At 64.9% G+C, this 111911-nt stretch carries 100 protein-coding genes and 8 pseudogenes (1 of these 108 running past the window's edge); 43 read left to right on the top strand and 65 right to left on the bottom strand.

All coding sequences use genetic code 11. From position 1 onward, the window contains the following. The first annotated feature begins 31 nt into the window (after nucleotides 1-31). Complete coding sequence (locus FOB47_RS26330; RefSeq protein ID WP_115737193.1) at nucleotides 32-244, top strand: heavy-metal-associated domain-containing protein; 213 nt, start codon at nucleotides 32-34, stop codon at nucleotides 242-244. A 44-nt stretch (nucleotides 245-288) separates the two neighbouring features. Here FOB47_RS26330 and FOB47_RS23835 read toward each other — a convergent pair whose 3' ends face one another. Together FOB47_RS23835 and FOB47_RS23830 are read right to left on the bottom strand one after the other, a co-directional pair. Further along, complete coding sequence (locus FOB47_RS23835; protein ID WP_115737192.1) at nucleotides 289-768, bottom strand: MAPEG family protein; 480 nt, start codon at nucleotides 766-768, stop codon at nucleotides 289-291. A 46-nt stretch (nucleotides 769-814) separates the two neighbouring features. Then, nucleotides 815-1387 carry a phosphatase PAP2 family protein gene (locus FOB47_RS23830; RefSeq protein ID WP_115737191.1) on the bottom strand — a complete coding sequence of 191 codons (573 nt, stop codon included), beginning with the start codon at nucleotides 1385-1387 and terminating at the stop codon, nucleotides 815-817. 417 nt (nucleotides 1388-1804) lie between these two features. Between FOB47_RS23830 and FOB47_RS23825 the strand changes: the two genes are divergently transcribed. Further along, nucleotides 1805-3730: a cytochrome c/FTR1 family iron permease gene (locus tag FOB47_RS23825; RefSeq protein WP_053823089.1), complete on the top strand. Its 1926-nt coding sequence runs from the start codon at nucleotides 1805-1807 to the stop codon at nucleotides 3728-3730. Between the two features lie 182 nt (nucleotides 3731-3912). Then, nucleotides 3913-4089 (top strand): annotated as a pseudogene (locus FOB47_RS26235) (DoxX family membrane protein); the annotation flags it as partial. Nucleotides 4090-4112: 23 nt separating this feature from the next. On the opposite strand, the pseudogene FOB47_RS23815 reads toward FOB47_RS26235, so the two are convergent. After that, a pseudogene (locus tag FOB47_RS23815) lies at nucleotides 4113-5045 on the bottom strand (tyrosine-type recombinase/integrase); the annotation flags it as partial. A 627-nt stretch (nucleotides 5046-5672) separates the two neighbouring features. On the opposite strand from FOB47_RS23815, the gene FOB47_RS23810 reads away from it, so the two are divergent. Beyond that, on the top strand, nucleotides 5673-5849 hold the full coding sequence (locus FOB47_RS23810; protein WP_004635326.1) for a hypothetical protein: 177 nt from the start codon (nucleotides 5673-5675) through the stop codon (nucleotides 5847-5849). An 87-nt stretch (nucleotides 5850-5936) separates the two neighbouring features. On the opposite strand, the gene FOB47_RS23805 is transcribed toward FOB47_RS23810, so the two are convergent. Continuing rightward, a complete protein-coding gene (locus FOB47_RS23805) occupies nucleotides 5937-6344 on the bottom strand; it encodes a hypothetical protein (protein WP_004635327.1) in 408 nt (135 codons plus the stop codon). Nucleotides 6345-6451: 107 nt separating this feature from the next. Further along, the gene (locus FOB47_RS23800; protein ID WP_004635330.1) at nucleotides 6452-6910 is read right to left on the bottom strand and encodes an MgtC/SapB family protein; all 459 of its coding nucleotides are present in this window, start codon (nucleotides 6908-6910) and stop codon (nucleotides 6452-6454) included. Nucleotides 6911-7159: 249 nt separating this feature from the next. On the opposite strand from FOB47_RS23800, the gene czcN reads away from it, so the two are divergent. The 9 genes from czcN (at nucleotide 7160) to czcE (ending at nucleotide 18217) form a co-directional block, all read left to right on the top strand. After that, nucleotides 7160-7810: a heavy metal efflux RND transporter CzcN gene (gene czcN, locus FOB47_RS23795; protein WP_020206397.1), complete on the top strand. Its 651-nt coding sequence runs from the start codon at nucleotides 7160-7162 to the stop codon at nucleotides 7808-7810. Between the two features lie 314 nt (nucleotides 7811-8124). Further along, nucleotides 8125-8472 (top strand): CDF family cobalt-zinc-cadmium transporter CzcI, encoded by a 348-nt coding sequence (czcI, locus tag FOB47_RS23790; protein ID WP_137924345.1) that lies wholly within the window; start codon nucleotides 8125-8127, stop codon nucleotides 8470-8472. A gap of 75 nt (nucleotides 8473-8547) precedes the next feature. Beyond that, nucleotides 8548-9804 carry a heavy metal efflux RND transporter CzcC gene (gene czcC / locus FOB47_RS23785; RefSeq protein ID WP_004635338.1) on the top strand — a complete coding sequence of 419 codons (1257 nt, stop codon included), beginning with the start codon at nucleotides 8548-8550 and terminating at the stop codon, nucleotides 9802-9804. A gap of 17 nt (nucleotides 9805-9821) precedes the next feature. Beyond that, a complete protein-coding gene (gene czcB, locus FOB47_RS23780; protein WP_004635340.1) occupies nucleotides 9822-11384 on the top strand; it encodes a heavy metal efflux RND transporter CzcB in 1563 nt (520 codons plus the stop codon). Between the two features lie 16 nt (nucleotides 11385-11400). Beyond that, nucleotides 11401-14592, top strand: a complete 3192-nt coding sequence (czcA, locus tag FOB47_RS23775) for a heavy metal efflux RND transporter CzcA (protein ID WP_004635342.1) — start codon at nucleotides 11401-11403, stop codon at nucleotides 14590-14592. Nucleotides 14593-14642: 50 nt separating this feature from the next. Beyond that, nucleotides 14643-15593 (top strand): cation diffusion facilitator family transporter, encoded by a 951-nt coding sequence (locus FOB47_RS23770; RefSeq protein WP_004635344.1) that lies wholly within the window; start codon nucleotides 14643-14645, stop codon nucleotides 15591-15593. Nucleotide 15594: 1 nt separating this feature from the next. Further along, the gene (gene czcR / locus FOB47_RS23765) at nucleotides 15595-16272 is read left to right on the top strand and encodes a heavy metal homeostasis two-component system response regulator CzcR (protein ID WP_008646724.1); all 678 of its coding nucleotides are present in this window, start codon (nucleotides 15595-15597) and stop codon (nucleotides 16270-16272) included. Nucleotides 16273-16276: 4 nt separating this feature from the next. Further along, a complete protein-coding gene (gene czcS, locus FOB47_RS23760; protein ID WP_011229349.1) occupies nucleotides 16277-17707 on the top strand; it encodes a sensor histidine kinase CzcS in 1431 nt (476 codons plus the stop codon). 108 nt (nucleotides 17708-17815) lie between these two features. Next, the gene (czcE, locus tag FOB47_RS23755; protein ID WP_011514820.1) at nucleotides 17816-18217 is read left to right on the top strand and encodes a copper-binding periplasmic protein CzcE; all 402 of its coding nucleotides are present in this window, start codon (nucleotides 17816-17818) and stop codon (nucleotides 18215-18217) included. A gap of 298 nt (nucleotides 18218-18515) precedes the next feature. On the opposite strand, the gene FOB47_RS23750 is transcribed toward czcE, so the two are convergent. Together FOB47_RS23750 and FOB47_RS23745 are read right to left on the bottom strand one after the other, a co-directional pair. Further along, on the bottom strand, nucleotides 18516-18794 hold the full coding sequence (locus tag FOB47_RS23750; protein ID WP_008646716.1) for a hypothetical protein: 279 nt from the start codon (nucleotides 18792-18794) through the stop codon (nucleotides 18516-18518). Nucleotides 18795-18976: 182 nt separating this feature from the next. After that, nucleotides 18977-20044 carry a porin gene (locus tag FOB47_RS23745; protein WP_011229350.1) on the bottom strand — a complete coding sequence of 356 codons (1068 nt, stop codon included), beginning with the start codon at nucleotides 20042-20044 and terminating at the stop codon, nucleotides 18977-18979. A gap of 296 nt (nucleotides 20045-20340) precedes the next feature. On the opposite strand from FOB47_RS23745, the pseudogene FOB47_RS23740 reads away from it, so the two are divergent. Continuing rightward, nucleotides 20341-20529 (top strand): annotated as a pseudogene (locus FOB47_RS23740) (flagellar basal body rod protein FlgB); the annotation flags it as partial. 5 nt (nucleotides 20530-20534) lie between these two features. Here the strand turns inward: FOB47_RS23740 and FOB47_RS23735 are convergent. Beyond that, nucleotides 20535-21755: an ISL3 family transposase gene (locus FOB47_RS23735; RefSeq protein ID WP_174779953.1), complete on the bottom strand. Its 1221-nt coding sequence runs from the start codon at nucleotides 21753-21755 to the stop codon at nucleotides 20535-20537. A gap of 93 nt (nucleotides 21756-21848) precedes the next feature. Between FOB47_RS23735 and FOB47_RS23730 the strand changes: the two genes are divergently transcribed. Then, complete coding sequence (locus tag FOB47_RS23730; protein ID WP_390884887.1) at nucleotides 21849-22073, top strand: flagellar basal body rod protein FlgB; 225 nt, start codon at nucleotides 21849-21851, stop codon at nucleotides 22071-22073. A 499-nt stretch (nucleotides 22074-22572) separates the two neighbouring features. Next, nucleotides 22573-25062, top strand: a complete 2490-nt coding sequence (locus FOB47_RS23725) for a heavy metal translocating P-type ATPase (RefSeq protein ID WP_011514822.1) — start codon at nucleotides 22573-22575, stop codon at nucleotides 25060-25062. Nucleotides 25063-25119: 57 nt separating this feature from the next. Here the strand turns inward: FOB47_RS23725 and FOB47_RS23720 are convergent, their stop codons facing one another. The 4 genes from FOB47_RS23720 to FOB47_RS23705 form a co-directional block, all read right to left on the bottom strand. After that, nucleotides 25120-25398, bottom strand: a complete 279-nt coding sequence (locus FOB47_RS23720) for a zinc ribbon domain-containing protein (RefSeq protein WP_223277440.1) — start codon at nucleotides 25396-25398, stop codon at nucleotides 25120-25122. Nucleotides 25399-25654: 256 nt separating this feature from the next. Continuing rightward, nucleotides 25655-26776 (bottom strand): glycosyltransferase family 2 protein, encoded by a 1122-nt coding sequence (locus FOB47_RS23715; protein WP_008650723.1) that lies wholly within the window; start codon nucleotides 26774-26776, stop codon nucleotides 25655-25657. Next, the gene (locus tag FOB47_RS23710; protein WP_008650722.1) at nucleotides 26773-27156 is read right to left on the bottom strand and encodes a GtrA family protein; all 384 of its coding nucleotides are present in this window, start codon (nucleotides 27154-27156) and stop codon (nucleotides 26773-26775) included. The genes FOB47_RS23715 and FOB47_RS23710 overlap by 4 nt, the downstream gene beginning before the upstream one ends. Beyond that, a complete protein-coding gene (locus FOB47_RS23705; RefSeq protein ID WP_008650720.1) occupies nucleotides 27153-28760 on the bottom strand; it encodes a glycosyltransferase family 39 protein in 1608 nt (535 codons plus the stop codon). Before FOB47_RS23705 ends, FOB47_RS23710 begins: the two co-directional genes overlap by 4 nt. Before the next feature lie 849 nt (nucleotides 28761-29609). On the opposite strand from FOB47_RS23705, the gene FOB47_RS23700 reads away from it, so the two are divergent. Together FOB47_RS23700 and FOB47_RS23695 are read left to right on the top strand one after the other, a co-directional pair. Beyond that, nucleotides 29610-29936 carry a helix-turn-helix transcriptional regulator gene (locus FOB47_RS23700; protein WP_049768032.1) on the top strand — a complete coding sequence of 109 codons (327 nt, stop codon included), beginning with the start codon at nucleotides 29610-29612 and terminating at the stop codon, nucleotides 29934-29936. Nucleotides 29937-30034: 98 nt separating this feature from the next. Next, nucleotides 30035-30598, top strand: a complete 564-nt coding sequence (locus FOB47_RS23695; RefSeq protein ID WP_012435773.1) for a mechanosensitive ion channel family protein — start codon at nucleotides 30035-30037, stop codon at nucleotides 30596-30598. 145 nt (nucleotides 30599-30743) lie between these two features. Here the strand turns inward: FOB47_RS23695 and FOB47_RS26230 are convergent, their stop codons facing one another. Next, on the bottom strand, nucleotides 30744-30821 hold the full coding sequence (locus tag FOB47_RS26230) for a YHYH domain-containing protein (RefSeq protein ID WP_223819874.1): 78 nt from the start codon (nucleotides 30819-30821) through the stop codon (nucleotides 30744-30746). Nucleotides 30822-31118: 297 nt separating this feature from the next. On the opposite strand from FOB47_RS26230, the pseudogene FOB47_RS23685 reads away from it, so the two are divergent. Then, nucleotides 31119-32531 (top strand): annotated as a pseudogene (locus FOB47_RS23685) (phage integrase family protein); the annotation flags it as partial. Nucleotides 32532-32552: 21 nt separating this feature from the next. Here FOB47_RS23685 and FOB47_RS23680 read toward each other — a convergent pair. Continuing rightward, on the bottom strand, nucleotides 32553-33722 hold the full coding sequence (locus FOB47_RS23680; protein ID WP_103519529.1) for an NAD(P)/FAD-dependent oxidoreductase: 1170 nt from the start codon (nucleotides 33720-33722) through the stop codon (nucleotides 32553-32555). Between the two features lie 625 nt (nucleotides 33723-34347). Between FOB47_RS23680 and FOB47_RS23675 the strand changes: the two genes are divergently transcribed. Both FOB47_RS23675 and FOB47_RS23670 read left to right on the top strand, forming a co-directional pair. After that, complete coding sequence (locus FOB47_RS23675; RefSeq protein WP_012435770.1) at nucleotides 34348-34674, top strand: four-helix bundle copper-binding protein; 327 nt, start codon at nucleotides 34348-34350, stop codon at nucleotides 34672-34674. Then, a complete protein-coding gene (locus tag FOB47_RS23670) occupies nucleotides 34601-34891 on the top strand; it encodes a hypothetical protein (RefSeq protein WP_162491053.1) in 291 nt (96 codons plus the stop codon). Before FOB47_RS23675 ends, FOB47_RS23670 begins: the two co-directional genes overlap by 74 nt. Before the next feature lie 426 nt (nucleotides 34892-35317). Here the strand turns inward: FOB47_RS23670 and FOB47_RS23665 are convergent. Further along, nucleotides 35318-35443: pseudogene (locus FOB47_RS23665) on the bottom strand (twin-arginine translocation signal domain-containing protein); the annotation flags it as partial. A 189-nt stretch (nucleotides 35444-35632) separates the two neighbouring features. Here FOB47_RS23665 and FOB47_RS23660 point away from each other — a divergent pair. From FOB47_RS23660 to FOB47_RS23650, 3 genes are all read left to right on the top strand, one after another. Beyond that, complete coding sequence (locus FOB47_RS23660) at nucleotides 35633-36319, top strand: heavy metal response regulator transcription factor (RefSeq protein WP_012435768.1); 687 nt, start codon at nucleotides 35633-35635, stop codon at nucleotides 36317-36319. Then, entirely contained in the window at nucleotides 36316-37701 is a 1386-nt protein-coding gene (locus tag FOB47_RS23655) for a heavy metal sensor histidine kinase (protein WP_012435767.1), read from the top strand. Before FOB47_RS23660 ends, FOB47_RS23655 begins: the two co-directional genes overlap by 4 nt. Before the next feature lie 157 nt (nucleotides 37702-37858). After that, entirely contained in the window at nucleotides 37859-39589 is a 1731-nt protein-coding gene (locus FOB47_RS23650; protein WP_174782239.1) for a phage integrase family protein, read from the top strand. A gap of 86 nt (nucleotides 39590-39675) precedes the next feature. On the opposite strand, the gene FOB47_RS23645 is transcribed toward FOB47_RS23650, so the two are convergent. Continuing rightward, entirely contained in the window at nucleotides 39676-40164 is a 489-nt protein-coding gene (locus FOB47_RS23645) for a hypothetical protein (RefSeq protein ID WP_012435765.1), read from the bottom strand. A gap of 670 nt (nucleotides 40165-40834) precedes the next feature. Here FOB47_RS23645 and FOB47_RS23640 point away from each other — a divergent pair. After that, entirely contained in the window at nucleotides 40835-42205 is a 1371-nt protein-coding gene (locus FOB47_RS23640; RefSeq protein ID WP_174782238.1) for an AAA family ATPase, read from the top strand. Between the two features lie 822 nt (nucleotides 42206-43027). Here the strand turns inward: FOB47_RS23640 and FOB47_RS23635 are convergent. Then, a complete protein-coding gene (locus FOB47_RS23635; protein ID WP_174782237.1) occupies nucleotides 43028-44425 on the bottom strand; it encodes a DNA cytosine methyltransferase in 1398 nt (465 codons plus the stop codon). Between the two features lie 390 nt (nucleotides 44426-44815). Further along, entirely contained in the window at nucleotides 44816-45097 is a 282-nt protein-coding gene (locus FOB47_RS23630; protein WP_174782236.1) for a hypothetical protein, read from the bottom strand. Nucleotides 45098-45275: 178 nt separating this feature from the next. Between FOB47_RS23630 and FOB47_RS23625 the strand changes: the two genes are divergently transcribed. Together FOB47_RS23625 and FOB47_RS23620 are read left to right on the top strand one after the other, a co-directional pair. Then, entirely contained in the window at nucleotides 45276-45770 is a 495-nt protein-coding gene (locus FOB47_RS23625; RefSeq protein WP_174782235.1) for a hypothetical protein, read from the top strand. Between the two features lie 284 nt (nucleotides 45771-46054). After that, entirely contained in the window at nucleotides 46055-46516 is a 462-nt protein-coding gene (locus tag FOB47_RS23620; RefSeq protein ID WP_174782234.1) for a hypothetical protein, read from the top strand. Between the two features lie 62 nt (nucleotides 46517-46578). On the opposite strand, the gene FOB47_RS23615 is transcribed toward FOB47_RS23620, so the two are convergent. From FOB47_RS23615 to FOB47_RS23600, 4 genes are all read right to left on the bottom strand, one after another. After that, nucleotides 46579-46881: an H-NS histone family protein gene (locus FOB47_RS23615; RefSeq protein WP_174782233.1), complete on the bottom strand. Its 303-nt coding sequence runs from the start codon at nucleotides 46879-46881 to the stop codon at nucleotides 46579-46581. Nucleotides 46882-47588: 707 nt separating this feature from the next. Then, nucleotides 47589-48545, bottom strand: coding sequence for an ATPase (locus FOB47_RS23610; protein ID WP_174782232.1), 957 nt, complete (start codon nucleotides 48543-48545; stop codon nucleotides 47589-47591). Further along, nucleotides 48542-48754: a hypothetical protein gene (locus tag FOB47_RS23605; RefSeq protein WP_174782231.1), complete on the bottom strand. Its 213-nt coding sequence runs from the start codon at nucleotides 48752-48754 to the stop codon at nucleotides 48542-48544. Before FOB47_RS23605 ends, FOB47_RS23610 begins: the two co-directional genes overlap by 4 nt. 85 nt (nucleotides 48755-48839) lie before the next feature. Further along, the gene (locus FOB47_RS23600) at nucleotides 48840-49292 is read right to left on the bottom strand and encodes a hypothetical protein (protein WP_174782230.1); all 453 of its coding nucleotides are present in this window, start codon (nucleotides 49290-49292) and stop codon (nucleotides 48840-48842) included. Between the two features lie 217 nt (nucleotides 49293-49509). Between FOB47_RS23600 and FOB47_RS23595 the strand changes: the two genes are divergently transcribed. Continuing rightward, nucleotides 49510-50628, top strand: coding sequence for a DrmB family protein (locus tag FOB47_RS23595; protein ID WP_338031318.1), 1119 nt, complete (start codon nucleotides 49510-49512; stop codon nucleotides 50626-50628). A gap of 1 nt (nucleotide 50629) precedes the next feature. Further along, nucleotides 50630-51391, top strand: coding sequence for a DISARM system phospholipase D-like protein DrmC (gene drmC, locus FOB47_RS23590; protein WP_174782229.1), 762 nt, complete (start codon nucleotides 50630-50632; stop codon nucleotides 51389-51391). A gap of 48 nt (nucleotides 51392-51439) precedes the next feature. Here drmC and FOB47_RS23585 read toward each other — a convergent pair whose 3' ends face one another. From FOB47_RS23585 to FOB47_RS23565, 5 genes and pseudogenes are all read right to left on the bottom strand, one after another. After that, nucleotides 51440-52132 carry a hypothetical protein gene (locus FOB47_RS23585; RefSeq protein WP_174782228.1) on the bottom strand — a complete coding sequence of 231 codons (693 nt, stop codon included), beginning with the start codon at nucleotides 52130-52132 and terminating at the stop codon, nucleotides 51440-51442. A gap of 189 nt (nucleotides 52133-52321) precedes the next feature. Then, on the bottom strand, nucleotides 52322-53692 hold the full coding sequence (locus FOB47_RS23580; protein ID WP_244959374.1) for a YfjI family protein: 1371 nt from the start codon (nucleotides 53690-53692) through the stop codon (nucleotides 52322-52324). Next, nucleotides 53693-54577 (bottom strand): plasmid partitioning protein RepB C-terminal domain-containing protein, encoded by an 885-nt coding sequence (locus FOB47_RS23575; protein ID WP_174782227.1) that lies wholly within the window; start codon nucleotides 54575-54577, stop codon nucleotides 53693-53695. Then, nucleotides 54574-54786, bottom strand: a pseudogene (locus FOB47_RS26050) (chromosome partitioning protein ParB); the annotation flags it as partial. The pseudogene FOB47_RS26050 and the gene FOB47_RS23575, both read right to left, overlap by 4 nt. A 349-nt stretch (nucleotides 54787-55135) precedes the next feature. After that, a complete protein-coding gene (locus tag FOB47_RS23565; RefSeq protein ID WP_087778994.1) occupies nucleotides 55136-56215 on the bottom strand; it encodes a helix-turn-helix domain-containing protein in 1080 nt (359 codons plus the stop codon). A gap of 251 nt (nucleotides 56216-56466) precedes the next feature. On the opposite strand from FOB47_RS23565, the gene FOB47_RS23560 reads away from it, so the two are divergent. After that, on the top strand, nucleotides 56467-57582 hold the full coding sequence (locus FOB47_RS23560) for a Fic family protein (protein ID WP_174782225.1): 1116 nt from the start codon (nucleotides 56467-56469) through the stop codon (nucleotides 57580-57582). Here FOB47_RS23560 and FOB47_RS26045 read toward each other — a convergent pair. Both FOB47_RS26045 and FOB47_RS23550 read right to left on the bottom strand, forming a co-directional pair. Beyond that, nucleotides 57564-58130 carry a helix-turn-helix domain-containing protein gene (locus FOB47_RS26045; RefSeq protein ID WP_198951288.1) on the bottom strand — a complete coding sequence of 189 codons (567 nt, stop codon included), beginning with the start codon at nucleotides 58128-58130 and terminating at the stop codon, nucleotides 57564-57566. The two genes, FOB47_RS23560 and FOB47_RS26045, sit on opposite strands and share 19 nt — an antisense overlap. After that, entirely contained in the window at nucleotides 58114-58476 is a 363-nt protein-coding gene (locus tag FOB47_RS23550) for a helix-turn-helix transcriptional regulator (protein WP_087778990.1), read from the bottom strand. The genes FOB47_RS26045 and FOB47_RS23550 overlap by 17 nt, the downstream gene beginning before the upstream one ends. Before the next feature lie 340 nt (nucleotides 58477-58816). On the opposite strand from FOB47_RS23550, the gene FOB47_RS23545 reads away from it, so the two are divergent. After that, nucleotides 58817-59680, top strand: a complete 864-nt coding sequence (locus tag FOB47_RS23545) for a DUF3800 domain-containing protein (RefSeq protein WP_174782224.1) — start codon at nucleotides 58817-58819, stop codon at nucleotides 59678-59680. Nucleotides 59681-59792: 112 nt separating this feature from the next. On the opposite strand, the pseudogene FOB47_RS23540 reads toward FOB47_RS23545, so the two are convergent. Then, nucleotides 59793-60336, bottom strand: a pseudogene (locus FOB47_RS23540) (MFS transporter); the annotation flags it as partial. 86 nt (nucleotides 60337-60422) lie between these two features. Between FOB47_RS23540 and FOB47_RS23535 the strand changes: the two are divergent. Together FOB47_RS23535 and FOB47_RS23530 are read left to right on the top strand one after the other, a co-directional pair. Beyond that, on the top strand, nucleotides 60423-60602 hold the full coding sequence (locus FOB47_RS23535; RefSeq protein WP_053822719.1) for a hypothetical protein: 180 nt from the start codon (nucleotides 60423-60425) through the stop codon (nucleotides 60600-60602). A 2-nt stretch (nucleotides 60603-60604) separates the two neighbouring features. Further along, on the top strand, nucleotides 60605-61375 hold the full coding sequence (locus tag FOB47_RS23530; protein ID WP_174782223.1) for a DUF6338 family protein: 771 nt from the start codon (nucleotides 60605-60607) through the stop codon (nucleotides 61373-61375). 3 nt (nucleotides 61376-61378) lie between these two features. Here the strand turns inward: FOB47_RS23530 and FOB47_RS23525 are convergent, their stop codons facing one another. Both FOB47_RS23525 and FOB47_RS23520 read right to left on the bottom strand, forming a co-directional pair. Beyond that, entirely contained in the window at nucleotides 61379-62716 is a 1338-nt protein-coding gene (locus FOB47_RS23525; protein WP_174782222.1) for an MFS transporter, read from the bottom strand. Nucleotides 62717-62858: 142 nt separating this feature from the next. Beyond that, on the bottom strand, nucleotides 62859-64616 hold the full coding sequence (locus tag FOB47_RS23520; RefSeq protein WP_174782221.1) for a GMC family oxidoreductase: 1758 nt from the start codon (nucleotides 64614-64616) through the stop codon (nucleotides 62859-62861). Nucleotides 64617-64770: 154 nt separating this feature from the next. Here FOB47_RS23520 and FOB47_RS23515 point away from each other — a divergent pair. After that, nucleotides 64771-65629: pseudogene (locus tag FOB47_RS23515) on the top strand (IclR family transcriptional regulator). A gap of 25 nt (nucleotides 65630-65654) precedes the next feature. On the opposite strand, the gene FOB47_RS23510 reads toward FOB47_RS23515, so the two are convergent. Genes FOB47_RS23510 through FOB47_RS23495 form a run of 4 tightly spaced genes read right to left on the bottom strand, consistent with a single transcriptional unit; the run spans nucleotide 65655 to nucleotide 71541 of the window. Then, complete coding sequence (locus FOB47_RS23510; RefSeq protein ID WP_174782220.1) at nucleotides 65655-66749, bottom strand: hybrid sensor histidine kinase/response regulator; 1095 nt, start codon at nucleotides 66747-66749, stop codon at nucleotides 65655-65657. Between the two features lie 10 nt (nucleotides 66750-66759). Next, nucleotides 66760-67404, bottom strand: coding sequence for a chemotaxis protein CheB (locus FOB47_RS23505; RefSeq protein ID WP_174782219.1), 645 nt, complete (start codon nucleotides 67402-67404; stop codon nucleotides 66760-66762). A gap of 7 nt (nucleotides 67405-67411) precedes the next feature. After that, nucleotides 67412-68305, bottom strand: a complete 894-nt coding sequence (locus tag FOB47_RS23500; protein ID WP_226994783.1) for a CheR family methyltransferase — start codon at nucleotides 68303-68305, stop codon at nucleotides 67412-67414. After that, the gene (locus tag FOB47_RS23495; protein WP_174782218.1) at nucleotides 68287-71541 is read right to left on the bottom strand and encodes a response regulator; all 3255 of its coding nucleotides are present in this window, start codon (nucleotides 71539-71541) and stop codon (nucleotides 68287-68289) included. Before FOB47_RS23495 ends, FOB47_RS23500 begins: the two co-directional genes overlap by 19 nt. Before the next feature lie 296 nt (nucleotides 71542-71837). On the opposite strand from FOB47_RS23495, the gene FOB47_RS23490 reads away from it, so the two are divergent. After that, nucleotides 71838-72800, top strand: a complete 963-nt coding sequence (locus FOB47_RS23490) for a DUF808 domain-containing protein (protein ID WP_174782217.1) — start codon at nucleotides 71838-71840, stop codon at nucleotides 72798-72800. 409 nt (nucleotides 72801-73209) lie between these two features. Here FOB47_RS23490 and FOB47_RS23485 read toward each other — a convergent pair whose 3' ends face one another. Further along, entirely contained in the window at nucleotides 73210-73857 is a 648-nt protein-coding gene (locus FOB47_RS23485; RefSeq protein WP_053823227.1) for a DNA-3-methyladenine glycosylase I, read from the bottom strand. Between the two features lie 237 nt (nucleotides 73858-74094). Here FOB47_RS23485 and FOB47_RS23480 point away from each other — a divergent pair, with 237 nt between their 5' ends. Beyond that, complete coding sequence (locus tag FOB47_RS23480; protein WP_082371566.1) at nucleotides 74095-74991, top strand: DODA-type extradiol aromatic ring-opening family dioxygenase; 897 nt, start codon at nucleotides 74095-74097, stop codon at nucleotides 74989-74991. A gap of 16 nt (nucleotides 74992-75007) precedes the next feature. Here FOB47_RS23480 and FOB47_RS23475 read toward each other — a convergent pair whose 3' ends face one another. From FOB47_RS23475 to FOB47_RS23465, 3 genes are all read right to left on the bottom strand, one after another. Further along, on the bottom strand, nucleotides 75008-76333 hold the full coding sequence (locus FOB47_RS23475) for an MFS transporter (RefSeq protein ID WP_174782216.1): 1326 nt from the start codon (nucleotides 76331-76333) through the stop codon (nucleotides 75008-75010). 151 nt (nucleotides 76334-76484) lie between these two features. Beyond that, a complete protein-coding gene (locus tag FOB47_RS23470; protein WP_053822712.1) occupies nucleotides 76485-76898 on the bottom strand; it encodes a VOC family protein in 414 nt (137 codons plus the stop codon). A 30-nt stretch (nucleotides 76899-76928) separates the two neighbouring features. After that, the gene (locus FOB47_RS23465) at nucleotides 76929-77276 is read right to left on the bottom strand and encodes a GFA family protein (protein WP_174782215.1); all 348 of its coding nucleotides are present in this window, start codon (nucleotides 77274-77276) and stop codon (nucleotides 76929-76931) included. Between the two features lie 179 nt (nucleotides 77277-77455). Here FOB47_RS23465 and FOB47_RS23460 point away from each other — a divergent pair, with 179 nt between their 5' ends. Then, nucleotides 77456-78070 (top strand): HD domain-containing protein, encoded by a 615-nt coding sequence (locus tag FOB47_RS23460; protein WP_053822710.1) that lies wholly within the window; start codon nucleotides 77456-77458, stop codon nucleotides 78068-78070. An 85-nt stretch (nucleotides 78071-78155) separates the two neighbouring features. On the opposite strand, the gene FOB47_RS23455 is transcribed toward FOB47_RS23460, so the two are convergent. Next, nucleotides 78156-81749, bottom strand: a complete 3594-nt coding sequence (locus FOB47_RS23455) for an indolepyruvate ferredoxin oxidoreductase family protein (protein WP_174782214.1) — start codon at nucleotides 81747-81749, stop codon at nucleotides 78156-78158. A gap of 311 nt (nucleotides 81750-82060) precedes the next feature. Here FOB47_RS23455 and FOB47_RS23450 point away from each other — a divergent pair, with 311 nt between their 5' ends. After that, nucleotides 82061-83512: an NYN domain-containing protein gene (locus tag FOB47_RS23450; protein ID WP_174782213.1), complete on the top strand. Its 1452-nt coding sequence runs from the start codon at nucleotides 82061-82063 to the stop codon at nucleotides 83510-83512. A 48-nt stretch (nucleotides 83513-83560) separates the two neighbouring features. Here the strand turns inward: FOB47_RS23450 and gspF are convergent, their stop codons facing one another. The 11 genes from gspF to gspG all read right to left on the bottom strand — a co-directional run bounded on the left by gspF (nucleotide 83561) and on the right by gspG (nucleotide 95160). Continuing rightward, a complete protein-coding gene (gspF, locus tag FOB47_RS23445) occupies nucleotides 83561-84778 on the bottom strand; it encodes a type II secretion system inner membrane protein GspF (RefSeq protein ID WP_053822708.1) in 1218 nt (405 codons plus the stop codon). Between the two features lie 92 nt (nucleotides 84779-84870). Continuing rightward, on the bottom strand, nucleotides 84871-86454 hold the full coding sequence (gene gspE, locus FOB47_RS23440) for a type II secretion system ATPase GspE (protein WP_174782212.1): 1584 nt from the start codon (nucleotides 86452-86454) through the stop codon (nucleotides 84871-84873). A 28-nt stretch (nucleotides 86455-86482) separates the two neighbouring features. Further along, complete coding sequence (gene gspD / locus FOB47_RS23435) at nucleotides 86483-88867, bottom strand: type II secretion system secretin GspD (protein ID WP_151022909.1); 2385 nt, start codon at nucleotides 88865-88867, stop codon at nucleotides 86483-86485. Nucleotides 88868-88943: 76 nt separating this feature from the next. Further along, nucleotides 88944-89774: a type II secretion system protein N gene (locus FOB47_RS23430; RefSeq protein WP_174782211.1), complete on the bottom strand. Its 831-nt coding sequence runs from the start codon at nucleotides 89772-89774 to the stop codon at nucleotides 88944-88946. Next, a complete protein-coding gene (locus tag FOB47_RS23425; RefSeq protein ID WP_174782210.1) occupies nucleotides 89774-90358 on the bottom strand; it encodes a type II secretion system protein M in 585 nt (194 codons plus the stop codon). Before FOB47_RS23425 ends, FOB47_RS23430 begins: the two co-directional genes overlap by 1 nt. After that, the gene (gene gspL, locus FOB47_RS23420) at nucleotides 90358-91824 is read right to left on the bottom strand and encodes a type II secretion system protein GspL (RefSeq protein ID WP_174782209.1); all 1467 of its coding nucleotides are present in this window, start codon (nucleotides 91822-91824) and stop codon (nucleotides 90358-90360) included. Before gspL ends, FOB47_RS23425 begins: the two co-directional genes overlap by 1 nt. Nucleotides 91825-92119: 295 nt before the next feature. Continuing rightward, nucleotides 92120-93148, bottom strand: coding sequence for a type II secretion system minor pseudopilin GspK (gene gspK, locus FOB47_RS23415; RefSeq protein WP_390884882.1), 1029 nt, complete (start codon nucleotides 93146-93148; stop codon nucleotides 92120-92122). Next, complete coding sequence (locus FOB47_RS23410) at nucleotides 93145-93828, bottom strand: PulJ/GspJ family protein (RefSeq protein WP_053822704.1); 684 nt, start codon at nucleotides 93826-93828, stop codon at nucleotides 93145-93147. The genes gspK and FOB47_RS23410 overlap by 4 nt, the downstream gene beginning before the upstream one ends. After that, a complete protein-coding gene (gspI, locus tag FOB47_RS23405; RefSeq protein ID WP_053822703.1) occupies nucleotides 93806-94234 on the bottom strand; it encodes a type II secretion system minor pseudopilin GspI in 429 nt (142 codons plus the stop codon). Before gspI ends, FOB47_RS23410 begins: the two co-directional genes overlap by 23 nt. Next, entirely contained in the window at nucleotides 94231-94743 is a 513-nt protein-coding gene (locus FOB47_RS23400; RefSeq protein WP_174782208.1) for a GspH/FimT family pseudopilin, read from the bottom strand. The genes gspI and FOB47_RS23400 overlap by 4 nt, the downstream gene beginning before the upstream one ends. A 33-nt stretch (nucleotides 94744-94776) precedes the next feature. Beyond that, nucleotides 94777-95160 (bottom strand): type II secretion system major pseudopilin GspG, encoded by a 384-nt coding sequence (gspG, locus tag FOB47_RS23395; protein WP_231906342.1) that lies wholly within the window; start codon nucleotides 95158-95160, stop codon nucleotides 94777-94779. A 353-nt stretch (nucleotides 95161-95513) separates the two neighbouring features. On the opposite strand from gspG, the gene FOB47_RS23390 reads away from it, so the two are divergent. The 3 genes from FOB47_RS23390 to FOB47_RS23380 all read left to right on the top strand — a co-directional run bounded on the left by FOB47_RS23390 (nucleotide 95514) and on the right by FOB47_RS23380 (nucleotide 97914). Further along, entirely contained in the window at nucleotides 95514-96299 is a 786-nt protein-coding gene (locus tag FOB47_RS23390; RefSeq protein ID WP_226994780.1) for a type II secretion system protein N, read from the top strand. Between the two features lie 214 nt (nucleotides 96300-96513). After that, nucleotides 96514-97212 carry an EF-hand domain-containing protein gene (locus FOB47_RS23385; protein WP_151023526.1) on the top strand — a complete coding sequence of 233 codons (699 nt, stop codon included), beginning with the start codon at nucleotides 96514-96516 and terminating at the stop codon, nucleotides 97210-97212. Nucleotides 97213-97422: 210 nt separating this feature from the next. Next, complete coding sequence (locus FOB47_RS23380; RefSeq protein ID WP_006578900.1) at nucleotides 97423-97914, top strand: Lrp/AsnC family transcriptional regulator; 492 nt, start codon at nucleotides 97423-97425, stop codon at nucleotides 97912-97914. Between the two features lie 120 nt (nucleotides 97915-98034). Here FOB47_RS23380 and FOB47_RS23375 read toward each other — a convergent pair whose 3' ends face one another. Next, nucleotides 98035-98733 carry a GNAT family N-acetyltransferase gene (locus FOB47_RS23375; protein WP_053822700.1) on the bottom strand — a complete coding sequence of 233 codons (699 nt, stop codon included), beginning with the start codon at nucleotides 98731-98733 and terminating at the stop codon, nucleotides 98035-98037. A gap of 331 nt (nucleotides 98734-99064) precedes the next feature. Here FOB47_RS23375 and kefF point away from each other — a divergent pair, with 331 nt between their 5' ends. Together kefF and kefC are read left to right on the top strand one after the other, a co-directional pair. Then, a complete protein-coding gene (gene kefF / locus FOB47_RS23370; protein ID WP_244959373.1) occupies nucleotides 99065-99658 on the top strand; it encodes a glutathione-regulated potassium-efflux system oxidoreductase KefF in 594 nt (197 codons plus the stop codon). Continuing rightward, on the top strand, nucleotides 99655-101463 hold the full coding sequence (kefC, locus tag FOB47_RS23365) for a glutathione-regulated potassium-efflux system protein KefC (RefSeq protein ID WP_174782207.1): 1809 nt from the start codon (nucleotides 99655-99657) through the stop codon (nucleotides 101461-101463). The genes kefF and kefC overlap by 4 nt, the downstream gene beginning before the upstream one ends. A gap of 47 nt (nucleotides 101464-101510) precedes the next feature. Here kefC and sugE read toward each other — a convergent pair whose 3' ends face one another. The 12 genes from sugE to FOB47_RS23305 form a co-directional block, all read right to left on the bottom strand. Continuing rightward, nucleotides 101511-101825, bottom strand: coding sequence for a quaternary ammonium compound efflux SMR transporter SugE (sugE, locus tag FOB47_RS23360; RefSeq protein ID WP_053822697.1), 315 nt, complete (start codon nucleotides 101823-101825; stop codon nucleotides 101511-101513). A 145-nt stretch (nucleotides 101826-101970) separates the two neighbouring features. Next, nucleotides 101971-102582 carry a TetR/AcrR family transcriptional regulator gene (locus FOB47_RS23355; RefSeq protein WP_174782206.1) on the bottom strand — a complete coding sequence of 204 codons (612 nt, stop codon included), beginning with the start codon at nucleotides 102580-102582 and terminating at the stop codon, nucleotides 101971-101973. After that, entirely contained in the window at nucleotides 102582-103373 is a 792-nt protein-coding gene (locus tag FOB47_RS23350; protein WP_151023528.1) for a DUF1835 domain-containing protein, read from the bottom strand. The genes FOB47_RS23355 and FOB47_RS23350 overlap by 1 nt, the downstream gene beginning before the upstream one ends. Before the next feature lie 222 nt (nucleotides 103374-103595). Then, entirely contained in the window at nucleotides 103596-104684 is a 1089-nt protein-coding gene (gene paaE / locus FOB47_RS23345) for a 1,2-phenylacetyl-CoA epoxidase subunit PaaE (protein ID WP_174782205.1), read from the bottom strand. A gap of 57 nt (nucleotides 104685-104741) precedes the next feature. Then, a complete protein-coding gene (paaD, locus tag FOB47_RS23340; protein ID WP_174782204.1) occupies nucleotides 104742-105341 on the bottom strand; it encodes a 1,2-phenylacetyl-CoA epoxidase subunit PaaD in 600 nt (199 codons plus the stop codon). Between the two features lie 33 nt (nucleotides 105342-105374). Beyond that, nucleotides 105375-106223 (bottom strand): 1,2-phenylacetyl-CoA epoxidase subunit PaaC, encoded by an 849-nt coding sequence (gene paaC / locus FOB47_RS23335; RefSeq protein WP_244959372.1) that lies wholly within the window; start codon nucleotides 106221-106223, stop codon nucleotides 105375-105377. A gap of 12 nt (nucleotides 106224-106235) precedes the next feature. Then, complete coding sequence (gene paaB, locus FOB47_RS23330; RefSeq protein WP_006579224.1) at nucleotides 106236-106523, bottom strand: 1,2-phenylacetyl-CoA epoxidase subunit PaaB; 288 nt, start codon at nucleotides 106521-106523, stop codon at nucleotides 106236-106238. A gap of 42 nt (nucleotides 106524-106565) precedes the next feature. Continuing rightward, on the bottom strand, nucleotides 106566-107603 hold the full coding sequence (paaA, locus tag FOB47_RS23325; protein ID WP_174782203.1) for a 1,2-phenylacetyl-CoA epoxidase subunit PaaA: 1038 nt from the start codon (nucleotides 107601-107603) through the stop codon (nucleotides 106566-106568). Between the two features lie 123 nt (nucleotides 107604-107726). Continuing rightward, nucleotides 107727-108011 (bottom strand): DUF1488 family protein, encoded by a 285-nt coding sequence (locus FOB47_RS23320; RefSeq protein WP_053822693.1) that lies wholly within the window; start codon nucleotides 108009-108011, stop codon nucleotides 107727-107729. A gap of 414 nt (nucleotides 108012-108425) precedes the next feature. Continuing rightward, complete coding sequence (locus FOB47_RS23315) at nucleotides 108426-109676, bottom strand: nucleoside recognition domain-containing protein (RefSeq protein WP_053822692.1); 1251 nt, start codon at nucleotides 109674-109676, stop codon at nucleotides 108426-108428. Between the two features lie 154 nt (nucleotides 109677-109830). Then, nucleotides 109831-110235 (bottom strand): DUF488 domain-containing protein, encoded by a 405-nt coding sequence (locus FOB47_RS23310; protein WP_174782202.1) that lies wholly within the window; start codon nucleotides 110233-110235, stop codon nucleotides 109831-109833. Between the two features lie 96 nt (nucleotides 110236-110331). After that, nucleotides 110332-111911, bottom strand: the 3' portion of a protein-coding gene (locus FOB47_RS23305; protein ID WP_174782201.1) for an AMP-binding protein. 112 nt of this gene lie beyond the right edge of the window; 1580 of the gene's 1692 nt are visible here — the last part of the coding sequence; the start codon falls outside the window, past its right edge; its stop codon occupies nucleotides 110332-110334.

Raw genomic sequence — 111911 nt, 5'->3', positions numbered from 1 at the left:
GGGCAACACCACGCAGTTCCTGATCACCAACATGGACTGCCCCACCGAGGAAGCCCTGATTCGCAAGCGCCTGGGCAAGGTGGAGGGGATAGAACGACTCGACTTTGACCTGATGAACCGCCGGCTGGAGGTGCAATACCGTCTACCAAATCCGTTACGGCATGCATGCCACGGTCGAACGCGAGGCAGGGGCCTGATCTGTCCGATGAAACGGCCCCCCTCCTTCAGCGCCCCGAGAGAATGAGAGCCACCGCAAGCGTGTAGGCACCACAACGGTCGAAATCCCAGTCATCGCCATCCCAAAAGCCGACCGGTAGGATGCCGCGCATAGCCAACCGCGAACGTGATACGACCGAGCAGATACAAGCTCACCAGAATCGGCATCAGCCTAAGTTCGGCGCCATACAGCACTGTCGCAAGAATCAAATGCGCGCCTACCGCCAGTACGGTCTGTTCGAGCGAGTTCTGTAGCACCGCCACGCGCAGCTCAATAGCGGGACTAGGACGCGAAAACGCCGAGCCCTGGATATCGGCTTGCGATAAAAAGCGTCCCTTGCTTACGGCTCTCACGCAATCTGCTAACCATAGGAAAACAGGGAGATCGGCCTTGAGCGCAAACGCGACACGGTCGCCAATACCAAGCTGTCCATCGAGGCCGAACAGAGCGGGGGGAAGCCAGATATAACCCGCGCCAAGAACTACCGCGCAAACTAAGCAGGCAAGCATCGAATCGCGTACGATGCGACGTTGTTGCAGACTCCATGGCATGGTTGCACTCCTCGCCTGTTACCCCGGCACGACGATCCTTGGTACGTTAAGCAGCCCCCTTCAATAACCGGCTCGAAAGAGCCAAACTGCCGAGCGCTACTAACCAGCCCGCCAAGACGTCCGCCGGGAAGTGCATCCCTGTGGCCAAACGTGACCAGCCGACTAGCGCGACATAGGTAAGTAGAGCCGGTCGCCAGTGGGCGCGGACCATTGGCCATAACCCACCAGCAACCAGAGCGGCGTACGTGGAATGTCCACTCGGAAGACTGTAGTGCGTCTCAATTGAACCGATTGAATGCCACAGGTGACCGAACACGGCAGCCGGCCGCGGGAAATCGAAGAGAAACTTTGATGCTCCAACTACAGCAAATGCCATACCGAATGCGACTACAAATCGTGCCAAGTGAGCCTGTAGCTCCAACGAACGATCTACATCCGAGGTTGTTCTTGACCAGACCCAAAAGCCTCCCATGACAACAGGCGCGGTCCAATAGTTGCCCAATAGGTAGCTAAACAGCTTGGCCAAAGGCAAGAACATTGCCGGCGTGCCTTCATTGACCAGTAGGAAGATCTCTCGATTCCAGCCGCTCCAGTCGTAGAGAACAAGTGCCCAACTCATCGGATCACCATCCTCCGCCCCTCGCATCCCACCATACGGTAAGGACTCGCGATATGGGAGCGTTGGGTTCTATTGTTCGCAATCGTGCGAACGCCTGAAAGCCGAGGCGGAGGGTCGCCCGAAGTTGTGCGCACCTCACGTAAGCGCATTGCACCCTCCCGCATCTTGCACGCGGCTGCACTTGGCTCGACCCCATACGAGCAATCCGCCGGAAGTCCCCATCGGTTTGTGTTGCGCTGACTCAAAGTAGGTCGCCAGTATTGACTAACGTTGTTATTTCTACGCCCTCTAGCGGCTATAGAGTCAAGCGCGATTCCCCATACTTCCATCACCAAGATGGGTCGCTCGCGCAAACGATATGAATTACAATCATTCGCATTTGTCCGCGAAAACTGCCGCCCGCCCGGCGTGTTCCTCATGCAAGCCCTGCGCATCCTCTCCCTCGTTCTAGTCTCCTTGGCGCTATCCGTCTCGACGGCTTTGGCCGAGCCTCTATCCACGCAAGACAAGGCCAAGCAAGTCTGGCAATTGCTGGACTACCTTGCCGTTGACTATGGCGGTTCAGTCAACGATGGCCGCATCACCAATGAGGCTGAATATGCCGAGATGCAAGAGTTCGCGCAGACGGTCGCGCGACAGCTAGGCGAATTGCCGCCAGGACCCGCCTCCGAACAACTAGGCAAGGAAGCTGGCGCATTGCGTTTGTCCATCGCAGCGAAGGCCTCGCCAGAAACTGTCGCCGAACTGGCTCGGAAGTTGGCCAGCGGCGTCCTCACAGCCTATCCGGTTCCTATGGCACCAAGCAAGGCGCCTGATTTGCAGAACGGGGCGAAGCTCTATCAAAGCCATTGTGCGTCCTGCCACGGCGTATCCGGTAACGCGGACGGCCCCCTCGCAGCGAAACTCAACCCGCCCCCGATTGCGCTGGCCGACCACGCGCGCGCGCAGGAACGCAGCGTCTTTGCCTTGCAACAGATCATCACGCGCGGCGTGGAGGGAACATCGATGCCGGGCTTTGCCCATCTCTCCGAAGACGACCGATGGGCTCTGGCCTATTTTGCTTCGACGCTGTCTTATTCAGATACTGACCGCCAGGCGGGCGCCAAGCTTTGGACTGCTGAACCGGGGCTGCGCGCGGCGGTTCCCACGCTCGACAAGCTTAGCCAGACCTCGGAGGCGGCACTTGCTAAATTCGTGGGTGCACAGACCTCTCGTGATGGTCTTGCATACCTGCGAAGCTCACCGGACGTACTGGCCGCATCGACCACCGATAGTCTCTCAATCGCCAAGGAAAAGCTGAAGGAAAGTGTCACTGCGCTTGACAAGGGAGACACGCGGGCCGCATCGCAACTGGCTTTGTCCGCATATCTTGATGGGTTCGAACCAGTTGAGCCTGCGTTGGCTGCCAAGAACCAGGCTCTCTTCCTGGACATCGAGAAGACGATGGGACTCTATCGAAATGCCGTCGCGAATGGCCAGGCAGAGCGCGCGCATGACATCGCAGCGCAACTGCAGTCAAGGCTGGACGAGGCGCAGGAAGCGCTCGCAGGCGCCAATGACGCATTCTCGACCTTCCTTGGCGCCTTTACGATCCTGCTTCGTGAAGGGCTTGAAGCGCTGTTGGTAGTCGTAGCCATGCTGGCGTTCCTCAAGAAGGCCAATCGCACTGACGTCCTTCCCTACGTTCACGCGGGTTGGGTCACTGCGCTGGGAGCCGGTGGATTGACGTGGGCGGTAGCTACCTACGTCGTTGATCTGAGCGGCGCTAGTCGCGAAATGACCGAAGGCTTCTCCGCGGTCTTCGCGGCGGTCGTCCTACTCGGCGTCGGCATGTGGATGCACCAGAAGAGTCTGGCGGGACGCTGGCAATCGTACGTGAAGGAAAAGCTGTCGTCGGCATTGAACAGGAAATCGGCGTTTATGCTCTTCCTGCTATCGTTCGTCACGGTCTACCGGGAAGTATTTGAGACCGTGCTCTTCTACGCGGCCCTGTGGTCCGATGGCAACGGTGCCTACATGCTCGCGGGACTCGGTTGCGGTATTGCTGTGCTGGCAGTGATTGCGTTTCTGCTCCTGCGATCGACGGCGCGTTTGCCGATTCGACAATTTTTCGCGTTCAGCTCCGCCTTGGTTGGCGTGCTTGCCGTGGTCCTGATTGGCAAGGGCGTGGCGGCACTGCAGAAAGTTGGCCTGTTGCAAGTGACGCCGCTCTCTATGCCGCGTATCGATGTCTTGGGCGTTTACCCCTCTGTGCAAACCATTGCCGCGCAAGTGGCTATTCTCCTCATCATCGTTGCCAGCGTGACCTATAACTTGCGATCGCAACGTACCGCGAGGGTGTGAGCCCCTGTCAGGCGCGAAGCTTTGTTCGTCGACCATTTCAAAGTCAGCGATTTGGCCCAAATGTGGCGGACTTTTTGCGACTACCTTCCATTCGCGGCAGGATCGATGGACGGCATGGACATGTAGGGCTGCCAAGGATGTCACGCAACTGTCGTGCTGTGCGGGCTGAGAAAAAGCCAACCTTCTGGAACTCGGCGATCGCCAAGCTGGCCAATTGGAATGCCGCCCTCGACCTGTTCCGCGAGGACTACCGGGTGCCGCTGGTGCCCTCGGAGTCTGCGGCCTGCCTGGCGGTGTCAATCGAGCTGACCGCCCCAGCTTTGCTGTTGCTGGGACTGGCGACCCGCGCCGTGGCGATGCGACAAGGCAACGCGCGCTGTCGCTACGGCCCATCATCCGCAAACGTGGCATCGACAAAGGCCCGCAACTGCGTCAGGTCGGTCCTGGCATAGGCCGCCGTGGTCTGCACCGAGGCGTGGCCGAGCAGCGCCTGGGCGGCCGGCAGCGGCACCTGGTGGTCGACCACCAGTGTGCGCGCATAGGCATGGCGCAGCCAGTGCGGGGAGGCCGCGCGCAGTAAGAGCGCCTGCGCCGGCTCGCGCGCCTGCAGACCATCGGCCACGGCCGCAAAGATCGCCTTGACCTCCCGGTACAGGCCTGCCGACTGTAGCGCTTCGCCCTTGTTGCCGTGGATTACAGGCAGCGCCTCGTGCGCCGGCGGCTCGGACGGCAGGCCGCGTGCTTGTCGGTAGGCGCGCAATACCGTCACGCACGGCACCGGCAGCGGAATGGCCCGTGCCTTGCGCCCCTTGCCGCAGACATAGAGCGTCCACCGCCCGGGCGCCTCGGCCTCCAGGCGGGGCAGTGCGATCTCTGTCGACCAGGCCAGTTCCGCCAGGCGCACGCCGGCGTAACGATACAGCGCCCAAATCGCGCGCCGCCGCTGCGCCGCCAGCGTGTTGGTCGTGTTGGCGGCGGCAAACTCCGGCGCCTCAAGCCAGGCATCGCACGCGGCCAGCAGCGCTGGCGGGATCAGCCGCGTCGGCGCGAAGCCGGCCCGGGTGCGGCTGCCGGCGGACAGGCCCGCGGCCGGATTGGCATGCAAGTAGCCGGTGTCGTACCAGTAGCCGTAGAGGCTTGCCACCACCGCCAGCGCGCGCGTGCGGGTCGCTTCTGACAAGGGCGGCGCGGCGTCCTCCCTGCCGGTCTCCCCGTGCTGCAGCGCGTGCCGGTAGCCGAGCAACCGCTGGCGCGTGAGGTCCGAGAGCGGCCCAAGCTCGTGCGCGCCGCACCAGCGCATCAGGCGGCGCAGTTCTGGTCGGGGGTGGCGGCGAGGCGGGGCATGGCAGTTTCCGGAGGCGCATTTCAGCCTATCTTACGCACATACCTAACGTTAGAAAAGCCATTTATGTGTTGCTTGGGAAAACCAAAGACGGATAAATCTAGTTATCTTGCGGAAACAATGGCTTCCAGCCACAGGGCGCGCTTGGCCGCGCGGCGGGGGCGGTCAACGTTCCAAAACCAAGGGGAAAAGGACCAGTCAGCAAGTGACTGATTTGACTAGGGTTTTAGGGTGGGCATCACCCTGGAACCCGCATGGCTGCTACGGGTGGCTACCCCGGTAAATTGCGGCGAAATCAAGGGGACCCCTGATCCAGACATTCGTCTATTCGCTGGCCTGGCCGCATATCCAGTGGGCGGCGATGCTGGTGGTGCGGCTGCGCCCGGGTGCGGGTAACTAGTCGCTGGACGAACTGTAGGGGGCGAGCACTAACCGTCTCGCGCGGCGGCTTGCGAACCATAGGTCGGCCCGCGGCCGGAAAAATGCTTGACCTTCCCTGCCGTGGGAACGTCCATATTAACCATGGGGGACAGAAGCCCCTGCGGCGTGGCAGGACCAAGTCGGCAGAGAGCATCGGATTTTCCGCCGGAGGTTAGTCAAATGGGCGTTCCGGGGCGCACGTTGTATGAAGAGGTCTTTGCGGTGTTCGAAAGGGCATGCCAGGAAAGCGATTTCGAGCTGGCCGAGGACCTCCTGCTCGCCCTAGAAGCGATGGATCGCCGGCAGGAAGCTCATCGGCAACTCGACCGCGCCTACCTGCTGCTAGCCGATCTCTGAGAACGGGAGTCCCCCGACTTTGGTTTCTACCTGCTTGCCATCGGCTGGCCAATGCCCCTGGGGACAGCAGTGGTCCTCTTCCATGCCTTAGCGTGCAATATTTTCCGTTTTCTGAAGTGACCCCTTCTTTACGGAGTCCCGCGTATACCAGTCGTTCTTCTCGACAACCGGCTCTTTGCGATAGTGCCGCATGACCCGAAGAAAGCACTCGAGAGGCTGTTCTTCTTTCGTAACCATCGGGCCTAACGTCGTCGGAGACAATTGCACGTTCCGGCTAATTCGAGAAACATCGTCTATTTTGCAGAAAGCGGCCGCTAACCGATCGAGCGGGGGAGTATCCGAAGGTCTTGCGAGCGCCGAGGCAATTTCTTCCATGTGCGCCGGGCTGCAAGGAAACTCATGTCGATCGGACAGTGCGCTCACTTTGGCTTGCAGAGCCGGGTTCGTGCCCTCGTGAAGGTACGCAAACAGGTTGTAATCCAGGTAAATTCTCATGCGATGGAGTTTGCGTATTGTTAAGCGCGCTCATACGTTTGGGAAATGCTGGCCGAACCTGAAGTTGGCGCATTCGCGCTGCACGTGGCTTGGGAGCAGTGGGAGTCTTACTTCTTCGACATTTGAAGGATTCTGAGCACGATGAGTGCGAAGGCAGTCGCGACGATGGCCGTCACCGCATGGCCCATGCCGGCGGCCACGCCGATCGCGGCAGCAATCCAGATGCTCGCGGCAGTTGTGAGCCCCCTGACGTGTGTCTCATTGTCCGGCTTCAGGATCGCCCCTGCACAAAGGAATCCGATGCCTGACGTGAGACCCTGAAGCACGCGGCTCATGTCGGCAAGCTGCACGCCCGCCTGGAGGGGAACCACGACAAAAACGCATGCCCCCAGCGCGACGAGCATGTGAGTGCGCACGCCTGCGGATTTTCCCGAGCTCTCCCGCTCGTACCCCAGCAAGCCCCCCAAAACGATAGAGACGGTCATTCGAACGACGGCACGTACTGCCTCGGCAGCATTAGCGAGATCGGAGAATTCCGAGCTCAATGTGCGGATGATGTCGTTCATTGCGGAGCGTCTCTGGGTGTGTCCTGAAAATGGCCAAGACAGTCTATGTCGCAGAAGATGACTGTCAGATTGCCGAGCTATGACACAACCGGATTCGCTGGCCCGGGGGCAAGATTAACAACGTATTACATTTCGGCAATAAAGCCTGACAACGGAAGGGCAACCTTAGAATGCCGGCCATTAGTGCTCGTTTTCGCGCCAGTGTGTCCACTCGAAGTGCGCGACATTCTCCTCCAGCCCCCGAACCGCATGACCGATTCTTCAATCTCCCCGTCCCAACCCGCTGGTCTCTCGAGGGCGCTGGACAATTTCCTGACACGCCACCGCATCGGCGTTTGGCGTGTTGTCGTAACGTTTGTCCTGGCAAGTCTGGTCTTTGGCCATTCTCGCTGGGACGGTACCTGGGTGTCGCCGCTGCTGCTGACGCTGGGGATGTTGGGGGTGAGCCTGGCCACGGTCGGGCGGCTCTGGTGCGCGTTGTACATTTCCGGGCGCAAGAACAATACCTTGGTGACCTCGGGTCCATATTCACTGTGTCGCCATCCGCTCTATGTCTGCAACTTGCTAGGCATTATCGGACTAGGGGCGATGACCGAGTCGCTGGCGGTTACCGCAGTCCTGGCGCTCGCATTTGCGCTGATGTACCCGGCTGTCATCCGGACGGAAGACCGCTTTCTGGCTTCCGCCTTCCCGGAATTCGCCGAATACGCACGCCGTACACCAGCGTTCTTTCCCCGTCTGTCGCTGTATAGGGGGGAGTCGACATGGACGGTCCATGTGTCTTCCTTTCAACGCAATATTGCGGACTCGGTCTGGTTTCTCGGCCTGTCGGTGGTCGTGGAGTCGTTTGATTTGTTCCATGACGCCGGCGTCCTCCGGGCGGTCGTGACGCTTGCCTGATGCGGGCAACTCCGCATACACGTACAGCCATGCACTACGCTCACGTCTCCGATTCTGTTGTCGAGAGCATGCTCGTGATGCTGGTCGGCCTGATCGTCCTGTATGTGGGGTTCGCTGTCTATTTGCGGTGGAAGCATGGGCCCGCCCCCAAGCGTAAGACTGATGAGGGGCGAAAGCGGCACCCCAAAACGAGCAGGCGAAAGCGATAATCGTAATCTGCTCTTAATGCTGGTGATCGAGGATTCATGTAAACTTCGGCGACGGCCCAGCCGTTAGTACTTCAACCCCAAGCCCCCCGCACAGTCTCCCAAGGAATGCGACGTTTCGTTCTGATCTTCGTGCTGCTCATTTTGCCGTTCCAGTTTTCCTGGGCGGCAGCGGCACGCTATTGTCAGCACGAGAAAGCCACGGCCACTTGGCACCTTGGGCACCACGAGCATCGTCATCAGCAGCCGGAAGGTAAAACGGATGCCGAGAAAAAGCCATTCGTGGATACAGACTGCGGGGTATGCCATCTGGTCTCCCTCCCGTTCGTCTATGGACAGACGCAGGACGTGTTGATAGCGAATCGGGTAGAAGTGACCGATACTCAACATGCGTCCGAGTTCTCGTCTCTGAATGCCAGGGCTCCCGACCGTCCTCAGTGGCAGCGTCTCGCTTGATCGGCGAGACGACGACTCTTTTTCTCCTTTCGTCTCTCGCCGAATTCTCCTGGTCACATACCTTGGTGCAATTCGATGCGAAGACTATTTCTGCCGCTCGGGCTGGCGGTAGCATTTCTCAGCCCAAACTTTGCCGTAGCGCAATCTGACACCGGCACGTCCATGGTGCCCGTCTTCCCAAGGGAAGCGGCGGGACCGTTGACCCTCGAGGCCGCGTTGTCGCTGGCGGCAGGAAGCAATTTCAACCTGTCCGCCGCCGCCAAGGAACTCGATTCCACAGAAGGTGGGATCATGCAGGCCCGGGTTATTCCGAACCCGGAACTCCAGACGCTGGTCGAGGACACGCGGAAATCCACCCGTACATCCACCGCCCAGATGAATATCCCCATCGAACTGGGCGGCAAGCGCTCGGCTCGTATCAATGCCGCGGAAAGGACGCGCGAACTGGCGCAGGCAACGCTGGCTGGCGTTCGCGGTGACATTCGGGCGCAGGTAATCGAGAGCTTTTTTTCCGTCTTGATCGCACAGGAACGCGTCAAGCTGGCAACTGGCTCCGCGGATATCGCTGCGAGGGGCGCGCAAGCCGCTTCACGCCGCGTCGCGGCCGGCAAGATCTCCCCGGTTGACGAAACTAAGGCACGTGTCGAACAGGCCAACGCCGAACTTGAATTGGCCGAAGCAACGGCGAGCCTGCAGTCCGCCCGTCAGGCGTTGACGGCGTTGTGGGGCAATGCATCGCCGCAGTTTACCGAAGCACAGGGCAATCTGGACGCGCTGCCATCCAGGCCGGCGCCTGAACTCCTTCTGAAGGAGCTGGAAAACTCACCGCTGGTGGCCGCAAGCCGCGCTGAACTTGACCGCCGCCAGGCATTGGTGGGCGTTGAGCGCAGCCGCCAGTATCCGGATCTGACAGTCAGTCTGGGTGCCAAGCGAGATACAGAAGCCAACCGCAACATGGCGGTGATCGGTGTGGCGATCCCGTTGCCGATTTTTGACCGGAATCAGGGCAACTTGTATTCGGCCATTCGCCAGGCGGACAAGGCCCAGGATGAATATCTGGCCAATCGCATCAGCCTGACCCGAAATCTCCTGATGGCATCGAACCAGCTGTCGGTATCGCGCGCCTCGGCACAAACGCTGAAGCAGACCGTCTTGCCAGGCGCCGAGCAAGCCTTCAACGCGGCGACCATTGGCTTCGAGGCCGGCAAGTTCAATTATCTGGACGTCCTGGATGCCCAGCGCACGCTGTTCCAGGCACGCATCCGCTATCTCGGCGTGCTTGGACAAACCTATCAGGCGGCGACCACGATCGATCGCATTCTGGGACGTTAAGACGGGATTCATAAAACATGGCTATTTCGAACAAACAAAAGGCTGCCATTGCGGCCATCGTACTGGTGGGCGGCGTCGCGACTGGTGGCGTTCTGCTGAGCGGGCGCTCTGCGCCGGAAGAGCAGGGTGGGCACTCGGAATCCAAGGGGCATGGCGACACCGAGCACCATGGCAAGCAGGCGGCGGAAGCCGACCACAAGGATGACAAGTCACACGGCGACGGCGAGCATCACGAGGTCAAGAAGGGCCCCAATGGTGGCGCGCTCTTTTCGCGTGATGGCTATGACGTCGAAATTGGCACGGCCGAATCCAAGGGCGAGGCCCGTATTCGGCTCTGGGTTAGCAAGTCTGGGAAGGCGGTGGCAAATGGCGTGGCAGCGACAGGCCAGCTCGTGCGGGCTACGGGCGAGTCTCAAGCGCTCAAGTTCGTGGTGTCTGGCGACGCGCTGGAAAGCCAACAGCCAGTTGCCGAGCCCCATGTCTTTGACGTGACCGCAAATGTGACCTTGCCCGGTTCGTCTTCGCCACTCGCCGTGCGGCTCTCGAAAGAGGAAGGCAAGATTGAGTTGACAGCGGACCAGCTGGCCAAGACAGGGGTAGTGGTTCAAACCGCGGGCTCGGCAAAGGTCCAGGCTGGCGTCCAGTTCCCCGGCGAAATCCGTTTCAACGAAGACAAGACAGCCCACGTGGTGCCGCGACTGGCTGGCGTCGTAGAGAGCGTTCCGGCCAATATTGGGCAACAGGTTAAGAAGGGACAGGTTCTCGCGGTCATCGCGAGCACCGGACTTTCTGACCAGCGCAGCGAACTGCTCGCAGCACAGAAACGTCTGGATCTGGCGCGTGTCACTTATGACCGCGAGAAGAAGCTCTGGGAACAGAAGATCTCTGCGGAGCAAGATTATCTGAGCGCCCGCAACGCGCTGCAGGAAGCGCAGATCAGTGTCCAGAACGCGCAGCAGAAGCTGACCGCCATTGGCGCCAGCAACAGCTCGACGGCACTCAATCGCTACGAGCTGCGCGCACCGTTCGACGGCATGATCGTTGAAAAGCATATCTCGCTTGGGGAAGCGGTGGCGGACAACGCCAACGTGTTCACGCTGTCGGATCTGTCGTCCGTCTGGGCCGAGTTCGTGGTGTCTGCCAAGGATGTCGAGCGGGTGCGCATCGGCGAAAAGGCGTCGATCAATTCGGCATCGTCCGATGTGAAGGCAGATGGCACCGTTTCATACGTGGGTTCGCTGCTGGGCGAGCAGACGCGGACGGCGAAGGCCCGCGTAACATTGACCAATCCACAGATGGCTTGGCGACCGGGTCTCTTCGTCACGGTCGACGTATTCGGTGCTGATGTCGAGGTGCCCGTTGCGGTGAAGACCGAGGCCGTCCAGGACGTCAATGGCGAGAGCGTAGTCTTTGTCGCGGTTCAAGGTGGATTCGTGCCGCAGCCGGTGAAGGTCGGCCGGACAAACGGCAAGGTCATCGAGATTGTCGAGGGCCTGAAGCCGGGCGCACGTTACGCCGCCGCCAACAGTTTTGTTCTGAAGGCCGAACTTGGCAAATCCAGCGCCGAACACGGCCATTGATACGGGGGAAACAGCAATGTTTGAACGTATCATTAGTTTCGCCATCCAGCAGCGATGGCTGGTCCTGCTCGCCGTGTTTGGAATGGCCGGGTTAGGGATTTTCAGCTACAACCGACTACCGATCGACGCGGTCCCTGACATTACCAACGTTCAGGTTCAGGTCAATACCTCGGCACCAGGCTATTCACCGCTCGAAACCGAACAGCGTGTTACGTATCCGATCGAGGTCGTGATGGCCGGCCTGCCGGGACTCGAACAGACGCGTTCCCTGTCCCGCTATGGCTTGTCGCAGGTGACGGTCATCTTCAAGGATGGCACGGACGTCTATTTCGCGCGCCAACTCGTCAACCAGCGCATCCAGGAAGCCAAGGACAATCTGCCTGAAGGCGTTGTGCCGGCGATGGGGCCTATTTCGACCGGCCTCGGGGAGATCTATCTATGGACCGTTGAAGCCGAAGAGGGTGCTCGCAAAGCTGACGGGACTGCCTATACGCCGACAGATTTGCGCGAAATCCAGGATTGGGTGGTACGGCCGCAACTGCGTAACGTGCCCGGTGTCACCGAGATCAATACTATCGGTGGTTTCAACAAGCAGTACCTGGTCGCGCCGAGTCTTGAACGGCTAGCGTCGTACGGGCTGACGCTGACCGACGTCGTCAATGCGCTGAACAAGAACAACGACAACGTGGGTGCGGGCTACATCGAGCGTAGGGGCGAGCAGTATCTGGTTCGTGCGCCGGGTCAGGTTGCGTCCGAAGACGACATCCGCAACATTATTGTCGGTACAGCGCAGGGGCAGCCGATCCGCATTCGCGACATCGGGGATGTGGAGATTGGCAAGGAACTGCGTACCGGTGCGGCAACCGAGAATGGCAAGGAAGTTGTGCTGGGCACGGTATTCATGCTCATCGGCGAAAACAGCCGGGCTGTGTCAAAAGCGGTCGATGAAAAGGTCGCTTCCATTAACCGTACGATGCCGGAAGGTGTGAAGATCGTAACGGTATACGACCGGACACGTCTGGTCGACAAGGCCATTGCGACCGTCAAGAAGAACCTTCTTGAAGGCGCGGTGCTCGTCATCGTAATTCTGTTCCTTTTCCTGGGTAACATCCGCGCGGCGCTGATTACCGCGACGATCATTCCGCTGGCGATGTTGTTCACCTTCACGGGGATGGTGAACTACAAGATCAGTGCGAACCTGATGAGCTTGGGCGCGCTCGACTTCGGCATCATCATCGATGGCGCGGTGGTGATTGTCGAAAACTGTGTGAGGCGACTGGCGCATGCGCAGGAACACCATGGCCGGCCATTGACGCGCTCCGAGCGGTTCCATGAGGTGTTTGCCGCAGCGAAGGAGGCGCGTCGCCCACTGATCTTCGGTCAGCTCATCATTATGATCGTCTACCTGCCGATCTTTGCGCTGACGGGGGTGGAAGGCAAGATGTTCCACCCGATGGCGTTCACGGTCGTCCTGGCGCTGCTGGGCGCGATGATTCTGTCCGTGACGTTCGTTCCGGCTGCGGTCGCCTTGTTCATCGGCGAACGGGTGGCCGAGAAAGAAAATCGTCTCATGCTCTGGGCGAAGCGTCGCTACGAGCCGCTGCTGGAAAAGTCGCTCGCGAACACGGCCGTTGTATTGACGTTTGCCGCGGTGTCAATTGTTCTGTGCGTGGCCATTGCGGCCCGCCTGGGCAGCGAGTTCATCCCCAATCTGAACGAAGGCGACATTGCCATCCAGGCGCTGCGCATTCCTGGCACGAGCCTGTCGCAGTCCGTGGAGATGCAGAAGACGATCGAGACGACCCTCAAGGCAAAATTCCCCGAAATCGAGCGCGTGTTTGCGCGGACAGGTACGGCGGAGATTGCATCCGATCCGATGCCGCCGAATATTTCGGATGGCTACATCATGCTCAAGCCTGAGAAGGATTGGCCAGAGCCGAAGAAAACACATGCCGAACTGCTGTCCGCCATCCAGGAGGAAGCCGGCAAGATCCCCGGGAACAACTACGAGTTCTCCCAACCGATCCAGCTGCGGTTCAACGAGCTGATCTCCGGGGTCCGCTCGGACGTCGCAGTCAAGATCTTCGGCGATGACAACAACGTGCTCAGCGAGACGGCGAAGAAGGTATCGGCCGTGCTGCAGGGCATCCCCGGCGCGCAGGAGGTGAAGGTAGAACAGACCACCGGCTTGCCGATGCTGACGGTCAAGATCGATCGGGAGAAGGCGGCGCGATACGGGCTTAACATGAGCGACGTGCAAGACGCGGTGGCAACGGGCGTCGGAGGCCGTGATTCCGGAACCTTCTTCCAGGGCGATCGTCGTTTCGATATCGTGGTCCGCCTGCCCGAAGCTGTGCGCGGCGAGGTCGAGGCTCTGCGCCGATTGCCGATTCCGTTGCCAAAAGGAGTGGACGCGAGAACGACGTTTATCCCATTGAGCGAGGTGGCGACGCTGGAAATGGCGCCCGGCCCGAACCAGATCTCGCGCGAGAACGGCAAGCGCCGCATCGTGATCAGTGCCAACGTTCGTGGACGTGATATTGGTTCATTCGTGCCCGAGGCGGAAGCGGCTATCCAAAGCCAGGTCAAGATCCCGGCTGGCTACTGGATGACATGGGGTGGCACCTTTGAGCAACTGCAGTCCGCCACCACCCGCCTGCAGGTGGTAGTGCCGGTGGCGCTGTTGCTGGTCTTCGTACTGTTGTTTGCGATGTTCAACAACATCAAGGATGGCTTGCTAGTCTTCACGGGCATTCCCTTTGCGCTGACTGGCGGGATTCTTGCCCTGTGGATACGCGGCATTCCGATGTCCATTACTGCAGCGGTGGGCTTCATCGCGCTGTGCGGGGTGGCGGTGCTCAATGGTCTGGTGATGCTGTCGTTTATCCGATCGCTGCGCGAAGAAGGGCATTCCCTCGACAGCGCGGTCCGAGTTGGCGCCCTGACGCGACTGCGTCCGGTGCTGATGACGGCCCTGGTGGCATCCCTGGGTTTCGTGCCGATGGCCATCGCCACCGGTACGGGCGCTGAGGTGCAACGTCCCCTCGCAACGGTGGTAATCGGTGGCATCTTGTCGTCCACGGCGCTGACCCTACTGGTGTTGCCGGTGCTCTATCGACTTGCTCACCGCAAGGATGAGGACGCGGAAGATACTCGCGAGCCAGTCACTCAGACGCATCAACCGGATCAAGGCCGCCAGCCTGCATGACGTAAATCCTTGGGCGGTCATCGTACCGCCCAATTTTTATAGGAGTTTCTATGGGCGCAGGTCACTCACACGACCATCCCGGTGGCAACGAGCGATCGCTCAAGATCGCCCTTGCGCTGACCGGTACGTTCCTGATTGCCGAAGTGGTCGGTGGTGTCATGACGAAGAGCCTGGCGTTGATCTCCGACGCCGCGCACATGCTCACGGACACCGTCGCACTGGCCATCGCACTGGCTGCTATTGCGATCGCCAAGCGACCCGCGGACAAGAAGCGGACATTTGGCTACTACCGTTTTGAGATTCTTGCCGCGGCCTTTAACGCATTGCTGCTGTTCGGTGTGGCTATCTACATCCTGTACGAAGCCTACCTGCGGCTGAAATCGCCACCTCAGATTGAGTCAACCGGCATGTTCGTCGTGGCTGTGCTGGGCCTGATCATCAATCTCATCAGCATGCGCATGCTGTCCTCCGGGCAAAGCAGCAGCCTGAACGTGAAGGGTGCTTATCTGGAAGTCTGGAGCGATCTGCTCGGGTCGGTTGGCGTCATCGCCGGTGCGATCATCATCCGCTTCACGGGCTGGGCGTGGGTCGACTCCGCCATTGCGGTGCTGATCGGCCTCTGGGTACTGCCTCGCACGTGGATCCTGCTGAAGTCGAGCCTGAATGTGCTGCTCGAAGGCGTACCCGATGACGTGGATCTGGCAGAGGTTGAGAAGCAAATTCTGGCGACGCCCGGGGTAAAAAGCTTCCATGACCTCCACATCTGGGCACTTACCAGCGGCAAGGCGAGCTTGACGGTTCATGTCGTGAATGACACGGCCGTCAACCCGGAAATGGAAGTGCTACCGGAATTGAAGCAGATGCTGGCTGACAAATTCGATATCACGCACGTGACCATTCAGTTCGAACTGGCACCATGCGAACAAGCGGATGCAGCTCAGCATTTCAATGCATCGCCAGCACTGGTCGGATCGAAGTCGCTTGCTGCAGGAGGAAACTAAGGTGCGGGTACTTGTTGTAGAAGACGAACCGCGTACTGCGGAGTATTTGCAGAAGGGATTGTCGGAGTCGGGTTTCGTGGTCGACATCGCGAACAATGGTGGCGATGGGCTCCACATGGCGGAAGAGACCGACTACGACGTCATCATCCTGGACGTCATGCTGCCAGGTATGGACGGGTGGACGGTCATCAAGTCCATTCGATCCAAGTCCGAGACACCCGTACTGTTTCTGACGGCGCTGGATGATGTGGCGGATCGTGTCAGAGGCTTCGAGTTGGGGGCAGACGATTACCTGGTCAAGCCCTTCGCCTTTGCCGAGCTCCTTGCCCGTATCCGGCGTTGCTTGCGCCAAAGCACCTCGAAGGAGTCCGAGCGATTGCGCATTGCCGATCTGGACATCGACGTGCTTGGAAGGCGGGTATTCCGGGGAACTACCCGCATTGAATTGACGAATCAGGAGTTCTCGCTGTTGCACCTGCTCATGCGCCGGAGAGGGGAGGTGCTGTCGCGAACCACGATCGCGTCCCAGGTCTGGGACGTCAACTTCGACACGGATACCAATGTCGTTGACGTCGCGATCCGGCGCCTGAGATCCAAGGTGGATGATCCCTTCGATCAAAAGCTGATCCATACCGTACGGGGAATGGGCTATGTCCTCGACCCAGAGCGCGGCCGGTGACGGAATGAGGCCCGGGACTTCGATAACCCCGCTGTCACTGACGAGGCGGCTTGGGCTCTTCTTTGCATTGGTACTGTCTATCGCGCTGGCCAGCATGGGCGCCTTTGCTTACTACTCGCTCGCCGCGCAACTCGAGGCCAGAGACGATGAGGTTGTAAAGGGAAAACTCGAACAGGTCGAGCATTTCTTGCGCGAGGTGGACGGGGTGCAGGGCGTCCCGGCGGCGCAGCATCGCTTCGATGATCTGGTGCGAGGTTACTCGGACCTCATCGTTCGCGTCACGGCGCTGGATGGCCGGCTTTTGTTTCGCACGGGCAACGATGCATTGCTGGAAGGCACTGACCAAGCGGCGGTCACGGGAAAGTCATCGCTCATGTTCCAGTCCGCCGATGCGGTGTTGGGGCGAGACGGTACGCGGGCGACGGTGTTCGTGGCGAAGTCTGGCGAGGACAGGAAGCAGGTGACTGCGCGATTCCGGACGACGCTCGTGCTTGGTACCACCGTCGGTGTGATATTGACGGCCCTGGTGGGGGCGGCCATTACGCGCCGTGAGCTGGAGCCGGCGCACGTACTTATCAAGCAGATCAACCGGATCAGTGTGGAACGGCTGAGCTACCGGGTGGACATGCCACCCAAGCCCACCGAAGTGCGTGATATCGCCTCTGCGTTCAATGCGATGCTGCAACGCCTCGAGGATGGTTATCAGAAGCTGTCGCGGTTCTCCGCCGATCTTGCCCATGATTTGCGCACGCCGCTTAACAACCTCATTGGACATGCCGAGGTCGCCTTGTCACGAGACCGCACCGGGCCCGAGTATGTCGCCTTGGTGGAGGAAAGCCTGGTCGAATACCAGCGACTTGCGAGGATGATCGATGCGATGTTGTTCCTCGCGCGAGCTGACAGTGCCAATGTGGCGCTCGAGTTGACGGAACTCCAGTTGAATGCAGAACTTCGCAAGTTGTCCGCCTACTTTTCGGTGCTTGCAGAGGAGCGAAGCGTCGTAATCAGGGTAAGCGGGGATGCCACCCTGGTCGCTGATGCCATTCTGTTCCAGCGTGCGATCAACAATGTTCTGTCAAATGCGGTCCGTCATGCGTGGCCGAATTCGATGATAGATCTGGTGGTGCGCCGCGAAGCGGCACATTGTTGCATCGACATCACGAACGTTGGAGACCCAATCCCGGAGCGGGAACTTTCCCTCATCTTTGATCGGTTCTTCCGTGGGGATAGGGCGAGATCCAACTCGTCACAGTCCACGGGGCTGGGCCTGGCCATCGTCCTGTCGATCATGGAGCTCCATGGCGGCGACGCGTCAGCCGTGAGCGGCTTGGATGGGAAGACACGCTTTACATTGCGCTTCCCGCTCAACGGTGCTGAAGCCTCAGCGCGGGTTTCGGTGGGTAGGCCGAGTCAGGACCGACCAGTCGTTGGGTAGAGTGGTGCAATGAGCCCGATTGCCTATTTGTAATCGCCGGGCAAGGCTGCAGCATGCGTACAATTTATACACTCGTTTTCATAGATCAACGAAGTCTCTAGAAAGGAGATGACTATGAAAACGAAGAAACACGCCTTGCTGTTTGCGGCGTTGCTGTTGGGTGGGATGTCGGCTTCGTATGCTTTGGAAATGACCGGGTTGAAACCGGGCGTGCCTGCGTCGACGGCGACGGCGCAGGCGATGGCGAAGCGTCACGCGACCTTGTATGGCGATCCAGCCGGCCAATCTCAGGCCAGTCGCATTATCGACGTGAAGCCAGGGATGCGGTATGTCAACGTGGACTCTGGCGAGACGGTGGCGTTTCGGGCCGGCGAGAAGATCGTCGCATGGACCTTCGCCCAGATGGTCAGGGATACGAGTGTGGACCTTGGCTTGTTGATGCCGGATCTGCCGGGTAGCGCTGGCGTGCGCGTCTATATTGATAGAAGCGACCTCTTCACAGGTGGCTGAACGTTGCTGAACCGGTGAACTACAGGCCCCGCACAATGCGGGGCCTTTTTCATCGTCATTGGCGTCGGTTCTGCCGCTTAGCAATACACGAGGCGATGGGAAGTTGTAGCACGCGCCACCGCATCATGAACGGCACCGGATTGACGCCGATGGAGGGAAAAAAAGCTTGCCCTCCGGGGAGGGCAAGCTTCGGAAGCTTTCGCCATCGGGATAAAGCGAAAGAGCACCAAGAGCCAAGCAACTGACGGGTGCCTGGCTCCCCCACAGAGGTCGGTCTGAGTTTCAGGGACGGCTTGCGTCAAATTCCGCGTGCGCCATCGGTGAACACATCACGCGGCCCAATACGCGAGCCGTCGGTAAATACGTCACGCTGGCCGAGGCGTGCGCCGTCGGTGAACACGTCGCGCTTGTCGATGCGTGCACCGCCGGCGTAAATGTCGTTGACTGCGGCGCGTCCGCCGTCGGTGTAGGGGTCGCGGGGACGGTGGATCTGGCCATCAGGGGTAGCAGCGATGGCGGAGCCGGCGGCAGCAATCGTGAGGGCAGCAGCAATCAGGGCAGTGTGAATCGTCTTCATGGAATCTCTCCGGAGTCAATGTTTGTGAGTCTCTAATCGCTCACCGTGTTCACAGTCTAGCTACCGGACCTGCTCCACTGAATTACCCGCGTATTACGATCCTGTCATAAAAAAATGCCTCCCGGTTGGGAGGCACAAACTCTCTTGAATTAACAAGAAAGTGTCGATTCTTTTGAGCTCGCTCAGAACTTGTGGCGTACGCCTACGACGACGCCGGTCTGATCCTTGCCAGGGACAACGTTGGTCGGGCTGCCGGTCGTCGAGTTGTAGCCGTTCATGCCCAGCTGCGAGTTGCCGCGGTTCAGTGCATAACCGACGTTCATATACACATCGGTACGCTTCGAGAAAGCGTAATCTGCCGAGGCAACGAACAGGAACGGGTCTGCGCCAGAATTGCGGCTGTCCGTGTAGTAGGCGGCGCCGGTCAGCGTCAGTGCGGGCGTCAGGCCATAGCGCAGGCCGGCCCAGTAAATGTTAGAACCGTTCGTCGGCAGCGCACCGACATTGCCGTTGTACCAGCGATAACCAATAAATGCCTTAGCCGGTCCGAAAGCGTAGCTCGCGCCAATTAGAGCGCGGCGGTCCTTGCGGTCGGCCGTGGCGACGGTGCTGCCCTGGATCTCGTCGTACACCGCGCCGACAGCGAGGGCGCCGGTTTCATACATGAGCGATACGCCCATGTTTCGATCGACCTTGTAGTTCCCCGGCACTTCGCCGCCGCCGGTGCGGCTAAAGCTGTAGAGGCCGGTGACCGTCAGGCCACTGAAGATGCCACGGTACTTGATAGCATTGTCAGCGCGACCCGCCAAGACGTCATCCATCTTGAAGAGCGAGTAGCGCGGCGCGAAGCCCATCGGGTCGAGTTGCAGCGTGGTGTCATACATTGGTGTCGTTTGACGACCCAACGTCAGTTGACCATATTTGCTACCCAATCCTACGAAGGCACTACGATCAAAAAGACGGGTGCTGTTGTTCTGTGCGCCGGTGTCGAACGAAATGCCGCTTTCCAATTCGAAGATGGCTTTCAGACCGCCGCCAAGGTCTTCGACGCCACGCAGGCCCCAACGCGACGTCGACATGTTGCCGGAGGTCATGCGAACCTGGTTCGAGCCACCGGGCGAAGCCGATGGGACGTTGCTCAGATACTCGATACCCGCGTCGGCCACACCATACAGCGTGACGCTCGATTGAGCGAATGCGGTTGTAGCGAACAGACCGAGGGATGCGACGGCAATGCGACTAATCTTCATGGATTCTCCTCATTAAGACCCGAAATTAATTTGGTGGGGGCGAGTATAGAAATCTGCAGATGACGGTCAGATTGCGAAGTAATTACGTGGGGTCACTTCGTCGCGTGATGACGACAAGGTGGAACGTACCGGGGTTATGTGGATTGACATGGCTTTCGCGCGGACGCGTCAACCTGTGTGCGCGCGAACATTGCGGGCCGGTAATGGGAAACTCACGAAAAGAGGTCGCTTCTCTCGAAGCAAGATCGACTGCCTTTGCAATACGCTGCGGGTTCCGATCTAGTTGGAGAGTAAGGATGGACACGCCATACGTCGCAAAATGGGCGCGTAGCGAAGACAGCGTTCATGAGCAAGCGCTGCGACTTCGCACACGGAGGTTCGAGCTGCTGTCTGCAAATATTGCAAATGCGGATACGCCGAACTACAAGGCGCGCGATATCGACTTCAGCGCCGAGTTGGATAGGGTGATGGGCAGTGGCCAGAATTTGGTTCATCGAGGAATACCGGGGAAGGCAGCGCGGATTTTGAGGAAGAAGTACTCCTCATCGCGATAGCCGTAAGCGCGCCGCTTGATGACCTTGATGGTGTTATTGATGCCTTCGACGACGCTGGTGTTCAGCGGGTGCCGGCACCGGGCCACAATGCCGTGCCAGTAGCCGCTCAAGCGATGGGCGAACTGCTGTAACGGACCAATACCGCTTTGCTGCGCTTGCTCAAACCAGTTGTGCCATGCCCGCTGCGCCCATCCCGGGCGGCGGTAGAACCACAGCCGCTTGAGTTCGTCGCGCAGGATGTAGACCGTCATCAACGGTCGGTTCGCAGCCAACACCTCGTTCAGATGAATGGCCTGACCCTCGCTCAGATTGGCCCGATTGCGCAGCAGGAGCCAACGCGTCGACTTCAGAACGCGTCGCGCCTGCCTGTCGTGGCGTAGCCGATTGGCTTGATCGACCCGAACCCGATCAATGACCTCGCGTCCATATTTGGCCACGATATGGAACAAGTCATAGACGACTTCGGCCTGCGGGCAATGCTCGCGGATCTCGAGTTCATATGCCGTCGTCATGTCGATGGCAACCGCTTCAATCCGCTCTGCCGCGCCCGCTGGCAGTTGCTCGAAGAAGGCGCGCGCCGTCTCGCGTGAACGGCCCTTGCCAATCCACAGCACCTGCCGGCCGATCGGGTCCACGACGACCGTGGCGTAGCGGTGGCCCTTATGCAGCGCAAATTCGTCCATCGCCAGATAGCGGATGTTGGCCCAGTCCGGCTCCGTCACCGCCTCGCGCAAGCGCGCCTTGTCGATGGACTTGATCGTGTGCCACCCAAGCTCATAGAACGCGGCGACAGCGCGCACCGAGCAGTCGCGCAACAGTCGACCACAAGCCTCGGCCAGGCGCGCTGTCACGCGCTGATAGCGCCCGAGCCAATCCAGCCGCTCCAGCCGCGGGCCGCCACATTGATCACACCAGACACGCCGGCGCGGCACGTGTAGAACGACGCGATAGTCGAAAATCGGCAGGTCTCGTACCCGCCGAACGGTGGTCTCGTGTACCTGCTTGCAGCGCGCGCCGCATTCCTGGCAGTGCATGACCTTGCTGGTCGGCTTCAGATAAAGCGATAGCGTCCGACTGTCGCCTTCGGGCCAGACTACCCGCTCAAGACGGTATCCGGTCCAGCAACCCAGCGCCTGCAACGTCTTCCGATCCAGCATTCCCGCTCCTGACCCCTGAAATAACAGGCATCAAGCATACGAAAAACCGGAACCCTTCACGGAATTCTGCGAAGAACCCAGAATTTTGCGGGCATGACCATGACTTCGCCGCGACACATCGAGGCAAGCAAGCCCGCGCTGGAAGAGGATCTGATGTATCGCGTCCCCCTGCAGTCGAGTATGGACGGCAACACCGTGGAGATGGACGTCGAGCGTGTGGCGTTTGCAGAGAACGCGCTGCGGATGCGGTTCTCCATTCAAAAGACTGCCGACGAGTACAAGGACATGCTCAAGCTCTACCAGGACATGCGGCCCTAGCGGGGAAACCGCGACTACTGGCAGGGCGGCTTGGGTGCGGCGACAGCGCTGGACGCGTCTCTGGAAGACGGCTCCGGTGTGCTCGCTGCGGATTCCTGCTTCGACGGATGTTTGGCTGTGCGATGTCGCGGGTTGGCCGCCCAGGCAACCCGTTGGTCGCGGGAGGCGTATCCCGTGTCTGAATGTCCAATGGCGAGGGTGTGCCACTGGGTCGGCTTCTCGCTGAGTCGATCACCGGTCGCAGGAGCCGGCAAAGCGTAGGCCAGCAAGGCAGAGCATGCGACGGCGCTAATCATCTGTATGGTTCCTGGACGGATGACATGAGGATCCTGTCATCCGCAAGATAGTACGCTCAGATTGCGGGCACATTACCAACGCATTACGGCGGGGCATTGGGGCGCTGACTCGTTGAGCTTTGTTGTTGCAATGCGGGGCACACTAGTTGCTAATAGTGTGCAACGGCGTGAATGCCGATTCAGACTGACTGGAGCCCGCGACAATGACCGAAAAGCTGCGCCTGGACATTCCTGTCTTGCTTCCTGGCCTTCCCGATTCCTCTGATCCCTGTGTAGAACGGTTGCTGTCCGAACTGAGAGGGAAAGAGGGCGTCGAGGCGGCGCATATAAAAACTGCAAATGTTGATAGCGATTCACAGATATGTGTCCACTACGATCCCGCAGCGATTTCCCTTGCCCGCATCCGGGAGCTGGTGACAAGCACGGGTGCGGTGATTTCGTCGCGGTTTGGTCATGTGCTTTGGCAATTGAAGGGCGTCTGGCACGAACGACGAGCGCGAACCGTAGCTAGCCAACTGCGGGCCTTGCCCGGCGTCATCGAGGCCGAAGTCAGCGCCTCCGGCATAGCGCGCGTCGAATTCGACAACGATCGGATCTCCGCGGCAGGGATCGAGCAGGCCCTGTCAAAACGCGGGCTCGCGCCGGTTGAGATCGGTGCCCGGAAGAGCGGTCATGCAGACCATGAACACCGCGAAGGCGTCAAGGATCATGCACATGGGGAAGGCGAGGGGCATGAGGCCCACGCACACGGCAGCGTGTTTGGCCCGAATACTGAGCTAATCTTCTCCCTGATCTGTGGGGCCTTGCTTGGTCTCGGATTTGCCGTTGGTAAGCTGTTCGGCAGCCTGCCAGCATGGATTCCGGTTGCCTTCTTTGTCGGCGCGTATTTTTTTGGTGGTTTCTATACCGTTCGGGAAGCGATAGAGAACCTCCGGCTAAAGAAGTTCGAAATCGACACACTGATGCTGGTAGCCGCCGCAGGGGCGGCGGCGTTAGGCGCTTGGGCGGAAGGCGCGCTACTTCTCTTTTTGTTCAGTCTCGGCCACGGGCTCGAACACTACGCCATGGGGCGCGCCAAGCGGGCGATCGAAGCGTTGGCGGCGCTCGCACCGGCTACAGCAAGTGTGCGGCGTGAAGGCGAGGTACGAGAGGTCCCCGTCGAGGAATTGCAGGTGGGGGATGTGGTGGTGGTTCGGCCGAACGAACGCCTCCCCGCCGATGGTTTTCTGGTAAAGGGGGCTTCCGCAGTCAATCAAGCGCCGGTTACTGGCGAAAGCATCCCGGTCGACAAGCAGCCCGTGGATGACGCCGCCGCAGCCAGGAGGAAGCCCGATGCCGTAGGGGCCGTGTCCCGCGTGTTCGCCGGAACCATCAATGGCGCCGGCGCCATTGAAGTGGAAGTGACGCGCCTTTCCACGGACAGCGCCCTGGCGAAAGTCGTCAAGATGGTCAACGAGGCCGAAGCGCAAAAGTCACCGAGCCAGCGGTTCACTGAGAAGTTCGAACGGATCTTTGTTCCTGCAGTGCTTGTGCTGGCGGTATTGCTGCTGTTTGCAGGGCTAGTGATCAATGAGCCGTTCAGTGCGACCTTCTACCGCGCCATGGCGGTGCTGGTTGCCGCCAGCCCATGCGCGCTCGCCATCGCGACACCGAGCGCGGTGCTGTCGGGGGTAGCGCGCGCCGCTAGAGGGGGTGTACTGATCAAGGGCGGGGCGCCGCTCGAAAACCTGGGTTCACTGAAAGCCATTGCATTCGATAAGACGGGGACGCTGACGGAGGGGCGCCCCCGTATTACCGATGTGATGGTCGCCGAAGGAGTAGCTGAAGCGGAATTGTTGAGCGTAGCGGTCGCCGTGGAGTCGCTCAGCGACCACCCGTTGGCTGCGGCCATTGCCCGCGATGGCCGCAAGCGCCTGGAAGGCAGTTCCATCCCGGAAGCGTCTCATCTCCAAAGCTTGACCGGACGCGGGGTCACGGCGACGTTGTGCGGTAAGACCGTCTGGATTGGCAAGCCTGACATGTTCGGCGCCGACGGGATTGCACCGCTTAGCGAATCGATGGCGAGCGCAGTGCAGACGCTGCGCAGCACTGGCCGCACGACAATGATCGTCAGGCAGGGAGATCGGGACCTCGGCGCCATTGGGCTGATGGACACGCCGCGCGCCTCGGCGCGCGCTGCCCTCGAGGCACTGCGCAGGCTGGGTATCACACGCATGATCATGATCTCCGGCGATCACCAGCGCGCAGCCGAAGCCGTCGCCAAGGACGTAGGTATCGATGAAGCCTGGGGCGATCTGATGCCTGAGGACAAGGTCAAAGCCATCCAGACGTTGCGCGCGGAAGCCAAAGTGGCCATGGTCGGCGACGGCGTCAACGACGCGCCGGCAATGGCCAACGCCACGGTGGGCATCGCAATGGGTGCGGCAGGTTCAGATGTGGCACTGGAAACGGCGGATGTTGCGCTGATGGCCGACGACCTCCAACACCTGCCTTTTGTGGTCGGTTTAAGCCGACATACGCGGGCCATCATCCTTCAGAACGTGTATATCAGCCTCGGCGTCGTGGCGTTCCTTCTGCCAGCCACGATCCTCGGCCTCGGTATCGGGCCCGCCGTGGCCATGCATGAGGGGTCGACGCTGATCGTCGTGTTCAATGCGCTTCGACTGCTAGCCTATCGCGACAAATCCCCATGACGGGCCCCGGCCGCAATGATGGCGATGCCAGATGCGGCGGCAGCTATGGCCGCCGACTCATTTGGCGGCATTGCCGCAACTTCCACAGAACTTTGCGTCGCGTGGGAGTAAGGTGCCGCATCGACTGCACGGCGCCGGAGCCAGTGAACTGCCGCATTGCTGGCAGAAGCGCGCGCCCTGGGCGCTCACCGTGCCGCAGTTGGGGCAGTGGACGCCGGCGGGGCTTTGTGGTGGCAAAGGATTCCCATAGCCGTAGCTGCCGCCACCATCATGATGACCTCCTCGACGACCGTGCTCACTTCCGCCGCCGTGATGACCGCCGCTGTGACGGCCCATGAGCCTTTCCAAGAAACCCATCATTCCTCCTAAGTGGATGGATCGTCGCTGCGGCCCCGTGGTGTCGGGTGCTGCGACGACTTGCGCTGCTACGCGTCAGCCAATGCCTGTAGTAAATAGTCTGTAGTGACTACAGGGTCAATGGTCGGTGGATGCGAAGAACGGAATAAGTTGAATACGAGGCTCTTTCTTTCGAAAACGTCATGATCCCGATAGTTGCTGGCCATGTCGTGAGAGCGCATGGAAGGCGGGCTGTCTATCGGCTTGGCGCAAGGGTTTCCGTGAGGATGGCATCCCGCTGAGGAGCCTCGGGGAGGCCAGGAGCTTTGCCTTCCGGGCATCCGGGTGCGTGAAAGATTGCTGCAGGCGGGGTGCCACCCCGTGTCGCTGCGGCCACCTGCCCCGGCTCAGCGGTGGGGGTGCCGGGGCCGATCGGCGCCGTATAGCTTGCCACCAGATACACCGGCCGCCGCTTGACTTCATTGAACAGACGCCCAACATATTCCCCGAGCACGCCTAGGAAAACCAGTTGCAGGCCGCCCAGCAGAAGCAGGGCGGTCATCATGGATGGGTAGCCGTGTACGGGGTCGCCGTAGAGCAGCGTCTTGCCAACGATGAAGGCGGCCATGCCAAAGGCGGGAACGGCAACAAGCAGGCCGATCGAGGTTGCAAACTTGAGCGGCACGGTGGAAAAGGCAGTGATGCCATCCACGGCAAAACGCAACAGCTTGCGGTAGTTGAACTTGGTCGTCCCGGATGCCCGCGCGTCACGCCGATACAAGACGGCCGTCTGCCGGAATCCTATCCAGGCATACAGCCCCTTCATGAAGCGGTGCTGCTCCCGGAGTTGTCCGAGTGCGGCAACGGCACGACGGCTCATGACGCGGAAGTCGCCGGTGTCGGCCGGAATCTCCGTATCGCTGAGCTTGCCCATCAGGCGGTAAAACCAGTGCGCGGTGAACTTCTTGAGGAACGATTCGCCATCCCGGGAAGTGCGCGTGGCGTACACCACGTCGAACCCCTCGCGCCATTTCTCGATCAACGACGGAATCAGTTCGGGCGGATCCTGCAGATCGGCGTCGATGATCACAACGGCGTCGCCGCTTGCCACGTCGAGGCCCGCCGTTAGCGCGGCTTCCTTGCCGAAGTTGCGACTCAGCTCGACAATGCCGACGCGCGCTTCGGCCGCCTTGAGATTGTGTGCAACCGCCAGTGATCGATCGCGGCTGCCATCGTCCACGTAGATAATCTCGTAGTCCGATGCCAATCCATCCATCACGCGGAGAAGCCGAAAGTGAAACTGTGGCAGGACAGCTTCTTCATTGAAGAGCGGTACGACGACCGAGATCTTCTCTGGCAGCAGGCTGGCGGCATTCATCGCATCGCTCCATTCATGAACGTCCAATTTGCATGGAGTACGTAGTTGACCAACATGACGAAAATTGTCGAGAGGATTTGAGCAACCAGGTAGTGAAGCCCCAATGCTAGTCCAGCCCACATCAGAAGTGAGTTAAGAAAGAACGCCAGCGCGGAAACGAGAATGAACCGTCCGAAAGTGGCGCGTTGTGGTCGGACTGGTGTGAACACCCATCGGCTGCTGATGCAGTAGTGCGTCAGAAGGCCTGCAACACTGCCGGCGGCAGACGCCGGTAGCGCTGCAACCCCGAAACCGACCAGCGTGATCAGTGTTGCGTAGTGTGTAGCGGTTGCCGTCGCCCCCGCGCCCAGAAACCGTACAAATCGTGATGGGATGTTCATGGTTTTTGCACCAGAACGTTGACGCCATGTCGTCCGATCACAGTTGTGTTGCCGCCGAGCAGCGGTCTCAGTCGATGAAACGTCTCGTGCCGCATGACCGCGAGCTTGTGACCAGGGGTCAGCCATCGCTGCGCAAAAGCTTCTTCATTAGCAATCCACTTGTCGGGCTCGACCGAGAAGCCGAGATCCAGCTCGGATCTGGCCCCGACAATGATCGGTTCTCGTTCGGCGTAAAACGCCAGACCTCGGTCAATCTGGCCCACGTTGAACAGTTGTGTGTTGTCGCGGGACGCCGCCTTGGCTTCCAAGCCAAGTGGTTTGATGGAGAGGGACCCAAACGCCCGAGACGCCATCAAGCCAGCCTGAAGGCTGGCCAGCGTCGCCAGCGAAGCGACGGCAACCGCGCAGAGCCTGTGGCCGCGCAGGGCGATCCCAAAGGCCAGGAAGCCACCGATGACCAGAATGCCCATCGTGATGGCGCCCCAGGTATGCAATGAGGCCGGATTGCTGATATTGAGCTTCAGTACCGCATTCGACATTGTCGGATGCCATAGCAGCACGGCGATGGCAACGCCGAGCACAGGCATGGCAAGAAAGCTTGCCGCCAGTGTGGGGCGGGCTGCAGTCATGGATCTGTACGCGAGCAAGACGGCCACCGGTGGTAAGGCGGGCAGGATATAGAGCGGCAGCTTCGAGCGCGAAATCGAAAAGAAGGCAATGACAACGACTACCCACAGCGACAGAAACAGTCGTGCGTCGAAGCCAGGCGTTGCCTGTGCGCTGCGAGAGCGGAGTGCGATAGCACGGGGAATCAAGCCCATGAACGGCAGGACGCCTGCCGCACCAACGGCCAGGAAGAACCAGAATGGCTTGTCCCGCTCGTGAACCGAGGACGAGAATCTCGCGAAGTGTTCGTGGATGAAGAAGTAATTCAGAAATTCGGGGTTGCGCTGGGACACCACGACAAACCAAGGCATGGTGATGGCCACCGCAAGCAGGCTCCAGCGCCAGAATCTCGCGCTAAAAAATGCGGAAAATTGTCGAGTGACCGCCCCGTATAGCAGCAGCGTGATTCCTGGCAGTACCAGGGCAATCAGGCCTTTGGCAAGAAATGCCAGACCGACCAACAACCAGATCAGGGGGTATAAGCGAGGTTCCCGATTCTGGTAGGCCACGGCGAAAACGAGAGCGGCACTGCCGAGCAGTGCGCCGACACCAATGTCTGTTGTTGTCAGATTCGAGCCGAGAATCCAGAGGGGAGCGCCGATGAGCACCAGCGCTGAGGCGAGGCCTATGCGCGTGTCATAGAGCGATCGCGCCGCCCACCATGCGGCGAGTGCGCCCAGCAGTCCCACAAGCGCACTCCAGATCCTTGCTGTCCACTCGGACGGCCCGAAGAGCGTATAGGCGCTGGCGGTCGCCCAATACTGCAGGGGCGGCTTGTCGAAGAACTTGATGCCGTTCAACCGCGGCGTGACCCAATCGCCGGAGACGAACATCTCGCGCGGAACCTCGGCGTAACGACCCTCGTCGGGTTCATAGAGGGGACGCACGGATAGCGTGGACATCCAGAGGACCACCGTGAGTGCGATGGTCAAAGCCATGAAAATCTGTCGCTTCAAGAGACTGCCCGTCCAGGTGTGCGGTGGCCACTGCTACCGCGCTTGGTCAAATGCTCTCAGGGCGCAACGACATAGATGCCGGATGTGGTTCGTCGCCGTCGTGATGTTGGATCATGGAGCAGTTCACGCGGCGCCGCTTGACGCCCCACGAGCCGAGGATGCGATTCACGCGGGAGTCCGAAGGATGGCGACTTGGCCAGCAGAGAGCGAACAGCGGGATTCTAGGGCGCTCACCTGTCGGGGGGGTTACGAGATGATGACGGCGCAGTCCGCCGTCGAGTGCTTTGCGGCAGAAGAAGTTGCCTGACGAAGCGTCAGCGTTAGCTCATGGTAACCCAAGTGCTTCGGAGAACGGGCGTCGGGTTCGATGCGTTGGTGCGTAACCATTCGGCAATGTCGCCGCAATGTTCTGCATAGTAAACTTGACGCCCCGCAGTTGTCAGCGGGCCTCATCACCCTTAGTGCTCAAGCCTAGGAAGTCGCTTTCCATCAGATGTTCTTAGGCGCAGCCTCTTTCGAAGGTGCTTGTCTTTCGCGCTGCGCTTAGATCCGGGGTGTTCGTTGTCAACCCCAAAAAGTCGCAAGGACTTCGCTGCTATGCGGTCGAGACTGACGGCACTTCTGATGGCAATCTCGACCTATCAGGCGTGGGATTTCTACCACCTTGCAACGCGAACACCGGACGCTCATGTCGTCGCCGACGCAGTCGCGTAGGTAGTGGGCGGCCTCGCGATCCTTTGGTTCGTGATTCGAAAACGGTGTCGTCGTGTCAGCCCAAACCGACCTGTTTCTGAGGCGCTACCTGGCGCAGCCAAGGTACGAGGGCAGGTGATGGCGGAACGAAACGAGGTGGCAATTCAGGCGACGCGGCAGTTGTTGCAGTCGATGCTGCTGCAGTTCGAGCGCTGGAAATATACGCCATCGGAAACGGAAGTGGCGATGCTTCTCATAAAAGGGTTGACCCTTGAAGAGTGCGCTCACTCGCTAGCGTGGCATGATGTGACGGTGCGGACAATTGCCGCGGGCGTATTCGCCAAGGCGAACCTCAGCAATCGCCATCAATTTGCCGCCTACTTTTTCGGTGATCTGTTGGTTGAGCCGATCGAGCCTGCACCTCGATCAAAAACCGGTGAGTGTAGGCACGACGCCGGCATGTAAGTTGTCGCGCTTGACCTTCAAGCAAAGACCGGAACGGTAAAAATCCGATTATTGGTATCTGTGCCACAGTACGGTGCTGTGGCTGTATCTCTATTTCGATGAACAAACTTCTTCAAGCTATACACGAAAGCTTGCCGCAGTGGCTGGCAGATTGGTTCGACATTCTTGTTCCCGCTATCGAGGTCGTGCTGATTGCGGCTGGCGCATGGTTAGCAGTGCGCATCGCGCGGCGGTTGCTTAGAAAGCTGACCAATACATATTCTCTGCCAGGAAAAGTTGCGGCGCTGTCTTTGCGTGTGGTCGCGACCATCGTGTACGTAGCTGCCACGCTCTGGGCTCTGGAGCGAATGGGCGTGTCTGGAACCGTCCTGTGGACCGCATTCACGGGATTTGCCACTGTCGGGGCGGTCGCGTTTTTCGCCGCGTGGAGTGTACTCTCGAACCTGTTCTGCGCGCTCCTGATATACGTCACCGGTGCGTTCCGCATTGGGGATGTTGTGGAGCTTCTTGAGAACGGGGAAAAGCCGGGAATTAAGGGCCGTGTGCTCGACGTAAATCTCGTCTATACCACCTTACTGGAAACAACAGTCGAAGGACAAGAGGTGGTGCTGCAGCTGCCGAACAGTCTGGTGTTTCAACGTGTGCTACGAAGGTGGAAGTAACCGCAAGGGTGGCGCGGTCAGGCAAGGACGGAGACCGGCGCAAGAAGGGAAGCCCCGCTTCGCTTTTTTGAGGCCGAGCAAACTACTCAAGACCTTAAGCCGCTGGCGTCCGCGATGTCGGCGGACGCCGCAATACTGCTTGACTTCAGTGGCAGTGACGAATGCCGGTCTTGTGGTCCATATGGCAGCCTTGGCTGTCAGTCCCACCACTATGCGCCCACACGCCGCCCGACGCACAGGCCAGAACGGCCGTGAGAATGATGGTGATCCGTTTCAAGAAAGGTCTCCCTGGAGTGTTGGTTAGCGGTCTCAGTCTGCCGCAAGTTCCACACTATCATCACTGCGATTGCCAGCCCTCCCCGCCGCGGTAGGGCTGTTGCGGCTGTGTCACAACTGTCTGCGCTCGCTACGGCCAACGCACCTCAGCAACTTAACGAAAATGCTGACGGCCGCTGGCGCCCAAGTTTGTAGGTGAATCGACGCATAGCGTCCCCGCAATCCCGATGGCCTCGCCGATGGCCAGGCCATCAGGGTTCTGCGTGCTCTGCCTGCGCCGCAGCCACAGGTCACCGACGACATTGAACTGTGGCTGGCACCGCGGGCCGTGCGCGCATTGCGAGCCCACGGCATTTCCACACTGGCGGACCTGACCGTGCGCGTGCCGCGCCGGCGCCGCTGGTGGGGCGCGATCCCGGGGCTGGGGCAAGCGAGCGCGCGGCACATCGAGGCCTTCTTCCACGCCCATCCGCGGTTGACGGAGCGTGCGCGTGCCCTGATCGTCGGCGCGCCGCCAGGCGAGGTGGTCCCGTGGGAGCGGCTGAAACTGCCCGACGAGGTGGACGGCTCGCGAGGCAGCTTCCGGGCACCGCGACAGGCCTGCACGCTCGACGCATCGAACGACTACGAAGCCGTGCAGGCCTGGCTCGCCCTGCACGAAACCCAGACCACGCAGCGCGCCTATCGCAAGGAGGCGGAACGCCTGATCCTGTGGGCGATTATCGAGCGCGGTCGGGCGCTGTCGTCGCTTACGACCGAGGACGCCATCGCCTACCGCGGGTTCCTGCGGCGACCAACTCCGCGTGAGCGCTGGATCGGGCCACCGCGGGCACGCAGCGCGCCCGACTGGCGCCCCTTCGCACGGGGGCTATCGGCACGTTCGACGGCCTACGCCCTCACGGTGCTGGGCGCCATGTTCCGATGGCTGATCGAGCAGCGCTATGTATTGGCCAACCCGTTTGCCGGCATCAAAGTCCGCGGCCGCACGCGGGTCGCGCCACTCGATACCACACGTGGCTTTACTGAGGGCGAATGGCTGCTGGTGCGCACCATTGCCGATGGCCTGGAATGGTCGTACGGGTGGGACGTGCCCGCAGCGCAGCGCTTGCGCTTCATTCTCGATTTTGCCTACGCGACCGGCCTGCGGGCCAGCGAACTGGTTGGCGCGACGCTGGGCGATATCCGCACTGACGAGCGCAACGACCGCTGGCTGCACCTGGTCGGCAAAGGTGGGCGCCCGGGAAAGGTGGCGCTACCGCCACTTGCGCGAACCGCACTCGATCAGCATCTTGTACAGCGCGGACTGCCGGTGACACCAGCCCGTTGGGACCCCAGGACACCCTTGATCGCCAGCCTGGAGCAGGACAGCGTCACTAACATCACCGGCACCCGGCTGTGGATGGTAATGCGGCGCTTCTTTGGCCAGGCCGCGGACATCATCGCCGGCGACCACCCGACACTCGCCGAAAAGCTGCGCCGAGCCAGTCCCCACTGGACGCGGCATACCCACGCTACACACGCCCTCGCTCGCGGCGCGGAACTGACCACCGTGCGCGATAACCTACGCCACGCGTCGGTGGCCACCACCTCGATTTACTTGCAAAGCGACGAAGTCAAGCGGGCACACCAAATAGGTCAGGCCTTTGCCGCTCGGTAGCCGACGTCCGTGCCGACTGGCTTAGCGTGCAATATTTTCCGTTTTCTGAAGCGACCCCAGGTACAGCGAACTCCAACGGCTCTGCGCGCCGATGATCTGATCAGTAATGATGTGGGCCGCGACTGTGCCGTACACCAGCCCGTCGGTGGAGAAACCAGTGGCGATGAAAGCCCCTGACTCGTCCCGGCCGATGTAGGGAAGGCCGTCCGGAGAATGAAAGTGTTGTGCCGACCAGCGCTGAACGGGTGAACCGACAGCCAGGTATTCCTGCGCGGCCCGTTCAAGTTGAGCGAGTGCCGCGGCTGCATCATGCCTTCCCGTTTCGTGGTGTTCACCGATGCAAAGCAAGTAATGCTTGCCGTTTGCCTCCAATCCGCGGACCGATAGCCTGGGATGGGCCTGCGCCCAGAAGATGCCAGCCGGAACGGCTTGTTCGTGGAAGGCCAAACCATATTCGCGGCGCACAGCCATGCCGGCTTGCACCAAGTGAAAACCCAGCGGGGAATGGGTGGCCAGCACAATATGGTGGCCGAAGGCGGTACCGGTCCGTGTGCGAACGACGCCGACTTCCAGGTCCAGCTCGAGGGCAGGGGAGTTTTCGAAGAGGCGGGCGCCGGCGTGTTCGGCTTGCAGGGCCAAGGCGTGCAGATAGCCGATCGGATGGAACTGCGCTTGTGCCGAAAGCAGAAGCACCGCGCCCTTTGCGGCGGGCAAGCCGGGGGGCATCTCAGAGGCCAACTGCGCGTCCAGACCTGCTGCGCGCAATGCCTTCAGCTCCCCCAGTATGGTCGGCTCGGCATCCGGGCTTAGCGGATACTGGTACATCGGGCAGCGGCGGAAGCCGCTGCTCGGCCCCATCGCCTGCGCTTGCTGCTCGATCCAGGCGATCGCTTCCCCGCGAGACGCTACGACGGCGCGGGCGGTGTCCGCTTCGCACTTAGCCGCCAGCGTTTCGAGGCCACCGGTGACGGTCTGATACAGGTTACCGGTGGAGCCGCCGCTATCACCCGCGCCTACGGCACGGGCTTCGATCGCCGCCACCGACCGGGCGGTCTTTGCGAGCAGCAGGGCGGCGGTCAGGCCCGTGATGCCGGCACCGACGATCACCACGTCGACGCGCAGGTCGCCCTCAAGGGCCGGTCGAGGCCGACGCGGGCGCGTGGCCGCCCAGATGGAGATCGAGCCCATCATGCCTCCTTGTACCGAGTTTCATGGCGGCACAGGTTATCGGCGCAGGCGTCCAGGACTTCCCGACATCGCGGGTCAACGCCATGGTGCTTGCGTGCGCCGGGCGCCGTCCCTTGGTGGCGCGGCGGCACTGGCAGCCCAACAGATAGCAAAGCAGATAGCAAAGCGCGTGCCGTGATTGGATAGCCCGCGCGTGAATGCTGGTCTCAAATTGAGCGCCGGGCATCGCGCGGGAGAACGCTCGTCGGCGAAGGCAACGCGAGAAGAGGCGCGTGTGCGGGACGAACTGGTCAGCCCGAGCAATGTTGGCATCGCCCCTCCCAAGGAAGCGAATCAAACGGAGTCATCCGCGCATGACCAGCGAAATACTAAGTCGCCATAAACTCGAAGTGCCGGCAGGCCACGACATTACCGGGCTGTAATCAACGCGCAAGCTTATTCCTGAAAGATATTCCTCGCCTTGTAATTTGGCCTCAATCTTTAAGCGGAAATGAGCGCGGTCATAGCACCGTCGCGAGCAAAGGGAGGGCAAAACGTGCGAGCGCTGCGGCCTCGCGGTGCGGCCGGTCCAAATATTGCTGTGACGATAGCGGCGCCGACGTGGCGTCATCACTTCAAGGAGCCGACCATGCCGCATCAGAATTTTCAACACTGTATCGACGAGTGCAATGCTTGCGCAGTGGCATGCGAGCACTGCGCCGCCTCGTGTCTAAGTGAGCCGAACGTACACGAGATGGCCGAGTGCATTCGCCTGGATCTCGATTGCGCCGCAATGTGCCGGATGGCCAGCGCCTATATGGCGCGGGGAAGTCGCTTCGCCAAGGATCTGTGCAACCTTTGCGCGACCGCTTGCGAAGCATGCGGTGCCGAGTGCGAGCGACATGCGGCTCAGCATTGCCAGGAATGCGCTCAAGCGTGCCGGCGTTGTGCGCAGGCATGCCGCGCCATGGCGTAGCACGATCGGCTGCCAACGGCAGAACGGCCATGACGCTAACTTTTTGGCTCTCTACGGTCACGCGAAAGCCCGCGCGGACTACAGGACTGCAACGTCGCTGTCATTAAACGCGTCGGTTCTTCCGGCCGCCACCAGCGGCGACGGGATGCCGTCTCAGCGTCCGGTCGAGCATGGCGAAGACATCCCTAGCGTCGATTCGTTGCGCCGTCACCGTTGACGAAGTCGCTCATTCGTGCCGGCGGCTGCGGCGTGCCACCCATCGCGGGTCCATCGGAAGAGCCGCCTCCGTGCGAGTTGTGTGCACAATCATCTGCGTGATTGCCATCCTGGCTGTGGTAGGCATGCTGTTGATGCATAAGCGCATGATGGGCGGGCTAAGTTGTTGCTGGACCGGCGGCCGCGTAGTGCGCCGGATAAGGGCGGTGGCCGCCTAGTTGATGCCCGCCCGGAGATCGCTCCGGCGACCGCGCGCACGCAGCGCACCGGAGAGCGGCTGGGTTACTTGGTCTGATCCATCATTTCGCGACACTTTTGCATCATGGCGTCATGGTGGCGCAACATCGCCTTGGAGTCGTCCGGCTTCTGTGGCTTGTGTTGCTGCGCTTCAGCCCGTTTGGCGGTACGAGCGCGGCTTGTCTGATGCTTGGGCCCACGCGATGCCCCCAAGACCGGACAATCCTGCCATCACACCCCCCGCAGCCAGACCCTGCACGAAGCGGCGGCGCGGTAGGTTGGCCAGCACAATGCCAGACTGTCGATCACGTCCCATGAAATAGTCCTTTTTGCTTGAATGGCCGCATCGGACAGCGGCAAAGAGAGAGTAACGAGGACGAGGCTACCGACAACTTACCTGAACATTACATTCCGGTAATGTCCGGGCCACTCGGAGCAGGGCTGCGTAGACTCGCCATGGGCTGACCCAAGCGCAGCCATACAATCGGAAAAAGGAAGCTCGAACATGAAACTGCTCGTCGTAGAGGACGAATCCAAGACAGGCCAGTACCTGCGCCAGGGATTGACCGAGGCCGGATTCGTTGTCGACCTGGTTGGCAACGGGCTTGATGGACAACACCTGGCGCTCAACGAGTCTTACGATCTGATTATTCTCGACGTCATGCTGCCGGACCTCGATGGCTGGAGAATTCTGCTGAGCCTGCGCGCGGCCGAGAGCGCGGTTCCGGTCTTGTTCCTTACTGCCCGCGACAGCGTCGCTGATCGGGTCAAGGGACTGGAGCTCGGCGCGGACGATTACCTGGTAAAGCCATTTGCATTCTCCGAACTGTTGGCTCGCGTCCGGACGCTGCTGCGCCGCGGCACTGTGCAGATGGGGCTGGACCGCATTCAGGTGGGCGACCTGGTGCTTGATCTTAGTCGACGTCGCGCTTCGCGCGGAGGTCGCCGGATAGCGCTGACCAGCAAGGAGTTTGCGCTGCTCGAACTGCTCGCCCGCAGGCGGGGAGAAGTTCTGCCCCGCTCGTTGATTGCGTCCCAGGTGTGGGATATGAACTTCGACAGCGACAGCAATGTGATCGACGTTGCGATTCGCCGCTTGCGAGCCAAGATCGACGACGACTTCGACGCCAAGCTGATTCAGACGGTGCGAGGCATGGGGTACGTGCTGGAAGCGCCCGAGGGGCAAGAATGAAGCGCCGTATGTCGCTGACCATGCGGCTGACGTTGTTGTTTTCTCTGACGTCGGCATTGGTGCTACTTGGCCTCGGAATACTGATCTGGCTTTCCATGGACCGGCATTTTGCCGACGAAGATTATGTGGTGCTTGGGGACAACGTTCGTCTGATTCAAAAGATCGCTCAGGAGCAATCCAGCACGCACCTGCCGAGCCGTCTTGCGGAAATGGTGGAACATCACCCCGGTTTTGTCGCCCATGTGAGCACCGCGAAAGGTGACGTCATTTACCGCACCAATGGGTTCGATTTTGGCGCCATGCTCAACGTTATTGGCCGGCTTGGACCGGATGAGACGACCTTGAGCTGGCAGCAGGGAGACAAGGAATACCGAGGTATGCGCGCGCACGCGACAGTGCCCGGCGAGTCGGTGCCCTTGGCGGTGATGGTCGGCATGGACACCGAAATCCATGCCCACTTTATGCACGCGTTTCGTCGCTCGCTGGCCTTCTATACCACGTTGGCGGTGCTCGCCAGCGGCTTGTTCGGCTGGTGGGCAGCCAGGCGCGGTCTGGCGCCGTTGCGAACGATGGCCTCTCGCGCCAAGGGTGTCACGTCGAATCACCTTGACGCCCGCATGCCCGTGGAGACCGTGCCGGTGGAGATGGCCGATCTGGCGGCGACGCTGAATGCCATGCTCGAGCGCTTGCAGGACGATTTCCGGCGATTGTCCGAATTCTCGTCCGACCTGGCTCACGAATTGCGCACGCCGATCACCAACCTGATGACCCAGACCCATGTCGTGTTGTCGCAGCCGCGCGAGGCCGCCAAGTACCGCGACGTGTTGGCCTCCAACGCCGAGGAGCTGCTGCGCCTTGGCCGCATGGTGTCCGATATGCTTTACTTGGCCAAGATGGAGCACGGCATCACGCTGCCCAACGAGGAGTCGATCCATGTCGGCGACGAGGCCCGCGCGCTGTTTGATTTCTACGACGCCTTGGCCGAGGACAAGGGTGTGCAGCTGCGCCTGCAGGGCGACGCCAGCATCGTGGGCGATCGCCTGATGTTGCGCCGCGCACTGAGCAATCTGCTGTCGAACGCACTGCGGTATACGCCCAGCGGCAAAGCGATTGTGATCAAGGCATGCGAGCAAGACGGCGGCGCCACCATCGTGGTCGAGAACCAGGGCGAGGGGATCGATCCCGAGCTGTTGCCGTCGTTGTTCGACCGGTTCTTTCGGGCCGACAAGTCCAGGGCGCGCGCTGATTCGGACAGCGTGGGGCTTGGCTTGTCGATCACGCAAGCCATCATGGTGGCGCACCGCGGTGGAATCTCGGCTGAGTCGTCAGGCGGTCTCACCCGCTTTATTCTGACCTTCCCGCGGCGCCAGCCACGAGCTTAGGGAGGCCGGTCCCCCATGGCGAGCTGCGAGGCACGTGCTGATGCCAGCAAGATCGGCATACTGTTAGGCCATGTGCCGGATCCCGCTGCCAATAGCGACGCTATTGAGATAAGTATCCTTATCGTAATAGCCAGTTCGCTGCGCTAAACTGGCCCCCATGAAATCACGCCTGACCCTACCTAACTCCACATCATCCGCCAGCACGGGTATGGATACGGCCCCGACCGATGCCTCCACGGCACTCCCCGATGCCGCGTCCCTGGCCGCGCTGCGTGCCTGGCATGCCGGCCTGAGCTCCCGGCAAGCCGTGGCGCAATACCTGGGGGAGGAGAGGGCGCGCGGCCAATCCTCGCGCGCCGTGCTGGGCCGCATTCGCCGCCGGCTTGCCTTGCTGGCACGCGAGCGCGGCCGCGACGATCTGGCCGCGTTGTTCGAGATGCCGGCGTCGGCGCGGGTGGCGCAGGGCAGGGTGGCCGACCGTGCTATCGAGGTCCTGCGCACGCTGCCGACGCCACAGCCAGCGATCACCGACGACATCGGCCGCTGGCTACCGGCCCGCGCCGTCGCCGCCCTGCGCGCCCACGGCATCGAGACGCTGGCGGCGCTGACGGTGCGCGTGCCCAGGCGCCGACGCTGGTGGGCAGCCATCCCGAGGCTGGGCGCGACCGGTGCCAGACAGATCGAGGCGTTCTTCGCCGCGCATCCCGAGCTGACCGAGCGGGCCCGCGCGCTGATCGTGCAGGAGCGGCGCAGCAGCGTCGTGCCGTGGGAGCAGCTACGCTTGCCCCATCAGGTCGACGGCTCCGAAGGGCGCTTTCGCGCCCCGCGCGCGACGTGCACCTTGACCGCGGACAACGACTACGAGGCGGTGCAGGCCTGGCTGGCGCTGCACGAGTCACCGGCTACTCACCGCACCTACCGCAAGGAAGCGGAACGGCTGATCCTGTGGGCCATCGTCGAGCGTCAGCGGCCGCTGTCGTCGTTGACCACCGAAGACGCCGTGGCCTACCGCGCCTTCCTGCGGCGTCCCATGCCACGAGAGCGGTGGGTCGGGCCGCCACGCCCGCGCTCGTCGCCGGACTGGCGGCCGTTCACCGGTGCGCTGGCCGCACGCTCGGTCGCCCATGCGCTGTCCATCCTTGGGGCGATGTTCCGGTGGCTGGTCGAGCAACGCTACGTGCTGGCCAATCCCTTCGCCGGCATCAAGGTGCGCGGCGGCGGCCGCACCGCGGCGCTGGACAATTCGCGCGCCTTTACCGACGGTGAATGGAAGTTGGTGCGGACCATTGCCGACGGGCTCGAGTGGTCCTACGGTTGGGAGGCCGCCGCGGCGCAGCGCCTGCGCTTCGTGCTGGATTTTGCCTATGCAACGGGGCTACGTCCCAGCGAGCTGGTAGGAGCCACGCTCGGGGATATCTGGACCGACGCGCAAGGCGACGAATGGCTCGAGCTGACCGGCAAGGGCGGCCGCAGCGGCAACGTGGCAATGGCCCCGTTGGCGCGGCGGGCGGTGGAGCGCTACCTGACGGAACGCGGACTGCCCATCAGTCGGCGTTTGTGGCGTCCCGAGGTCCGCCTGGTCGGTGATCTGGGCAGCGAGCCCGAGATCGGCATCTCCAGCACGCGGCTATGGCATGTGGTGAAGCGGTTCTTCAAGCTGGCTGCGGATGTCATTGGTGCAGACCATCCCGCGGCGGCGGACAAGCTGCGCCGCGCCAGTCCCCACTGGATGCGCCATACGCACGCCACACACGCGCTAGGAAGCGGCGCGGAACTGACCATCGTTCGAGACAACCTGCGGCATGCGTCCGTGTCGACGACGTCGATCTACCTGCACAGCGACGAGGTAAAAAGGGCAAGGCAGATCGGAGAGGCATTTGGGGCGTAAATGACACCCGCAAGGGCGCCAATAGCGGGCTGTACGGACGAATAAGGGACTACAATCTTGCCCCTTCGTTGCCGAGCGGTTCGGGCTCAAAACACGGAATCCTTCAAGCCGAATCCCCTTGTTGGCATCACGGCGACCGTCATGCTGTCGGCGTGTGGCCCCGCCGCGCACAGGGCGATCGCGCGCCGTGCATGGTGACGGCTGCGCAAATCGACGAACTCGAGCATCAGAAAGGCCAAGCAGATGGCCGCCAGCACCAAACCGCCCACGCCGCCGGAAGTCTTGCCATAGGTGAATGCCGCGACGGCCAGGCCGAACATGGTCACGGTGCCGAAGCAAAATGCCCAGAAGCTGGGCGTCACCTGACCTGGTCGGAGCGCGACGTAGGTGGGGCCGGCGGTAAAGCCATGGTCCTCATTGAACCGCAGATAAGGCCAACCGGAGGCCGCCCAGCGCGCGAGCGACAGCGCTGCCGAATGCTGCGCGATGTAGCGCAGTTGGGCGACTGAAAAGCTCCGGCCATAGGCTGCATACATCCGTCCGCAATCGGCCAGCGTCGGTGCGGCAGGGGCCATCACCTCCCACGCTCGCGCTACAGCATCCGGATTTCGCACACATGGCTCGCGCGCCAGCCAAGACAGTACTTGCACGCCCTGTGACCAAGGCACCGCCGAAGATTCCATGTCCGCCCCCCGAATTGTCTGCCACGCCACGGCAGTGTCCTAAAGTAACTTTGCGTCACTTTACACGGCTAGCAAAGAGGCCGACAACTCGGACAGGGGTATCTCGCAGGCGGGGGCGCGAGCACGTGCAAACGGTAGAGAGAGCACACGGCGCTCCCGGCATAGTCGCCGGCTGTGCCGTCATCGAAACTGCCAGCCTCCGAAAGGTAAGCGCCTAGGGGCGGGTAACAAATTTATGCAAAAACGGGTAACAAATTTATGCAAATTAACGTCCGCGCCATGCTCCGCGCGGTCTCAGGTCTGTCATTTGTCATAATAACTATTTTCGGCGAATATAGCGTTACGGCTACTTGCTAATGTCGGACTAAGACTAGACAGAGCGCGAGGTCTCCACGTGCACGCAGATCAGCCGCTGCCGGCGACATCCATATTACCGCGAAGGTGCGGCCAGCGGTGGCGGTGCAATAATAGGCGATGCGACGCCTATGCGGATCCCAGTGCGCCATTATCAGCCGCTCCCGACGCTGCCGAGCACCATCAGTGCCTATTGAACGGAGGAGATGTGATTCGAGGATACACGGAAGACGAGTTCGGAACGAAGCTCGGTACCATCCTGTCTGCTTCGCGACCAATTCATAGTATCGAGTTTCTGAAGGGCCGCGATAAGGAGTTAGAAACTATCAAGCAAAGCCTTTACGCGCCAGGGCGGCATGTGTTCATTCATGGTGATCGTGGTGTCGGCAAGAGTTCGCTGGGGCAGACCGCTGCCGTCCAGTATCAAAGCGCGCAGGCAGCCCCTGTCTTTGTTTCCGGCTCGCCAGATGACACGTTTTGCACAGTAATTGCGAATATCGTTATGCAGGCTCTCCGTCAACCACGGACCGAGAACATCAAGACGACCCGCTCTGCCACCCTTGACCTGGCCAAGATCAAGATGGCGGCGGGTACAGAGATCAGCGCAGCCGACATTGCCGCCCGGATCCGGTCCATCGGGGACGCCGTCGCGCTTCTAGAGGAGGTTGCCGAGAAGCGCCCCGGCAATACAGCGGTGGTAATTGATGAGTTCGATGCGATTTCCGACAGCGCGGAGCGCAACAAGTTTGCTGCCCTTCTCAAACAAATGGGCGATCGGTCAATCGACATAAAGTTCATCTTCACGGGCATAGGCCACTCACTTGACGAACTCTTGGGGGCCCACCAGTCGTCGTATCGGCAACTCGAGCAAGTGAACCTACTCCGCTTAGGCTGGAACGCTCGCAGGGAGATCGTTCAGGCAGCAGCCGATGCGTTCGATCTCCAACTCGACAACGATGTCAACTGGCGCATCGCCATGGTCAGCGATGGATTTCCCTACTACGTTCACCTGATAACGGAAAAGATCCTATGGGCCGCATTCACTTCTGATTCCGAAGTGACTGAAATCGACGCGGATCTGTTCCTTCACGGGTTGGGCGAGGCCATTCTTTCTACCATTGGGGAGCTAAAGCGCCCCTACGAGAAGGCCGTCGTTCACCATCCTGAAATGGAGGATCTTGTTTGGGCAACGGCGGATCACGAGGATCTGACACGAACCGTGGATGGCATCTTTCAGTCATACCAAATGGTTCTTTCGAAGCGAGCTGACGGGCGACAACCGTTGGAACGAGCGCGATTTGCGGCACAGCTCCGGAAGCTCCGTGGGGCAGCCTATGGCTCTTTGCTGACGCAGCCTCAAGGCGGGCGACAGGGACTCTATACCTACACGGAGAAGATGCTGCGCGGATACGTCCGCATGCAGGCTGAAGCAAACGGCATAGCGCTAACCGGCGAGCAGCCAGCACGAAAGCAAGCGATGCATATCGGCAACGCACGCAGCGGCTATCGTGGACCGAGCATTCCCCGCGGCGTCCGCACCGAGACGTCGGTGTCCGAGTGGGAAGACTCCGCTTCGTAGACATGCCAGAACTGCGGCGCTACTCCTATCCGGGAGCTTTGCGACATGTGACCGTAGGATATATTTGCGCGACCGCAGACAGCTCCGATCTTCGACGAATGAATGCCAATCCAATAACAGGCCCGGTACGTCGGGCATATCTTTTTCAGTTTCGGCTGCGATCCAATCTGCATTGGCTTCTCGGCGTGGCTTTGTGCTTCCTGCCGACGGTCTCGATCCTTGGCATTATGTACTTCAGCGATCTTCGCCTGGAGTCGTACTACTATGGGTCGCTTGCTGCCGGGGCCCTCGTTTGCCGTGGCCTCTCTTCACGAATGCACGGATTGGAGATCGCACTCGGACGGCGCAAAGAGCTTAGGATTCACCTGCCAAAGTCGTTCGTCGCGTCGGCCCTAGAGAAGCGTTCCACCCTGACGCACTTCGTCGCTGAGGCCGTGCGAGTTATCAATTGGGCCCAGCGAAGCGGCTTTAGGACCGTCAGCATGGATTCGCCGCTTCTTCACAAGGCCCGGCGACGGGAGCAAATAGCGTCGGCTTTACAACAGGCCCTAGGCCATACCGTCAATGTTTCTGCCATGGCAGATCTGCGACGGATGACGTTCCTGGAACATTGGGCCTTCCTGCTGTCCCGAGGTATGTTGGCTGCTGCTGTCGTACGCCTGTGGAAGTCAGTCGCTTGCGAGCCCCGTGCTCCCGATCCTGGAGCGGACGGCTTGAGTCGCCAGAATGGTCGTCTGATGAGCGGACGGATTACCATTTCGCTTCAGCCGAACTGCGGTCGGTAGTCTAGGGGGCCTCCCAGTAGCGGCCCCCGGGGAATGCCTACATGCGCATCCGGGTTGATCTTGGCAGTGCCTCAAAAGTGCTCTTGTCCTCCGAAGAAGCCACCATGCCTTCTGTGCGAAACCTCTGCTTTGCGCTTCTTACTGCAGGAGTGTCCGTCGATAGCGGCGCGGGAAGCGCGTCGACCGGCGACAATGCGCTCACGACGGCATGGCCGTCGCGATAACGGATTTCCACTGCCTGGCCAAGCTTCGGAATCTCACGCAGCGACACCGCCTCATGGAGGATTCCGGTGAGATCGCCTACCTGCTGCACAACCACATCTTTGCGCACGGCGACGATCCGCCCGACATAGCGGCTTTCCTCCCGCTCAGGCCGTTGCAAGTCTTCCACAACGCTTGATGCCAGATGAGCAATCTCCCTGTCCAAGCCGAGCTGCTCTTGGAAGCGAGCAGCAACGCGGTTTTCCATCTCCACTTCTGGACGCCCGGCAAATCGGTTCACCGAATTCCCAATGTGATGTCCGACATCGGCAAACTTTTCATAGACGACTGACTGCCCAAGCATCTCATGCTTCATTGTCTCAGAGGCGTCGCCTAGTAGATGAGGGGGAATCTGCTTGAAGCGCGCGTGTTCGGCAGGCGTGAATTGCCGCATCAGCGATGGGATGCTCGGATGCCTTAGCTTCGGATCGGTCGACCTGATTTTCGCGTAGCCTTTGGTCAGCGTGGCCACACTGTCATCCCCTTCCTCAAAGACCTGCATCTTGAAGTTCTTGCCTGCTGCGCGGTCTCTGGCTTCCTTCTCAACTAGGCCCTTCATCGTTCCCCAGCGTGCGTCATCCGCTGGAATGTCATCCAATAGGTCACCGATCACCCTCCGCATTGCCTTCGGCGGCATCAGCTGGTCAAAGTCGAAATCGATTCCCTGGGTTACAGCCACCATGCACCAGCGGTCCCGATTCTCCATAGCGCCCCACTCCTTGCCATTGAGAATGCGCTCATGTGTGGTGTAGCCAAGGTCGCGAAGCTGGGACCGGAGGATACTGGCGGATGCTGTATTCGCGTAGGTCGGCACGTTCTCGATAGTGACGATTGCCGGCGCCGCCTTGTTGAGGATGATCAGCGCCGACACAACCAGGTGGCCGACTTCGGGGTGGGCTTCTGGGTGCTTAAGGCCTCGCTTGGCTGTGCCTGCGCGACTCGCTCCCGAGCACGGAATGCCTGCTTCAAGAACCTCGACCTTCGGTATGTGTGCCAGCCCACGATCATCGAAGGCCAGCTCTTGCATCGGAGCGGCCAACGGCACCGTGTCAGACTCCCATGCGTCATTGAAGGTGGACGCGTGCTCAAGAAGCTCCGGCCGGATCTCGTTGGCAAATTGCAACTTTGCCTTCAGCCCGGCGCGCTCGAGGCCGGCGTGAATTGCATGTGACATGATGCCGCCACCGTGCGAGAGACTACCTAGTGCGATGTCGCCCGTCGATAAGGGAGACGATAGGTACAGATCGCTTCGGCCGAAGCGCCCACCAAGGGCGGGGAAATTCCCGGACGTGGGCTGAGGCACGCGGAACATTAGTCGCGCCGCCCTTCTCATCGAAATACCTCTCGATCTCAACCCGTTTGGAGCGAGGCCAAAGTCCGACCGGACCAACAATGTAGCGATCGCGTTCCCAACAGCAAAGTAGCTTCTCCGACTTCACAAGGATTACCGGCCACTCGACGATGTCTTCGATGTCCGGCTTGAAGACAACCGCTTTGATGGGAACTCGGGCCGCATGCAGCGTCACGCGCCAGCGTACCTGCGAATTTGGCTGGAGCATGATGATCAGGAGTTCAGCGTGTAATTCGACGTGACGAAGCGCGGAATCACTGTGAGCCCGCCCATCTCGTAGCGTTCGAAGACGGCACCCCGTAGACGGGAAGCCCGCTCCAGCTCCAAGAATCCCGCCATCAGTTGCGCATCTGCCTGGCTGTCCGCGCTTTCGGTCGTGATGATTGCCGTCACGTTGCCATGACAGTCATAGCTGATGACCTTGACGCATCCGCCTAGCATCTCTGCCTCGGCTGAACGGGTTGCGACACCATGCTTCAAGTCGACATCGAGCATTCGCTTTCCGATGCACGACAGGCACCTGCCTTGCGAGACTTGGCCCTCGCCATAGTTAAGGCCGAGGTTGACACGGAGGACGACGTGTTCAGAGATGACAAGAGCGTTCCGGACGCCGTGTTCAGCCGCCGACTCTCGCGTATTCGAGCGTTTCTTGCTCCTTGATTCGGGGATCTCCATGCGTGCATTGCAACGGTTACAGCAGAGGATCCTCACGGAGGATCACCACCTTGTTCGCAGCTACGACCTGACACCCCGGGCACTGCGGCTTCACGCAAAGCTGAAGCAGAGAGCGTATGTCAGCGCCACCGTTGTCGCGTTTGGCGGCGCGATCGCCTTCGGGGTTGGTAGCGACGACTATGATCCAACCAAGTTGTATGTTGGCAATGTTTCAGAGAGTTGGAAGGCGCAACGAAGTCTCTACGACACACACCTGCGGCTGCTGGCCGCTGAAGAGCGGGCACGGGACATCAAAATGGAAATGCTCAATGCATCGTCCGTGAGCGAGATGGATGCGCTCCGAAAAGCGTACCAACTGGAGCACACCAAAATCGAAGCATTGAAACTCGACCATCAGGTGCTGACGAGCGGCCAGGACCCTGCGCAGGTCGACCAGATTACACGCGAGGCCGACGCGGACTTCGGCCCGCGCCCATCGCGTCCTCGCACCTAATGGTCAGATACCGTATGCTCCATCCGCGCGCTGTCCACGTCTACACGTCGCCAAATGGCGACCTCGCTGGAGAGGTGTCAACGACCACGCCTGTCGACAAGTACGTTGGTGCAATGCGAGTAGTGCAAACTCGCACTGGAAAGGCTCCGCGAACTGCTTTGGAAAATACGTTGCCTGTTGTGATCACCTCGGACGAACCGGTCCTGTCGACCGCCCGGACTAGCGGGATCCCTCACGGACAACGTCCGGAACACGAGCCCGTGGTACAAAGCTGTCGAGAACAGGTGCTCTTCCTCAAGCGTGGGGATCTGATCATGGTCCAGGTGGATAGCCAAGGGGAACGGCGTCGTCTGCATTTGGGCGTGACATTTGACGTGACGCCGCGGGTCGTGGTATCGGAAAGGCCGATTGCAATGCCGTCGCCCTGGGCACAGCCCATCGCTGACGCTGACGCTGTACAGTTGCTGGAGGTCGCGTTGCGGCGCGAATTGACGCGGGCCGAGCAATTCTTCGCCGCGGTCACGATGCCGCAAGCGTGGCAGAGATGTGGCGGCGGCCCCGTGGCCTCGATTTCGAGACCAGGGAAAGAGGACGTCGATCAGTGCAGAACGTTTGCTGCATTGTTCAGCGAGCCGGGCGAGAAGCTTCGGCTTCTCGCCAGCGCAGATCCGGCGTGGGCGTCGATCCTGTCCGATAGGAGCGTGGCGCTGACCGGACTATCTGCTGCTCCGCGTGTCCGATTGTAGGTGGCCGCTTGCTCCGTAGCCCGCGGCCTGTAAAGTCACGATCATTGCGGCCAGCTGCGCAATTAGTCTTTGATCAAAAATCTCTCTGGCCGCTTACCAAGCCAGCCAGGGGCTCGGCCTCGGCCAGACCAGGTCTTTCCTGTCTTCGGATCCCTGTATTTCGCCGGAGCAGCCTTCCTGGTGCCGCCTGCGCCACGCGGACGGCCTCGGCCCCTCCGTGGCGCGAGGTCATCTATCGTGAGGCCATAGTCTTCCATCAAGGCGCGGATCTTCTCGATCACAGCGCCTATCTCACTTTCTCGGGCCTCGTTCAGTCTTTCTTCCAATGCTTGCTTTTCGGCGAGCAGTTCCTTGTACGTTGGCATCTTGGAATTCCTTTGAAGTTTGCGTCTAAGATCGATGCAAATATGCGGTCATACTTTTCGGCCATTGCGATGCTACAAGCTGTCTGGCTTTCGGGCCACTGCGTTGCGTCTAGACCAGCGCTATGGACACGCAACGGCATAGAATATCGCCTTGGCCGAGAGGCGCTCCGTACCGGCCGGAAGACGGACTCTAAATCAACGGGTAACCACATAGTTCAACATGGCAAGCTACTACAAGGGAATGGAGTTCAGGACAAAGCTACTTGCGCGCTGGGCCGCCTTCTTTGATTTAGCGGGATGGACTTGGCACTCCAACCCGGCTCCCGTGGGAGACTGGCAGCCAGATTTCTTTGTCTCGTTCCGGTGCGGTCACTCCGAATGTTCTGAGGAGCACTCGCTACTGGTGTCGGTCCTTCCGTTAGAGAACATCGACAACACCACGCGCCATCCAGCGCTGGAGCACCGGTACCAGGTCGTCGACGGTACCGGTGCATCTCGTGCAGATGCGGGAGCATTGTTTGGCGTGAGCGCTGCGGTGTCGTGGTGGGAGATGGCCCACGGGGCTGGCGCAGGTGTCGACCACGTGTCGAGTTGGGTGCCAGGCTACACGAGCCTCTGGTCCCAAGCGGGTCAGCTGGTGAGGACCTGAGCGGCCCAAGGTAGGAGGGCGCCTGCCTGGGCGGCAGGCGCTAGAGTCGCGCCGCGCGCTACAACTTGGGCCGCTGGCTACCTTTCTCTTCAGGGACCGCGGCGGCAAGCAATCCCGCGCGGTCGATCTTACCTTTGGCGTACCTATATTGCAGGCACTGCCAAGCACCATCCTTGATGACGTCCGTGGCCAGCAACTGGCGGTCGTGCAGAACGTATTCGCCTTTCGCGTTGAGCTGCAGCACGTGGTGGTCAGTGTGAGAGAGCACTAGCCCCATGTAGTCGGCACCATTGAAGGCTTCCGCCCACTTCGGCTCAGCAGGCGGTTCTTCGCCCCGCTCGACTGCCCGCTCGACCATAACCGAAAGAAGCTCCGAACGGGAGGCCACCCGCTCGCGCCACGGTCGCTCCAATGCATTCGTTGCCCAAGACGTATCCCGCTCGGCGTAGGAAAAGAACTGGACTTCGCCCTCGAACTTCCTCGCTACGACAACATGCTGGGCATTGGTTGCTGAGTTGTCATGAACAAGGGCGGCATCCGCATGCTCGACGGCACAAGCCAATAAATCGTGCGCTCGACGGTAGCGGTCCCGAACCGCGTCTGGATCTACGGCGTGGCCACCTAGCGCCACGCGGTTCGCAACGCGGGCCACGTTAATCTCCGGGTCATTGGTAGACACGAAGATAAGAGCGACCTCATAACCCTTCGCCTTCGCTTGGGTCAGCAGTGCAACTTTCTCCGGGGTCGACATGACCGTTTCGAAGGCAAAATCCTTACCGGATTCCAGCGCAGCCAGCCGGCGCTGCTCAGCAATCTCAGCGGCCCTTAGGTTACGCTCGCGATAGTCGAAGATTTCGCCTTCAAGGGACTTGGCGATATCGTCGGCATTGATATATGCCTCCGGGGGAAGTCCATAGTCCTCGACGACCTCGATTATTGCGGTGCTCTTGCCGGACCCGTTTGGGCCGGCGAAGCAGATTACTGTGGATTCGTTCTTATTCTCTGTGTCAGTCATGCAACTCGCAAAGTCTTGCGCCTCGGTTTCGCTGGCGTGGGGCCTTCAACGATCACCGTAGTCGCAGGACGAGTGCTTGGCTTGATCTCCGGATCGCCAGCGGGCGTCAGGCCAGCTGCGCGGGTCCTAGCAACTGCCTTGTTGACACCCTGGCCAACAACGCTCTGGAAGCGTTCGCTCATGATGTACTTGGTCAGTTTAGAAGCCATTTCACATCTCCATGTCGCCCATGGATTCCATTATAGGCCCATCACGCGGGGCACGCTTGGACATCGCCGAAGCGTGTGTCCGGTCCTACATTTTCATCCCTTGCGGGGCTGCTACCACGCGACCGTGACCATGGGCGAGCGCCGAGATTGTGCGCTCCAGGACACAGATGATGCCGCGGTGATAAGCGCTCAGGGGCTTACCGGTCAGCGCAGCATCCAATGCGGCGCCGACAGCCGATGCAGTTTCCCACGGCGACTGCCCGTAGCTGCCAGGCCAACTTAGGTGCTTTGTCTCCCGCCAAAACTGGATGAGCTGGGACTTCGTCGCTCCCCCTCTAATCAGGCCGACAATCCTTCGCTCTTGATCGCCGAACCGGTCATCGATGCAGGCGTCTTTAAAATGCGCCCACCTTTCGAGCGCGACATCTTTGGGAAGAGGCTTGACGTCATAGAACTGGCGCTCCCCTTGCGACGCCGCATCCTTGGTGTAAGCGTTGGCTTGTTTCCCGCCAGGAACGTCTGTGGAACTAGTTGTCATCTTGGCGCCCTGTCACATGCGTGGCTTCGCCGGCTTTGCGGGGAAGGCATGCTGGGAGCCATCCAAGCCACGCCGGAAGCGCGCCAGCGCCGACGTAGTGGACGCAGCAGCCCGCTCGCGCAGCCAGGCGTCTGCCGACCGGGCGAAGCCGAACGTTTGCGTGAGCAGCGCGGATGGAGTCACGCCGCACTGACCATGAGCACCAGCGCGGGCCGTCCTGCTCGGTTCGACGAACAGTTGGTTCCCGATCACGCGGTCGGCGCTCGCCATCCCGCAGGCGAAAGACCCGCTCGGCCAGTTGATCCAGGACGGGTGGGAGTTCTTCGACGATCTGGATTCCGAGACTGCCGTCGCCGTTACGGTGAAGACGCTGAAGAAGACCGGAGCCTTGCCGGGCATCGACAAGTACCCGGCATCGGACATCTGGGCGGCTATCGAAGCCCATCGCAACGGCGGCGGCCAGGAGACGGTTGGCGAAGCCGACATCAAGGGGCCGGAGTGGGATGTGCTGACGGCGGCCAATCCGCCTGCCGACTACCCGCACTTCATGAGCAAGAAGGTCGCCACGCCTCCCGGCTTCGAGAACCGGATTGGCAGGGTGCTGCTGCTGGAGCGGCTGCGCGAGGTCAATGCACTGCTTGGTTTCACCCGCGTGGAAGCGCCCGAGGAAACGAGCGATCCGAACGAGCGTCCGCAGATGGCGGGCCTCGCGCGCCGCAAGCCGGATTGGGTTCCGGCGAATCAGGTTCACGGCGAGGGCATCTTCATCCAGTTCGACGAAGCGGCGTTGCAGACGTGGGAGGCGCAGGCTGGCGTCAAGCGTGTGGATGGGATGCTTGAAGGTGGCCATCGCGGATGGCGCAATTCGCGCCACCTCGACCCGAACGAGGGCTACCCCGGCATCCGCTATGCCATGCTCCACACGCTCTCGCACCTGCTCATCCGCGAACTGGCGCTGGAATGCGGCTACAACGCGGCGAGCATCCGCGAACGAATCTACGCCGACACGTCGGGCGCGAACCCTCAAGCGGGCATCCTCATCTACACGGCGGCAGCCGATTCCGATGGGACGCTGGGCGGCCTCGTCGATCTGGGCAAGCCTGAAAACCTCGGGCGGCTGCTGCGGCAGGCGCTGAACCGGTCGAAGGTCTGTTCGTCCGATCCGCTGTGCTCGGAGCACGATCCGGGCAAAGACCGCTCGCTGCACGCGGCGGCCTGCCATGCGTGCAGCTTGGTCGCCGAGACTTCGTGCGAAAGGGGAAACCGTTACCTCGACCGATCGTTGCTGGTGCAGACCCTCGATCGAGGGGATGCGGCGTTCTTCGCGGGGCTGTGACATGGAAAGGTTGCTGGAAGCCGTCACAGCCGTAGTCTGTCTCGTGTCGCCGGAGAAGGTGCGAGCACTGGCGGGCGCGATTCGGAAGATTGGGGACACGAAGACGAACGTCGCCCTGTCGGATGTCGTCGGCACGGCCACGGCCAAAGCCGTCGTCGAACGACTCGTCGAGGCGTGGCAAGCCACGTCGGTCGGTTCCGGCGAACTGGCCTCGATGCTGCTCGCCGCCAGCCATGCGTTCGAGAACGTGTCGAAGCACCAGTCCGCCGAACTCGTGTGGACGGGGCCGACGACGCCCTTCGTTTCCGCCCGGCGCACCGAGCAGGCGCTGCTGCAAGTCATCGGCGCGGCCAAGCAGACCTTGTTCGTCACCAGCTTCGTGGCCTACGACGTCTCGACCATCGTGAAGGCATTGAACGGCGCGAGCACGCGCGGCGTGAGCATCTCGATGCTGCTGGAGTCGTCGCAGGATCACGGTGGCAGCATGTCGTTCGACGTGATCGGCAAGATGCGGACGCTGGTTTCCACCGCGAAGCTCTACGCTTGGCGCGAGCGAGCGGCCCAGTTCGCGGACGGGCGGGTTCACGCCAAGGTCGCGGTCGCCGACGGCGACGTGTGTTTCATCACCAGCGCCAACCTGACCGGCCATGCGATGGAGCAGAACATGGAGGCCGGTGTGCTCCTCACGGGCGGGCAAATCCCGAAGTTGCTGCACGATCATTTGCAGGCGTTGGTCGACACGAAGACGGTGTCACCGGTCTGACCCCTCATCTTCGAAACCCATCCGTCACGACCAACGCTGCCTGCCGGGTCAGTCCCAGGCGATTTCACAGCCGAGATATTCCCGAAGCACGATCCTCACGGTCAACCCGTTGGCTTGGCTGGTGCGATAGCGATAGTTGCCTTCTTGTACGGCCAACCATCCCTCGGAGAAAGTATCAGTGCCGGCCACAAGCAGCCTCTGCATCGCACGGCTCCCGACTTCCGGCCAGGCATCGAGCGCATCGTCATCGCGTTCGAAGGTGGCGCGCTCTTTTTCCGTCATGAGCGGAAGCGGCTTGAACCCGAGATGTGATGGCTCCTGGAGTTGTGGCTCGTTGAGCTCAAATGCAGCATGACAACGAGCCAACTTGAGCACGACGCGACTTACGCGATCGTTTTCGGCTGTCCAGACCGGGCCTTCCGCGCCATCCGTTCGTGCCCGTTGCAATCGGGCCAAGAGCGAAGAATTCGCCCGCAAGATGCGAGCGACCTTGGACCTGCGCAGCTTTTCGGGCGCGGTGTCCCCGGCGATGACGCATTCGAGCAGGCAGGCCAGATACTCTTCGTCCAGCGAAAGGCCGTTGTTGCATTGGCGGCACGCTGATGTCGCCATGAGGTTCTCCGGATACGGCTCGTCCAAGAGAACTTTCGACGGGACATGATCGACGGTTTCGCTTGGCCCGCCGCAATGCACGCAGAACCCTTTGTTTCTGTCATCACCGTAGCATCGCAACTGCTGCAACTGACCTGCCTCCAAGCCTGTAGGTACGAATCGCACCGCATGCTTTGGGCGACCCTGCTGATTCTCAGATGGTAGAGCAATCGACGAAAGCACACCGCGAAATTAGCGAAATCAGCGAAATTAGTGCCGTGACAAGCACTTGCGATTGATTAGCCTCGGCGAAATCAGCGAAAAATCCCCCGTCCGCCGCTACGCCGTCGGCAGCCGATACACCCGCAGCGGCGCGCCTGGCGCACCGTCGCTGCGCCCGACCCACTGCACGCTGATCTTCGGCGGCGTGCAGGCCAGCAGTTGCTTCAGGCTGGAGTCGATCCGCGCCTTGGGCACCTTGCCCCTGAAGCATTCCGCACTGATCTGGCTGCGCGTGGCCTGACCGCGCTCGTGCAGGAAGGCCAGCACGCGGTTCGACAGTTCCAGCACCTGCGCCAGCTTCGCCTCCTCGGCGGCGCTGACGAACACGAAGCGCACGGATGCCGTGGCGTGGCGAATCCATGCCGTCGCCGCGTCGATGTGCTGGGCATCGATGCGGTTTTGCAGATCGGTCAGCGCCATCAGCATCGCCAGCCGTAGCAGCATCGGGGCGCGGCGCTCCAGCAACGCTCCGACTGCTCCGTCGCCGAAATCGTCGTTCAGTTCGCCCCGGTAGAGCTGGGCGTAGCACCATTGCGCCTGCGGCGAGAGCTCCATCCGCAGGTGGTCGCGCTCGTCGTGCCGATTGGCACGAACGAAGGCCAACACCTCGAGCGTCCTCCGCGCCAGATGCTCCACCACCGCCTGCGGCGTCTCCTTCGGGAACGGCAGCATCCGCGTGCGTTCGGCCCAGATCATCAGGAAGCGGTTGGCGAAGCCGTTGGTGAGTTCGCGAGCGCTCATCAGGACCGTCAATTCGCTGGGCGAGATCGCGCCGCTCAAGCAGACGTGCGGGTGGCTGGCGTAAAGTCGATTCGACTTGGTGGCGGGCTTGAGATCGACGCCATCCCAACAATCGCGCAGCGCCGCCGACAGCGTGTTGCCGTCGCGCCGTCCCTGATGCAGCACGTTGGCGAACTCGGATTCGACCACCCACAGCCGCTTGTCCTCGATGGCAGGAACGTCCACGCGGCCTTGCCGGTAGCCGTCGTGCATCAATGCCACCAACCCTTCGCGGCTGGACAGGCCGCCGCGATGAATCTGCGGCGCGAAGCCTTCGTCCATCGCGCGCAGCGCCTGATCGATGCGCAACACCAGCGACACCGCGTCGCCCTTGCGGCCACGGCCCGAGCGCCCGACATGCAAGCAGAACAGCCGCGCGTGGTGGCGGGTGTTGCCGACAGGCAGGTACACGCCGCGCCCGACCGCGCAGGACAGATAGGCCATGAAGTTGGCTGCGATGGCGACTGCATTGGTTTCCGTGCCTTCGCTGCCGGCATGGGCCACGTCGCCGATCAAGCCATACAGGCACGCCGGATCGGCCACGGGCGCATTGCGATGCGCGACCATCGCCGCCTCTCCGCCGTCATCGGCATCGTCCGGTGGTGATGTGGCGTGCGGTCGGTGAATGGCATCGCCGATCCGTCGCATTCACTTTCCGTCCAGCGCCACGGTCTGGATGATGTTCTCGAACTCGGCCAGCACGTCGGGCTGGCGCTGCGACAGGAAACGGAACACCGCCTTGTTGTCGATCAGCTTGCCGAGGTAGCCACGTGCCAGGACCAGGAGTAGCACGTCCTGACCGTAGGATTTTTCGACCAGCTTCAGTTGCCCTTGGATGTTTCCCATCTCGCGCTCCATCTTCACCATCTGTTCCGCCGTGACGCCGGATATCTTCCGGGGCCGCTTCTCGCTGACCAGCAGGTGCGGCGGCGTGGCTGCGAGAAGGGCTTCGGCGTAGGCGACCGTCATGTTGTTGGCAGTGAGCATCAATTCCACGCACTCGACCTGCCGGGTCGGTTTGAGTTTGCGCAGCACCGAACCGAGGTTGGCAGAGAAGTGCTGATCCTTCAGCATCTCGACCGCCTCCGGGCAGATGCCTTCGAGCAGGCTCACCTTCTTGTGGATCTGGCTGATGTCCACGTTCAGCGCCTTGGCCAGACGCTCGGGCGAAACGCCACGCTCGACCGCTCGCCGAAGCATGTGGTGCTCCTGAATGGACGAGATGCGGTTGATCCGGTTGTTGTAGGTGTAGCTTTCGTCGTCGGTAGCGATCAGGCACGGTGCGTCGACGTAGCCGAGCTGCCGCAGCGCCAGCAGGCGCATGTGCCCGTCGAGCAGGATGTGCTGGCCGGTCACCTTGTCCGCCTTGCCCACGCTCAGGGGTTCGATCAGTCCGACCGCTTCCATCGAGGCCATGATCTGCTTGAACTTGCGCGAGGTATTCAAGCCCTCCGGCGTCTTGCGCGACGGCAGAATCCGATCCAGCGCAAGCGTGATCGGTTCTGGGATGAACCCCAGCGGCGGGCGACTCATGCCGCGTGACCTCCAGCCCAGACGCGCTCGGCCAGTTGCTTGGGCAAGGTGTCCAGGCCTTCGGCGCGAAGTAGGTTGGAGAAGTGCTCGTCGGCCAGCAACTGGCGCAGCGCCTCGATCACGAACAGCAGGCGCTGCTGGGTGAATTCGGCCTTCTTGACCATCAGCTTCTGCCGCTCGACCTCGTGCTGGTAGTTGCGCACGAGGCTGCCCATGACGTTGACCTGCTCCTTGCTGGCGACAACCCGCAAATTGGTGTCGCCCGTCAGCAGGGTGCAGGCCTCCTGCTTCGCAAGCGCCAGTGCCAAGTAGTCGTTGTGACTGGGCTTGGGGCCGTTTTTCGCCGGAAGCAGATGGTTGTGCTGGCCTGGCAATTGCTGGGCATACGCTACGAAGTCGCCGCTGACCTCCATGATCTGCAAGCCCAGGTCTTCAAGGCCCGGGCTGCCTGGCTCAATTTCTTCGTAGTACAGCAGGTCGGGGATGCCGAACTGCATCGGAAGCTGAAAGAGCGTATCCATCAACGCTCCTGCTTCCATGTCGATCAAGATGTTGGCATCACTGATGAGCAACCGCATCCGATGACTCCAACTGGCGTTCTTTGTGGAAGCGCATCATCGGGATGCCCAGCAGTTCCGCCGCCTTGCCCTCCGAAATGTATTGTTCGGCCAAGGCGCGGTACACCAACTGATCAAACAGTCGTGGATGCTCTTGCGGCAGCGGATCGCCCGGCTCGTTCTTGCGCCAGCCCTTTGCCGAAAACCGCTTGACCATCGAAAGGTGGGCGGCCTCGGTGATCACGCCACACTGTTTGGCGCGCTGCAGCCATCCGGACATCGATAGGCCAAATTCATGTTTGAGCACATAGAGCTCTTGCCATTCCAGCGCATGGCGTTGCTCCCCGAGCAACTGAAGTACTGCGACACGCGGGGCCAAGAATGCACCAGCGAAACGGTCGCAGGCTTTCTCTTCGTCGATGCCGTCAGCCAGTCGTCCTTCGAGCAGCAGGTGCCCCAGTTCATGCGCAAGGGTGAACCGTTGGCGATCACCGGGCCAGCGCTTGGAGACAGCCACGACCGGATACTCCCGGCCATCTTCGGTTCGCGCCTTGGCCGTCAAGCCAGAGAACCCAGGATTCCCTTCATCGACCACGATGACCAGCAGGCCAAGCCCTTCGAGGGTGTCGGTGAGGTCAGCAATCGGGTTCATGCCCAACAGCCAAGCGTTGCGAACCGTATCCGAGAACCCGTCGATCTCATCCAACGAAGCGACGTGTTCAGGCAGGTTAGCGGGAGGTGCAAACGCCGGGAACGGTAGTTCGGGAAAGGCACCGAGCAACTCCACGCGTTTTTCCACCAACTCGACGACCTTAATCTTCAGCGCATCCTGCGCCGTCTTGCCAAAGGTCGAGAGCTTGCGGAACTCGGGCTGCAGCAGTTCGACTGTATGCGTGCGGAAGAAGTACTCGGTCCGGATGCCGCAGGCACGGGCCAGCTTGAGCAGCTGAGACGATGAGGGGGTCAGAAGACCCTTCTCGTACTTCTGGATGGCGGTGTGAGAAACACCCACCTGTTCACCCAAGGCACCCAGGGTCAGACCTGCCGCCAATCGTGCTTGACGAATGCGATCTGCAATCATGACGCCTCCTTGGGTTTAGTTTAAAACGACCAATATTCTACCAAATTTTTAAACCAAAGAGAATCCCACGCCTCCAAGGCGGCAGCGACGTCACCCGTGGGCGACCACTTCCATGCTGGGACGCATCACGTTGAGAATCAGGAACATCTGGCACGACGCGCTCGACCGATGCGGCGATTGGCATCTTCATTCTCCGCACTTTGTGCGGTTAATCTCTTGCCTTTGCGGCGAATAAGGTGTTTAATCTCCGCATGGACAGCGGAGAAAAACTCTACATCTGGCAGGCCGAAGACTGGCCCAACTGGCGCTACGACCTGTCGGTGCTCACTGGGCCGTTGACCGAGGTCAGCCGCGCCCAGGGCGTGCTGCTGGGCCGTCTGGCCGACGTGGGCATGACGCTGCGCGATCAGGCCAGCCTCGCCGCGCTGACCGAGGACGTGGTCAAGACCAGCGAAATCGAAGGGGAAGTGCTGAACGTCGAATCGGTGCGTTCCTCGATTGCTCGCCGTCTGGGCGTGGACATTGGCGCGGTCGCCCCGGTGGATCGGCACATCGAAGGCGTCGTGGAGATGGTGCTCGACGCTACTTCGCGCGCCGCCTTCCCACTGACCGCCGAGCGCCTGTTCGGCTGGCACGCGGCCCTGTTCCCAACCGGGTACTCGGGCATGAACAGGCTCACCGTGGGGCATTGGCGCGACGATGCGGCCGGGCCGATGCAGGTGGTTTCCGGTCCGGTGGGGCGGCGCAAGGTTCACTTCCAGGCACCGCCCGCCGACGTGCTGCCCACCGAGACGGCGCGGTTTTTGGCATGGGCCAACGAGGAAACGGGCGAGCCCGCACTCATCAAGGCCGGGCTGGCGCATCTGTGGTTCGTGACGCTGCACCCCTTCGACGACGGCAACGGCCGCATCGCCCGCGCCGTGGGCGACCTGTTCCTGGCGCGCGCCGATGGCAGCCCGCAACGCTTCTACAGCCTGTCGGCCCAGATCCAGCGCGAGCGCCGCGACTACTATGACGTGCTGGAGCGCACGCAGAAGGGCACGCTCGACGCCACCGGCTGGCTGTCGTGGTTTCTCGGCACACTCGGGCGCGCGGTCGCCAGCGCGCAGTCCACGCTGGACGCCGTGCTAGTCAAAGCACGCTTCTGGCAACGCTGGGCGGGCCTGTCGTTGAACGAGCGGCAAGTGAAACTGCTCAACCGCCTGCTCGACGGCTTCGAGGGCAAGCTCACGAGCAGCAAGTGGGCCGCCATCGCCAAGTGCTCGCCAGACACCGCGCTGCGCGACATCACGCAGTTGCTGGACCAAGGCGTGTTGAAAAAATCACCGGGCGGCGGGCGCAGCACCGGCTACGAGCTGGCGGACTGAAGTGCATCGACGGACGTGCCCGCATCGCTGCGGCACGGACGCAGGTGGTGCACCTCCCAGCAGAAGACTTCTTCGATACTGAAACGGATGACGCCACCGCTGGTTAGGATGTAGCAAGGAATGCCACGTCGCTGGCGTTCCTGATCCTGTTGAAACCAGTAGACAGGTAGTCCAGTGATGTCGGCCACGGCCTTGCACGAGTAGAAAATCTGGTCACGCCGAGCGGGCCGCTGCTGCATCATCTGCTCGATGGCGTCTTCACGCGCTGTGGGCGAAGATTCGGACAGGGCGCGTCCCGCACTGGATTTCCATGTCACCCGCGCCTTGCGCTCGAAGGCCTCGACTTCCATCAGGAGGTAGCGGACAGACCTGTTGATGTGCCATGCGGGCGGGCCGATGCCTTCCGAGCGCCAGCGTTGCAGCGTCTTGGGCGAGAGGTTCCACCTCGAGCACAGCTGCGTTTCGTTAAGCACAGGATACTTGATGGGCGGTTCATCAGGGCCGGCGGAGCCGGCGCGACGGGCAGTGGCGTCAGCCTTGGGTTTCATCGTGCGCCTCCGTCAGGGCGGCCTCAGCCGCTGCAAGGCTGCCGTACTGCGCGATGAGCGCGAAGGCCTCGTTCAGGTAGTACCGCTTTGACTCCGATGCAGCGGGCGCGGGAGGTTCGACGACCGGCGGGTCGGCGATCAATGGCGGCAGGGCTGCGTCGGCGGGCATTCCCTGACGGCTCGCCTGTTCATAGGCGACAATTTCATCCACCGGATAGCGGATGGCCTTGGAGAGCTTGATGTATGGTGGGCCGACGCCATCGCTGCGCCAGCGTTGAAGGGTCGCGGCGCTGACGTTCCAGCGTAGTGCCAGCTCGGTTTCGGTGAAAGCGGGTTCGGTCAACATGGGCTCCTTTCGTCGTTCGTGCTGGGCATTACGGCGACGAATGCGAAGGAAGCCAAGTTGCAGGCTCGGAAGTGTCCGGCATTGGCGGCGACTGCGAGTGCCAATCGGCCTCTCGAAACTTCCGGCCGTGGGCATACGCGGGGGCGCGAAATCCTTCCCCGGAATCGCGCGAAGGTCGCGCGGTTTCCGACCGGGGACGAAGCCCGCAGAGACCGCGGGTTTCGTTTCTTGTTGAACTACGCCACCAAATACAAAAGGGCGCGGATTTTGATCCGCGCCCTTTTTTGTATGGGCCTGCGGCAAGGTCTGCGGGTCAATGCCGGTCTGAGAGGTGGCTCGGATGGACAAGCAGGCGTTGCATCAGCAGTTCGCGTTGTTTGATACCGAATCGTCGACTACTGCGCAAGATACGAGTGGAGCGACATCCCCTACGGGGCGGTTCAGCAATTTCGTGGTCTACGTTGACGAAAGCGGCGACCATGGCATGCAGACGTTGGACCCTCACTATCCGCTCTTTGTCCTTGCGTTCTGCGTGTTCTACAAAAGGCACTACAGCGAAAAGGTCGTGCCGGCGCTCCACAAATTCAAGTTCAACCACTTCGGCCATGACTCGATCGTGTTGCATGAACACGAAATCCGGAAGGAGAAGGGCGAGTTCAAGTTCATGAGTCGACAGCACAAACAGGCGTTCCTATCCGAACTCACCGGCATCATTGAATCCAGCAATTTCATCCTGATCAGTTGCATCATCGACAAAGCGAAGCTGCGTGGAAGGGGCGAGGACGGTAATCCTTATCACATGGCGCTGGGATTCTGCCTGGAAACGCTTTACGAACTGATGCTCGAGAAGAACCAGGATGGCGCGCTTACCCACGTCATTGTCGAATGCCGGGGTAAAAAGGAAGACAACGAACTGGAGCTCGAATTCCGGCGTATCTGCGACGGGGCAAACCGGTTTGGAAGGACGTTGCCATTCGACATCGTCTTTGCCGACAAGAAGGTCGATTCACCTGGCCTTCAACTGGCGGATCTTGTGGCGCGCCCAATCGGTATGAGTGTGCTTCGCCCGGGACAGGAGAACCGCGCGTTCGAGGTACTCCGGCGCAAGTTTTTCTGCAGCGGAGGCCGCGAGCGGTTGGGCGAGGGCATCGAGAACTGGGGTCTGAAGATTTTCCCACCCCAGGAAAGCGAAAGGCCCCGATGATCTCACCGAGGCCATGACGCCGACCGGGAACTCCCAGTCCACTTGCGCGCAGTATATGCCAATGCGCCAGCGATTTACAACGTAAGCTTGTAACCTTGGCTCCTTGAACGACTTACCGCATTTGCCTGGCTGACGCCGCCGCTACCGGCCGCCCCCCCGCAACTTCCCCGTCCCGGCCGACCGCCTCAATCAACGCCGCCGACACCGCCGACACCAACCCGGCAAACATCACGTAAGCACAGATCTGCCAAGGCTTGCCCTCGCCCGACTTCAGCAGCGCGGTGGCGATGATCGGCGTGATGCCCGATGCGAAGATGCCGGAGAGCTGGTAGACAAAGGAGAGCCGGTATAGCGGGCCTCGGCGTCGAGCAGCTCGCAGAACAGCGCCGCCTCGGGCCCGCAGACCGCGGCGTAGAAGATGCCGAACGGCACGATGATGGCCAGCCACAGCAGCATCACGTTGCCGACGCCGTTGAGCATCAGCCAGAACGCGGGGAAGCCAAGCACGCGGTGATCAGCGATCCCCAGACGTAGACGCGGGTACGCCAGATCCGGTCCGACAGGTGGCCGAAGAACGGGATGAAGAAACACATGACGATGGCCGCGGCCATCACGCCGGCCATCACGCCGGCCAGCGCTTCGGTGCGGCTGAGTCTGTTTCCAGGGGCTGATTTCCACGTCGGCTTATCTCCGATGCCGTCCATGGCACGTCGACTATACTTTTCCCATCGGAGGACAAGCGATGAAAGCCACTGTCAGGAACACGGTCAAGCTGATCCGCAGCGATCCCGAGAGCGACAAGGCGCTGCGCGAGTTCATTGCCACCGGGAAGCTGAACTCCACCAGGACGTTCAAGATCCGGGACGCCGCCAACGGCGTTGAGCGCGAGGTCAAGCTGAAGCTGATTCCCGCCCAGGGCTGACCTTGAACATCGCGCTGCCCGCGATCCTGCTGTTTTTCCTGGTCACGCCGGGCTTTCTTTACCACCACTACAGCCAGGCCAGAGAGGCGCGCGAAGCCGACATGACGCCCTTCGGGGCGACGGCGATCAAGTCCATCGTGCTGGCGCTGATCGTGGATGCCGCGGTCGGGCTCGCCGCCACCGAATATTTCGGCTACCAGCTTTATCTCGGCGACGCCTTGCGCATGCTGTCAGGCGGTACCGCGGCGGCCAGCGTCCCGCCGCACCGCTATGAATGGCTGAACGAACACCCTTGGCCGGTGTTCGGTTTCTTTGCGGGGACGTTTGGCCTCGCCTTCGCGCTGGCCATGCTGCGCCGCTGGCTGGTCAGCCGATTTCACCTGGACCATCCGAACAGCTGGGCGAGCGGCTTTTTCCGGCAGCAGGCGCCCTGGTATTACCTCTTCAGCGGCATCGATTCGGGCATCAGCGACGGCGCGATGGTGGTCGTCAGCGCCGTGGTGCCGATGAAGGACCAGTCGTATCTCTACACCGGCCTGCTGGAGGATTTCGAGTTCAAGAGCGATGGGGAACTCGAGCGGATCATCCTGTCGGCCGCGTCCCGGCGCAAATTGACCGACGACCGTGGACGCGGCCTGGAGGAGCACGGGCGCTTCTACCCGATCGAGGGCAATCGGCTGGTGATCCGCTCGAGCGAGTGGACGACCTTGAACGTCAAGTTCCTGGTCGAAGAAAAGGCCGAAGCCTCAGCTCCGGCCCTGGCCGACGGTTGACGTTTAACGCATCGGCCTGGCAGGCGCCGCGGCTACCCCTGACGCCTCGCGTACCTCACCGGTCCCCGACGACCGCCCGATCAACGCCGCCGACACTGCCGACACCAGCCCGGCGAACATCACGTACGCACAGATCTGCCAAGGCTTGCCCTCGCCCGACTTCAGCAGCGCGGTGGCGATGATCGGCGTGATGCCCGACGCGAAGATGCCGGAGAACTGGTAGACGAACGAGATGCCGGTATAGCGGACCTTGGCGTCGAACAGCTCGCAGAACAGCGCCGCCTCGGGACCGTAGACCGCGGCGTAGAAGATGCCGAACGGCACGATGATGGCCAGCCACAGCAGCATCACGTTGCCGCCGCCGTTGAGCATCAGCCAGAACGCGGGGAAGGCCGAGCACGCGGTGATCAGCGATCCCCAGAAGTAGACGCGGGTGCGGCCGATCCGGTCCGACAGATGGCCGAAGAACGGGATGAAGAAACACATGACGATGGCGGCGGCCATCACGCCGGTCAGCGCCTCGGTGCGGCTGATCTTCACCGTCTGGGTCAAATAGCTGATCGAAAACACGCCGAAGACATTGAAGAACACGCCGTCGATATAGCGCGCGCCCATGCCCTTAAGGATATTGCCGGGGTAGCGCCGCATCATGTCGACGAAGGGAATGCGGGTCTCGGCGTTGCGCTGCTTGACCGCGGTGAACTCGGGCGTCTCCTTGATCGACAGCCGGATATACATGCCGACGAAGACCATGCCGGCGGAGATCAGGAAGGCCACGCGCCAGCCCCAGCTCCGGAACTGCGCGTCGGTCAGCGTCAGCGACAGCAGTGCCACCACGCCCGAGGCCAGGCACAGGCCGATCGACAGCCCGATCTGCGGCAGCGAGGCATAGAAGCCCTTGCGGCCCGGCGGCGCGTATTCGTAGGCCATCAGCACCGCCCCGCCCCATTCGCCGCCCAGGCCGATGCCCTGCAGCACGCGCAGCAACAGCAGCAGGATCGGCGCCCACAGCCCGATGCTGTCGTAGGTCGGCACCAGGCCGATCAGGAAGGTTGAGATGCCCATGATCATCAGCGTGATCACCAGCATGCTCTTGCGGCCGACGCGATCGCCGAAGTGGCCGAAGATGACGCCGCCGAGCGGCCGCGTGACGAAGCCCACCGCGAAGGTGGTGTAGGCCAGCATGGTGGCGACCACCGGATCGCCGGCCGGGAAATACAGCTTGTTGAACACGATGCCGGCGACGACGCCGTACAGGAAGAAGTCGTACCACTCGATGGTGGCGCCGATCACTGCGGCCATCGCGACCTTGCGTACCGCCTGCTCGTTGGGGCTTGCCATGCTTGTCTCCTTTGGGTGGACGGCGCCCTTGGTCGAATGAGTATGCGGGCGCTCGCGCTGCTGGGGCTCGGCCTTCGGTTGCGCAGCGAACCGAGCCCGGGTTCGCTGCGATATGCGTGGGCGGCGCGATGGCGGGCCGGGGTCAGACCGGCTCGGTGATGCGGCGCTCGGGTTGGCGTTCGGTCCCGGCCTCAGCCTGGCGCTCGGTATCGCGTTCGGCTTGATGCTCCGGCACGCGTTCGACCCGGGCGGAACCGGCCGCCGTCGCGCCGACGATCTCGCTGACGGTCTCGGCCCGCGCATCCTCCCGAATGAAGTCCGCCGCGCGCTCGGCCATCATCACCACCGGCACATTGGTGTTGCCCGACACCAGCGTCGGCATCACCGAGCAATCGACCACGCGCAGCCCCGCAACGCCAGGCACGCGCAGCCGCTCGTCGACCACCGCGAGCGGATCGCTGGCCGGGCCCATCCTGGCGGTGCCCGACGGATGGAAGATGGTGGCGCCGTACTCGCGGCAGAAATGCAGGATCTCGTCGTCCGACTGCACCGCGTCGCCGGGCCGGAACTCGGCCTGCATCAGCGAGCGCATCGGCTCGGTCTGTGCCACGCGGCGGGCGAAGCGGACCGAGGCGATCGCGCTGCGCCGGTCCAGCTCGGCCGACAGATAGTTGGGCTGCATCGACGGCGGCGTGAACGGATCGGTCGAGCGGATCCGCACGGTGCCGCGCGATTCGGGCCGCAGCTGGCAGACCGAATAGGTGCAGCCCGAGAACGGATGGACCTGGCCCCCCGCCATGTCGGCCGACAGCGTCGCGAAGTGGAATTGCGTGTCTGGCGTCGCGCTTTCCTGCGGCAGCACCCGGCAGAACATCGCGCCCTGGTTGATGCCGATCGCCAGCGGCCCTTGCCGCCACAACAACCATTCGAGCCCCATGCGGGCCTTGCCGAACAGCGAGCGCAACTGGTCGTTGGTGGTGATCGGCCGCGCCACCTGGTAGATCAGCCGGATTTGCAGATGGTCCTGCAGGTTTTCGCCGACGCCGGGCAGCGCGTGCACCACCGGCACGCCGAACTCGCGCAGCAGGGCCGATGGGCCGATGCCGGACAGCTGCAGCAGCTGCGGCGACTGCAGCGCGCCCGCGCACAGCAACACTTCGCGGCACGCGCGCAGCACGTGCTGGCGGCCGTTCTGCATATAGCGCACGCCGACCGCGCGCCGCCCTTCGAACAGGATCGCGGTCGTATGCGCGCCGGTCTCGATGCGCAGGTTGGGGCGCGACTGCGCCGGCCGCAGATAGGCCACCGCGGTCGAGCAGCGCCAGCCCTTGCGCGTGGTCAGCTGGTAGTAGCCGACGCCTTCCTGGTCGCCGGTATTGAAATCGGCCTTGTGCGGCAGGCCGAGCGACTGGCCGGCTTCGATGAAGGCATCGACCAGCGGATGGCGCCGATCGATCGAGGTCGCGTTCAGCGGCCCATCGGTGCCACGCGTCGGGCCGGGGCCGAGGTCGTTGTTCTCGAGCTTGCGGAAGTAGGGCAGGCAGTCGTCCCAGCTCCAGCCGCGATTGCCTAGCGCGGCCCAGTGGTCGTAGTCCTCGCGTTGCCCGCGCACGTAGATCAGGCCGTTGATCGCGCTGCTGCCGCCGAGCGTGCGGCCGCGCGGCCAGTAGATGCGCCGGTTCAGCATGTTCGGGTCGGGGTCGGTATGGAAGCCCCAGTTGACCTCCTTGTGGAACATCGTCTTGCCGTAGCCGATCGGGATATGGATCCACGGGTAGCGGTCCGGCGGTCCGGCCTCGAGCAGGCACACCGCGTGGCGGCCATCCTCGCTGAGCCGGTTGGCCAGCACACAGCCGGCCGAGCCGGCGCCCACCACGATGTAGTCAACGGTTTGCGACATCGTCGCTGTCTCCTGGTCGGGTGTTGCGGGCAGGGTTTGTCCGAAGCGGATTGGCGCCGGGGCCTGCGAGCAACGTTCTTATAATGGAACGAATTGTCCCGATTTTATTTGCCGACCCGAAAATGAAAAGGCAATACGCGTGGAGGCGCGGAAAGTGAAACAGAACGTGCAAATTCCGTTTCAGAATCGCAGTGCAGCAGATAGCGCGTCGGACCCCCGGGCGGCCGAGGAGGACGCGCGCAGCCTGCGGGTGCTGATGGTGCTCGATGCGCTCGCGCGCGCCCAGCATCCGCAGACCTTGGCACAACTGTCGCAGCGCCTGCACGTGCCCAAGACCACGCTGATGCGCTTGCTGGCGGCGATGGAGCACGCCGGCTTCGTGCTGCAGATGCCGGCCGAGCGCGGCTTCGTGCCGGGACCGCGGGCCGCGGGGCTGGCGCTGCAGACCTTGCGCAGCCCGCCGGTGCTGCGCGAATGCCGCGCGATCCTGGGCCGGCTGGTGGCGGCGTTGGGGGAGACCTGCAATCTGACCGCGCTGGACGGCGATCGCGTGCTCTATGTCGAACGCGTCGAAACGCACGAGCCGCTGCGGCTGCAGCTGTCGCCGGGCATCCATGTGCCGCTGCACTGCACCGCCAGCGGCAAGCTGTTCCTGTCGGCGATGAGCCGGCTGGAGCGGCAGCAGACGCTGCAGCGGCTGGTGCTGACGCGCAATACGCCGCGCACGCTGGCCGACCTGTCGTTGCTGGAGGCCGAGCTCGACCGGCTCGGCGCCCGCGGCATGGGCGTCGACAACGAGGAATTCGTGCGCGGCATGACGGCGGTGGCGGTGCCGGTGCGCGAGTTGGGATCGGAGGCGAACGGCACGGCGCGCCGCCAGCGCGCGCCCGGTGCTGGCGGCGATCGCCTGCCATGCGCCGACCGCGCGCGTACCGCTGGAAGGGCTGCTGCGGGCGGTGCCGGTGCTGCAGGAGGCGGCGCAGCAGATGGCGCGGGTATTACGGACTGAATGACCAGCGCGCCGAGACCAGCGAACCGCTACACACCCCCCTGCCGCGGCACCCACACCGTGAAGGTCGTCCCTGCCCCCTCGCGCGACACCACCTCGATATCGCCGCCATGCAGCATCGCCAGCTCGCGCGCGATATGCAGGCCCAGCCCGAGCCCCTCCGATTCCGTCGCGGAGCGCCCCGAGCGGAAGGCGTCGAACAGATGCGGCAGAAGATCGGGCGGGATCGTCCCGCCGTTGCTGACCGCGACCGTCACGCGTGCATCGCCGCCCTCGATGCGCACGCGCACCGGCACCGCGGCGTCGCCATGCTGCAGCGCGTTGCCGATCAGATTGGCCAGCACCTGCGACAGCAGCCCGGGGTCGACCGTGGCGACCGTATCGCCGAAGCGTTCCAGCAGCAGCCGGCCCTTGCCGTGCCGGCTCTCGTGTTCGTCGACGATCGCCGCGCACAGCGCATGCAGGTCCTCGCGCTGCAGCGAGGGCTGCATGCGGCCGCCGTGCAGCCGCGCGACATCGAGCAGCTGATCGACCATGCGCACCATGCGCGTGCCGCTGCGGCGGATGCGCTCGACCGCCGGCGCGGTCTTCTCATCGTGGCAGAAGCGCTCGAGGAAGGAGGTCGAGGCCAGGATCGCCGACAGCGGCGTGCGCAGGTCGTGCGCCAGCACCGCCATCAGCATCTCGTTGGCCTTCAGCAGCCGCTGCGTGGTGGCGAGCTGCTCGGCCAGCTGCTGCTTCTGCCGCGCCAGCTGCACGAACACGTCGACCTTGGCGGCCAGGATGTTGGCGTCGAGCGGCTTGTAGAGGAAGTCGACCGCCCCGGTCGCATAGCCCTTGAAGGTGCGCTGGCTGTCGTAGCCGGCCGCGGTCAGGAACAGGATCGGGATATGGTTGGTCCGGGTGCTGCCGCGCATCAGCTCCGCCAGCTCGAAGCCGTCCATGCCCGGCATGTGCACGTCGAGGATGGCCAGGCCGAACTCGTGCTCCAGCAGCAGGTCCAGCGCCTGCGGGCCCGAGTTGGCATGCACCAGTTCGACATCGGGCCGGGCCAGCACGGCATCCAGCGCGGTCAGATTGCTGGCGATGTCGTCGACGGTCAGGATCTTGATGGGATCGGACATGGCAGGGTTTTCAGTGGACGGCAAGCCGAAGCCGGCTGCCGATCGCTTCCAGGGTCAGCACCTCGTCGACCGCGCCGCGCGCGATCGCCTCCGCCGGCATCGTCTCCGCCGACGCGGTATCCGGGGCCTGCACCCAGGTTCGTCCGCCGCAGCGGCGGATGGTCTCGAGCCCGCGTGCGCCGTCATCGTTGGCGCCGCTGAGCAGGATGCCGATCAGCGCTTCGCGCCAGGCGTGCGCGGCGGACTCGAACAGCACGTCGATCGACGGGCGCGAGAAGCGCTCGGGCGGATCGACCGACAGCGCGAGCCGCACGCCCTGTGCCGGCGCGCCGCCATGGCCGCCGCCGTGCCCGCCGTCGCGTTCGACCAGCAGGTGGTAGTCGGGCGGAGCCAGGTACAAGTGGCCGTGCCGCACCGGCATCTTGTCCTCGGCCTCGCATACCGGCAGCGCGCAACGCAGCGAGAACAGCTGCGGCAGCAGGCTCGGCGTATCGGGCCGCAGATGCAGCACCACGATCAGCGCCGGACGGAAGGCCGCCGGCAGCATCGGCAGCAGCACGTTCAGCGCCTCGATGCCGCCGGCCGAGCCGCCGATGACGACGGCCTCGGGCGAGGGTTTCAGCTCCGCGCGCGGCGCGTACGGTGCGTCGTTCATGCGGCGCTCATCGCTTGCGGTACAGCCTGTCCGAAGGCATCACCGCCTCGAAGGCCTCGGCGTGCGCGCTGAACTGCAGTGTCTCCTTGCTGCCCAGGCCCAGAAAGCCGTGGCGCACCAGCGCGTCGCGGAACAGCCCGAGCGCGCGGTCCTGCAGCGTACGGTCGAAGTAGATCAGCACGTTGCGGCACGAGATCAGCTGCGCTTCCTGGAACACGCTGTCGGTGGCCAGGCTGTGGTCGGCGAACACCGCCCGCGACACCAGGCCGGCGTCGAACTTCGCCTTGCCATAGGCGGCGTGATAGTAGTCGCCCAGCGAATGCCGGCCGCCCGCGGCCAGGTAGTTGCGGCCGAAGCCGCGCAGCCGCCCGGCGTCGTAGACCCCGGCGCGCGCCTCCGCCAGCGCCGCCGGATTGATGTCGGTCGCATAGAAGGTGGTGCGCTCGTGCAGGCCCTCCTCGGCGAACAGGATCGCCAGCGACCACAGTTCCTCGCCGCTGCTGCAGCCGGCCACCCATACCGTGATCGACGGATAGGTCTTGAGCACCGGTGCCACATGCTCGCGGATCGCGCGGAAGTACGACGGGTCGCGGAACATCTCGCTGACCTGCACCGTCAGGTACTGGAACAGCCGGGCGAACAGCGCCGGATCGCGCAGCATGCGGTCCTGCAGCTGCGACAGCGTGTCGAGCTTCAGGTCGCGCAGCGCCTGCGACAGCCGGCGGCGCAGCGAGGCGCGCGAATAGCCGCGGAAATCGTGCTGGTACTTGCGGAAGATCCCCTCGAGCAGCAGTTCCAGTTCGATATCGAAGTCGTCGGCGGGCACGGCCGTGAACGCATCGTCCGCCGGCACCTGGCCGGACGACGGCGGGGCAGGAGGGGTCAGCGTGCGTGCAGCCATACCCGGCACAGCGAAAGCAGCTTGTCGATATCGATCGGCTTGGCGATGTAGTCGTTCGCGCCGGCCAGCAGGCAGGCCTCGCGGTCGGACGACATCGCCTTGGCGGTCAGCGCGATGATCGGCAGCCGCGCATGGCGGCCATCCTGGCGGATGTGCCGCATCGCGGTCAGCCCGTCCATCTCCGGCATCATGATGTCCATCAGCACCAGGTCGATATCGTCGCGGCCATCGAGAATTTCAAGGGCCTGGCGGCCGTTGCGCGCGATCTCGACCTGCGCGCCGAGCGGCTCGATGACCTTGGACAGCGCGAAGATATTGCGCGCATCGTCTTCGACCAGCAGCAGCCTGCGGCCCTCGAAGGCGTCGTCGCGGCTGCGCACCGCGCGCAGCATGCGCTGGTGTTCGGGCGGCAGCGCCGATTCGACGCTGTGCAGGAACAGCGTGACCTCGTCGAGCAGCCGCTCGGGCGAGCGCGCGCCCTTGATGATGATCGACTTGGAATGGCGGCGCAGCTGCTGCTCGTCCTCCGCCGACAACTGCCGGCCCGTGTAGACGATCACCGGCGGCATCGAATACGAGGCATCGGCCGCCATCTGCTCGAGCAGGTCGTGGCCCGAGCCGTCGGGCAGCGCCAGGTCCATCACCACGCAGTCGAAGCGGCGCTCCGACAGCCGCGCCAGCGCCGCGGACACGGTGTCGGCCGTGACGATCTCGATATCGGCCGATTGCAGCAGCGCACGGATGCTGTCACGCAGCGTGGCGTCGTCCTCGACCACCAGCACCGTGCGCATGCCGCCGCGCGCCATGCGCGCCTCCAGCTCCCGGATCACGCTGGCAAGGTCGTCGCGGCCGCTCGGCTTGAGCGTGTAGCCGATCGCGCCGCGATGCAGCGCCGCCTCGGCATGGTCGCTGATCGACACCAGATGGGTCGGGATATGGCGCGTCGCCGGGTCGCGCTTGAGCCAGTCGAGCAGCGTCAGTCCCGAATGGTCGGGCAGCGCGACATCGAGCAGGATGCCGCAGGGCTGGTATTCGCGCGCCAGCTCCAGCCCCTGCTGGGCGGTGGTCGCATGCAGGCAGTCGAAGTCGAGCTCGTGGGCCAGATCGTAGAGGATCTGCGCAAAGGCGACGTCGTCCTCGATCGCCAGGATCAGGCGGTTGCCGCGCGAGCGGCGGTTGCGGTCGTCGTCGATCGGCGCCGGGCCCAGCATCGTGTGCAGCGGCGGCGCGCTGATCGTCATCGGCGGCGCGGTGGGCGCGGTCTGCGGCTGCCTGGCGCCGGCGGCGGGGGCGGCGGCGGAATGGACGGCGACCGCGTCGGGCACCGGCGCCGGCTGCGGTGACGTGAGGGCCTCGGTCACGTCGATGCCGCCCTCGGCCGCGACCTGCGCCGCCGCTTCGAGCACCGCGGCCGGGGCCGGCGGCACCGACGAGACCGCCGCCGCCGGCGCGGCCGGGCCGACGAATTCGAGCGGCAGCGTCAGCGTGAAGGTGCTGCCCGCCCCCGGCTCGCTGTCGACCGTCAGCGTGCCGTTGAGCAGCTGCGCCAGCTGGCGCGAAATCGACAGTCCGAGACCCGTGCCGCCATAGCGCCGGCTGGTGGTGCCGTCGGCCTGCTGGAAGGCCTCGAAGATGATGGCCTGCTTGTCGCGCGGGATGCCGATGCCGGTATCGCGCACCGCGAAGCGCACGCCGTCGTCGCCATCGCGCGTGACCGACAGCGCCACCTCGCCGCGCTCGGTGAACTTGAAGGCGTTGGACAGCAGGTTGCGCAGGATCTGCTGCAGACGCACGTTGTCGGTGACCAGCGTCGCGGGCAGGCCGGGCGCGCGCTCGATGCGGAACTGCACGGACTTCTGCGCGGCGATCGGCGCGAAGCCTTGCGCGAGTCCGCCGACCACGGCCTCGATATCGACCGGCTCGGGCTGCACCGTCAGATGGCCGGCCTCGATCTTGGACAGGTCGAGGATGTCGTTGATCAGGTTCAGCAGGTCGGTGTTGGCCGAATGGATGGTGGCGGCATAGCGCACCTGCTCCGGCGTCATGTTGCCTTCCTTGTTGTCCTGCAGCAGCTTGGCCAGGATCAGCGCGCTGTTCAGCGGGGTCCGCAGCTCGTGCGACATGTTGGCCAGGAACTCGGACTTGTACTGGTTGGCGCGCTCCAGGGCTCGCGCGCCGGCGGCGAGCTCGGCCTGGTACTGCAGCAGGTCGCGCTTCTGCGCCTCCAGCAGCTGGGTGTGCTCCTCCAGCTGGACATTGCTCTGCTCGAGCTCGGCCTGCTGCGTCTCCAGCCGCGCCTGCGATTCCATCAGCGCGCGCCCGCGCTCTTCCAGCTCCTCGTTGGAGACGCGCAGTTCTTCCTGCTGGACCTGCAGTTCCTCGGCCTGGCGCTGGGTCTGCGCCAGCAGCGTCTCCAGCCGGGCGCGATACGCCGAGGCGGTCAGCGCCACGCCGGCCGCCTCGGCGACGCGGCCGATCAGTTCGACGGTATCGTCCAGCTTCGGCTGCGCGCTGGCGAACGCCAGCTCCACCACGCCGACCACATGGCCGTCCGAAGTCAGCGGCGCGGCCACCACCGCCTGCGGCACGTCGCGCCCGAGCGCCGAGCCGATGCGCAGATAGTGCGACGACAGCCCGCGCGCCATGAGCGGCCGGTTTTCGCTGGCGGCCTGTCCGGCCAGCGTCTCGCCCAGCGCCAGGTGCTCGGGGGTGTCGGCCGGCGCGGCCCAACCGGCGAGCCGCTTCAGGCCGCCGTCCTCGAGCCGGTAGACGACGCCGGCCTGGGCCTGCGCCAGCGGCACCAGGGCGCGCAGCAGCGCCGTGCCGACCTCGGCAGGCGTATCGAGCCCGCGCGTCTGCTGGACCACGCGCACCTGGCCCTCCTGCAGCCAGACAAAGCGGCGCATCTGCAGCTGGCTGGCGATATAGCGATAGATTGCCGCGGCGAGGAACCACATCACCACGGTGCCGCACAGCCGGTTGATCAGGCCGACGGTCGGATCGCCACCGCCCGGCGAGAAGATATAGCCGGCCGCCATCAGCAGGGTCGCCCCGGCGGCCGTCCATAGCGGCATCATCGGCCGGTCGACGAACACGCACAGGCAGATCGGCAGCAGATAGAAGATCCACTCGGCGACGCCGAGCGGGGTCAGCAGGTCCGCGACCAGCAGCGCGGCCAGCAGCACGGGAATGACGAGCGTACGCAGCAGATCGCTGCGCGCAAGGGATTGGGGCATGGGCGACCGGGTGGATTGGGAAGGCGGTGGCGCCGGCGCAATAGCCGCCCGGTGCCTGCGCATGACGCCCCATGCTACCGATCCGAGTGACGTAAAAAAATCAGACAAAATCCGACATGCCCGCCATGCTGGAAGCGCGACGGGCTATGGCAGTATGGCGCGATGGCGGCGCCACTCGCGGTCCCCGCCGCGGTCCGCGGCGCCTTGCCGACTCTCCAACCCCCCAGGAGTCCGAACCATGCCGAGTTTCGATCGCCGTACCGATGCAGGCCAACTGCCGCAGGGAGACCGCTGAGATGGCCGGTGCCAGCCTGCTTGCGCTGCTCGACGATATTTCGACGATCCTGGACGACGTCGCCACGATGAGCAAGGTCGCCGCGCGCAAGACCGCGGGCGTGCTCGGCGACGACCTCGCGCTGAACGCGCAGCAGGTGACCGGCCTGAAGGCCGAGCGCGAGCTGCCGGTGGTGTGGGCGGTGGCGCTCGGATCGCTGCGCAACAAGGTGATCCTGGTGCCGGCGGCGCTGGCCATCAGCGCCTTCGCGCCATGGGCGGTGACGCCGCTGCTGATGATCGGCGGCGCGTTTCTCTGCTACGAGGGCTTCGAGAAGCTGGCCCATCGCTTCCTGCCGGGCCACGCCGAGCCGACCGAGCGCGCCAGGGAGGCGGTCGAACGCGCCGCGCTGCGGCAAGCGGCGTCCAACCCCGCGGTCGACCTGGTCGCGCTGGAAAAGGAAAAGATCAAGGGGGCGGTCCGCACCGACTTCATCCTGTCGGCGGAGATCATCGTGATCTCGCTCGGCACCGTCGCCAACGCGCCGTTCGGCACCCGGCTGGCGGTGCTGACCGCGATCGGCCTGCTGATGACGGTCGGCGTCTACGGGCTGGTGGCCGGCATCGTCAAGCTCGACGACGCCGGCCTCTATCTGAGCGAGCGCGGCAATGGCTTCGCGCGCCGCGTCGGGGACGGCCTGCTGCGGCTGGCGCCGATGCTGATGAAGACGTTGTCGGTCGCCGGCACCGTCGCGATGTTCCTGGTCGGCGGCGGCATCCTGGTCCACGGGCTGCCGTGGGCGCATCATCTGGAAGAGAGCGCCGCGCAATGGCTTGGCGGCATTGGCGGCGTTGGGCCCTTCCTGTCCTGGCTGGGACCGCTGCTGATCAATCTGGTCGGCGGCGTGATCGCCGGTGCGATCGTGCTGGCCGGCGTGATACTGGTGCAGCGAGGCCGGCGAGCGTTGCGGCCGAGTTCGCACTGAACGCTGCAGAGGTGGCAATGGCGCCCTGGGGATAACTCCGGGGACAACCCTGTGCCCGTCCTGTGCGCCGCACGAGGGACAAGCGCTGGGCAGCTTGTGGGCCAGCTGTGGAGCCCGCACGGACAAGTCCGGCCCGTTCCGAACCCGTTTCCGCGGGGGCGCAGGGTTATCCCGTATACGTCGGGTTTTCCCCTGGGGTTTATCCGGTCCGCCAGGCCTTGTGCCGCAAGGGCGCGACGCCCTTATCCACTGCCGAGGGCGCCGTTTACCTACTACTACTATCTACGTATACGTAAACAATCTTTAAAGACCATGGGGCACCGTTGCGCGGGGCGGAGGCTGGATGTGCGTTTACGCACGTTATGCACGTCGCCGCAGCAGCCGCAGATACGGCCACGGCGGCCGACGGTCAACGCGGCACCTTGAAGGCCGCCCGTTTACGCTGCGCTTCCTCGCGCGCCCAGCAACCCTGCTGGTGGTCGTTGACCATGCCCATCGCCTGCATCAGCGCATACATCGTGGTCGGCCCGACGAAGCGCCAGCCGCGCTTCTTCAGGTCCTTGGACAACGCCGTCGCCTCGGGGCAGGTCGTCATCGTGCGCAGTACCTCGGGCGTCAGCACGGCCGGCCGGCTCTTCGGGTCGGGCTCGTAGCGCCACAGATAGGCGGCCAGCGACGACTCCGTCTCGAGCAGTTCGAGCGCGCGCTGGGCGTTGTTGATCGCCGCCTCGATCTTGCCGCGGTGGCGCACGATGCCGGCATCGCCGAGCAGCCGCTCGATGTCGCGCTCGCCGAAGCGGGCCACCTTCTCGACGTCGAAGTTGGCGAACGCCTTGCGGAAGGCCTCGCGCTTGCGCAGGATCGTCAGCCAGCTGAGCCCCGCCTGAAAGCCCTCGAGACACAGCTTCTCGAACAGGCGGCGGTCGTCGTCGACCGGATACCCCCACTCGTTGTCGTGGTAGTGGCAATAGTCCTCGAGCGTGCCGCACCAGCCGCAGCGGGGCAGCGGCGTGACGGGCGCCGGTCCGGCCTGCTTCGGTCTGGTGGTGGCGGGCATGGTGGTCATCGTCTCTCCGTCGTCTCGGTAGTCTGGGTTGTCTCGAGGGCGTCGATCGGCCGGGGCTGGCGACCCGGCAGGCAAGCCGCCATGTTAGTGCCACTTCGCCCCCGCTGGCAGGGGACCACGCCGCAACGCTGAATTTCAAAATATTTGACCGACCCGTCCGCAACGCTTCACGCCCGGGCGGTGGGGATTTGTCAAACTAGGCCGCCCACGATGTCGAAAGGACCCCCCATGCTGCCCGCGCTCTATGTCTCCCACGGCTCGCCGATGCTGGCGATCGAACCCGGCCCGGTCGGCCCGGCGTTCGATGCGCTGGGCGAGCGCCTGCGCGCCGTGAAGCCGCGCGCGGTGCTGGTGATCTCGGCGCACTGGATCTACAGCACGCTGGCCGTGACCACCGCCGAGCGGCAGCAGGCGTGGCACGACTTCGGCGGCTTCCCGCCGGAGCTTTATGCGCTGCGCTACGACGCGCCGGGTTCTCCCGCGCTGGCGGGGCGCGTCAAGGCGCTGATCGAGGCCGCCGGCATCCCGGGCGCGGGCTTTGTCGCGCTGGACGAAGCCAGGCCGCTCGATCACGGCGCCTGGCTGCCGATGCGGTATTTCTTCCCGAAAGCCGACGTGCCGGTGGTGCAGCTGGCGCTGAACCCCTACCTGGACCCGGCCGTGCAGATCGAGATCGGCCGCGCGCTGGCGCCGCTGCGCGACGAGGGCGTGCTGGTGGTCGGCTCCGGCAGCTTCACGCATAACCTGCGCGAGGTGTTCGGCGAGGAACGGCCGGTCCAGCATGGCGGCGCGGCCGAGCCCTATGTCGAGGCGTTTCGCGGCTGGATGGTCGAGGCGCTGGACGAGGCGCTGCGCAGCGGCGATACCGCGCGCATTTCACGCTACCGCAGCGAGGCGCCGCATGCGCGCCGGGCCCACCCGACCGACGAGCATCTGCTGCCGTTCTTCGTCGCGCTGGGGGCCGCGCTGGGGCCCGTCGGCGCCAACGCAGGCCCTGCAAACGCTGGCTCGCCTGCCCCCGCCAGGGCGGCGGAGGTCGTGCGCGCGACCGACGCGGTGACCTACGGCGTGCTGGCGATGGACACCTTCGTCTTCGACGGCATGGGCGTGGCCGCAGCGGCTTGAGTATGGTGGCGGCCGGCTAGGCCCCGGCCGGCGGCGCCCCCAGCATGCCGCGCCGGCGCAGCGCATAGGCGAACGCGCCCAGCGCCGCCAGCCCCAGCAGCACCATCGCCCACAGCATCAGCCAATAGCCGCCGGCCGCGCTCCACATCAGCGCGCCGAGCCACGGGGCGATCGCCTGCATCAGCAGCACCGGCGTCATCATCAGTCCGTTCAGCGTCGCATAGTGGTGCCGCGAGATCAGCTCGGGCATCGCCATCGCGCGCAGCATCGTGTTGATGCCGTTGGCGCAGCCGTACAGCACCGCGGCCAGCATCAGCCATTTGCCATGGCCCAGCGCCAGCGTCAGCAGGCCCAGGCACATCACCAGATAGACCGGCATCGCGATCCTCACAGGCTGCCGCGACGGCATGCGCGCCATCGCCAGGCGGCCGATCACCTGCGCCGGTCCGATCAGCGCGGCCACCATCAGCTGTTCGCCGACCGGCAGGCCCTTCTCGTTGAGCATCGGGATCAGGTGCGCGCCCAGCAGCGAGGCCACCACCGCCAGCGCGGTGAAGGCGAGCACCACGGCCCAGAACACCGGATCGCGCAGCGCCAGCGTGGCGATGCCTGGCGAGCCCGCGCCCAGCGGCGCGACCGGCTGCACGCTGGCATAGGTCGGATGCGGCTTGAAGCGCAGCCTGGCATGCAACGGCGCGCAGACCAGCAGGTTCAGCGCGGCGAAGATCAGCAGCGTGCCGCGCCAGCCGATATGCAACACCAGCCATTGCGCCAGCGGAATGAAGATGGTGCTGGCAAAGCCCGCCACCAGCGTCACGATGACGATCGACTTCTGGTAGCCGTCGCCGTAGGCCTGGCGCAGCACGACAAAGGCCGGCTCGTACAGCGTGGTGGCCATCGCCAGGCCGAGCGGCACCCACATCAGCAGGAACAGCGTCGGATTCGGCGTCCAGGCCCACAGCATCAGTCCCAGTCCGGCCAGCACCGAGCCGCTGCCCATCACCCAGCGGGCCGGTGCGCGGTCGAGCAGCCGGCCGACCGCAAACGAACACAGCGCCCACACCAGCAGCCCCAGTGAATAGCCGCCGGCCAGGAACGGCTTGCCGTAGCCGAGCGTCCGGCTCATCGGCTCGATGAAGACGGTGAAGGTGAAGTACAGCGTGCCCCACGAAATGGTCTCGGTCAGGCCCAGCACCCACGCAAGATGGCGGGGCGGTTCGGACCAGGGGGCGGGATGGGGCTGTGGCTCGGTGGATTCCGCGGCGCCGGTGGCGCTTGCCGCGGCGGGGGCGGAGCCGGCGGTGTCGGGGCGCGGACCGGAAGAGAGGTCGGGTGTCGTCATGGCATGCGCCGGGGAGGCCGGCGCCGTGGCCACCGATGCGATGCCGGCGGCGCATGTTAGGGGGAAACCCGATTGTAGCGGCGCTCCGGCGCCGCGTGCGCGGGGCGTTGCGCAGCGGCATCGCGCGTCGGCTCCTTTGCTCGTCCAGGCGCTATGCCCTGGTGTCGGGCGGTCCCTTCAGCTCGATCACATTGCCATCGGGGTCGCGCAGATAGATCGACGGTCCGGTGCCCTCGGCCCCGTAGCGCGATTCGACCGGTCCCGCTTCGACGCCGTGCGCGTGCAGATGGGCGGTGATGGCCTGCACATCGAAAGGCTCGACGCGCAGGCAGAAGTGGTCCAGATTGCGGCCCTCGGGACCGGGTGCCGCGCCCCCCGCCTTGCCGAGCGGGCCATCGAGCGAGACCAGATCGATCAGGCTGGCGCCGGCGCGCAGCTGCGTCAGCCCCAGCTTCGGCTGCTCGCGCTCCAGCGTGCAGCCCAGCACGTCGACGTAGAAGCGCAGCAGCGCCGGCACGTCGGCGCTGCGCAGGACCAGATGATCGATGCCCCGGATCGTCAGCATGGCTTCAGTGCGGCGGCATTAGAGGCAACACTACAGGCGGCGCCCGTCGAACGGGATGACCTTGAGCTTGTCCAGGTCGATCCCCTCCAGGCAGCGCGCATTGACCGCCGCCGTCGGCTTGCCCTTCGGATCGATGGCTTCGCCGAACGGGCCGCAGCCGCACACCGGGCAGAAATGGTGGGCGATCTTCATCGAGTGGAAGCGATAGGTCGAGTAGTCCGACTCGGGCGTCTTCAGGTGCAGGCGCTCGCGCGGCACGAACCACAGCAGATGGCCGCGACGCTGGCAGATCGAGCAATTGCATGACAGCACGGCGTCGATCTCGCCCTCGACCTCGAATGCGATGCGGCCGCAATGGCAGCTGCCCTGGTATGGCATGGTGTTCTCCTCGGTTCCGTGGAAGGTGACGCGGGTCGCTTCAGCGAGTGGGCTCCAGCCGGTGGGTCCGGGCCGGTGGCGGCGATTGTCGGTATCCCGACAGTGTAGCGGCATCAACCGGTGTCACAATGCCGGAATCCCCAAGAGCGCATCAGCGCCGACCCCACCAGGAGACCACCATGAGCGAATCCCACCAGGCGCCGCGTGCGCGCTTCAGCCATATGGAACAGGGCACCCGCGAAGACTGGGCCGCGATCTCGGCCGAGTTCATGCCCTATGCCGCCGCGCTGCCCGACCGCGTGCTGGCCCATCTGCGGCTGCTCGACGGCGATTGCGGCGGCTTCCCGATCGACCGGCTGACCCACTGCCTGCAGACCGCCACGCTGGCCCACCGCGACGGCCGCGACGAAGAATACGTGGTCTGCGCGCTGCTGCACGACATCGGCGACACGCTGGGCAGCTACAACCATCCGGACATCGCCGCGGCGATCCTGAAGCCCTTCGTCAGTGCCGAGAACCTGTGGATGGTGGAAAAGCACGGCGTGTTCCAGGGCTACTACTTCTTCCACCACCTGGGCCTGGACCGCAACCTGCGCGAGCAATTCCGCAGTCAGCCCGAACTGTTCGAGCGCACCGCGGAGTTCTGCGCGAAGTACGATGCGGCGGCCTTCATGACCGACTACGACACGCTGCCGCTGTCGTTCTTCGAGCCGATGGTCCGGCGCGTGTTCGCGCAGCCGAAGAACTCGATGTATGTGAAGAAGGGCGAGGACAAGCTGGCGCAGGTGGAGTAGGGCAGCGACGGCATCCCGCGCCGGTTTTCTCCCCCTCTCCCACAAGTGAGAGAGGGGAGCCAGCCCGCGGGGATCCAGGGTAGCCTCAAGCCGCCTGCTGCCCCTGCGCCGGATTCCTGAACTGCGCCAGCAGCGTCTGCCAGCGCGAGCGCGCCGCCTTCAGGTTGTTGGCCTTGACGTGGCCGAAGCCGCGGATGTCGTCGGGCAGGCTGGCCAGCGCCACCGCGGTGCCGTGGTTCGCGGCGTTCAGCCCTGCCACCAGCTCGTCGAGCAGCGCCCGGTATTCGCCGATCAGCGCGCGCTCGGTGCGGCGCTCCTCGGTCTTGCCGAACACGTCCAGCGGACCGCCGCGCAGGCCCTTGAGCCTAGCCAGCAGCTTGAAGATCGTCATCGTCGACGGGCCGAAGCGGCGCTTGATCAGCCGGCCCTGCTCGTCGTGCCTGGCGATCAGCGGCGGCGCCAGCCAGAAGTTCAGCTGATAGTCGCGGCCCGGCTCGCCCTCGAACTGGTTGCGCAGCTTGTCGAGGAAGACCGGATCGGTATAGAGCCGCGCGACCTCGTACTCGTCCTTGTAGGCCATCAGCTTGGCCAGGTTGCGTGCCACCGCCTCGGTCAGCGGCAGCGGCTTGCCTGCACCCACCAGCGCGCTCTCGGCCGCGCGCACGCGATTGACCGCATCGCGATAGGTCTGGGCATAGGCCGCGTCCTGGTAGGCGGTCAGGTGCTCGGCGCGATGGGCGATCAGCTTCTCCAGCAGCGCGCCCGACGAGGTCGGCAGCTTGACCACGTCGGCGCCCTCGGCGGTGCGCTTCAGTTCGCCGGTCAGCGACAGCACATGCTCCGGGTCGTGCGCCATATGGCGGCCCCATTCGAACGCGGCCTTGTTCTTGTCGACCGACACGCCGTTCAGTTCGATCGCGCGCACCATCGCGTCCAGCGACAGCGGCACCCAGCCCTTCTGCCAGGCATAGCCGAGCACCAGCGGATTGGTGTAGATCGCGTCGCCGAGCAGCGCCACCGCCAGCGCGCTGGCATTGACGAAGTCGCATTGCTCGCCGACCGCGTTGCGCACGTCCTGCTCGGCAGACAGACCGGGGAACTGCCACTTCGGATTGCGGATGAACTCGGCGGTCGGGGTTTGCGCGGTATTGACGATCGCGCGCGTGCGTCCGGCCTGGGCCTTCGATAGCACCTCGTCGGTGGCGGACACGATCGCATCGCAGCCGATCACCAGGTCCGCCTCGCCCATCGCGATGCGGGTGGCATGGATGTCCTCGGGCCGCGCGGCGATCTGCACGTGCGACAGCACCGCGCCGCCTTTCTGCGCGAGGCCCGCCATGTCGAGCACCGTGACGCCCTTCTGTTCCAGGTGCGCGGCCATGCCGAGCAGGCCGCCGATCGTCACCACGCCGGTGCCGCCGACGCCGGTCACCAGCACGCCGTAGGGCTTCTCCAGCGCGGGCAGCGCCGGCTGGGGCAGCGGCGGCAGGCTGGCCATCGATACGCCGTGCGCCTCGGGCTTGCGCAGCTGCGCGCCCTCGGCGGTCACGAAGCTGGGGCAGAAGCCGTTCAGGCAGGAGAAATCCTTGTTGCAGGACGACTGGTTGATCTTGCGCTTGGTGCCGAGCTCCGTTTCCAGCGGCTCGACCGACAGGCAGTTCGACTTGACCGAGCAGTCGCCGCAGCCCTCGCAGACGGTGTCGTTGATGAACACGCGGCGGGCCGGGTCGGGGAAGCTGCCGCGCTTGCGGCGGCGGCGCTTCTCGGTCGCGCAGGTCTGGTCGTAGATCAGGATGGTGCAGCCCGGCACCTCGCGCAGCTCGCGCTGGACGCGGTCCAGATCGTTGCGATGGTGGATCCTCACGCCCGCCGGCAGCTTGATCGCGGCGCTGTACTTCTCCGGCTCGTCGGTGACGATGTCGATCCGCTTCGCGCCCTCGGCCGCGACCTGGAACGCGATGTCCTGCACCGACAGCTGGCCGTCGACCGGCTGGCCGCCGGTCATCGCGACCGCGTCGTTGTACAGGATCTTGTAGGTGATATTGACGCCGGCCGCGATCGACGCACGGATCGCCAGCAGGCCCGAATGGAAGTAGGTGCCGTCGCCGAGATTGGCGAACACGTGCTTGTCGCCGGCGAACGGCGCCTGGCCGATCCAGGCCACGCCCTCGCCGCCCATCTGGCTGAAGGTGCTGGTGCTGCGGTCCATCCAGACCGTCATGTAGTGGCAGCCGATGCCGGCCAGCGCCCGCGAGCCCTCGGGCACGTTGGTCGAGGTGTTGTGCGGGCAGCCCGAGCAGAACCAGGGCTTGCGCTCGGCCGCGACGCGGGGCGTGGCCAGCGCGCGCTCCTTGGCCTCGATCACCGCGATGCGCGCGGCGATGCGCGCGCGCACGTCGCTGGGCAGGTCGAACTTGTCCAGGCGCGTGGCGATCGCCTTGGCGATGATCGCCGGCGACAGCTCGTAGTGTGCCGGCAGCAGCCAATTGCTCTGCGGGATCGACCACTCGCCGCCGGCATTGTCCTTCTCGTCGAACTTGCCGTAGACCTTGGGCCGGACGTCGTCGCGCCAGTTGTACAGCTCTTCCTTCAGCGCGTACTCCATGATCTGGCGCTTTTCCTCGACCACCAGGATTTCCTGCAGGCCTTGCGCGAACGCGCGCGCGCCCTGCGCTTCCAGCGGCCAGACGCAGCCGACCTTGTACAGCCGGATGCCGATGCGCTCGCAGGTCTCCTTGTCCAGGCCCAGGTCGGTCAGCGCCTGGCGCGTGTCGAGGTAGGCCTTGCCGCCGGTCATGATGCCGAAGCGCGCGTGCGGCGAATCGATTTCGATGCGGTCGATCCGGTTGGCCCGCACATAGGCCAGCGCCGCGTACCACTTGTAGTCGAGCAGCCGCGCTTCCTGCTCCAGCGGCGGATCGGGCCAGCGGATGTTGAGGCCGCCCGGCGGCATCGCGAAGTCCTGCGGCAGCGCGATCTGCACGCGGTGCGGATCGAGCTCGACCGAGGCCGACGATTCGACCACGTCGGTGACGCACTTCATCGCCACCCACAGGCCCGAGTAGCGGCTCATCGCCCAGCCATGCAGACCGTAGTCCAGGTATTCCTGCACGTTGGCGGGGAACAGCACGGGCAGCCCGCAGGCCTTGAAGATGTGCTCGGACTGGTGCGCCAGCGTCGACGACTTGGCCGAGTGGTCGTCGCCGGCCAGCACCAGCACGCCACCGTGCTTCGACGAGCCGGCCGAGTTCGCATGCTTGAAGACGTCGCCGGTGCGGTCCACGCCCGGGCCCTTGCCGTACCACATGCCGAACACGCCGTCGTATTTCGCGCCCGGGTACATGTTGACCTGCTGCGAACCCCATACCGCAGTGGCGGCCAGGTCCTCGTTCAGGCCCGGCTGGAACACGATGTTGTGGCCGGCCAGGTGCGACTTGGCCTTCCACAGCGCCTGGTCCAGCGCGCCCAGCGGCGAGCCGCGATAGCCCGAGATGAAGCCGGCGGTATTGAGGCCGGCGGCGCGATCGCGTTCCTGCTGCAGCATCGGCAGACGGACCAGCGCCTGCGTGCCGCTGATGTAGATGCGGCCGCGTTCGAGCGTGTATTTGTCGTCGAGGGTAACGTTGGCGAGCGCGCGACGGATGGCGTCGCTGACCGGGGCGGTCAGGGGGGCATTCATGGGTGCTCCTCTTCGGGCATGTTGTCGGGATCGCCGACACACTTCAGTGGTGGGCAGCCGCGGCAGGCCTCTTGTGAAGGCGTTGGCGACCGTGTCTCTGCCCGGCATGGTAGCACCGGCGACGTTGACACGGCACCCTGCGGCGCAGCATCCCAAGCCCCTTCCGGCTCGGCGATTTCCCGAATGGACAAGCCCCGGCGTGTACACTGCACTGCATCCAAGCCCGGCAGCGGGCGGCGTCCGCCGGATGCCCCCCGCCGCGGTGGTGCAACCTCCCACTGCTGGAGCGACCGCTCCCCCAGGACAAACCGATGAATCCAAATCCTCGCCAGGGCACCGCGACCCTGGCCGTTCTGATCGACGCCGACAATGCCGGGCCGGGCATCGTCGAAGGCCTGCTGGCCGAAGTGGCCAAGTACGGCGTGGCCGCCGTCAAGCGCATCTACGGCGACTGGACCAAGCCCAATCTGTCGGGCTGGAAGGAATGCCTGCTGTCGCATTCGATCCAGCCGATCCAGCAGTTCCGCTACACGGTCGGCAAGAACGCCACCGACAGCGCGATGATCATCGACGCGATGGACCTGCTGTACACCGGCCGATTCGACGGCTTCTGCATCGTCTCCAGCGACAGCGATTTCACGCGGCTGGCCTCGCGCATCCGCGAGCAGGGCCTGACGGTCTACGGCTTCGGCGAGCGCAAGACGCCCAAGCCCTTCGTCACCGCCTGCGACAAGTTCATCTACTCGGATCTGCTGCGCGGCGACGTCGGTGCCGACGAGGCGGACGAGGCCGCCGCGCCTGCGCGCCGCCGCAGCGGCGGCGAGCTACGGCAGGACACGCGCCTCGTCCGGCTGCTGCAATCGGCCGCGCAGGCGGTCTCGGACGAGGAGGGTTGGACCACGCTGGGCAGCATGGGCACCCACATCGCCAAGCAGGCGCCCGAATTCGATTCGCGCAACTACGGCTACGGCAAGCTGTCGGAGCTGGTCGCCGCGACCGGCCTGTTCGAGGTCGAGACCCGCAACGGCGGCAACAACAAGACCATCTGGGTCCGGCTCAAGCGCCGCGGCGAGCAGCGCGGCGGCGAGCAGCGCAGTGGCGAACAGCGCAGTGGCGAACAGCGAGGCGGCGAACAGCGCGGTGGCGAACAGCGCGGTGGCGAACAGCGAGGCGGCGAACAACGCGGCAGCGAGCAGCGAGGCGGCGAACAGCGCGGCAGCGAGCAGCGGGGTGGTGAGCAGCGGGAAGCCAGGCACGACCACGCGGGGCAGGGTGGCCAGGGGCGGGGCGGTCAGCGCGGACGCGGCAGCGCGGCCCCGGAACCGGCACTGGAACCCGCACTGGAACCGGCACCGGCCGAAGCCGCGCTGGCCGTCGGCGAACCTGTGCCTGCGCCCGAGCCGGAGCAGTTCGACGAGCCGGCGGTAGCCGCCGCGACCGAGCAGGCCGGCCATGCCGCCCATGGCAATCCCGAACCCGCGGCGGCGCCGCGCTCGTCGCGCGGCCGCCGGGCCTCCCGCCGTCCGGACGTGAAGCTCAGCGACACGCCATGGCCGATCGACAGCACGGTGTTTGCCGCGCCGGCCGCGGCGGGTGAAGCGCTGGAGGTTCCAGGCGCCGACGCGCCGGCGATGGCCGAGCCGGAGGAACCGGTGGAAACCGCCGGATCGGTGCAGTCCAGCGAGGCCGCGCCGCCCGCACGCAAGCGCCGCAGCCCGGCTCCGCGCAAGCGCGCAGCGAAGAAGTCGGCGGCTGCGGAATAACGCCGAGAAGCCGATCGTTCCGGTCCGCCTCGCGCGGCGGACCGCGCGCTACCTCACCAGCTGATTGATCTCGATGATCGGCATCAGCACCGCCAGCACGATCAGCAGCACCACCACGCCCATCGTCAGTATCAGCAGCGGTTCGAGCAGGCTGGTCAGGAACAGCGTGCGCCGTTCCAGTTCCTGCGCCTCGCCCTGCGCGGCGCGCTCCAGCATCGTCGGCAGATTGCCGGTGGCTTCGCCGGAGCGGATCAGGTGCACCAGCACCGGCGGAAACTGGTTCTGCGCGGCCAGCGCGCGCGCCAGCGACGAGCCCTCGCGCACGCGCGTGGTGGCGTCCTCGACGTTGGCGCGCAGCGCCTCGTTGCCCAGCGTCTCGCCCGCGGCCTGCAGGCTGCGCAGGATCGGCACGCCGGCCGACACCAGGATCGCCAGCGTGCTGGCAAAGCGCGCGGTGTTGTAGCCGCGGATCAGCTTGCCGGCCAGCGGCGCGGTCAGCAGCCAGCGATGCCATTCGAGCCGCACGCCGGGCTGGCGCAGCATGGCGCGGACCGCCATTACCGCCAGCACCAGCACGATCAGCGCGGCCCACCACCATTGCCGCACGAAGTCGGACAGCGCCAGCATGATCACCGTCAGCAACGGCAGCTTCTGCTTGGTGTTGGCGAACACGCTGACCACCTGCGGCACCACGTACGACAGCAGGAAGATCACGATCGCGAACGCCACCACGGTGACGATGGCCGGATAGGTGAAGGCCAGCCGGATCTTCGCGGTCAGCGCGTTGCGGGTCTCGATGTAGCCGGCCAGCTTCTCCAGCACCAGGCCCAGGTGGCCCGAGTGCTCGCCGGCGGAGACCAGCGCGCGATAGATGTCGGGGAAGTCGCGCGGGTGCTGCGACAGCGCGACCGACAGCGCGCTGCCGCCCATCACCTCGGCGCGCACGCCGGCCAGCAGCTCGTGCACGTAGGCGCGCTCGGCCTGGTCGGCCAGCGCCGCCAGCGCTTCATCCAGCGGCAGGCCGGCGACGATCAGGCTGGCCAGCTGGCGCGTGAACAGCGCCAGCTCCTGCGTCGACAGCCGGCGGCCGAAGCCGACCGCGCTGCCGCGCGCGGCCTGCGCCGCGCTGCCCAGCGCATCGACGGTCAGCGGGGTCAGCCCGCGCGTGCGCAGATGGGTGCGGGCCTGCTTCGGGCTGTCGGCCTCGATGACGCCGCGGTCGGTCTTGCCGGCGGCGTCGACGGCTTCATAGCGGTAGGCTGGCATGGCTCAGGTCACGGGGTTCGGTGGCACGGACCTCGGCACGGGGCGCGCTCGCAAGCGTTCCATCCCGGCTTCAATCGCGCTTCGATCGCGCTTCAATCGCGCGTCACGCGCAGCACCTCTTCCAGCGAGGTCGCGCCGCTGTCGATCCAGCGCTGCGCGTCGCCGCGCATCGTATGCATGCCGTTGGCGAGCGCGGTTTGCTTGATTTCGGATTCGGGCGACTGGCGATGGATCATCGTGCGGATGCGGTCGTCGACCACCAGCAGCTCGTAGACGCCCATCCGGCCCTGGTAGCCCGATTGCCCGCACTTGTCGCAGCCGACCGGGTGCCACAGCTTCTGCAGCGGCTTGCCGTCGGCCAGCAGCGTCTCGGCTTGCGCCGGCGTTACCGCGATGGTCTCCTCGCGTTTGCACTGCGGGCACAGCCGGCGTACCAGCCGCTGCGCCAGCACGCCGAGCAGCGACGACGACAGCAGGAAGGGCTCGATCCCCATGTCGACCAGCCGGGTCACCGCCGAGGCCGAGTCGTTGGTGTGCAGCGTCGCCAGCACCAGGTGGCCGGTCAGCGAGGCCTGCACCGCAATCTGCGCGGTTTCGAGGTCGCGGATCTCGCCGATCATCACCACGTCCGGGTCCTGGCGCAGGATCGCGCGCAGCGCCTTGGCGAAGGTCATGTCGATGCGCGCATTGACCTGGGTCTGGCCGATGCCGTCGAGGTCGTATTCGATCGGATCCTCGACCGTCATGATGTTGGTGGTGCGCGCATCGAGCCGCGACAGCGCCGCGTACAGCGTGGTGGTCTTGCCGGAGCCGGTCGGGCCGGTCACCAGCACGATGCCGTGCGGCTGGCGGATCAGCTCGTCGAAGGCGTGCAGCGTGGCGGGCGCCATGCCGAGCTTGGCCAGGTCGAGCCGGCCGGCCTCCTTGTCGAGCAGACGCAGCACGGCGCGCTCGCCGTGGCCGGTCGGCAGCGTCGACACCCGCACGTCGACCGGCCGCCCGCCGACCCGCAGCGTGATGCGGCCATCCTGCGGCAGCCGCTTCTCGGCGATGTCGAGCTGGGCCATGATCTTGATCCGCGAGATCAGCGCGCCGTGCAGCGCCTTCTTCGGCCGCACCACGTCGCGCAGCGTGCCGTCGACGCGAAAGCGCACCACCGAGGCCGATTCGAACGGCTCGATATGGATGTCCGAGGCGCCTTCGCGCGCGGCCTGCGTCAGCAGCGCGTTGATCATGCGGATGATCGGCGCGTCGTCCTCCGATTCGAGCAGGTCCTCGACCGCGGGAATGTCCTGCATCAGCCGCGACAGGTCGACCACGCCCTCGACTTCGCCGACGACCTGCGCGGCGGTGCCGTCCTGGCGGTTGTAGGCGTCGGACATCGCCCGTTCCAGCGCTTCGGGGTCGAGCACGCGCAGATGCAGCGGGCCGTGCACGCGCGCGAGCTCGGCCAGCGCCGCCGGCGAGGTCGCGCGGCTGACCCAGACCTCGAGCCCGTCGGCGCGCTGGTGCGCGACCAGCAGCCTGGCCTCGCGCGCGAAGCCGTAGGGCACCAGGCGCGCCGCGATCGGCGAGGACAGCGGCGTGTCGACGGGGCTCGCGGCGGCGTTGGCGTTGGCCGGGGCGCCGGGCGCCGGCGCGGCCGGGCCGGGAAGGGAAGAGGGGACTGTCGCCATCGTGATCGCCTGTATGGTCGGCCCGCGTTCAGGCGCCTTCGCCCTGGTTCGGCGCGCGCGAGGTCGGGCCCGGCGGCGGCAGCGTCTGCTCGAGCGGCAGCGGACCGGGCACCGGCCCATTGTTGCGCGGATCGACGAACGGCGCGGCCGGCGCGTCTGCGGGCGGCAGCACCGGCGTCTGCGTGTCGCGCATCATCATGTTCGGCGAGACGAAGCCCTGCTGCTCGCCGCGGATATAGCCGTAACGGTCCTGCGTGATGCGGTCGGTGGCGCCGGAGGTGCGCATCACGTAGGGGCGCAGGAACACCAGCAGATTGGTCTTCGCGCGCGACTTGTTCTCGTAGCGGAACAGCCCGCCGATCCACGGCAGGTCGCCCAGCCCCGGCACCTTCTGCACGCCGTCGCCGTAGTTGTCCTCGATCAGGCCGCCCAGCACGATGATCTGGCCGTCGTTGACCAGCACATTGGTCTCGATCGAACGGACATTGGTGGTCGGGCCCTGGATCAGGTTCGTCGTGCCCGGCACCACCGACGACGACTCCTGGTAGATCTGCAGCTTGACCAGGCCGCCATCGGTGATCTGCGGCTTGACCCGCAGCGTGATGCCGACATCCTTGCGGTCGAACGTATTGAACGGCGTGCCGCCGCCGACCGCGTTGTTCTGCGCGTAAGAACCGGTGGTGATCGGAATGTTCTGGCCGATCAGGATCTTGGCTTCCTCGTTCTCCAGCGTGATCAGGTTCGGCGTCGACAGCAGGTTGACGCTGCCCTGGCTGCCCAGCGCGCGCAGCAGCGCACCGAGGCCCAGCGCGCGGTTGACCACGCCCAGGTTCAGGCCGCCGATGTCGGGCACCAGCCCGGCCGCCCGCTCGATCCCCGCGGCACCGTTCTGCGAGATGTCGTAGACCGCGCCGCTCAGGTTGATGATGTTGCTGCCGCCGGTGCCGAAGTTGGTGCCGGCGAAGAAGTTGTTGTTGCCGCCCGCCGAACTGAGGATGCCTTGCCACTGGATGCCGAGCTCGGCCGCCTGCGTCGAAGTCACCTCGACGATCATCGACTCGATGTAGACCTGCGCGCGGCGCGCGTCGAGGTCGTCGATCACCGCGCGCAGGCTGCGGTAGACCGCTTCGCTGGCGGTGATGATCAGCGAGTTGGTCGACGGATCGGCCTGGATGATGCCGCCGGTGGTCGGAATCTGGTTCGGCGCGAACGAGGCGGAGAAGGCCGAGCCGGTTCCTCCCGTGCCGCCGCCGAAGCCGCCGCCGGTGCTGCCGGTGCGGCCGTAGCCGCCCATGCCGGTCGTGCCGCCGGTGAACTGGCCGGTCGGCGCGGCGATGTTCTGCGCGCCGGCCATGCCCGCCGCGCCCCCGGCGGCGCCGGCGATCCCGCCGATGCCGCCCTGGCCCTGCTGGGCGACGTTGAAGCTGGCGTCGGCCGCGACGATCGCGCGCAGCGTCGGCGCCAGCTTGACCGCATCGGCGTTCTTCAGCGGCACCACCCAGATGTTGCCCGGGCGCGCGTGCGGCTGGTCCAGCTTCTCGATCAGCTGGCGCGCCTGCTGCAGGCGCGCGCGGCTGGTCGCGCGCACCAGCAGCGCGTTGCTGCGCGGCTCGGCGACGACCGAGGTGCGCAGGCTGGCATCGACCGCCGGACCGGCCGCGCCGCCCGGCGCGCCGCCGGCCGCGCCCGGATCGAGCAGGCGCTGCAGCACCACCGCGGCATCGCTGGCGATCGCGTATTTCAGCGGGATCAGCTCGACCTCGCCCGACGCGGGCGCGTCGATTGCCGCGATGATCCGGCCGATGCGCCGCAGGTTGTCCGCGTAGTCGGTGATCACCAGCGTGTTGTTGGCCGGATAGGCCGTAATCGTGTTGTTCGGCGCGATCATCGGGCGCAGCACCGGCACCAGCGCGTTGGCCGACTCGTAGTTCAGCCGGAACACCTGCGTCACGACCTGGCCGCCGCGGCTGGCGCCGGCGCCGACCACGGTCGGCGAGCCCTGCAGCTTGGCGTCGGCCTCGGGCACGACCTTGGTGAAGCCGTTGGCCTCGACCATCGCATAGCCCTGCATCCGCAGCACCGAGCCCAGCGTTTCCAGCGCCTGCGCCCGCGACACCGGCGCCTCGGTGACCAGATTGACGGTGCCCTTGACGCGCGGGTCGATCACGAAGTTCTTGCCGGTGGCCTGGCCCACCGCGCGCACGACCGCTTCCAGGTCGGCGTTGACGAAATTGAGCACGACCTCGTCGCGGTTGCGCGGCGTAATGTCGGGCGGGGCCGGCACGGCGGGGCTCGCCTGTCCGGGTGCCTGCGCCCAGAGCGGGGCCGGCGCCATCAGCGACAGGGCGCACAGCGCCGTGACGGCGCGCGCGCAGGCGGTGGGCAGGATGGGGCGTCGGTCTGTTGTCGTCATAAGCGTCGGTTGGTTGCGCGGCCCGGTGCCTGGCGCGGTGCCTGGCGTCGTGCCAGGCGTCGTGCCTTGCGCCGGATCAGAAGCGCAGCCTGGTCACATTGTTCTCACGTCTTCCCAGCAGGCTCAATAGGGAGGCCAACTGATTGGCGGCGTCGGGGTCCGCGTGGGCGGTGCCCTCGAAGCGTGCCTGACGGCCCAGCGGTCCGCTGCCTTCCAGGTGCAGCGGCCCCGCCACGGTCGAGAGCCGCAGCATGCCGGTGGGGCCGGTCCAGTCGATCTCGGCGCGGTAGCTGCCGAGCGGCCGCAGCCGGCTGACGGCCGATGATACTTGGTCGATGCGAAGCGTCAGGTGGCCGTACAGTCCGGCCGGCCGGCCGCCGCTGTCCGCATCCGCGCGGAAACGGCCCTCCAGCGCGCTCCAGTCCAGCCGCATCGCGCCGTCCGGGCGCAGCGTGTTGAACGGCGCGCCGATCCCTTCGAGCAGCGAGGCCGGCAGCCGCAGCGATCCGGACTGGGCGCGCCAGCCGGACGGCGTCACCGTGACCGTGACCGGCGCCGGCATCGCCTCGGTGTGCTGGGCGACCAGCCGCAGCGAGCCGGTCAGCAGCGGCCAGAACGCGACCTGCCACTGCAGGCGGCCGGGCAGCACCGTGGCGGTGCGGCTGCCGGCGCCGGCGGACAACGCCAGCGTGGCGCTGCCGCGCCACAGCGAGCCGGCGGCATCGGCCAGCAGTACGCGGCCCTCGGTGCGGCTGGCGACCGCGTCGGCGATCCAGGCGGCCGGCAGCGCGGCAATCATCGTGACCGCGACCGTGGCCAGGCCCAGCAGCGTCCAGCGCAGCAGGCCGCGGTGGCGGGCGGGCCGCGGCTCGCGTCGCCGCAGGCGCAGCGCTTCCAGCCGCGCCATCAGCCGCGTCCGCCCGGACGCTCGGGGCCGGCCCCGGGTCCCTGCAAGGTGGCGGTGACGTTGACGATGGCGGTGGCGCCGACGTAGACGATGCGGGCGTCGGTGACCTTCAGGCGCTGCTGCTGCCGCACGTCCGACAGCCAGGCCGCCACCGCGCCGAACGGCACCTTGTCGAGCTGCACCTGGATCGTGTTGTCGCCGGTCGGTGCGACGCGGCTGGCGCTCAGGCCGTGCTGGGCGAGGCCGTCGCGCAGCGCCTGCACCAGCGCCTCGCCACGCAGTGCCGGCGCAGGGCTGGCCGACAGGCCGCGCGCCTCCTGCGCCAGCGTTTCCATCTCGGCCAGCTGGGCGCGCAGTTCGGGCAGGCTCTTCTGCAGCCGCTCGCGGCCTTCGGCGGCGGGCTCCCACAGCACGCTGTAGCCGATCGTCAGCGCCAGCAGCGCGCCGCCGACCGCCAGCAGCGTCTGCTCGCGCGGATTGCGCGCGGTCCAGAAGGCCTCGGCCTGTTCGCGCCAGCGTGCCGGTATGCGCGGACGCAGCTTGCCGAGCTTCGCCGCCAGGCCGGCGGAGGTGGTGGTGCGCATCACGACAGCGCTCCGGGCTTGATGATCCAGCGCGAGCCGGCGGGCGCGGGGCCGCCGCCGGAACGGGCGGGTTCGGCCGGCGCGCGGTCTTCTTCCATCGACAGGCCGGCCTGGCGCGCGGCCTGGCGCAGCGCATTGGTGTCGGTGCCGGGTTTGAGCGTCGCGTGCAGGGTCTTGCCGCGGTATTCGAGCGCCAGCAGCGCGTCCGGCGGCAGCTGACGGCCGGCCTGGGCGAAGCGGTCGGCCAGCGGCAGGAAGTCGTCGGGCGTGCTGCGGCCGCTGGCCAGGCGCAGCTGCTCGACCTGGCGGCGCATCTGCAGCGGCGGATCGACCACCACCGGCATGCGCGGGAAGGCGCTGCGCAGCAGCTGAGTCTGGGCCTGCTGCAGCCGTGCCTGCTCGCCGCGCAGCATCAGCCAGTGGATGTTCAGCGCGGCCAGGTGGACGAGCAGCAGCGCGGCGGCCAGCGCCAGCGGCGCGCGCCACGCGCGCAGGTTCCAGCGGTCGGCGCGGCCCTGCGCGAAGTCGAACTGCGCCAGATCGAGCGCGCTCTCGCGCAGCGCGGCTTGCGCTCCCTCGATCCAGACCGGCCAGCCGAGCGGGCGTACCGAGTTCAGCGTCGGCAGCGCCGCGGCCTTGCGGTCGCCGTACCAGACGCCTGCCGGCGCCAGCGCCTGCCAGGCGGCCAGTGCGTCGTCGCCGAGCAGCAGGCCGTAGCCCTGATAGCGGTCGGTGCGCACGGTCAGCTGCCAGACCGGCGCGGCCTGGCCGGTGTCCGCCTCCCCGTCCAGCAGCGGGGCCGCGGCGGCCAGCGCGCTGGAGGCGGCCTCGAGCGCCAACGTGGCGGGCGGCTCCGACGGCTGGGACGGGGCGGCCGGTTCGGGCGCCGCGGCGGGACCGGCGGGGCTCGATGCGTGCGCGGCGGCGGCCTGGTCCGCCGCCGGCAGCAGCGGCAGGCAGAACTGTGCGGCGAGCAGATGGCGGCGGCGATGGCGATGCTCGGCGAAGGCGTCGAGCACCGCGCGCAGCCAGGCGCGCTCGGTCACCATCAGCAGGCGGCGGCGCGGACCGCGCGCCGCGGCGGCCGCACTGCTGGCATCGGCAGCGGCTTGCGGGGCCTCCGGCCCGACCGCGATATGGCAGGCCTGGGCATCGGCTGCCAGCGAATCCTCGACCAGGTTCGGCAGCGCCAGCTTGAGCCGGTTCGGCGCCAGCGGCGGCACCGCGGCGGTGGTCACCAGCACGTCGGCGGCGGCGACGATCAGCACCAGCCGGTCGGCCGCCGGCAGCTCGGCGATCGGCGCCTGGCCCTCGCGCAGCAGATGGCCCGCGGCGGGCGCACGCTCGCGCCGGCCCTGGGCGGCGACGGCATCGCGCACCAGCGCGAACGGCATCGCCCCGAAGCGCCAGGGCTGCGGTTGATCGTGGGGGCGATGCGGCAGGCGGACGAACAGGGTGGTGCTCAAGGTTTCCTTGGGACTGCGCGGCAGTGAAGATGGATGGCGGAATCGTCGACGGCGTGGCGGCGCGTCTGCAATCTGGCCCGGTTCCATGCCAGGGCTTGGTCCGGCCCGGTCTCGGCTGTGCCGGCAGCGATCGCCGTTTGCATAGCCGGGTGCCGGTAAATGCCTTTCCGCCAAGGCATCAGCATACCTTGCCTTTGTGGCGGATTCGCGTCAACCGTTTCGGGGACGTGCGGCAGGCCGCGGTGCGGGCGGTTTGCGCGTTCGCGGCGGCCGGCGGCGATCGGCATCCCATCCATCAGCGCAGCTCCGGCATCCGCTCGAGGTCGCGGGTCCAGACCACCTGGGTCGCCTGGGCGCTGCCCAGGATCGCCGCGCGCCGAACCAGCGAGACCTGCATCCGCACCGCCCGCTCGTGGCGGATCAGCCCGTAGATCAGGAAGTAGTGCGAGCGCGTCTCCAGCGCGGTGCCGACGCCGGCATCGGCCTGCGGCGCGATCGCCCGCAGCTGGGTCTGCAGGTCGCCGACGTTGTTGAAATAGGCTCGGTCGCGCTGGCGTACCAGTTCGCGGGCGCGATCGAGCGGCAGCTTGTCGATGACCGCGGCCAGCACCTCGGGATCGGCGGTGTTGGCGTTGACCGGCGTGCGGTCGGGCAGCAGGTCGACGAAGGGTTCGAGCACCGGCAGCATGTCGGGCTCGTAGCCGGGGATGGCCATCAGGTCGGCCAGGCTGTCGGGCGGCCGCGGCGCGGCGCGGCCGGCGCCGGCCCGCTCCGCCTCGAGCAGATAGCGCGCGGTCGCCTCGGCCAGCCCCTGGTTCAGCCCCAGCACGCGCAGCAGGCGCCGATAGGCCGCGAGCCCGGCCGGGTCGATGGTCACCGAGATGCCGCCGTTGGCGCCCGCGCTGGTGGTGACCAGGTTGCGCAGATTGAAGCGGGCCTGTGCATCGAGGATGCGGCCGGACAGGAACGAGGTCTCGCCGGCGCGGTCGGTGCGCAGCGCGGCGCCGAGGAAGTCAGACAGCCGCGTCTCGGCGATCGGCACCGCCCATGGCTCGCCGAGATGGTCGACGTTGGAGCGGCGCAGGTCGTCGCGCAGGATCAGCCGCGCCCAGTCGACCGCGGCACGTTCGATCCAGGCGGCCTGGGCCACCAGCCGCTGGTTCTCGACCGAGCGGATCTGCACCTGCTGGCGCCACAGCAGACCGGACACGACGACGACCGCCAGCGTGACGATCAGCAGCGCGGTGACCACGGCGGCGCCGCGGTGGCGGCCGGCTCGCGGGCGCACGGAAGGGGCGCGGAAGGTGCCGTTCATCGCGCTCATTGCCCCGTCATGCACAGCTTGTCGAAGCGGCGCGGCGTGTCGCCGTCGCCCATCCGCGCCACCACCACCAGTTCGAGCCCGCGCAGCGCGCCGGCCGGCACGCCGATCTGCGCATTGCTGGCCGGTACCGCGCTGGCCGCCCCGATCCGCAGCGCCGCGCGCAGCTCGCCGCTGGTATCGCGCCAGCCGCCCGGCTCGACCCAGGCGCGCGCGGCCAGTCCCTCCGCGTTCGGCACCAGCGGCCGCACCAGCTCGCCGCCGCCGCCGGGCTGCCGCAGCGCGATCAGGGCCGCCTGCACCCCCTGGCGGTTGTCCAGCGGCGGCGAGGCGGCGCGCACCACGGCGCCGTTCTCGACGCGGTATGCGACCACCTGCCACGCACCGGGCAGTCCCGGCTCGCGGCGATCGCGCACCAGCAGCAGCCGGCCGTCCTCGAGCTCGACCGGGCTCTGCTGCAGCGCCTCGGGGCGGGCCAGGTTCTCGCAATCGGTCTGGAACTGGCCGTACAGCAGCTTCAGCGCGTCGAGCCGCTGGTCGTGGTCGACCAGGCGTTCGCGGCCGCGCGTCATCGCGTCCAGACCTCGCCAGCCCATCACGGCCATCACCGCCAGCAGCGTGATGGCGACCAGCATCTCGATCAGCGTGAAGCCACGCGCCTCAGAGCAGGTTGCGCGTTTCATTGGGAACGATGGTGACCAGCCAGGCGAGCCGCACCGAGCGGTCTTCGGCCGACGGGTAGACCGCGATTTCGACGCGGCGGAAGGCGGGGTTCGGGGTCGGCGCGACGGTCTGCTCGCAATAGAGCGCGATGCCGCCCTGCGGGCAGGGCGCGCCGCGCGTGCCGGGTTCGGGCCAGGTCTTGGTCAGGCGCAGCGCGACCAGCTGGTTGTCGGCGCTCCAGCCGGCCAGCATGCGCTGCTGCAGCGAGCCGCCGGCCTCGATCATCGAGCCCATCGCCCGCATCGCGGCGGTCAGCGCGACCGCCAGGATCGTCAGCGCGACCAGTACCTCGATCAGCGTGAAGCCGCGCGGGCGGCGGCCGGGCGTTCCCGCACGAGGGAGGCGGGCGCGGCGGTGCGGAATCATTGCGCGCTGGCGAAATAGCGGCCGGTGCCGTCGCCGGTCACCTCGACGCGGACATTGCCGCGTACCAGCACCAGCTGCCGCGGGGCGTCGATCCATTCGCGGCCGAACACCAGCCGCGCGCCGCCCTGGCCGGCGGCGCCGGCGGTCACCGCGACCTGGTCCAGCGGCAGCCGCCACTGGCCCGGCGCGAAGACGTCGTCGAGCAGAGGCATCCAGCCCGACGGCGTCGCCTCGAGGAAGCGCCAGCCCTGCGGGTCGGCTTCCCAGGCCAGCGGCCGGGCGCGCAGCTGCGCCTCTTCCTGCGCCAGTTCGAACAGGCGGGCGACCTTCTGGCCGTCGTCGAGGATGCGGCCGCGCTCATTGGGCGTGGCGTTGATCGCCACCATCGACACCACGATGCCGGCCAGCACCATCACGACCAGCAGCTCGAGCAGCGTGAAGCCGCGTGACCGTCTGCGCGGCGGGGGCGCGGCATGCGAGCGTTGGGTGCGGTGCGGGCCGGTGGCCATGATGAAGACGGGCGTCGGCCGGCGGCGGGACCGTCAGTCCCAGTTGCCGATATCGGCGTCGTTGCCATTGCCGCCGGCCTGGCCGTCGGCGCCGAAGCTGAACACGTCGATCTCGCCGCGCACGCCCGGGTTCAGGTACTGGTACGGCTGGCCCCACGGATCGCGCGGCAGCTTTTCCAGATAGCCGCCGCCCTTCCAGTTGTTGGGGATCGGCTCGGTGGTCGGGCGGGTGACCAGCGCCGCCAGTCCCTGCTCGGTGGTCGGATAGCGGCTGTTGTCGAGGCGGTACAGCTTCAGCGCCTGCATGATCGACGAAATGTCCTGGCGCGCCGCGACGATGCGCGCTTCGTCCGGGCGGCTCATGATCTTGGGCACGACCAGTGCCGCCAGCACGCCAAGAATCACGATCACCACCATGATCTCGATCAGCGTGAAGCCGGCACGGCGGCGGCGCAGGCGGGCGGCGCCGGATTGGCTGGTTCGGGCGAGGGCGGAGCGGGACGGAGTGTTTCTGCGCATCGGGTTTTCAGGCCTAGGTTGTCGACGGAGTCGAAGCCGGCGCGGCGACCGCGTCGCGCACCGGTGGGATGGTCGTCCAGTATACCCGCGGCTTGTGACGCCTCGGTACCGGACAGGCACCGACATCGCCGCTGTCCTCGCGAGGGCGGCGGCCGTCATGCGGGCCGCAAGACAATCGACATGACGCTCTGTTACGCTTGCCGCCATCGACAACCTGCGGCGGCCCATCGCGGACCGCCCGACGCGATCTCGTGCCACTGTCCCTGCCATCCGCTTTCCGTTTCGATGCCGGCGCCGCCTGGCTGCCTCGCGTCGCCACGCTGCTGCTATTCGTCGCGCTGTGCGCGCTGGCGACGCGTTGGGTGCTGACGTTCAGCGCGATGGATACGATCCCCGTGCCCAAGACCGCCCGCGTCGCGCAGACCGAGGCGGTCGAGACCGGCGCCATCGCGACGCTGTTCGGCGGCAGCCCGCAGGCCGGCGTGCGCGACGTGCAGTTGCTCGGCGTGATCGCCGACCCGGCCGGCGGCGGGGCGGCGGTGGTGTCGATCGACAACGGTCCGCCGAAGGCGTTGCGCGCCGGCGCCGCGCTGTCGCAGCAGATCCGCCTGGTCGAGATCCGCGACCGCGCGGTCGTGATCGAACGCAATGGCGCGCGCCAGACCATCGCGCTGCCGGCCCGGCCGCTGGCGGCGCGCGGCACGCCGCCGCGCGCCACGCCGGCGCCATTGGCGACCCCGCCGTCGGGCGCGGCCGCGCCGCTGTCGACGCCGGCCACGCAGCCGGTGCCTGCCGTACCTCCCGCCGCGGCTCCCGCGGCGAATCAGCCGCCGCCCGCGACGGCGCCGAACCCCGGCATGGCGGGGCAGGTTCCGCCGCCACAGGTGCCGAATCCTGGCTTCAATCCCGGGGCCAATCCGGCTGTCAATCCCGCCGTCAATCCCGGTATCAATCCAGGCATGAACCCCGCGGTGAATCCCGGCATGAACCCGGGCATGAATCAGGGCGACGACGCGGCGATGATGTCCAAGGGCTGAATGGGCGAAGAACGACGCGAAGAAGCGGTATCCCGTGCTTCTGTATCGCGTTCGTACCACGCTGTATTGCTTCGGTATTGCGGCCGTTTACAGCCCCGAGCCGATTCTGTGAGCCGAGTAACATCCTATTAATCCGGCCAACTTCCCGCCATCGTCTGCGTTCTAATCGGTACATGGTCAATCCGACCAGTCGACCGAAACAAGGAAAACAGACATGTCACGAAACACCATCAAGCCGCGCCCTGTTCACCAGTTCCTGGCCGCTTCGGCGGTGTTCCTGGCGATCGGCGGCAGCGCGATCGCGCAGACCCAGGCGCCGGCCCCCGCCCTCCCGGGCGTGCCGCAGGCCGCCGCCTCCGCGGCCCAAGCCGGGCCGGCACACAAGGGTCACCGTGCCGACGGGCATCACCACCGTCACCATCGCCACCACGGCCACCACGGCGGCATGTCGCTGCGCGCGGCCGATACCGACCGCGACGGCGCGATCTCGAAGGCCGAGGCCGACGCGATGTTCGCCCGCGTCGATGCCAACAAGGACGGCAAGATCGACAAGGAAGAAATGCGCGCCTACCACAAGGCCCGGCACGAGCAGCACCGCCAGCAGATGCGCGAACGCTTCGACGCGCGCTTCAAGGCCGCCGACAAGGACGGCGACGGCGCGCTGAGCAAGCAGGAAGCCGAGGCCGGCATGCCGCGCATGGCGAGCCACTATGACCGTCTCGACGCGAACAAGGACGGCAAGCTGACGCGCGACGAAATCGGCGCCGGCATGCGCCAGGTCCATATGCAGCGGATGGAGCGGATGCACCGCCACCACCACGGCATCCACGGCGCACCGGGGGCTGTGGGCAACACCGGCACGCCGCCCACGCAGCCGAACAACCCGGCGGTGCCGTCGACCGAAGGCGGTTGAGCGGCCACTTCCCGGCCTCCCGCGGCAACGCGGCGAGGTCGATGCAGCGCCGACAGCAAAGCGCGCGGTCCGAAAGGGCCGCGCGCTTTGTCATTGCGCGCTGGCGCCGCGATACGACACGTCAACTCACAATAAATTGCAACCTTGTGCCCGTCTTGCTAAATTTGCGCAAAAAAATTGCTGACTGTCTTATTGCGGAGCAACAATATCGTGAGCAAGGTGGAGCTGGACAAGATCGACCGCAAGATACTCGAGGTACTGCAGACCAACGGGCGGTTGACCAATCTCGAAGTCGCGGAGCGCGTCAGCCTGTCGCCGAGCCCCTGCCTGCGGCGCATCCGCCGGCTCGAGGAGATCGGCGTGATTCGGCAGTACGCGGCGCTGCTGGAGCCGGGCAAGATCGGGCTGGGCCTGCTGGCCTACATCAACGTCCGCCTGGAGAAGCACGGCGGCGCGCCCAAGGGCAAGGCGCCGCTGGACCTGTTCCGCGCCGCCATCGCGATCTGGCCCGAGGTCGCCGCCTGCCATGCGATGACCGGCGAGATGGACCTGCTGCTGAAGGTCTATGTCGAGGACATGGACCACTTCGCCCGCTTCATGAAGGACCAGCTGCTGGCCCATCCGGCGGTGATCGACGTGCGTTCGAGCTTCGCGCTCGAATCGATCAAGGACACCACGGCGCTGCCGGTGATCGGCGGCTGAGCACGAGCACCGAGCACCCGAGCGCCGAGCACCCGCGCGCCGTCCCGCGGGCGGTTCCCAAATGAAAAACGGCGCGCCAGTCGGCGCGCCGTTTTCCTGTCGGCGGGCTGTCGATGCCGGTCAGGCCGTGCTCTTTTGCGGCATGATCGAGCGCCAGAAGCGCTGGCCGAAGCGGCGCGCGTCGCGCAGATTGCGGCGCACCACGTAGTCCAGGTCCGCCACCTGTTCGTCGATCGCCTCGGTCAGGCGGCTGACGGTATCGGCCGGCGGCAGCTCCAGGTAGGCGTCGGCCTCGCCGTACGCGTACTGGACCTTCATGCCGGCCTTCTTGGCGATGTGCATCATCGCGGCATTGCGCGACAGGCAGTGCATGTACAGCGTGCGCACATGCGTGTTGCGGCCATGGATCGCGGCGCGCTCGAACAACGCGCTGCCGATGCCGCGTCCGCGCGCGCTCTGCGACACCGACACGCCGAACTCGGCCACGCGGCCCTGGGCGTTGTCGCGCAGATTGGCGAAGTGGCCGACGCCGACCAGCTCGATATGTTCGTCGTAGACGCCGAACACCGTGTCGTGGTCGAAGTCGATGCTGTCGACATAGGCCTCGATCACATGGTCGCCCACCGACTGGCCGAAGCGGAGCAGGCGATCTTCCTCGCCGAGCGCGAGAAAATGCTTCAGCAGGCGCGAGCGATGCTGGGCTGCCAGCTCGCGCACCAGAATGGTCGGACGCTGGGCGGCCTGCGAGGCAGCGGCTGCTTTGCGAAGATCTTCGTCGGTCAGGGCACCGACGGCCTTGCTCAGTTCGAGCGGATTCACTTTCTGTTCCTTGGGCGATTCAGGGTATAAACGTCACATCGCGGCAAGCAGACTTGTCAAAGTAGACCATCCGAATGCGATTTCCTAATGGATGGGGCAAATCCTATCTTGCTGCAACGCGAAAAGTATTGTAGTGCATTTGTCAGTTTGGCGTAAGCATGGTGCGTTGCAGAGCGCGGCATGGTCCAGCTGACTTCCGTGTAACTCGTTATAAATCAAGGGCTTGCTGTTCGATGATGCGCCGCGCGGGTGTGGAAATGTTGCAACGCCACAGCGCGCCGCGGCCTCCTCGGGGATGGCGCATCGTTCCAGATACCGCCCGCTACGCACCATGCCCGCCCGACCCATCGTTGTGATCTATGCCAATGCGCGCGCCCGCCGCTCGCATGTGAACCGGCCGCTGGCCGAGGCGCTCGCCGCGCTGCCCGATGTCGAGGTGCGCGATCTCCATGCGCGCTATCCGGACTACGACATCGACGTGGTGGCCGAGCAGCGCGCGCTGTCCTGCGCCGACACTGTCGTGCTGCAATTCCCGACCTTCTGGTTCAGCGTGCCGCCGCTGCTGAAGCTATGGATGGACGAGGTGCTCGAGCGGGGCTGGGCCCACGGCCCGGGCGGCACCGCGCTGCGCGGCAAGTCCTGCCTGGTGGTGGCCAGCACGCGCGGCACCGAGGAGGACTATTCGCCGGAAGGCGTGCACCGCCATCCGCTGGCGTCGTTCCTGTTGCCGCTGGAGCAGATGGCGCTGGAATGCGGCATGACCTGGCGGCCCCCGATCGTGATTCACGATGCCTACCGGCTCGACGAGTCCGGCGTGCAGCGCGTGATCGCCGAGGTCATGGGCGCGCTCGGCCACGGCGATGCCGATGGTCCGGCAAACGCGGCCAACGCGGCAAGCACCGCCGCCAGGCTGGAGCTCGCATGAATCCGCATGATGCGTTGCGCGTGGTGCTGGTGTTCCTGGTCGCCGCGGTGGTGGCCGTGCCGCTGGCGCGCCGTTTCGGACTGGGCGCGGTGCTCGGCTATCTGCTCGCGGGCGCGGCGATCGGGCCGTGGGCGCTGCGGGTGGTCACCGACGTCGAGTCGATCCTGAGCTTCTCGGAATTCGGCGTCGTGCTGATGCTGTTCGTGATCGGCCTGGAACTGGCGCCCAGCAAGCTGTGGGCGCTGCGCCAGACCATCTTCGGCTATGGCGCGTTGCAGATGGCCGGCTGCGCGCTGCTGATCGGCGCGCTGGCCGCGGCCTTCGGCGCCAGCTGGCAAATCGCGCTGGTGGCCGGGCTCGGGCTGGCGCTGTCGTCGACCGCGATCGCGCTGGCCACGCTGGGCGAGCGCAATCTGTTCGCGACGCCGGCCGGCAAGGCGAGCTTCGGCATCCTGCTGTTCCAGGACATCGCCGCGATCCCGATGATCGCGCTGCTGCCGATGCTGACGCTCGACGGCCCCCAGCCCGCCGACGGCCAGGCATGGATCGGCGCCGTCAAGGCGGTGGCGGTGATCGCCGCGGTGGTGGTGGGCGGCCGCTACCTGGTCCGTCCGGCGCTGCGCTTCATCGCCCGCACCGGCATGCGCGAGATGTTCACCGCGTTCGCGCTGCTGCTGGTGGTCGGCATCGCCGCGATGATGGAAGCGGTCGGCATGTCGATGGCGCTCGGCACCTTCCTGGCCGGCGTGCTGCTTGCCGATTCGGAATACCGCCACGCGCTCGAGGCCGACATCGAACCCTTCAAGGGGCTGCTGCTGGGGTTGTTCTTCATGGCGGTCGGCATGTCGATCGACTTCGGCGTGATGGCGCAGCAGCCGTGGCAGGTGCTGGGGATGGTCGCCGCCGTGGTCGGCGCCAAGGTGCTGGTGCTGCGGCTGCTGGCGCCGCGCTTCGAGATCGCGCGCGGCCAGCGGCTGCTGTTCGCGCTGCTGATCTCGCAGGCCGGCGAGTTCGCCTTCGTCGTGTTCGGCGTGGCGCGCTCCGCCGGCCTGCTGCCGGAGGACGTGGCCGCGCTGCTGGTGCTGGTGGTGGCGCTGTCGATGGTGACCACGCCGTTGCTGCTGCTGGCCTACGACCAGATCGTCGCGCCGCGGGCCGGCAAGCTGCGCCAGCGGGCGGACGAGACCATCGAGCCGCAGGACAACCCGGTGCTGATCGCCGGCTTCGGGCGCTTCGGCCAGATCGTCGGGCGCCTGCTGTATGCGCAGGGCATCGGCGTGACGGTGCTCGACCACGACCCCGACCAGATCGATTTCCTGCGGCAGTTCGGCTTCAAGGTCTTCTATGGCGATGCGACGCGAATGGACCTGCTCGAAGCCGCGGGCGCGGCAAAGGCGAAGATCCTGGTGGTCGCCGTCGACGGCATGGACGAGAGCCTGGCGCTGATCGACCGCGTGCGCCAGCGCTTTCCGCATCTGCGGATCTACGCGCGCGCCCGCCATGTGTCGCACGTCTATCTGCTGAAGGACCGCGGCGTCGAACTGTTCGAGCGCGAGATGTTCGAGGGCTCGCTGATGCTGGGCCGGCGCGTGCTCGAAGGCCTGGGGCTGGACCCGGCCGAGGCGCGCGCGGCCGCGATGAAATTCCGCCGCCACAACATCGCCGCGATCGACCGCTTCTACCCGCACTACACCGACCAGAAGACGATGGTGTCGCTGGCGCGGCAGGCGCGCGACGAGCTCGAGGAGATGTTCAGGCAGGACCGCGAGCAGCGGCGCCGGCGCGAGGAGGCCGAGTGGTCGTGATCCGGCACCGGGGGCGCCGCGCCCCGCCGCCCCGGTTGCGGCCCGGGTTACGACGACAGCTTCAGGCCGACGATGCCGGCCAGCACCAGGCCGGCGCTGAACAGCCGCCAGAAGCTGGCCGATTCGCCGAACAGCAGGATGCCGACCGCGAACGAGCCGACTGCGCCGATGCCGGTCCAGACCGCATAAGCGGTGCCGAGCGGCAGCGCGCGCATCGCGAGCGACAGCAGCCAGAAGCTGACCACCATCGTGACGATGGTGAAAGCCGATGGCCACAGGCGGGAAAAACCTTCGGAGTATTTGAGGCCGGTGGCCCAGGCGATTTCGGTGAGGCCGGCGAGCAGAACGTAGAGCCAGGGCATGATGGGCTGCGATGGTGTCGAGGCATCGGGGCCGTCCCCGGTTGGTCGGGCGCCGCGCGATTCGAATCGAAGCCGAAGGGCTTGCCGCGGCGGCGCGGGGTCGTCCCCGGCGCAGGCGGCATTCTAGCGTGGCAACGCCGCGATGTCAGGGACGCGCGTGTCCCGGCAGCCCGCCCGCCAGCAGCTCGATCACCATCTCGGCGAAGTCGGCATAGGACAGCTTGCCGCCCGGCTTGAGCCAGGTGAAGGTCCAGTTGATCATGCCGAACACCGTCATCGTCAGCGCGGTCTGGTTCTCGCGCGTGACCCGCTCCGGGTACGCGCGCCGCAACTGGCGCGAGAACGCCGCGACCACATCGCGCTCGCGCTTCAGGATGATGTCGCGCTGCTCGGACGCGAGGAACTTGACGTCGTTGATCAGCGCGATATGCCGGGTCTGCGAGGTCTCGTACTCGGCCAGGAAGGCTCGGATCAGGTTGGCGAAGCTGTCGCGCTCGCTGTGGCCCTGGCGCTCCGCCTCGGCCTCGACCTCGGTGACGATCAGCATCAGCCGGCGCGTGTAGCGATCGAGCAGGTCGAACAGGATCGCTTCCTTGCTCTCGTAGTAGTGGTACAGGCGCGCCTTCGAGGTGCCGCAGGCCGCGGCCAGGTCGGCCATCGACGTGCTCGGATAGCTGCTGGCGGCAAACGCCGCCGCGGCCAGTTCGAGGATCTGCTCGCGTTGGGCCTCGAAGTCGGGCGCCTTGGTACGGGCCATCAGGAATCGGCCGCCAGATTGCGCCGCAGCTCGCAGCTTTGCAGCGAATCGGCATTGCCCCGCAGCACCATCTGGCCGGCGCCGATCAGTTCGCGGCAGCGCCAGAACACGAACCAGTCGCTGGCCAGCAGCCCTTCGATCGCGCCCATCACGCTGCCGACCACCTGGGCCGCCGGTGTCCATTCGAGCGGCGCGCGCTCCAGGATCACCTCGTCGACCGTGTGGTAGGCCGCGGGCACCAGCGTATTGCCCTTCCACAGCCGCACGTCGGCGTTTTCCTTGACGTTCTGCTGCCACTCGTAGCCGAGCCGGCCCAGGCGCAGCACCGAGACCGGCGCGATGGTGGAAAAGCGGCGCGCCAGCCGGGCGGCCGGATACATGCCGATCGCGGTCAGGTTGCCCTGGGTGGTGCCGTCGAGCTCGCGGCTGTCCATCGCGACCTCGTTGATCCGCTGCGGGCTCTGGTACAGGTGGAATACGACCCGGCGCAGCATCAGCTGGTCGGAGGCGCTCTGGCCGTGCCAGATCGCGACCTCGGGCTCGCTCTGGCGCAGGCCCTGCAGCTGGTCGAGCGCCTGGCGCATCTCCGCGGCGAAGTCGATCTCGCTGTGCGGGGCCACGCGCTGCCAGAAGCCGGAGCGGATCAGGCCGCTGCTGTCCACGTCGGCGATCGGGCCGACGGCCAGGTCGTCGCGCAGTACGACGACGGGGTCCGGACGGGCGGCTTGCGCCAGCGCCTGGCGCAGCGTGTTGCCCGCCATGTCACCGTTGACGACGTGGATGTATTGCATGGCCGTGATTGTATATGGAGAAGACGGCTCAACAGCACCGCGCATGCCCGGCGGCCAGGACTGGCGCGGTAGGCGGGCCAGCGGCGCGGGCGTCCGTTCCGCATCCGGTCCGGCGCCCCGTGTCAGGCAGCGGCCATTTTAACCATGCATCACTGGGCGACGGCGGCGGTGCGTGCGCCCGCGCGCGCAGCGTGGCGCCGTCCCGATGCCGTCGCGATCGGCCTATCGCTCGTCGTAGCTGACCACCACCCGCTCGGTCAGCGGCCGCGCCTGGCAGGTCAGCACGAAGCCCTTGTCCATCTCCCACGGCTCGAGCGTGTAGTTCTTCTCCATCTCGACCTTGCCCTCGAGCACCTTGGCGCGGCAGGTGCAGCAGACCCCGCCCTTGCAGGCATAGGGCAGGTCCAGACCGGCTGCCAGCGCGGTGTCCAGCACGTTGGCGTCCTGCAGCGGGATGCGCATCGCGTGCTGCTTGCCGTCGAGCACCACCACCAGCTGCGCGGTGCCGGCCTCGTCGGTGGTCGCCTTGACGGGCTGGCGCCGCGGCTGGGCCAACGGCACGCCGAAGCGCTCGGCGTGGATCTTGTGCGGGTCCAGCCCGGCGTCCTTCAGCGCGGCCTCGACGTCGTCGATCATCGACGCCGGGCCGCAGACGAAGGCGGCGTCGATGTCGTCGACCGGGATCAGCGTCTCGAGAAAGGCCTGCACCCGGGCACGGTCCAGCCGGCCGTGCAGCAGGTCGACTTCCTGCGGCTGGCGCGACAGCACGTGGTACAGCGTCAGGCGCGACAGGTACTGGTTCTTCAGGTCGTCCAGCGCCTCGGCAAAGATGATGCTGTCGACATTGCGGTTGCCGTACACCAGCGTGAAGCGGCTGTTCGGCTCGACCGCCAGCGTGGTCCGGATCAGCGACATCACCGGCGTGATGCCGCTGCCGGCGGCGAAGGCGACGTAGTGGCGCGCCGCCTCGGGGTCGAGCGGGACATGGAAGCGGCCGTCCGGCGTCATCACGTCGATCGTGTGGCCCGGCACCACCGCGTCGTGCAGGAAGTTCGAGAACAGCCCGTCGTCGACCCGCTTGACCGCGACGCGCAGCTCGCCGCGTTCGTCGTAGTCCTGTACGCCGCAGCAGATCGAATACGAGCGCCGCACCTGCTCGCCGTCGATCGACGTGCGCAGCGTCAGGAACTGTCCCTGCTTGAAGCGATAGGCATCGCGCAAGTCGGGCGGGACCTCGAAGGCGACCGACACGGTGTCGGCGGTTTCGGGGCGGACCTGCGCCACGCGCAGCGGATGGAACTGAGGGGTCATGGCGGCGAGGGGACGATGGGCCGCGGCACGCGGCGGACGGCCCGGTGTTCCGGTGGGCTAGTACGGTTTGAAGTAATCGAACGGTTCGCGGCAGGCCCGGCAGCGGTACAGCGCCTTGCACGCGGTCGAGCCGAACTGCGACAGCGGCTCGGTGTCTGCGCTGCCGCAATGCGGGCAGGCCACCGTGTCGGAAGCCCGGGCGCCCGTGGCGCGGTGGCGCGGCACGAAGCGCAGCGGCCGGGTATGCACGCCCGAGTCCGCACAGCGCGCCGGCGGCGCGATGCCGTAGGCGCGCAGCTTGTCGCGGCCTTCGGCGGTGATCCAGTCCGTGGTCCACGCCGGCGCCAGCACCGTGCGGATCTGCCACGGGCCCAGGTTCGCCCGGTCGAGCGCGCGGCCGATGTCCTCGGCGATCTCCGCCATCGCGGGGCAGCCTGAATAGGTGGGCGTGATTACGATCTGCAGCGCGCCGTCATCGGCGACCGCCACCTCGCGCAGGATGCCCAGATCGCGGATCGACACCACGGGGATCTCGGGATCGGGCACGGCTTCGAGCACCGTCCACGCGCGGGCCACGCGGGCGGCGTGCGCCGGCGCGTCGGCATCGGCGGGCAGCGCATGCACGCGGGTATCGGAGTGGGTCAGCGTGGCTGGCATGGGGTTCGGCCTCGAGGCGCGCGGCGTCAGGCGTTACCAGTGCGCGCCGGGATGGGCGCGCGCCAGGCTCTGCATCTGCGCCAGCAGGTAGCTCATATGCTCGGAGTGCAGGCCCTGCTTGCCGGTCGACACGAAGCCGGTGATCGGGGGCAGCGTCAGCGTGGCCTCGGCCACGGTCTGCTCGACGGTCTCCTGCCAGGCCGGCCGCAGTTGCGCGGTGGGGACCGCGATGCCCTGCGCCGCCGCTTCCTGCTCGACCGGATCCGGCGCGAAGCATTCGTTCATATAGGGCAGCAGATGGTCCAGCGCCCGCTGGGTGCGCCGATGCGATTCGTCGGTGCCGTCGCCCAGCCGCACCAGCCAGTCGGCGCCGTGATGCAGGTGGTAGCGCGCTTCCTTGATCGACTTCGAGGCGATCGCCGCCAGGCCGGCATCCCGGCTGCCTTCGAGCGCGCCCCAAAGCTCGACCATCAGCGCGCTGTACAGGAAGTTGCGCACGATGGTGACGGCGTAGTCGCGGTCCGACGAGGCGGTGCCGGCCAGCGGCCCGCTGTGCGGCAGCTCCAGCAGCGTCCAGTTGCGGAATTCGCGCTCGCCGCGCCAGTAGGCGTAGTCGTCCTCATGGCGCGCCCGGCCGGTCAGCTCGGCCTCCAGTTCGCCGGCGCGCGCATAGAGCAGGCGCGCCTGGCCGATCAGGTCCAGGCTGATATTGGCCAGCGCGATGTCTTCTTCCAGCACCGGGCCGTGGCCGCACCACTCGGCGTTGCGCTGGCCGAGGATCAGCGCGTTGTCGGCCAGGCGCAGCACGTACTGCCAGCCGGCGGTGCGCGCCAGCGGCAGGTTGGACAGCAGTGAGGGAGTGGGACTGAGCGTGGCGGTCATGCGCGGCCCTTGTTACATATGGTTGACTTCATCGGGCAGCTGATAGAAGGTCGGATGCCGGTAGATCTTGTCGGCCATCGGGTCGAACAGCTCCGCCTTCTCGTCGGGCACGCTGGCGGTGATCGCCGACGACGGCACCACCCAGATCGACACGCCTTCCTGGCGCCGTGTATAGACGTCGCGCGCCATGCGCAGCGCCTGGTGCGCGTCGGCCGCGTGCAGGCTGCCGCAATGCTTGTGTTCCAGGCCCTGCTTGCTGCGGACGAACACTTCCCACAGCGGCCATTCCTTTTGCGTCATCTTGGTGGTCTCCTGTCGGGCGGCTTGCTGGAGCGCTCGGGCTCAGGCCGCTGCGCGGTCTTGGGCCGCCTCGCGCTGCGCCACCTTGGCGGCGTGGGCCAGCGCGGCCTCGCGTACCCACGCGCCGTCCTCGTGCGCCTTGACGCGCGTCGCCAGACGTTCGCGGTTGCATGGGCCGTCGCCGTTGATGACCCGCCAGAACTCGTCCCAGTCCAGCGGGCTGTAGTCGTAGTGGCCGCGTTCCTCGTTCCAGCGCAGGCAGGGGTCCGGCAGCGTGACGCCCAGCACCTTGGCCTGCTCGACCGTCGCATCGACGAATTTGTGACGCAGATCGTCGTTGGAGATCCGCTTGATGCCCCAGGCCATGGTCTGCGCGCTGTTGGTCGACGCCACATCGGGCGGGCCGAACATCATCAGCACCGGAAACCACCAGCGGTTGACCGCATCCTGCACCATCTCGCGCTGCGCGTCCGTGCCGCGCATCATCGCCAGCAGCGCGTCGAAGCCCTGGCGCTGGTGGAACGACTCTTCCTTGCAGATGCGGATCATCGCCCGCGCATACGGACCGTAGGAGCAGCGGCACAGCGGGATCTGGTTCATGATCGCGGCGCCGTCGACCAGCCAGCCGATCACGCCGACGTCGGCCCAGGTCAGCGTCGGGTAGTTGAAGATCGACGAATACTTGGCCTTGCCGCGATGCAGGGCGTCGACCATCTCGTCGCGCGAAGTGCCCAGCGTCTCGGCCGCCGAATACAGATAGAGGCCGTGGCCGCCTTCGTCCTGCACCTTGGCCAGCAGGATCGCCTTGCGCTTGAGCGACGGCGCGCGCGTGATCCAGTTGCCCTCGGGCAGCATGCCGATGATTTCGGAATGCGCGTGCTGGGAAATCTGGCGGACCAGCGTCTTGCGATAGGCCGCCGGCATCCAGTCCTGCGGCTCGATCTTGCCGTCCGCGGCCAGGCGCGCGTCGAACGCGGCCTGCGCCTCGGCATCGTCGATGGGGCTCGCGCCTTCGCTGGCCGGGCGCTGCGTGTCGGCCGGCAGCGGCTGTTGGGGCAGATCCAGGCTTTGGGTGTACATAGCGCCTCCTCTGGCGGGTCCCGGCCGTGCGTAGGCCGGGCGGTAGGAAGCATTATATATAAACCGACCGTTCGGTCAATTAATTGGCGGACGTGCCGGGATCGCGCCGGTTTGGGCCCGCAATCAGGATTCGGGAACGAAGCGCACGTGCCCGCTGCGCAGCACGATGTTGCGCGAACGGGTCATCTCGAACAGCGACTGCGCGATGCTTTCGATGCGCGGCCGATGATCGGTGAACGCGCGTACCAGGTCTTCCTCGCGCGGCGAGCGCGCGCCGAAATGCGACTCCAGCGCTTCGGCGGTGATCGAATAACGGGACGGTTGACCGTTGACGGTGGCGGGACACGACAGCGTCAGGCTGGCTGCGCAGTAGGTGGGGACGCTGCTGGGAAACAGGATCTCAGGCATGGCGTGCCTCGGCCGAAAGAGACGGGGGTCACGACCATTCTAGGATATCGGGCGGCACACGCCAGCCGGGCGCCTCGGCCGCCGGCGGCTCCATGCTCACGCTCGCGCCGAGCCTCCGGGAGCGAGCGCCCGCTTACTTCTTCGCGCCGCGGCCTGCTGCATTGCAGCAACGTTCCACCAGCCCAGGCAGGCTGCTTTCGTTCGGGCGCAGCAAGATGTGGACGAAAAAAAACCCGCGCAGGTTGTGCGCGGGCTGGAATCCACCGAGGTGGTGGAGGAGACAGACTTCACTATACGCGGCTTGTTGCGACGCACCAAGGCTCGCATAGGAAAAAGGCATCGGTGAGCCCGATTCGCCCCAGTTTCGTTGCATCGACGCAACGGTTATCTGTCCCCGAGCGAGGGCAACCCAGGTCATCCATGGAAGAAGAGGTAGGCAATGCCGATGGCGGCGGCCAGCCCGACCGCGTCCGCAAACAGCGCGCAGCCCAGCGCGTGCCGAGTACGACGCACATTGACGCTGCCGAAATAGACGGCCAGCACATAGAAGGTGGTTTCGGTCGATCCTTGGATGATCGCCGCCAGCTTGCCCTGGAAGGAGTCGACGCCGTAGGTCGTCATCACGTCGACCATCAGGCCGCGGGCCCCGGCGCCGGACAGTATCTTCATCAGGCCGACCGGCAGCGCCGGCACGAAGTCGGTGTTCAGTCCGAGGCCCGCAATGCCGGCCGCCAGCGCCTGCATCAGCCAGTCCATGCCGCCGCTGGCGCGGAACAGCCCGATCGCGACGAGGATCGCGACCAGATAAGGAATGATCTGCACCGCCACGCCGAAGCCTTCCTTGGCACCGTCGACGAAGGCCTCGTAGACGTTGACCCGCCGCACCGCTCCGCACAGCAGGAACAGCACGATCAGGCCAAGGATGAAGATGCTGCCCGCCAGGGCGGTCACGGTGTCGACCTGGGGCGCCGGCGCGTGGCGCAGCCAGACGGCCAGACCGCCTAGCGCGGCCACGATGGCCACCAGCGTGCCGAGGATGGCGGGTTTGAACAGATTGAGCCGCTGGGTCCACGCCACCGCGACCAGTCCGGCCAGGCAGGACACGCCGGTTGCCAGCAGCGTCGGCAGGAAGATGTCGGCGGCATTGAAGCCGACCAGCCCTTGCTTCAGCGCGACCGCCTGCCGCATGGCGATCACCGAGGTCGGAATCAGCGTCAGCCCCGCCGTATTAAGCACGATGAACATGATCTGCGCATCGGTCGCGGTGTCGGGCTTGTCGTTCAGCGTCTGCAGCTCCCGCATCGCGTTCAGGCCGAGCGGCGTCGCGGCGTTGTCGAGCCCCAGCATATTGGCCGAAACGTTCATCATCATCGCGCCCTGCGCAGGATGGCCTTGCGGCACCCCGGGGAACAGGTGACGCAGTACCGGATTGACCACGCGCGCAAAGCCCTGCACCACGCCGCCACGCTCGCCGATCCGCATGATGCCGAGCCACAGCGCCATGATGCCGGCCAGGCTCAACGAGATCTCGAAGGCAGTGCGGGCGCTGTCGAACAGGCTCGCCAGCATGGCCGGAAAGATCGCGGTATCGCCATGCGCCAGCCGCACGCAGCCGATGGCAAAGGCGGACAGGAAAAAGGACAGCCAGACCAGGTTCAATGCCATGGGCGTGGTGGCAAATTTGCGGGCGGACGGGACAGAACGGACGCACGGCTCCGGGGTGGGGCCGCAAGGATGGGCGCGTGTCGCGCAAGGCGCCTATCATAGCGCGCCGCTTGCCGAGACCTGTGGCGCGGCGGCCTCTTCAATCGGTCGGTGGCTAGACAGCCTGGGCAAGGGCCGCGCCCCGCCTGGCCAGCAGCTTGCGCAGGATCGAGCGGTGGCAGCGCTGTTCGTCCTCGCAATAGCAGCCGATCGCGAAATCGGTCTGGTGCGACAGCGCGGCCAGCAGGTCCAGCGTGCGGCTGGCCTCCGGCTCCGCCATCTCGGCCTGAAAGCGCCGTTCGAAATGGCGCCAGGCCTTGTCGTCCTGGTCTTGCTGCGCGTGCCTGGCCTCGGCAACGAGTTCCGCAGAGGGCGACAGCAGCGGGAACCAGACATCGTAGTAGTCCCGGCTCGCGTATTCGCCGCGCGGCACGCCGCGGGGCGGCCTGCGCACGGTGCCGATGCGCAGGCCCTCGCCGGCGCTGCGTGGGGTTCCGAGCCTGACGATGTGGACGGCCATGGCGGGCGCTCCTGTCTTGGCGATGCGTGCGGTGCGGGCGGCCGGCGCGGCGGCGGGTAACGAAGACCCGCCCGCCGCCACGGCATCGACGAAGTGTCAGGCAGTCGCGGCCGGCTCGAGCCCCAGTTCGCGGATCATCGCTTCCCGCATCACGAACTTCTGCACCTTGCCGGTGACCGTCATCGGCATGTCGTCGACGAAACGAACATAACGCGGGATCTTGTAGTGGGCAATCTGGTCGCGGCAGAACTCCCGGATCTCGTCCTCGGTCGCGCTCTGCCCGGGTTTGAGCACGATCCACGCGCACAGCTCCTCGCCATACTTCGGATCGGGCACGCCGAATACCTGCACTGCCTGCACCTTCGGATGGCGGAACAGGAATTCCTCGATCTCGCGCGGGTAGAGGTTCTCGCCACCGCGGATCACCATGTCCTTGACCCGGCCGACGATATTGCAATAGCCCTGCTCGTCGAGCGTCGCCAGGTCGCCGGTATGCATCCAGCCGTCGCGGATCGCCTCGCGCGTGCGCGCGTCATCCTCCCAATAGCCCAGCATCACCGAATAGCCGCGGGTGCACAGCTCGCCGGTGGCGCCGACCGGCACGACCTGTCCGGTTTCGTCGACGATCTTGCACTGCAGATGCGGCTGGACGCGGCCGACCGTCGCCACCCGCTTTTCCAGCGGATCGTCGGTCGCGCTCTGGAAGGAGACGGGGCTGGTCTCCGTCATGCCGTAGGCGATGGTGACTTCCGCCATATGCATGTCCTTGACCACGCGCTTCATCACCTCGATCGGGCACGGTGCGCCGGCCATGATGCCGGTGCGCAGCGAGGTGAAGTCGAAGCGGGCGAAGTCGGGATGGTCGAGCTGCGCGATGAACATCGTCGGCACCCCGTGCAGCGCGGTGCAGCGTTCGTCGTGCACCGCCTGCATGGTCGCCAGCGGGTCGAAGGCTTCGCCGGGGAAGATCATGCGCGCGCCGACGCTGACGCAGGCCAGCACCGACAGGACCATGCCGAAGCAGTGGTACAGCGGTACCGGAATGCACAGCGAATCGCGCTCGGTCAGCCGCATCGCCATCGCCACGAAGCGGCCGTTGTTGACCACGTTGTGGTGCGTCAGCGTGGCGCCCTTCGGGTTGCCGGTGGTCCCGCTGGTGAACTGGATATTGATCGGGTCGTGCGGGCCGAGCGCCGAACCGATGGCGTCCAGCCGGGCGGTATCCGGCGTGGACAGCACTTCGGCATAGCGGACCATGCCGGCGGTTTCTTCCTCGCCCATGCGCACCACCCATTGCAGCGTGGGCAGCCGTGCCGCGCGCAGCGCGCCCGGCTGGCTGGTGGCCAGTTCCGGCGCCAGTTTCTGCAGCATCTCGATATAGTTGCTCGACTTGAAGCGCGCGGCGGTGATCAGCATCCGGACACCGGCCTTGTTCAGCGCGTACTCGAGCTCGGCCAGCCGGTAGGCCGGATTGATATTGACGAGGATCGCACCGACGCGGGCGGTCGCGAACTGGGTCACCAGCCACTCCTGCCGGTTCGGCGACCAGATGCCGACGCGGTCTCCGCGCGCGATGCCGCGCTGCAGCAGGCCGGTGGCCAGGCGGTCGACCTGCTCGCTGAACTGGCGCCAGGTCCAGCGGATGCCTTGTTCGCGGAAGACGACGGCTTCCGCGT

Source organism: Cupriavidus gilardii (assembly GCF_013347325.1).
In the GTDB taxonomy this organism is placed as follows: domain Bacteria; phylum Pseudomonadota; class Gammaproteobacteria; order Burkholderiales; family Burkholderiaceae; genus Cupriavidus; species Cupriavidus gilardii.
This window is presented reverse-complemented; position numbering and strand designations above follow the sequence as displayed.

Excerpts from the sequence above, each read along its gene's own strand:
- FOB47_RS23750 (WP_008646716.1), bottom strand. The coding sequence starts at position 18,794 with ATGAAGACGATTCACACTGCCCTGATTGCTGCTGCCCTCACGATTGCT.
- FOB47_RS23455 (WP_174782214.1), bottom strand. The coding sequence starts at position 81,749 with ATGAATGCCCCCCTGACCGCCCCGGTCAGCGACGCCATCCGTCGCGCG.
- FOB47_RS23600 (WP_174782230.1), bottom strand. The coding sequence starts at position 49,292 with ATGACAACTAGTTCCACAGACGTTCCTGGCGGGAAACAAGCCAACGCT.
- FOB47_RS23490 (WP_174782217.1), top strand. The coding sequence starts at position 71,838 with ATGGCCGGTGCCAGCCTGCTTGCGCTGCTCGACGATATTTCGACGATC.
- FOB47_RS23670 (WP_162491053.1), top strand. The coding sequence starts at position 34,601 with ATGCGGCTCAGCATTGCCAGGAATGCGCTCAAGCGTGCCGGCGTTGTG.
- FOB47_RS23560 (WP_174782225.1), top strand. The coding sequence starts at position 56,467 with ATGGACAGCGGAGAAAAACTCTACATCTGGCAGGCCGAAGACTGGCCC.
- gspG (WP_231906342.1), bottom strand. The coding sequence starts at position 95,160 with ATGGTGGTGATCGTGATTCTTGGCGTGCTGGCGGCACTGGTCGTGCCC.
- czcE (WP_011514820.1), top strand. The coding sequence starts at position 17,816 with ATGACTATGAAAACGAAGAAACACGCCTTGCTGTTTGCGGCGTTGCTG.
- FOB47_RS23525 (WP_174782222.1), bottom strand. The coding sequence starts at position 62,716 with ATGGCAAGCCCCAACGAGCAGGCGGTACGCAAGGTCGCGATGGCCGCA.
- FOB47_RS23770 (WP_004635344.1), top strand. The coding sequence starts at position 14,643 with ATGGGCGCAGGTCACTCACACGACCATCCCGGTGGCAACGAGCGATCG.
- FOB47_RS26330 (WP_115737193.1), top strand. The coding sequence starts at position 32 with ATGGACTGCCCCACCGAGGAAGCCCTGATTCGCAAGCGCCTGGGCAAG.
- FOB47_RS23550 (WP_087778990.1), bottom strand. The coding sequence starts at position 58,476 with ATGTTGACCGAACCCGCTTTCACCGAAACCGAGCTGGCACTACGCTGG.
- FOB47_RS23480 (WP_082371566.1), top strand. The coding sequence starts at position 74,095 with ATGCTGCCCGCGCTCTATGTCTCCCACGGCTCGCCGATGCTGGCGATC.
- FOB47_RS23805 (WP_004635327.1), bottom strand. The coding sequence starts at position 6,344 with ATGAGAATTTACCTGGATTACAACCTGTTTGCGTACCTTCACGAGGGC.
- FOB47_RS23725 (WP_011514822.1), top strand. The coding sequence starts at position 22,573 with ATGACCGAAAAGCTGCGCCTGGACATTCCTGTCTTGCTTCCTGGCCTT.
- FOB47_RS23680 (WP_103519529.1), bottom strand. The coding sequence starts at position 33,722 with ATGATGGGCTCGATCTCCATCTGGGCGGCCACGCGCCCGCGTCGGCCT.
- FOB47_RS23605 (WP_174782231.1), bottom strand. The coding sequence starts at position 48,754 with ATGGCTTCTAAACTGACCAAGTACATCATGAGCGAACGCTTCCAGAGC.
- FOB47_RS23545 (WP_174782224.1), top strand. The coding sequence starts at position 58,817 with ATGGACAAGCAGGCGTTGCATCAGCAGTTCGCGTTGTTTGATACCGAA.
- FOB47_RS23730 (WP_390884887.1), top strand. The coding sequence starts at position 21,849 with ATGACCATGACTTCGCCGCGACACATCGAGGCAAGCAAGCCCGCGCTG.
- FOB47_RS23800 (WP_004635330.1), bottom strand. The coding sequence starts at position 6,910 with ATGAACGACATCATCCGCACATTGAGCTCGGAATTCTCCGATCTCGCT.
- FOB47_RS23465 (WP_174782215.1), bottom strand. The coding sequence starts at position 77,276 with ATGCCATACCAGGGCAGCTGCCATTGCGGCCGCATCGCATTCGAGGTC.
- FOB47_RS23720 (WP_223277440.1), bottom strand. The coding sequence starts at position 25,398 with ATGGGCCGTCACAGCGGCGGTCATCACGGCGGCGGAAGTGAGCACGGT.
- FOB47_RS23500 (WP_226994783.1), bottom strand. The coding sequence starts at position 68,305 with ATGGCTGCACGCACGCTGACCCCTCCTGCCCCGCCGTCGTCCGGCCAG.
- FOB47_RS23675 (WP_012435770.1), top strand. The coding sequence starts at position 34,348 with ATGCCGCATCAGAATTTTCAACACTGTATCGACGAGTGCAATGCTTGC.
- FOB47_RS23580 (WP_244959374.1), bottom strand. The coding sequence starts at position 53,692 with ATGCGACGGATCGGCGATGCCATTCACCGACCGCACGCCACATCACCA.
- FOB47_RS23495 (WP_174782218.1), bottom strand. The coding sequence starts at position 71,541 with ATGCCCCAATCCCTTGCGCGCAGCGATCTGCTGCGTACGCTCGTCATT.
- FOB47_RS23615 (WP_174782233.1), bottom strand. The coding sequence starts at position 46,881 with ATGCCAACGTACAAGGAACTGCTCGCCGAAAAGCAAGCATTGGAAGAA.
- gspI (WP_053822703.1), bottom strand. The coding sequence starts at position 94,234 with ATGATTCCGCACCGCCGCGCCCGCCTCCCTCGTGCGGGAACGCCCGGC.
- FOB47_RS23425 (WP_174782210.1), bottom strand. The coding sequence starts at position 90,358 with ATGCGCACCACCACCTCCGCCGGCCTGGCGGCGAAGCTCGGCAAGCTG.
- czcN (WP_020206397.1), top strand. The coding sequence starts at position 7,160 with ATGACCGATTCTTCAATCTCCCCGTCCCAACCCGCTGGTCTCTCGAGG.
- kefC (WP_174782207.1), top strand. The coding sequence starts at position 99,655 with ATGAATCCGCATGATGCGTTGCGCGTGGTGCTGGTGTTCCTGGTCGCC.
- czcA (WP_004635342.1), top strand. The coding sequence starts at position 11,401 with ATGTTTGAACGTATCATTAGTTTCGCCATCCAGCAGCGATGGCTGGTC.
- FOB47_RS23510 (WP_174782220.1), bottom strand. The coding sequence starts at position 66,749 with ATGTCCGATCCCATCAAGATCCTGACCGTCGACGACATCGCCAGCAAT.
- FOB47_RS23710 (WP_008650722.1), bottom strand. The coding sequence starts at position 27,156 with ATGAACATCCCATCACGATTTGTACGGTTTCTGGGCGCGGGGGCGACG.
- FOB47_RS23825 (WP_053823089.1), top strand. The coding sequence starts at position 1,805 with ATGCAAGCCCTGCGCATCCTCTCCCTCGTTCTAGTCTCCTTGGCGCTA.
- gspD (WP_151022909.1), bottom strand. The coding sequence starts at position 88,867 with ATGACGACAACAGACCGACGCCCCATCCTGCCCACCGCCTGCGCGCGC.
- kefF (WP_244959373.1), top strand. The coding sequence starts at position 99,065 with ATGCCCGCCCGACCCATCGTTGTGATCTATGCCAATGCGCGCGCCCGC.
- paaA (WP_174782203.1), bottom strand. The coding sequence starts at position 107,603 with ATGTACACCCAAAGCCTGGATCTGCCCCAACAGCCGCTGCCGGCCGAC.
- FOB47_RS23830 (WP_115737191.1), bottom strand. The coding sequence starts at position 1,387 with ATGAGTTGGGCACTTGTTCTCTACGACTGGAGCGGCTGGAATCGAGAG.
- FOB47_RS23705 (WP_008650720.1), bottom strand. The coding sequence starts at position 28,760 with ATGGCTTTGACCATCGCACTCACGGTGGTCCTCTGGATGTCCACGCTA.
- FOB47_RS23310 (WP_174782202.1), bottom strand. The coding sequence starts at position 110,235 with ATGGCCGTCCACATCGTCAGGCTCGGAACCCCACGCAGCGCCGGCGAG.
- FOB47_RS23565 (WP_087778994.1), bottom strand. The coding sequence starts at position 56,215 with ATGATTGCAGATCGCATTCGTCAAGCACGATTGGCGGCAGGTCTGACC.
- FOB47_RS23700 (WP_049768032.1), top strand. The coding sequence starts at position 29,610 with ATGGCGGAACGAAACGAGGTGGCAATTCAGGCGACGCGGCAGTTGTTG.
- FOB47_RS23460 (WP_053822710.1), top strand. The coding sequence starts at position 77,456 with ATGAGCGAATCCCACCAGGCGCCGCGTGCGCGCTTCAGCCATATGGAA.
- FOB47_RS23745 (WP_011229350.1), bottom strand. The coding sequence starts at position 20,044 with ATGAAGATTAGTCGCATTGCCGTCGCATCCCTCGGTCTGTTCGCTACA.
- FOB47_RS23430 (WP_174782211.1), bottom strand. The coding sequence starts at position 89,774 with ATGGCGCGGCTGGAAGCGCTGCGCCTGCGGCGACGCGAGCCGCGGCCC.
- FOB47_RS23410 (WP_053822704.1), bottom strand. The coding sequence starts at position 93,828 with ATGAAACGCGCAACCTGCTCTGAGGCGCGTGGCTTCACGCTGATCGAG.
- FOB47_RS23400 (WP_174782208.1), bottom strand. The coding sequence starts at position 94,743 with ATGGCCACCGGCCCGCACCGCACCCAACGCTCGCATGCCGCGCCCCCG.
- gspF (WP_053822708.1), bottom strand. The coding sequence starts at position 84,778 with ATGCCAGCCTACCGCTATGAAGCCGTCGACGCCGCCGGCAAGACCGAC.
- FOB47_RS23650 (WP_174782239.1), top strand. The coding sequence starts at position 37,859 with ATGAAATCACGCCTGACCCTACCTAACTCCACATCATCCGCCAGCACG.
- FOB47_RS23735 (WP_174779953.1), bottom strand. The coding sequence starts at position 21,755 with ATGCTGGATCGGAAGACGTTGCAGGCGCTGGGTTGCTGGACCGGATAC.
- FOB47_RS23575 (WP_174782227.1), bottom strand. The coding sequence starts at position 54,577 with ATGAGTCGCCCGCCGCTGGGGTTCATCCCAGAACCGATCACGCTTGCG.
- FOB47_RS26045 (WP_198951288.1), bottom strand. The coding sequence starts at position 58,130 with ATGAAACCCAAGGCTGACGCCACTGCCCGTCGCGCCGGCTCCGCCGGC.
- czcB (WP_004635340.1), top strand. The coding sequence starts at position 9,822 with ATGGCTATTTCGAACAAACAAAAGGCTGCCATTGCGGCCATCGTACTG.
- paaB (WP_006579224.1), bottom strand. The coding sequence starts at position 106,523 with ATGACGCAAAAGGAATGGCCGCTGTGGGAAGTGTTCGTCCGCAGCAAG.
- FOB47_RS23475 (WP_174782216.1), bottom strand. The coding sequence starts at position 76,333 with ATGACGACACCCGACCTCTCTTCCGGTCCGCGCCCCGACACCGCCGGC.
- FOB47_RS23625 (WP_174782235.1), top strand. The coding sequence starts at position 45,276 with ATGCGTGCATTGCAACGGTTACAGCAGAGGATCCTCACGGAGGATCAC.
- FOB47_RS23520 (WP_174782221.1), bottom strand. The coding sequence starts at position 64,616 with ATGTCGCAAACCGTTGACTACATCGTGGTGGGCGCCGGCTCGGCCGGC.
- FOB47_RS23810 (WP_004635326.1), top strand. The coding sequence starts at position 5,673 with ATGGGCGTTCCGGGGCGCACGTTGTATGAAGAGGTCTTTGCGGTGTTC.
- FOB47_RS23635 (WP_174782237.1), bottom strand. The coding sequence starts at position 44,425 with ATGTCACATGCAATTCACGCCGGCCTCGAGCGCGCCGGGCTGAAGGCA.
- FOB47_RS23450 (WP_174782213.1), top strand. The coding sequence starts at position 82,061 with ATGAATCCAAATCCTCGCCAGGGCACCGCGACCCTGGCCGTTCTGATC.
- czcC (WP_004635338.1), top strand. The coding sequence starts at position 8,548 with ATGCGAAGACTATTTCTGCCGCTCGGGCTGGCGGTAGCATTTCTCAGC.
- FOB47_RS23695 (WP_012435773.1), top strand. The coding sequence starts at position 30,035 with ATGAACAAACTTCTTCAAGCTATACACGAAAGCTTGCCGCAGTGGCTG.
- drmC (WP_174782229.1), top strand. The coding sequence starts at position 50,630 with ATGGAAAGGTTGCTGGAAGCCGTCACAGCCGTAGTCTGTCTCGTGTCG.
- paaE (WP_174782205.1), bottom strand. The coding sequence starts at position 104,684 with ATGACCCCTCAGTTCCATCCGCTGCGCGTGGCGCAGGTCCGCCCCGAA.
- FOB47_RS23835 (WP_115737192.1), bottom strand. The coding sequence starts at position 768 with ATGCCATGGAGTCTGCAACAACGTCGCATCGTACGCGATTCGATGCTT.
- FOB47_RS23350 (WP_151023528.1), bottom strand. The coding sequence starts at position 103,373 with ATGCAATACATCCACGTCGTCAACGGTGACATGGCGGGCAACACGCTG.
- FOB47_RS23645 (WP_012435765.1), bottom strand. The coding sequence starts at position 40,164 with ATGGCCCCTGCCGCACCGACGCTGGCCGATTGCGGACGGATGTATGCA.
- sugE (WP_053822697.1), bottom strand. The coding sequence starts at position 101,825 with ATGCCCTGGCTCTACGTTCTGCTCGCCGGCCTCACCGAAATCGCCTGG.
- FOB47_RS23660 (WP_012435768.1), top strand. The coding sequence starts at position 35,633 with ATGAAACTGCTCGTCGTAGAGGACGAATCCAAGACAGGCCAGTACCTG.
- FOB47_RS23655 (WP_012435767.1), top strand. The coding sequence starts at position 36,316 with ATGAAGCGCCGTATGTCGCTGACCATGCGGCTGACGTTGTTGTTTTCT.
- FOB47_RS23630 (WP_174782236.1), bottom strand. The coding sequence starts at position 45,097 with ATGCTCGATGTCGACTTGAAGCATGGTGTCGCAACCCGTTCAGCCGAG.
- FOB47_RS23355 (WP_174782206.1), bottom strand. The coding sequence starts at position 102,582 with ATGGCCCGTACCAAGGCGCCCGACTTCGAGGCCCAACGCGAGCAGATC.
- FOB47_RS23715 (WP_008650723.1), bottom strand. The coding sequence starts at position 26,776 with ATGAATGCCGCCAGCCTGCTGCCAGAGAAGATCTCGGTCGTCGTACCG.
- FOB47_RS23470 (WP_053822712.1), bottom strand. The coding sequence starts at position 76,898 with ATGCTGACGATCCGGGGCATCGATCATCTGGTCCTGCGCAGCGCCGAC.
- FOB47_RS23505 (WP_174782219.1), bottom strand. The coding sequence starts at position 67,404 with ATGAACGACGCACCGTACGCGCCGCGCGCGGAGCTGAAACCCTCGCCC.
- FOB47_RS23320 (WP_053822693.1), bottom strand. The coding sequence starts at position 108,011 with ATGCCTGAGATCCTGTTTCCCAGCAGCGTCCCCACCTACTGCGCAGCC.
- gspE (WP_174782212.1), bottom strand. The coding sequence starts at position 86,454 with ATGGCGACAGTCCCCTCTTCCCTTCCCGGCCCGGCCGCGCCGGCGCCC.
- czcS (WP_011229349.1), top strand. The coding sequence starts at position 16,277 with ATGAGGCCCGGGACTTCGATAACCCCGCTGTCACTGACGAGGCGGCTT.
- gspK (WP_390884882.1), bottom strand. The coding sequence starts at position 93,148 with ATGAGCGCGATGAACGGCACCTTCCGCGCCCCTTCCGTGCGCCCGCGA.
- FOB47_RS23385 (WP_151023526.1), top strand. The coding sequence starts at position 96,514 with ATGTCACGAAACACCATCAAGCCGCGCCCTGTTCACCAGTTCCTGGCC.
- FOB47_RS23535 (WP_053822719.1), top strand. The coding sequence starts at position 60,423 with ATGAAAGCCACTGTCAGGAACACGGTCAAGCTGATCCGCAGCGATCCC.
- paaD (WP_174782204.1), bottom strand. The coding sequence starts at position 105,341 with ATGCCAGCCACGCTGACCCACTCCGATACCCGCGTGCATGCGCTGCCC.
- FOB47_RS23485 (WP_053823227.1), bottom strand. The coding sequence starts at position 73,857 with ATGCCCGCCACCACCAGACCGAAGCAGGCCGGACCGGCGCCCGTCACG.
- FOB47_RS23315 (WP_053822692.1), bottom strand. The coding sequence starts at position 109,676 with ATGGCATTGAACCTGGTCTGGCTGTCCTTTTTCCTGTCCGCCTTTGCC.
- czcI (WP_137924345.1), top strand. The coding sequence starts at position 8,125 with ATGCGACGTTTCGTTCTGATCTTCGTGCTGCTCATTTTGCCGTTCCAG.
- FOB47_RS23610 (WP_174782232.1), bottom strand. The coding sequence starts at position 48,545 with ATGACTGACACAGAGAATAAGAACGAATCCACAGTAATCTGCTTCGCC.
- paaC (WP_244959372.1), bottom strand. The coding sequence starts at position 106,223 with ATGACCGCCACGCTCAGTCCCACTCCCTCACTGCTGTCCAACCTGCCG.